The 108,385-nt window shown below is 37.5% G+C and carries 83 protein-coding genes, 1 tRNA gene and 2 pseudogenes (1 of these 86 running past the window's edge); 38 read left to right on the forward strand and 48 right to left on the reverse strand.

Annotated features, from left to right (window positions below):
• Positions 1–815: the 3' portion of a pentapeptide repeat-containing protein gene (locus BC008_RS12160; RefSeq protein WP_161938092.1), read on the forward strand. It extends 361 nt beyond the left edge of the window; 815 of the gene's 1,176 nt are visible here — the last part of the coding sequence; its start codon lies beyond the left edge, outside the window; the stop codon is at positions 813–815.
• Positions 816–833: 18 nt separating this feature from the next.
• Here BC008_RS12160 and BC008_RS12165 read toward each other — a convergent pair whose 3' ends face one another.
• Positions 834–2,204, reverse strand: a complete 1,371-nt coding sequence (locus tag BC008_RS12165; RefSeq protein WP_027841986.1) for a lipid-A-disaccharide synthase-related protein — start codon at positions 2,202–2,204, stop codon at positions 834–836.
• Between the two features lie 137 nt (positions 2,205–2,341).
• Between BC008_RS12165 and BC008_RS12170 the strand changes: the two genes are divergently transcribed.
• Positions 2,342–4,771, forward strand: coding sequence for a BamA/TamA family outer membrane protein (locus tag BC008_RS12170; protein WP_082650516.1), 2,430 nt, complete (start codon positions 2,342–2,344; stop codon positions 4,769–4,771).
• Between the two features lie 480 nt (positions 4,772–5,251).
• Positions 5,252–6,913: a serine/threonine protein kinase gene (locus BC008_RS12175; RefSeq protein WP_036266278.1), complete on the forward strand. Its 1,662-nt coding sequence runs from the start codon at positions 5,252–5,254 to the stop codon at positions 6,911–6,913.
• A gap of 22 nt (positions 6,914–6,935) precedes the next feature.
• Here the strand turns inward: BC008_RS12175 and BC008_RS12180 are convergent, their stop codons facing one another.
• On the reverse strand, positions 6,936–8,492 hold the full coding sequence (locus BC008_RS12180) for a mechanosensitive ion channel family protein (protein WP_235595829.1): 1,557 nt from the start codon (positions 8,490–8,492) through the stop codon (positions 6,936–6,938).
• A gap of 1,792 nt (positions 8,493–10,284) precedes the next feature.
• On the opposite strand from BC008_RS12180, the gene BC008_RS12185 reads away from it, so the two are divergent.
• Positions 10,285–10,662, forward strand: a complete 378-nt coding sequence (locus BC008_RS12185) for a hypothetical protein (RefSeq protein WP_027844369.1) — start codon at positions 10,285–10,287, stop codon at positions 10,660–10,662.
• 609 nt (positions 10,663–11,271) lie between these two features.
• Here BC008_RS12185 and cobT read toward each other — a convergent pair.
• The 4 genes from cobT to BC008_RS12200 form a co-directional block, all read right to left on the reverse strand.
• Positions 11,272–12,525 carry a nicotinate mononucleotide-dependent phosphoribosyltransferase CobT gene (gene cobT / locus BC008_RS12190; protein WP_027844368.1) on the reverse strand — a complete coding sequence of 418 codons (1,254 nt, stop codon included), beginning with the start codon at positions 12,523–12,525 and terminating at the stop codon, positions 11,272–11,274.
• Between the two features lie 52 nt (positions 12,526–12,577).
• Positions 12,578–13,330, reverse strand: coding sequence for a DUF2232 domain-containing protein (locus BC008_RS12195; protein ID WP_027844367.1), 753 nt, complete (start codon positions 13,328–13,330; stop codon positions 12,578–12,580).
• A 13-nt stretch (positions 13,331–13,343) separates the two neighbouring features.
• Positions 13,344–13,463, reverse strand: a complete 120-nt coding sequence (locus BC008_RS52695; protein WP_072207703.1) for a helix-turn-helix domain-containing protein — start codon at positions 13,461–13,463, stop codon at positions 13,344–13,346.
• Positions 13,464–13,540: 77 nt separating this feature from the next.
• Positions 13,541–14,212, reverse strand: coding sequence for a Crp/Fnr family transcriptional regulator (locus BC008_RS12200; protein WP_027844366.1), 672 nt, complete (start codon positions 14,210–14,212; stop codon positions 13,541–13,543).
• Positions 14,213–15,034: 822 nt separating this feature from the next.
• On the opposite strand from BC008_RS12200, the gene BC008_RS12205 reads away from it, so the two are divergent.
• Positions 15,035–19,522, forward strand: coding sequence for an acetate and sugar kinases/Hsc70/actin family protein (locus BC008_RS12205; RefSeq protein ID WP_027844365.1), 4,488 nt, complete (start codon positions 15,035–15,037; stop codon positions 19,520–19,522).
• 393 nt (positions 19,523–19,915) lie between these two features.
• The gene (locus BC008_RS12210) at positions 19,916–21,070 is read left to right on the forward strand and encodes an extracellular solute-binding protein (protein WP_027847021.1); all 1,155 of its coding nucleotides are present in this window, start codon (positions 19,916–19,918) and stop codon (positions 21,068–21,070) included.
• Positions 21,071–21,305: 235 nt separating this feature from the next.
• On the opposite strand, the gene BC008_RS12215 is transcribed toward BC008_RS12210, so the two are convergent.
• From BC008_RS12215 to BC008_RS12230, 4 genes are all read right to left on the reverse strand, one after another.
• Positions 21,306–21,818 carry a hypothetical protein gene (locus BC008_RS12215; protein ID WP_027846863.1) on the reverse strand — a complete coding sequence of 171 codons (513 nt, stop codon included), beginning with the start codon at positions 21,816–21,818 and terminating at the stop codon, positions 21,306–21,308.
• 489 nt (positions 21,819–22,307) lie between these two features.
• The gene (dapF, locus tag BC008_RS12220) at positions 22,308–23,177 is read right to left on the reverse strand and encodes a diaminopimelate epimerase (RefSeq protein ID WP_027846862.1); all 870 of its coding nucleotides are present in this window, start codon (positions 23,175–23,177) and stop codon (positions 22,308–22,310) included.
• Positions 23,174–23,932 (reverse strand): sulfite exporter TauE/SafE family protein, encoded by a 759-nt coding sequence (locus BC008_RS12225; RefSeq protein WP_027846861.1) that lies wholly within the window; start codon positions 23,930–23,932, stop codon positions 23,174–23,176. The genes dapF and BC008_RS12225 overlap by 4 nt, the downstream gene beginning before the upstream one ends.
• A 76-nt stretch (positions 23,933–24,008) precedes the next feature.
• Positions 24,009–24,764 carry a class I SAM-dependent methyltransferase gene (locus BC008_RS12230; protein ID WP_027846364.1) on the reverse strand — a complete coding sequence of 252 codons (756 nt, stop codon included), beginning with the start codon at positions 24,762–24,764 and terminating at the stop codon, positions 24,009–24,011.
• A 450-nt stretch (positions 24,765–25,214) separates the two neighbouring features.
• Here BC008_RS12230 and BC008_RS12235 point away from each other — a divergent pair, with 450 nt between their 5' ends.
• Positions 25,215–26,105, forward strand: coding sequence for a LysR family transcriptional regulator (locus tag BC008_RS12235; protein WP_027846363.1), 891 nt, complete (start codon positions 25,215–25,217; stop codon positions 26,103–26,105).
• A 123-nt stretch (positions 26,106–26,228) separates the two neighbouring features.
• Here the strand turns inward: BC008_RS12235 and BC008_RS12240 are convergent, their stop codons facing one another.
• Positions 26,229–26,660 (reverse strand): hypothetical protein, encoded by a 432-nt coding sequence (locus BC008_RS12240; RefSeq protein WP_027846362.1) that lies wholly within the window; start codon positions 26,658–26,660, stop codon positions 26,229–26,231.
• Positions 26,661–26,849: 189 nt separating this feature from the next.
• Complete coding sequence (locus BC008_RS12245; protein ID WP_027846361.1) at positions 26,850–27,113, reverse strand: hypothetical protein; 264 nt, start codon at positions 27,111–27,113, stop codon at positions 26,850–26,852.
• Between the two features lie 652 nt (positions 27,114–27,765).
• Here BC008_RS12245 and BC008_RS12250 point away from each other — a divergent pair.
• The 3 genes from BC008_RS12250 to BC008_RS12260 all read left to right on the forward strand — a co-directional run bounded on the left by BC008_RS12250 (position 27,766) and on the right by BC008_RS12260 (position 31,790).
• Positions 27,766–29,310, forward strand: a complete 1,545-nt coding sequence (locus BC008_RS12250) for an HlyD family secretion protein (protein WP_027846360.1) — start codon at positions 27,766–27,768, stop codon at positions 29,308–29,310.
• 333 nt (positions 29,311–29,643) lie between these two features.
• Positions 29,644–30,909: an ABC transporter permease gene (locus BC008_RS12255; protein ID WP_027847029.1), complete on the forward strand. Its 1,266-nt coding sequence runs from the start codon at positions 29,644–29,646 to the stop codon at positions 30,907–30,909.
• Positions 30,910–31,127: 218 nt separating this feature from the next.
• On the forward strand, positions 31,128–31,790 hold the full coding sequence (locus BC008_RS12260; protein ID WP_027843211.1) for an ABC transporter ATP-binding protein: 663 nt from the start codon (positions 31,128–31,130) through the stop codon (positions 31,788–31,790).
• Positions 31,791–31,875: 85 nt separating this feature from the next.
• Here the strand turns inward: BC008_RS12260 and BC008_RS12265 are convergent, their stop codons facing one another.
• From BC008_RS12265 to BC008_RS12275, 3 genes are all read right to left on the reverse strand, one after another.
• Positions 31,876–32,994, reverse strand: coding sequence for a geranylgeranyl reductase family protein (locus BC008_RS12265; protein ID WP_027843212.1), 1,119 nt, complete (start codon positions 32,992–32,994; stop codon positions 31,876–31,878).
• Between the two features lie 270 nt (positions 32,995–33,264).
• Positions 33,265–33,714, reverse strand: coding sequence for an FHA domain-containing protein (locus tag BC008_RS12270; RefSeq protein WP_058183435.1), 450 nt, complete (start codon positions 33,712–33,714; stop codon positions 33,265–33,267).
• Between the two features lie 686 nt (positions 33,715–34,400).
• The gene (locus tag BC008_RS12275) at positions 34,401–36,968 is read right to left on the reverse strand and encodes a U32 family peptidase (RefSeq protein ID WP_027843213.1); all 2,568 of its coding nucleotides are present in this window, start codon (positions 36,966–36,968) and stop codon (positions 34,401–34,403) included.
• Between the two features lie 199 nt (positions 36,969–37,167).
• Between BC008_RS12275 and BC008_RS12280 the strand changes: the two genes are divergently transcribed.
• Complete coding sequence (locus BC008_RS12280) at positions 37,168–39,726, forward strand: CBS domain-containing protein (protein ID WP_058183436.1); 2,559 nt, start codon at positions 37,168–37,170, stop codon at positions 39,724–39,726.
• Between the two features lie 48 nt (positions 39,727–39,774).
• On the opposite strand, the pseudogene BC008_RS46370 reads toward BC008_RS12280, so the two are convergent.
• Positions 39,775–39,945: pseudogene (locus tag BC008_RS46370) on the reverse strand (U32 family peptidase); the annotation flags it as partial.
• A 126-nt stretch (positions 39,946–40,071) separates the two neighbouring features.
• Here BC008_RS46370 and BC008_RS12285 point away from each other — a divergent pair.
• From BC008_RS12285 to BC008_RS12290, 3 genes are all read left to right on the forward strand, one after another.
• On the forward strand, positions 40,072–41,535 hold the full coding sequence (locus BC008_RS12285; RefSeq protein WP_058183437.1) for a CBS domain-containing protein: 1,464 nt from the start codon (positions 40,072–40,074) through the stop codon (positions 41,533–41,535).
• 310 nt (positions 41,536–41,845) lie between these two features.
• Entirely contained in the window at positions 41,846–41,974 is a 129-nt protein-coding gene (locus BC008_RS52070; protein ID WP_268768206.1) for a hypothetical protein, read from the forward strand.
• On the forward strand, positions 41,941–43,581 hold the full coding sequence (locus BC008_RS12290; protein ID WP_027843215.1) for an alpha-keto acid decarboxylase family protein: 1,641 nt from the start codon (positions 41,941–41,943) through the stop codon (positions 43,579–43,581). Before BC008_RS52070 ends, BC008_RS12290 begins: the two co-directional genes overlap by 34 nt.
• 102 nt (positions 43,582–43,683) lie before the next feature.
• Here the strand turns inward: BC008_RS12290 and BC008_RS12295 are convergent, their stop codons facing one another.
• Together BC008_RS12295 and dgt are read right to left on the reverse strand one after the other, a co-directional pair.
• The gene (locus BC008_RS12295; RefSeq protein WP_027843216.1) at positions 43,684–44,271 is read right to left on the reverse strand and encodes a metal-dependent hydrolase; all 588 of its coding nucleotides are present in this window, start codon (positions 44,269–44,271) and stop codon (positions 43,684–43,686) included.
• 241 nt (positions 44,272–44,512) lie between these two features.
• Positions 44,513–45,835, reverse strand: coding sequence for a dGTP triphosphohydrolase (gene dgt / locus BC008_RS12300; RefSeq protein WP_027843217.1), 1,323 nt, complete (start codon positions 45,833–45,835; stop codon positions 44,513–44,515).
• 353 nt (positions 45,836–46,188) lie between these two features.
• Between dgt and BC008_RS12305 the strand changes: the two genes are divergently transcribed.
• On the forward strand, positions 46,189–46,860 hold the full coding sequence (locus BC008_RS12305) for a hypothetical protein (protein WP_027843218.1): 672 nt from the start codon (positions 46,189–46,191) through the stop codon (positions 46,858–46,860).
• A 555-nt stretch (positions 46,861–47,415) separates the two neighbouring features.
• Positions 47,416–48,657: an S-layer homology domain-containing protein gene (locus BC008_RS12310; RefSeq protein ID WP_027843219.1), complete on the forward strand. Its 1,242-nt coding sequence runs from the start codon at positions 47,416–47,418 to the stop codon at positions 48,655–48,657.
• Between the two features lie 217 nt (positions 48,658–48,874).
• Here the strand turns inward: BC008_RS12310 and BC008_RS12315 are convergent, their stop codons facing one another.
• The gene (locus tag BC008_RS12315; RefSeq protein ID WP_027843220.1) at positions 48,875–50,194 is read right to left on the reverse strand and encodes a sensor histidine kinase; all 1,320 of its coding nucleotides are present in this window, start codon (positions 50,192–50,194) and stop codon (positions 48,875–48,877) included.
• A gap of 271 nt (positions 50,195–50,465) precedes the next feature.
• Here BC008_RS12315 and BC008_RS12320 point away from each other — a divergent pair, with 271 nt between their 5' ends.
• Positions 50,466–50,789: a DUF3155 domain-containing protein gene (locus tag BC008_RS12320; RefSeq protein WP_027843221.1), complete on the forward strand. Its 324-nt coding sequence runs from the start codon at positions 50,466–50,468 to the stop codon at positions 50,787–50,789.
• A 498-nt stretch (positions 50,790–51,287) separates the two neighbouring features.
• Here the strand turns inward: BC008_RS12320 and BC008_RS12325 are convergent, their stop codons facing one another.
• Positions 51,288–51,818, reverse strand: a complete 531-nt coding sequence (locus BC008_RS12325; protein ID WP_027843222.1) for a cofactor assembly of complex C subunit B — start codon at positions 51,816–51,818, stop codon at positions 51,288–51,290.
• Positions 51,819–51,870: 52 nt separating this feature from the next.
• Positions 51,871–52,218, reverse strand: coding sequence for a PadR family transcriptional regulator (locus BC008_RS12330; protein WP_027843223.1), 348 nt, complete (start codon positions 52,216–52,218; stop codon positions 51,871–51,873).
• A gap of 892 nt (positions 52,219–53,110) precedes the next feature.
• On the opposite strand from BC008_RS12330, the gene BC008_RS12335 reads away from it, so the two are divergent.
• The 6 genes from BC008_RS12335 to rpsN all read left to right on the forward strand — a co-directional run bounded on the left by BC008_RS12335 (position 53,111) and on the right by rpsN (position 60,401).
• Positions 53,111–53,692: a DUF3611 family protein gene (locus tag BC008_RS12335; protein ID WP_027843224.1), complete on the forward strand. Its 582-nt coding sequence runs from the start codon at positions 53,111–53,113 to the stop codon at positions 53,690–53,692.
• An 807-nt stretch (positions 53,693–54,499) separates the two neighbouring features.
• On the forward strand, positions 54,500–55,891 hold the full coding sequence (locus BC008_RS12345) for an RNA-guided endonuclease InsQ/TnpB family protein (protein WP_027843226.1): 1,392 nt from the start codon (positions 54,500–54,502) through the stop codon (positions 55,889–55,891).
• 205 nt (positions 55,892–56,096) lie between these two features.
• The gene (gene serS, locus BC008_RS12350; RefSeq protein ID WP_027846669.1) at positions 56,097–57,377 is read left to right on the forward strand and encodes a serine--tRNA ligase; all 1,281 of its coding nucleotides are present in this window, start codon (positions 56,097–56,099) and stop codon (positions 57,375–57,377) included.
• Positions 57,378–58,023: 646 nt separating this feature from the next.
• Entirely contained in the window at positions 58,024–59,118 is a 1,095-nt protein-coding gene (gene rseP / locus BC008_RS12355; protein ID WP_027846670.1) for an RIP metalloprotease RseP, read from the forward strand.
• Between the two features lie 58 nt (positions 59,119–59,176).
• The gene (nth, locus tag BC008_RS12360) at positions 59,177–59,845 is read left to right on the forward strand and encodes an endonuclease III (protein WP_058183438.1); all 669 of its coding nucleotides are present in this window, start codon (positions 59,177–59,179) and stop codon (positions 59,843–59,845) included.
• 253 nt (positions 59,846–60,098) lie between these two features.
• The gene (gene rpsN, locus BC008_RS12365) at positions 60,099–60,401 is read left to right on the forward strand and encodes a 30S ribosomal protein S14 (protein ID WP_058183439.1); all 303 of its coding nucleotides are present in this window, start codon (positions 60,099–60,101) and stop codon (positions 60,399–60,401) included.
• A 76-nt stretch (positions 60,402–60,477) separates the two neighbouring features.
• Here the strand turns inward: rpsN and BC008_RS12370 are convergent, their stop codons facing one another.
• Positions 60,478–60,807, reverse strand: coding sequence for a hypothetical protein (locus BC008_RS12370; RefSeq protein ID WP_027846533.1), 330 nt, complete (start codon positions 60,805–60,807; stop codon positions 60,478–60,480).
• A 415-nt stretch (positions 60,808–61,222) separates the two neighbouring features.
• Here BC008_RS12370 and aat point away from each other — a divergent pair, with 415 nt between their 5' ends.
• Both aat and BC008_RS12380 read left to right on the forward strand, forming a co-directional pair.
• Positions 61,223–61,801, forward strand: coding sequence for a leucyl/phenylalanyl-tRNA--protein transferase (aat, locus tag BC008_RS12375; protein WP_027846534.1), 579 nt, complete (start codon positions 61,223–61,225; stop codon positions 61,799–61,801).
• 90 nt (positions 61,802–61,891) lie between these two features.
• The gene (locus BC008_RS12380) at positions 61,892–62,851 is read left to right on the forward strand and encodes a threo-3-hydroxy-L-aspartate ammonia-lyase (RefSeq protein ID WP_036268569.1); all 960 of its coding nucleotides are present in this window, start codon (positions 61,892–61,894) and stop codon (positions 62,849–62,851) included.
• Here the strand turns inward: BC008_RS12380 and cobD are convergent.
• From cobD to pilM, 6 genes are all read right to left on the reverse strand, one after another.
• Entirely contained in the window at positions 62,835–63,980 is a 1,146-nt protein-coding gene (gene cobD / locus BC008_RS12385) for a threonine-phosphate decarboxylase CobD (protein ID WP_027846536.1), read from the reverse strand. The genes BC008_RS12380 and cobD overlap by 17 nt on opposite strands.
• A gap of 26 nt (positions 63,981–64,006) precedes the next feature.
• The gene (locus tag BC008_RS12390) at positions 64,007–64,291 is read right to left on the reverse strand and encodes an HU family DNA-binding protein (protein ID WP_027846537.1); all 285 of its coding nucleotides are present in this window, start codon (positions 64,289–64,291) and stop codon (positions 64,007–64,009) included.
• A 792-nt stretch (positions 64,292–65,083) separates the two neighbouring features.
• Complete coding sequence (locus BC008_RS12395) at positions 65,084–67,516, reverse strand: type IV pilus secretin family protein (protein ID WP_027845781.1); 2,433 nt, start codon at positions 67,514–67,516, stop codon at positions 65,084–65,086.
• A 362-nt stretch (positions 67,517–67,878) separates the two neighbouring features.
• Complete coding sequence (locus BC008_RS12400) at positions 67,879–68,643, reverse strand: hypothetical protein (protein ID WP_027845782.1); 765 nt, start codon at positions 68,641–68,643, stop codon at positions 67,879–67,881.
• The gene (locus BC008_RS12405) at positions 68,640–69,404 is read right to left on the reverse strand and encodes a PilN domain-containing protein (protein ID WP_027845783.1); all 765 of its coding nucleotides are present in this window, start codon (positions 69,402–69,404) and stop codon (positions 68,640–68,642) included. The genes BC008_RS12400 and BC008_RS12405 overlap by 4 nt, the downstream gene beginning before the upstream one ends.
• A 104-nt stretch (positions 69,405–69,508) precedes the next feature.
• Positions 69,509–70,615 (reverse strand): type IV pilus assembly protein PilM, encoded by a 1,107-nt coding sequence (gene pilM, locus BC008_RS12410; RefSeq protein WP_027845784.1) that lies wholly within the window; start codon positions 70,613–70,615, stop codon positions 69,509–69,511.
• A gap of 953 nt (positions 70,616–71,568) precedes the next feature.
• Between pilM and BC008_RS12415 the strand changes: the two genes are divergently transcribed.
• Positions 71,569–72,057 (forward strand): hypothetical protein, encoded by a 489-nt coding sequence (locus BC008_RS12415; protein ID WP_058183440.1) that lies wholly within the window; start codon positions 71,569–71,571, stop codon positions 72,055–72,057.
• A 110-nt stretch (positions 72,058–72,167) separates the two neighbouring features.
• Here the strand turns inward: BC008_RS12415 and BC008_RS12420 are convergent, their stop codons facing one another.
• From BC008_RS12420 to BC008_RS12435, 3 genes are all read right to left on the reverse strand, one after another.
• Complete coding sequence (locus tag BC008_RS12420; protein ID WP_027845785.1) at positions 72,168–73,487, reverse strand: bifunctional folylpolyglutamate synthase/dihydrofolate synthase; 1,320 nt, start codon at positions 73,485–73,487, stop codon at positions 72,168–72,170.
• Between the two features lie 359 nt (positions 73,488–73,846).
• Positions 73,847–73,972 carry a photosystem II protein Y gene (locus tag BC008_RS12430; RefSeq protein WP_027842249.1) on the reverse strand — a complete coding sequence of 42 codons (126 nt, stop codon included), beginning with the start codon at positions 73,970–73,972 and terminating at the stop codon, positions 73,847–73,849.
• A gap of 208 nt (positions 73,973–74,180) precedes the next feature.
• Entirely contained in the window at positions 74,181–74,714 is a 534-nt protein-coding gene (locus tag BC008_RS12435) for a gamma carbonic anhydrase family protein (RefSeq protein ID WP_027842248.1), read from the reverse strand.
• A 282-nt stretch (positions 74,715–74,996) separates the two neighbouring features.
• Between BC008_RS12435 and BC008_RS12440 the strand changes: the two genes are divergently transcribed.
• From BC008_RS12440 to BC008_RS12465, 6 genes are all read left to right on the forward strand, one after another.
• Positions 74,997–75,506: a TIGR02652 family protein gene (locus BC008_RS12440; protein WP_058183442.1), complete on the forward strand. Its 510-nt coding sequence runs from the start codon at positions 74,997–74,999 to the stop codon at positions 75,504–75,506.
• Between the two features lie 52 nt (positions 75,507–75,558).
• Positions 75,559–76,002, forward strand: coding sequence for a VOC family protein (locus tag BC008_RS12445; RefSeq protein WP_027842247.1), 444 nt, complete (start codon positions 75,559–75,561; stop codon positions 76,000–76,002).
• A gap of 386 nt (positions 76,003–76,388) precedes the next feature.
• Positions 76,389–79,073 (forward strand): M16 family metallopeptidase, encoded by a 2,685-nt coding sequence (locus tag BC008_RS12450; RefSeq protein WP_058183443.1) that lies wholly within the window; start codon positions 76,389–76,391, stop codon positions 79,071–79,073.
• Positions 79,074–79,323: 250 nt separating this feature from the next.
• Entirely contained in the window at positions 79,324–80,151 is an 828-nt protein-coding gene (map, locus tag BC008_RS12455; RefSeq protein WP_027842246.1) for a type I methionyl aminopeptidase, read from the forward strand.
• Between the two features lie 534 nt (positions 80,152–80,685).
• Positions 80,686–82,113, forward strand: a complete 1,428-nt coding sequence (locus BC008_RS12460) for an amidase (RefSeq protein ID WP_027842245.1) — start codon at positions 80,686–80,688, stop codon at positions 82,111–82,113.
• Between the two features lie 702 nt (positions 82,114–82,815).
• Positions 82,816–83,712 (forward strand): cation diffusion facilitator family transporter, encoded by an 897-nt coding sequence (locus tag BC008_RS12465; protein ID WP_027842244.1) that lies wholly within the window; start codon positions 82,816–82,818, stop codon positions 83,710–83,712.
• A 538-nt stretch (positions 83,713–84,250) separates the two neighbouring features.
• Here the strand turns inward: BC008_RS12465 and guaA are convergent.
• From guaA to BC008_RS12485, 4 genes are all read right to left on the reverse strand, one after another.
• Positions 84,251–85,873, reverse strand: coding sequence for a glutamine-hydrolyzing GMP synthase (gene guaA, locus BC008_RS12470; RefSeq protein WP_027842243.1), 1,623 nt, complete (start codon positions 85,871–85,873; stop codon positions 84,251–84,253).
• 633 nt (positions 85,874–86,506) lie between these two features.
• Positions 86,507–86,806, reverse strand: coding sequence for a DUF7734 family protein (locus tag BC008_RS12475; RefSeq protein WP_027842242.1), 300 nt, complete (start codon positions 86,804–86,806; stop codon positions 86,507–86,509).
• A 253-nt stretch (positions 86,807–87,059) separates the two neighbouring features.
• Entirely contained in the window at positions 87,060–87,650 is a 591-nt protein-coding gene (locus BC008_RS12480) for a DUF3177 family protein (RefSeq protein ID WP_027842241.1), read from the reverse strand.
• Positions 87,651–88,096: 446 nt separating this feature from the next.
• Positions 88,097–88,318, reverse strand: a complete 222-nt coding sequence (locus BC008_RS12485) for a Calvin cycle protein CP12 (RefSeq protein ID WP_027842240.1) — start codon at positions 88,316–88,318, stop codon at positions 88,097–88,099.
• A 441-nt stretch (positions 88,319–88,759) separates the two neighbouring features.
• Between BC008_RS12485 and BC008_RS12490 the strand changes: the two are divergent.
• Positions 88,760–89,830, forward strand: a pseudogene (locus BC008_RS12490) (FIST signal transduction protein); the annotation flags it as partial.
• Here the strand turns inward: BC008_RS12490 and BC008_RS51295 are convergent.
• A complete protein-coding gene (locus BC008_RS51295) occupies positions 89,825–91,078 on the reverse strand; it encodes a metallophosphoesterase family protein (RefSeq protein ID WP_082650518.1) in 1,254 nt (417 codons plus the stop codon). The pseudogene BC008_RS12490 and the gene BC008_RS51295 overlap by 6 nt on opposite strands.
• Before the next feature lie 464 nt (positions 91,079–91,542).
• Here BC008_RS51295 and trmB point away from each other — a divergent pair, with 464 nt between their 5' ends.
• A complete protein-coding gene (gene trmB, locus BC008_RS12495) occupies positions 91,543–92,181 on the forward strand; it encodes a tRNA (guanosine(46)-N7)-methyltransferase TrmB (protein ID WP_027842239.1) in 639 nt (212 codons plus the stop codon).
• Positions 92,182–92,533: 352 nt separating this feature from the next.
• Here trmB and BC008_RS12500 read toward each other — a convergent pair whose 3' ends face one another.
• The 6 genes from BC008_RS12500 to glmM all read right to left on the reverse strand — a co-directional run bounded on the left by BC008_RS12500 (position 92,534) and on the right by glmM (position 100,927).
• On the reverse strand, positions 92,534–92,941 hold the full coding sequence (locus tag BC008_RS12500; RefSeq protein ID WP_027842238.1) for a response regulator: 408 nt from the start codon (positions 92,939–92,941) through the stop codon (positions 92,534–92,536).
• Positions 92,942–93,484: 543 nt separating this feature from the next.
• The gene (gene hpsP, locus BC008_RS12505) at positions 93,485–94,699 is read right to left on the reverse strand and encodes a hormogonium polysaccharide biosynthesis glycosyltransferase HpsP (RefSeq protein ID WP_027842237.1); all 1,215 of its coding nucleotides are present in this window, start codon (positions 94,697–94,699) and stop codon (positions 93,485–93,487) included.
• A gap of 69 nt (positions 94,700–94,768) precedes the next feature.
• Positions 94,769–95,944 carry a hormogonium polysaccharide biosynthesis glycosyltransferase HpsO gene (hpsO, locus tag BC008_RS12510; RefSeq protein ID WP_027842236.1) on the reverse strand — a complete coding sequence of 392 codons (1,176 nt, stop codon included), beginning with the start codon at positions 95,942–95,944 and terminating at the stop codon, positions 94,769–94,771.
• Between the two features lie 230 nt (positions 95,945–96,174).
• Positions 96,175–97,185 carry a hormogonium polysaccharide biosynthesis glycosyltransferase HpsN gene (gene hpsN / locus BC008_RS12515; protein WP_027842235.1) on the reverse strand — a complete coding sequence of 337 codons (1,011 nt, stop codon included), beginning with the start codon at positions 97,183–97,185 and terminating at the stop codon, positions 96,175–96,177.
• 187 nt (positions 97,186–97,372) lie between these two features.
• Positions 97,373–99,037: a hormogonium polysaccharide biosynthesis protein HpsL gene (hpsL, locus tag BC008_RS12520; protein WP_036265001.1), complete on the reverse strand. Its 1,665-nt coding sequence runs from the start codon at positions 99,035–99,037 to the stop codon at positions 97,373–97,375.
• Positions 99,038–99,463: 426 nt separating this feature from the next.
• Positions 99,464–100,927 carry a phosphoglucosamine mutase gene (gene glmM, locus BC008_RS12525; RefSeq protein WP_027842234.1) on the reverse strand — a complete coding sequence of 488 codons (1,464 nt, stop codon included), beginning with the start codon at positions 100,925–100,927 and terminating at the stop codon, positions 99,464–99,466.
• Positions 100,928–101,496: 569 nt separating this feature from the next.
• On the opposite strand from glmM, the gene BC008_RS12530 reads away from it, so the two are divergent.
• Both BC008_RS12530 and BC008_RS12535 read left to right on the forward strand, forming a co-directional pair.
• Entirely contained in the window at positions 101,497–102,213 is a 717-nt protein-coding gene (locus BC008_RS12530; RefSeq protein ID WP_027842233.1) for a biliverdin-producing heme oxygenase, read from the forward strand.
• Positions 102,214–102,419: 206 nt separating this feature from the next.
• On the forward strand, positions 102,420–102,881 hold the full coding sequence (locus BC008_RS12535; RefSeq protein WP_027842232.1) for an ABA4-like family protein: 462 nt from the start codon (positions 102,420–102,422) through the stop codon (positions 102,879–102,881).
• A gap of 148 nt (positions 102,882–103,029) precedes the next feature.
• On the opposite strand, the gene BC008_RS12540 is transcribed toward BC008_RS12535, so the two are convergent.
• From BC008_RS12540 to moaC, 6 genes are all read right to left on the reverse strand, one after another.
• On the reverse strand, positions 103,030–103,602 hold the full coding sequence (locus BC008_RS12540) for a YqhA family protein (protein WP_153009552.1): 573 nt from the start codon (positions 103,600–103,602) through the stop codon (positions 103,030–103,032).
• Positions 103,603–104,461: 859 nt separating this feature from the next.
• A complete protein-coding gene (locus BC008_RS12545) occupies positions 104,462–104,770 on the reverse strand; it encodes a DUF3181 family protein (RefSeq protein WP_027842231.1) in 309 nt (102 codons plus the stop codon).
• A 128-nt stretch (positions 104,771–104,898) separates the two neighbouring features.
• Positions 104,899–105,147 (reverse strand): 2TM domain-containing protein, encoded by a 249-nt coding sequence (locus BC008_RS12550; protein WP_027842230.1) that lies wholly within the window; start codon positions 105,145–105,147, stop codon positions 104,899–104,901.
• 124 nt (positions 105,148–105,271) lie between these two features.
• The gene (locus BC008_RS12555; protein WP_027842229.1) at positions 105,272–105,856 is read right to left on the reverse strand and encodes a fasciclin domain-containing protein; all 585 of its coding nucleotides are present in this window, start codon (positions 105,854–105,856) and stop codon (positions 105,272–105,274) included.
• Positions 105,857–106,234: 378 nt separating this feature from the next.
• Positions 106,235–106,813 carry a TetR/AcrR family transcriptional regulator gene (locus BC008_RS12560; protein ID WP_058183445.1) on the reverse strand — a complete coding sequence of 193 codons (579 nt, stop codon included), beginning with the start codon at positions 106,811–106,813 and terminating at the stop codon, positions 106,235–106,237.
• Between the two features lie 196 nt (positions 106,814–107,009).
• Positions 107,010–107,522, reverse strand: coding sequence for a cyclic pyranopterin monophosphate synthase MoaC (gene moaC, locus BC008_RS12565; RefSeq protein ID WP_027842228.1), 513 nt, complete (start codon positions 107,520–107,522; stop codon positions 107,010–107,012).
• Positions 107,523–107,560: 38 nt separating this feature from the next.
• Here moaC and BC008_RS12570 point away from each other — a divergent pair.
• Positions 107,561–107,634: transfer RNA gene (locus BC008_RS12570), tRNA-Arg, on the forward strand.
• A gap of 259 nt (positions 107,635–107,893) precedes the next feature.
• Positions 107,894–108,346, forward strand: coding sequence for a hypothetical protein (locus tag BC008_RS12575; RefSeq protein ID WP_058183570.1), 453 nt, complete (start codon positions 107,894–107,896; stop codon positions 108,344–108,346).
• Positions 108,347–108,385 lie beyond the last annotated feature (39 nt).

The following is a 108,385-nucleotide window of genomic DNA, read 5'->3' on the forward strand; positions in this document are numbered from 1 at the left end:
ATATTCAAATTGCTCTGAATTTTCTTGGGAAAAAGAGTAGCAGTGAAAATGAAAATAATAGAATAAATCTTATAAACTGCGATTCATGTAGTAGGAATTTTGTTAATACCGATCTCAGCACAACTAAACTTACTGCGAGTAGTTTTTGGCATGCAAACCTCAGTCACACTAATCTTATCGGTGCTCAACTTGAAGGTACCAACTTTAGTAATACTGACTTTAGAGGTGCAGACCTCAGTAACGTGCAATTTGAGGGTGCAGACCTAAGCACAGCATTGCTCCAAGACGCAAATCTCAGTAATGCATTATTAGAAAATGTTAATTTTATTGGTGCCCAACTTGAAGGTACAAACCTCACTAACGCCCTAATTGAAGGTGCAGATCTGATTTGTGCCAAATTAATCCGGGCTAAACTAATTGGTGCAAACCTCAGTGGAGCAGATCTTACTTCTGCAAATCTCAAAGCGGCGCAACTTCGCGGTGCTAATCTGATTTATAGTGATTTAAGCGGTGCAAATCTGGTTACTTCTCAGTTAGAAGAAGCAGACTTGAGTGGTGCGAACCTCAGTAGCACACAATTACAAGATGCCAATCTCATTAATACCAAATTAGAAGGCTGTTACCTAATTGATGCTGACCTCAGTAACGCCCAACTACAACATGCGAACTTGAGTAACGCTCAGCTTCAAGGTGCTAACTTGAGTAACGCTAACCTTAGTAATGTAAATGTTAATAATGCCCAATTTGGTCACAACCTGGGAATTTCTGAATCTACCAAGCGCGATCTAATTAAACGTGGGGCAATTTTTACCTGAATTTAGAATTAGCTATTGTCAACTGAATTGTTCCAATAAGCATTCAGCAATTCTTTTTGCAGCTCCAGGTTTACCCATACGGCGAACACCATTTTTAGCAATAAGATGAAACTTATCAGGATCTTCTAATAGAGAACATATTTTCTTTGTGAGATCTGCTGGTTGTTCGACTAAAATTATCGACGATCCTAAATGACGACTTTGGGCTTCAGCAAAAGCAGGATTAAATTGGGGACCTTTACCGGGAATGGTAATTGCTGGTTTACCTAAACCCACAAATTGTTCTGTAGCGGTACCCGCCATGGCGATCGCTAAGTCTCCTAAATGTAAGCATTCATTATAAGCATTTTGAGTCAGTATTGTATAAGCATTTTTTTGTTTAAAGGTCAAAATATGGGAGTCGGGAATTTGGATTGGAGATTCTGTGTAGGAACGCCAACCCTGATTTTCTAAACTTTGACATACAGTATTCAGATCTAAGTTTGGTGCGATCGCGCCTAAAAATATGATTGTTTTTGAAGTATGAGTAACTAATTCAGGTTCTCGGAACCAATCCGTTAGTTCTGAGACAGCATTCATAATTACTTCCCAATTAGCATAAGCTTCGGGAGAACGGGAACCGGGAAGAAGAGTTACGATTAAAGGACGTTCCATTTCTTTGAGTTCTCCATCGCCTCGATATAAATTTTGGGTAGGAAATCTTGGTTCTAAGCCGTCCATCATCGGATTACCCACATCAAAAGCAGGAATATTTTTCCAAGTATGTAATATTTCGGTTGTCAGAGAATCTCGAGGAAACACCGCTTTACAACGGGAACGACTCATCAACCATCTTTCCCAAGGATGGTAAATAGAACCAGAAAAGTTTTCCCAACGGGCTGAACCTTTTTTAGTACGCTCGAGCAACCCAACCTCATCCCGGACGTAATATTCTGATTTTGCTGTACCAACAAAAGCATAATTGGCACCGCTAACCCAAGCAAATAATAGGGGGACAATATCCCCAACTGCTAACACTGCAGCCTTTTGACCTAGTTTTTGCTGGCTTTTAACCCATTGTCTGACTGCTTTAATTTGTTTCCAGGTTAGTTGTACTAAGCCCCCACGTACATCGCGTATTAATTGCTTATTATCCATATATATAAACCCACCAGAAGGCATAGTGCGTACCGAACCAATCAAAGGAATATCCAATTTGTGGTAGGCTTTTCCTTCTCCAACTAAAGGTAAGGCGTAAATATCTGGGGGATGGGATTGTTTTTGTAATTCTTGTAAAATCGATCCGGCAATTACATCTTCGCCATGACCATTGCTCAAAACCAATAACTGCAAGGAAGATGATGTAGTTTGTGGGTCGGAAACTAAGGGTAACGGCGATAAATCATTCATAAGAAACAAAGTTTATAAAATAAGTGTCTTTAAGGGTAAGAGGAAGAGAACGGGTATCAAAGAATCATTAAGGAAGTTAGTCTTATTCCCATTGTCTAGCCTCAAATCACTAACTCCTAATCGATCGGACTATAACTATGCGAGTTTCTTCGGCAACAATTTTTACATTGGCGACTTTAGCGGCTAGCAACATTACAACGAAAGTAAATGCTGCAACTCCGAATCATGAAGCCCAAAAAGAATCAGCTGATAGTGTTGTGGTTCCTACAACCGAAGAAACACCACCGCAGGTTGAAAATGTTGCTGCACCAGAAACGGAAGAAGTCCAACAATTTTCCCAAAATCATTCTCGGGTGGAAAGTGGAAAGAGTAACAATTTGCCAGTTATTGGGAGAATTCAGAATAAAGTTGAAGAAATTCAAAACCAAGAAGTATCTGAATCTAAGCAATCTAACAAATCAAATAAATTTAACAAATCTAGAGAAATAGATAATTCTCCTGTTGTCATTTCCTCTTCTCCAGAAATTAAAAAAAATATTTCAGATCGACAGGTTTCAGTTCAAACTACTTCAAATCAAAGCACCTCAAATCAAAGCACTTCAACTCAAAATATTTCAAATCAAAGTACTTCAACTCAAAGCATTTCAAATCAAAGCACCTCAAATCAAAGTACTTCAACTCAAAATATTTCAAATCAAAGCACTTCAACTCAAAGCATTTCAAATCAAAGTATTTCAAATCAAAATACTTCCGATAAGAATATTTCAAATATCAAGCAAACTACACAAACACCTCAAATACAGCGCGATAATACAATTCCCGACAATAATGATTTAGTAGTTCCAGCAATCGAGGTACGAGTAGTTGGTGCGACACAAGAGTTAGAAGCAATAATTCGCCAAGTCATAAAAACACAAGTTGGTGGAGATACAAACCAAAGTCAGTTACAAAAAGATGTAACAGCAATTTTGAATACTGGTTTATTTAGTAACGCCAATGTCAGCAGTGGTGAAACTGAGTTTGGTTTAAAAGTGGTATATCGAGTCGAACCTTTAATAGTTCGCTCTTTGCAGCTTTCCGGTGCGAAAGCATTGAAATATCAAGTAGCAATTGAGCCATTTAAATCCCAAATTGGTCAACCCATTAGTCCATCCACGCTAAAAAATGCCGTTAAAGAAATTAATCAATGGTATAAAGACAACGGTTACAGTTTGGCAAGAGTATTAGAAATTAAACCCAACCCCCAAGGAAGTTTAACTCTACAGGTCGCAGAAGGGGTAGTAGGTGAGATTAAATTTCAGTTTGTGAATGAGGAAGGTGAAACCGTAAGCGATCGAGGTAAAGCTGTAAAAGGTCGAACAAAACCTGATTTTTTACGACAACAGCTGCAGTTAAAGTCCGGTGCAGTTTTTCAAGATAAAGTAGTACGACAAGATTTGCAAAAACTTTATGGTTTAGGGTTATTTGAAAGTGCCAATGTAGCCTTAGATGGTGACGCAAATAAAGTTGATGTAATTTATAAACTTAAAGAACTTGGAGCCCGTTCTGTCAACTTGGGTGGTAATTTCAACGCCGATCAAGGTATCGTGGGTACCTTTACTTATCGCGACCAAAATGTTCGCGGTACCAACGATAATCTAGGAGTCAATGTCCAAGCAGGTAGACGCCATTTAGGATTTGATGCTAAATTTACTAGCCCCTATCGCTCCAGCAATCCCGATCGTTTGGGTTACAGTATTAATGCTTTTCGTCGTCGCGGACTTTCCGAAACATTTGATGATGAAATTAAACTAGTCAACGGAGACAAAGTACGCCAAGGTAAATTTGGAGCAAGCTTCCAACTGCAAAAACCAATTGATGATTGGAATGCGACCTTGGGACTAAATTACACCCGTACTAGTATTCGCGATCGCAAAGGTCGAGTTACCGCTAAAGATGAACTCAACAACCCACTAACTTTAAGTGGTACTGGTGTAGACGATTTAACAACTGTTTCCTTAAGTGCGACAAAAGACCAAAGAGATAATCTTATTAATCCTACAAAAGGCTCTGTTTTAACCCTAAGTTCCGAACAATCTATTCCTTTGGGACTAGGTAATATTTCCATGAATCGCCTGCAAGCCAATTACAGTCAGTACGTACCAGTAAAGTTATTTAAATCTGACAAAACTCAAGTTTTTGCCTTTAACGCCCAAGCAGGTACTGTAATTGGCGACTTACCACCTTATGAAACCTTCAATTTAGGTGGTTCCCACTCAGTACGCGGTTACAGTGGAGGTAAAGTTGGTAGCGGTCGCAGTTATATACTTGCTTCTGCTGAATATCGTTTTCCTCTTCCCGTTGTAAAATCCCTCGGTGGAGTAGTATTTGCTGATTTTGCATCGGATCTTGGTTCCGGAGATACTGTATTGGCAGATCCTGCAGGAGCAAGGGGTAAGCCTGGTAGTGGTTTTGGAGTTGGTGCAGGTATTAGAGTGAACTCTCCCCTAGGCTTAATTCGCGCTGATTATGGTATTACCGATCAAGGAGAAAGCCAACTACATTTTGGTTTTGGTCACAGATTCTGATATCTTATACAGATTTAAATGTTAATTTTAGATATGATTATGTGCACTTTTTTAGCGCATAATTTTTTGGCAACCGTAATAAATAATGTTGGGAAATATCTAGATTGAAAAATCATATTAAATTTATATCCGTAACAGAAAAAGCAGGTAATATGATGTCAGTCTAATTACGCATGTAATTCTAATTGCCCCGATTGAATTAATTAACAATTGAGGGTTTACATCTTAACTATCACAAACAGCAAAAATGCTGGTTTTTCAATCCTAGTTTCTGTTTCAGCAACTGATGAATCCAAAGATTAAAGTTTGATTCTGTAGGTTTTAATTCTGTAAACTTTGATTCTGTAAACTTTAATTTTGGATTTTAATCTTGGATTTTAATTTAGAATACTAGGCTTACTGGTAGCCCTCCTCTAAAATCAAATAGACTGCCTAGACTAACTTTTAAAATCAATTGCAAATCTAACACTTTAAATCACTATGCTAGTTGGTACAACCTTGCAGGGTGGAAAATATACTCTAAACCAAGAAATAGGTAAGGGTGGCTTTGGTATTACTTACAAAGCAACTCATGAATACTTAAATCAGGAGGTAGTAATAAAAACAATCAACCAAAAACTCCAAAAACATCCTGATTTTGCTAAATTTCAGCGCCAATTTCAAGATGAAGCAAGAAGACTAGCAACTTGCAGCCACCCAAACATTGTCCGGGTGAGTGATTTTTTTGTCGAAGATGGATTGCCTTACATGGTAATGGAATACATTGATGGAGAGACATTGGGAGAAGCATTTGTTCTGCCCAATATTCCTTTACCAGAAAAAACAGCAGTTCACTATATCCGGCAAATTGCTGCTGCATTACAGGTTGTACATAAAAATAATTTATTACATCGGGATATTAAACCAGATAATATTATTTTACGCCGAGAAACTCAGGAAGTAGTTTTAATTGACTTTGGTATAGCTAGAGAATTTAATAACGGCGTCAAACAGACACATACTGGCATGGTTTCCGAGGGTTATTCTCCCATCGAACAATATCTCTCCCATGCGACTCGTACCCCAGCAACAGATATTTATGGTTTGGCTGCAACTTTATATGCACTCTTAACAGGAAGTATACCGCTACCAGCCTTACTGCGGGATAGAGAAAAAATGCCCGCACCAAGGGAACTACAACCTCATTTAAGTGCAGCAGTAAATCAAGCAGTGATGCGTGGGATGGCTGTAGAAGCGAAGTTTCGTCCCCAAACGATTGATGACTGGCTAAAATTACTGCCAAGTAGCGAAAGTAGTTATGTTGCTCAACCAGTACCAACACATATGGTACAAACCATCGATTTATCTGCTAAAGTTCATCCGGAAAATTTACCCCAGCCAGAAAGGCATAGTAAACTTGCCGTTAATTATCCAGTATCAGAATCAGATCGAAATACTCGCCCCAAAGATAAAAAAAATTTATCACCTAAGGTGTTTATTTTTGCTGGAGTGGCTGTAGTTACTGCTACCACTAGTTTTGCTGTAACTAAAATGGCTTCCCAAAACCAACTACAGCCTTCTGAGTCTTTCAGCAATCCGATGATAGGAGAATCTGAAAATAATAATGAGAATAAAAATGTAACGAAATTATCAAAACCAGAAATTAAAGATTTACCAGCAAAGAAAACAAAGTCCACTACGAAGGTTACACGCAACACTAATAACCAAAGAAACTCAAAGCCAAATAGAAATTCAACAAAAACTGCAAATAGTAGCCAACAAGAGTTGCAAATTAATAAGGTTACTTCAGAAGAAGCATCAGGAAAATCGAGTTACAACAACACTACAAATACTTCATCTCAGTCAACAAATGTAAAAGCAAAAAATATCCAACCTCGTAGTTCCGAACGGTCACCAATTAAACCAAAAACATCCCCTTCCCCATCTTTAATAGAGAGACTGCGACAAATCAGAGAATCTCGTCAGTCTCCATCTGCTCGAGAAAAATCAGCATCTCCAGAAAAAAATGTGAACTCCAAGTTTCAAGCCAAACCCAAAACAACAGGTTCTAATCCTGTAGTTGTACCAACGCTACCATCAAATACTCAAACTAAATCAAACTCAGATTTTAATCCTTCCTCTGTGGAAGTACCAACAAATTAAATGCTGTTGGAAGACATATGCTTTAATATCCAGAATCTCTATCATTGCGAGTAGAATTACCATTATTCATATTCAGTGAACACCTCAAAAGTTGTTCTACTTCTGGGGATATTTGAATTGGTAACTCTCCAGAACGAATATGTACGTCTGTTTGAGGAAATGGAATTTCGATTTTATGTCTTTCTAAGGCTGCTTCTACATAGAAATTGAGGTCGCTTTTTATGTACTCTTGACTTGGAGGTCGATCTATCCAGACGAGTAATTCAAAGTTTAAAGAACTATCGCCAAATCCCTTAAAAAATACTTGTGGTTGCGGAACCTTGAGAACTTCTGAGTGTTTTGCAGCGGCTTCTAATAAAGCTGTTTTTACCAAATAAACATTAGAACTATAGGAGACCCCTACTGGTAAATGGATGCGGGAAATAGGATTACCGTGACTCCAGTTAATAACTTCTGATTCCAAGAAGCGAGAATTAGGCACAATAATAGAAACGCGATCTAAGGTGCGAATTGTCACGCTGCGAGCACCAATCTGTTCTACTGTTCCTGTATGGTCTCCTACTTTAATAAAATCCCCTACTTGAATTGGACGCTCGAAAATTAATACAATTCCACTACCAAAGTTTTTAGCAATATCTTGGAAACCAAAACCGATACCTACACCCAAAGCACTTGCCAAAATTGCTAAGGAACTTAAATCTACACCCCATATTTGGAGAAGAATAATTCCTCCAATCGCAATTATCAGGTACTTAAATACGACTGCAGCAGCTTCTTGTGCTCCCCGACTAATTCGCAATAATCGTAAAACTCGAGAGCGTAATATATTGGTAGCTGCACCTGCAACAATAAATAATCCACAAAATAAGCAAGCCAGAATCAGTATCTCGATAACCGAAGAAGACTTTCCTCCAAAAGGTAAAATCTTTGCCGTAAGGCTATACAGTATCTGGTTGGTGATATTGAAACTCCACCGGCGAGTTAATGGGAACAGGTTGCTGATGTAAAGTATTATGCCAACCCATAAAGCTGTTCGTACCAGTATCAGAGTAGATTTTAAAAGAAAATTGAATGTTTTGTACTGCTCCTCATCATTCTTACCATTAGATGATTCGTCATCGGTTGATTGATTTGAACCCAATAGTGGAGTCAATCTATTACGTGCGATTTGCCATAAACCACCCAAAAGCTTATGACACACAGCCCCTAGAACTACAATTACTGTACTTACAATTGAGGCATAACGAATAAAACTTGCACTTCTTTCTCTTCGAGCAGCATTAATTGCTCGAGTTATCTCTTGTCGCCAAAAATTAGCTTGTGCTTTACGATCTGCGTTATAAGGTGGAACAGTATCATTATTAGTAACCGTAAATAAATCTTTGCCGTTGATCGTGATTACGGGAGATCGATCTTTTGTTTCAATTTCAACTCTCGGTGCTTCTTCAGATTGAATAAATTTTTCTAGCTCCCGATTTACTTTTTTAGCCCTTTCTTTAGGTTCTAAATTCTCGCTACCCGCAAGTCTAAAAAGTTTGTTTCCATCAACGACAACAGGAGCTGTTTTATCGTTATCCAATAGAGCCGAAGCTGGGTTGGATACGAAACAAAACGAGAGCAAAAAACCAAGGAGCGCAATACTGATAAATTTGAATGTTGAATTTTTCAGGTAACTTCGGTATGGAAGCATACCAATACAACGCATCTTTCTCATATAAGCAAATAGTTGTGGAGGAGCTGATAGCAGGAAAGATAAACAATAATTTATGTTTCCCAATTGTGTAGTTTAGCGAAAATTCCTATCAGTTTTTATGTTTTATCAGCTTCAGTAGAAAAAACTACCCATTCACCAATAGAAGTTGACTTGTATAGATGTGTCTTCAAGTTTTGAAGTCTAAGGTTGAAATTTTCAAGTTAAAATACTTGACTTCCTATTGTGGAAAGACTTTTAAGAAACTTGTCAACGACCCCGCACTACTGTTTTTACTCTTGTTAATATTCCACGGACAATCCTCTTGTCCCGTGTCGTTTTTCCTCCCCGACTTATTCGGTGCAGCCACCTCGTAGGATAAAGTACGGGGTTTCCGAACTCCCGCGAGATTTTTATGAATTTCTAATATACTTCTAATGTGAATTAAATTTAGTTTTGTTATATCAAAGGTTTCAAGAATCGGCGTAAATCACATTTGTGATTATTCCCACGAATTTACGTTATTCCAGCTTCTAATTCACATAAGGTGTAACACGTAAGTTTATCCCAAAGTAGATCTGACCAGTTCTTCCGAGTGGTAATTATTGGCGATAAATTTCTTAATATTAATTTATACCAAGCATAAAGTCAGCAAGTACAAAAAACTGTAGGATAGATCGACCAAATATTCTACTCTGAAATAAAATTAGGTACAGAGTGGACTTAAGAAAGTATTAAGTCTCTGCACAATATCAATTCTATATATTGATCACATCCTCAATGGATTAAACTATATAGCAATATAGTTAATTAGTTTTTGGTCGTTATTTAAGTCTCTTTATGTGGGCTTTTCTGTTGTTAATGACGGATTGCACTTATTTTCTCTAATTGAGGTTATTAGTCAGCTTGCAATAAATACAACAAGCAATTTAAGTTTTAGTTAATACTTGAATCTCAGTATTTTTGGTTTTCAGTATTCAATGAAATACACTTACCTGACAAGAGAAAGAACTCTGTAGCATTTGGAGTCTTAGTATCGGAATATCAACCTTGGTTTAAGTTCATTACAACTTAATGAAACCTTGACAAAAAATGTCTTAACTATAATTTCATAGACTAGTACATATTTTATTTATATAGTTTTTGAAATATATGAAAATCTAAACTTGTCAATCTACCATTATAGCTTAAACATCAAATAATTTAATACCAAGTTCAATTTAAAAATACTTGTGTATTTATTAAAAATCAAGAAACTTTGTTATGAGAACTTAATGCTTCCAATATGAAATTTACCTATATTTTAACTTGAATAAGTGCAATAAGTTGCTGTATTTTTCATGCTTTATAAACTAAAGCTATATTCAGTCATAGATTATGGATATTAATTGAAAATCCTCTCTATGAGGAGGTTGTAAAGCTTTTTTTCAAAGAGAATGATTGATAATTAAAATTTTGTTAAATAATCTGTAGTTTTTTTTGAAGAAATATCCCTTAATTAATCTTGCTTATTACTCATACAGGTAAAGGACGAGAAAAATATTGATTTATATGACTAATTACTGATTTAAATTATCAAATCCAAAAAAAAATTTTAAAAGTTAAAAAAATCGTAAGTATAGTTAATTTAAGCAGTTAATTGAATAACATAGAAACAAATCAATTTAATCTGGTGTATTAGATGGAATCAGTAGAAAAACAAATTCTGACTTTGAGTTATAAATTAGATGCTCTCTGTCAAAAAATTGAAGTACTCGATCAAAAACTTTCTCAAGTTATATCTAGTTGTGATTCAGAACGAAAACAATCAATACAAAACCTGTGGGAAAACATCGATGTTGAAAACTATCAATCGAGCGTACGCTTCAACACAGAGCCAGAACTGGAACACAAGGACATATTGAGTGATGGTATTTATCCTGAAGGAAATCTAGATGGTGGAGAAAAGCAGTTAACCCCAGAGATTCAAATTCAACGGCTAACAGCCCAATTAACTGCTGCATATAATCGTATTGCAGCTTTAGAAGAGCAGCTATTACTCAAGAGGATTAAATCTTGAAGCGCAGCAACAGCATATATTTTTCCTAGAAATCTAAAGTATTTATCTGTAAGTAAGACAAGAGAAAACTCATTTTTTCTTTGCCACCATAAAGATAGTGAGCGATTACAAGTAAATTTAGTTAAAAGGACTTTACAAAAAAAACATAATTCTAAGCTCCATAGTTTTCAAACCAGAGATCCTATAGGAATAAAGATGGTAAACCCAATATGCTAGTCACTTCTTAACATTTGACAGTCAATCTGGTGCAGCCGAAATGGCAAATATCTATAAAGCAAGTTGCTAGATGCATTGGACATGGGGTGATAGATCCCAGTCTCTGGCGTTTGAATTTTAATTCGTTTAATTTGAGCTCAAAGGATTTATGTGTCTCATTTAGGTCGTCAGACTCTCTTTTGACCGCAAACAAAAAATAGGATTTGACAGACAGATATTTCCCAATAAAATGCTGCATCAGCAAAGCGAACAATGATTGAAGCAACAAGCCTAAAAGATTATTTCTGCTAAAAGCCTAAATTCTACCCCAGAGGAGTGTAAGACAGGCGCAGACTTTAGCAGAGTATCTTTATCTTGGAGATATTGGAAATCCAAAGTGTGAGAGATTGTAAATTAGCGATTGTTCGAGGGAGGACTGTAGTAACGTTCAAGTTGTCCTTCTATAGCTTGCAAAAATTGCTTCTGTTGCCAATCATGACTTAGAGAAGCAGCAATACAAAGACCTCCAGCACCTACACCTTCTTTAACAAAACCTTGTTCATAAATTTGCAGTTGAGAATAGCGAGAATTAGTAAAATAGAGTTGAGTTGCAAGTAGTACTGGGGTTTGTTCTCTGAAGTTTTTTTCTTTAATAGTTTTTTCAGTAGTTTCTTCAGTAAATTTACGTTGGTGTTTACGTTGGTGTTCGCGAAGGAATTTATATTCGTGAGAACCAATTTGTTTTGCTAATTCAACGGTTCCTCCTGTGGGGTCTTCTGCAACCCAACGTGTTGTACCTACTACTACTTGTTTGGATTCCCAATTAAGATTATTTTCGTGAGCGATCGCGCTCGCTAAAGCATAAACAGCCAGCATTTGTGTACCTCCTGCTAGCAACACGCCACAGTTACGACTAGCAGCAATTGTCATTCCCGCAACAAAAACCTGCATGGGGTCGCCAACCGCAGCAATTAATTGTAATGGGCGATGAACGATATCAGTACGGAAGTCAGAGAATTGTCTTCCTGGGAATATTCTCTGATTCATCATCTCCAAACCTGTTTGCACTAGCTGTAATTTTTGTTCGTGATTACAGACTGGATGACTGCTGTTTACCTTGCCAGCGGCATTAATACCCAAAGCTGTTAAGATAGCTAGTGCCGTGGTAGTACCACCAACAACACATTCACCAATAATCAAGTACCTGTTGTGAATTTGTTTGCTTAGGCGTTCTCCCCAAAGTAAACCTCTTTCTAGTAAATGCTGTACCTTGGATAGTTCCATTGCATTTCCCTGACTCAAGCATCTTGCTGGTACGCCACCCACATCAATTACCGGTACTGGGGGGGGTTGAGGTAATCCTGTATTAAATACATGAAGTGGTATATTTAGTGATTCTATTATTGCCCTGGAAATAATTGTGGGAGAAGCTCCTGCGATTAAGGGCGGTAAAGGGTATTTAGGTTGATGGTTTGCACCATAATATAAAAATTCAGCATCTGCACAAGCAGTATATTTTCGATTTTCTGGAGTTTTACCCGCAGCAGAAATACCAGGAATTAAGGCAGTTTCTGTAAATCCTAAAACACAAGCAAAAGTAGGCTGACAGTCCCTGTATTGTTGCAGCCATTTTTTAGCTTGTTCTGTTTGAGTATAAATACGAATCACTGGTAATTAAAGATTCTTATTTTTCCTCCCCTACCCGTTCCTTATTTATTAATTACTCATAATCCATGAGTATTTGCACCCAACGAGGTGGACGGGGTATAGAATTTCCCAGACGGTCAAAAAGCAACCAAGCAGCAATATGCACTACAAATAAGTACACAAGGTTACTGGTCATAATTAGTCCCATAACTCCAATTTGAATCATTAATTCTGAAGGAGTTGCTAAAATACCAAGTTTCAAAAACAACCATTCCAGTAAATTTGTTACCTGGGATATGGTGTAGACCCACAGGTCTTGACCAGCTAAAACGGATAGCAGCCACAAACGAAAAAAGGTTCCCAAGGCTCCCAACATTGCACCGAGAGGAATAGAAACGCTCCAAGGTACGCGACGATTCCAAGTAACCCCTAGCAGGACCCCCATTAAGCCATAAGGGATAACGAACAATAAGCTACGGGTCGGTCCCATTAAAACCAACAGCAGCAACCCGGAAACCACTGCCGAAATCCACGAAGCTCGCTTACCCCAACGGAGATAAACTAGGGCAATTGGTAAGGGAAAAAACATCCGCAATAGCCCCAAAGGAATGTAGTAGTTGAGATACCAAATCAAGCTGGAGGTACTAGCTAAGAAGGCAGTTTCTACCATCCGCAACGGGGCTCCAACGGATAATTGCGGTTGAATCAGGTTGCTTGGTTGGTTTAGGTTTTTATTCAAATTTATTTGTGACTGCAGATAATCTCCGGAGGACGATCCCCTGGAATTACCTTCGGTTTCATCTGGCAGAGAATCCGAAATGCTCATATCCGAACAATTGTTACACTATGATTTTTTCCAAGGTTGATGTATCAAGAATCAAATTAAAATCATAATTCTGTTCGATCAACCCTTTCTTTTGTAACTTAGTTAAAGCCTGTGTAACTGTTTCTCGTATCAAACTGTTCGAATCTCATTTGTCATTTTTCATTTATTACCTCAACTTACCACCTTAATTTGTGACCTCAAAAATAATTGCTACACGATCATTTTTTCTAGTGCTGATATGTTGGGAATGCAGATGAAGTCATGATCCCGCTTAATCAAACCTTTCTTTTCTAACCTGGTTAAGACTCGTGTAACTGTTTCCCGCGCCAAGCCACTCAAACTACTTAATTCCCGATGGGGTAAATTCGGAATTTCAGTTCCTGATGTTCCTTGTTTACCCTGACCCTCGGCTAAAAATAGTAATGTATCTGCAACTCGCGACTGACTATCAGACTCTCGCAAGCGCAATCTCCGATTAACTTGGCGCAAACGTCTTGCCATCAACTGCGATAACCTCACTCCAGCAAGGGGTTCTGTGTGCAGTAATGTGACAAAATCCTGGGATGGCATACTGCCAATAACCGTTGGTGTAAGAGTTATCACGTCAGTAGAACGGGGCACTTCATCGAGTGCAGCCATTTCACCAAATAATTCTCCCTTACCTAAAATATTAAGGGTTACTTCTCTGCCTTCTAAGTTGTAAGTACGAATTTTGACATATCCATCCACAATAAAATATACTGAGCCGCCCCAATCATTTTCCAATAAAATTACTTGGTTCGATGGATGAGTGCGACTAACAAGATGTATGAGTGCTGGTCCTATTACTTCCTCTGATAGTCCTTCAAAGAAAGGAGCATGACGAATCCAAGAGTCATCCATTACGGCGTCTTTACTAAAGCTGCAATATACACAACAAACAAAAAAACTACTTTCAGCCTAAGCTATCAAAGCACAGCATTCTCCAAATAGAAAGCTAAACTATGTTACACAACTTTCACAAACAAGGTATTTTTTCCAATACTCAAAAATATTTACTTATGGGTTTAAACTGAGTAAATGTTTTACATCAACCCATATTTAACAAAACGTATCCAATCGGTTAAAATATTGTGCCTCATCTAGTAGACGGACTAAGTGCTGCACGGCATAATACTGTTTTTGATATCCTATTTCCGACATGAAAGTTATAACAAAGCAAAAATTAGGATCCTCAAAGGGGATTAAACCTTTATTATCACAGTGTTTACGCCCCGGACGACCTGTATCAGCAGAAATCATCCATTATGTTTGCTTTTGGTATCTATTAGGACATAAGTTTTGTCTTTTTCCCTTGAAACTTAATATGAATAATTGGTTTACTTCCGTTATCTTGTACTAAAGAAAATACATGTTTAAGTGATTCGTAACATAAATACATAAAGTTTACATTCCTCAGAGTAATTAATTTTTGCAAAATAAAGACTTGACAACAGTTGCGATCTAATATTCTCAACTGTGTGTCGAGAACTTGAAATTAACTTTTGCTGTATCCCCGGAAATGGTTGTGATCCAAAAGAAAGTTAAGGCATATAAACAGAATCATCGGCAACTAAATGAACGCGTTCAACTTGATCGTTTTACCTGTAGTAGTCGTTAAAGGTCGTAATTGCTAAAGTAATTTCCACATCCTCAGACGTAAAGTTCAAAAAACGGTATACCACTGTGACTTCCCGCACAACCGAAATCCAAAGGCTGATTGCAGATATTGAAGGTTTACTTGCCCATAAAGGCAAGCGCTTACATCGAGTTCTGGCTCAAGAGCAGGACGCACGAGAAATTTTAGAAAAAATCCGTGCTTTTCTTGTCAATTTACAAGAAAGCAATGCTGTTAGAAGCCTGGGAGAATCTGATGGCGAGCAACAGCTATCTCCATTGCTAGCAAGGTTTGTCAATCAAAGCGGTCAACTATCTCCTGGAGAGGAAGCCCAAAGCTCAGGCGAGTTGGGAATATCGCCAAGGACAGAGTTGAGAACTTTGCTCGAGCCATTAAAGCTAGAAATGCAAACCTTGTTACAAGAAAGGGCTAAGCTGGTCGAGGAAATTAGGCATTTAGAGCAAAAACGATTACAAAACTACTCGTTAGCGCAGCAAGTTGCAAATCAAGAAAGAATGATTTCCGAATTTTTGCAGGTGCTGATGAATCGTGTTCGCCCAGGTGTTAATTATAAAGCGGATGCACCACAACAAGATTTCGGTAGACAAGTAGGACAAGAAGTAGAACAAAAAGCTTTACCTGAGTTCGGTGCTGCTAGTTCCTCTACGGCTAGCAGCGACTTAAATCCAGAAGCGTTGATAGTTTCATCTGCTCCGGCTTTATCAGATTCTCTCGATCAGTTACAGCAGCTAACAAGACTTACTGGCGATTTAGACCATCGCTTGTTAGCGCTAGATAGCACCGTCAACGCGGTGTTTAACGCTTTAGAGCGTAATATTCTCACCTACCATGATTCGTTGTCTCAATCACTCTCCAGAATGCATTCTAAAGGAGTGCAAGGTGAGACATTACTGACCAATTTAATTGATAATTTAAGTCAGCATCTGCGCTCTGATAATACCATTCAAAATGCGTCTCAAAACGAAACTAAACTTGAAGATCGCAATAATTTTACAAATGTAGATTCTTTGGTTTCGCCAACTGAAGATATTCAATCATCTACTTTGATGACGGGTAATGATACTGATGCAGGTATTGTTGATAGTACAGATTCTATACCAGACTTAGATTCGATACTTTTAAATCTAGATAAAGCAAAAAATGATACTTTAGAGCCTTCTTCGGTTAATAATATACATGAAAATTCGGTAAGTTTGGACTTTGAAGATACCCAAACTGCACAATATGAGCCACAAGATAAGCCACAAAATCAGATATCTGCAAGTAATGATGTTGATGAACTATATGCCAGTTTATTTGGTCCTGGTGACATAGTTGATACTGCTGAGAATGTTAATTCACAAGATAGTACCCGAACACTGGATAATATTACAGATGAAGAGCGCAGGATAGAAGGTACTAATTTTGACTCCTACACTGTCCCTGGAACTGATACTTCTTCTCGTGAAACTGCTGCGGTAAGTGGTGAAGAAAAAGATAGTAAAGCAATCACAGAAACAAATCTTAATATTTCTGATGGGCAAAATGTTGCCGATATAACAGAACGATTAACAGTAGAAGCTAATTTGCTAGCCTCTACACCTAAAATTGAGTTACCGGTTGAACCCGAGGAAACATTCCTGGATTTGGATTCTGATACGGAAGAAAATATTCCTTCATTAAGTATAGAATCTGCCATATCCACCACAGATTCAGAGGAGTATGAAAGTCAAAATACGGTTAAGACTCTCCCGGACATTGTTACCGCTGAAGAAGTCATGGAGGATATGTGGAATACATTTCCCTTGGAAGAAAATATAGGTACTGAGGCAGAAGAGACTAAGGAAAGTGCGGAAAGTATTGTCACAGAGGATAATGTAAATAATGACACTCTTAGGTCTGATGCTTCTTTTAAGTCTGATATAATTCCAGACTCAAGCCAAGTTCCTGAATCGGAAGCAGTTCCAGGAAGGGAAAATATTCCCAACGGTGGCGATACGATCGCAGCTTTGACAGATTTATTGCCAGAACTAGGTATTCAAGGGGATATGTTTGAGGTGGAAACTTTCACTCAAGACCAAAGTATACAGAAGCAAGAAGGTCAAGATCCCCTTGATTCAGTACACCCAGCAGAAAATCAAAATCAAGAACAAACTTCATCAAGCATTTCAGAAGAAGCGGAGAAATCAGATGACTATCTTCCTGCTTCACCAGAAGAGGATTTGCTAACACAAGAACAAGCTGCAATTGATAGATCGAATCTTGAAATTTCCTTAAATTCCGAACAGCGACAACAATTAAATTGGGATTTAAATAATTTTGATGCGGAGCAAGCTCCACAGCCTCAATTAGAAAATCACGCTGAAAGTAATACTCCTCTGAGCACAAGTGCAAAGGATCTACCCAAATTAGAAATTTCTGCTTGGGAAACACCTCCTGGATATTCTGACTCAGATTCAGACTCAAAACCTACAGAGAAGTGCGCTGATACTCAGTTAGATTTAAGCCCGACTCTAGGACTTACGGAGGAAATTTCAACCCAGAACATTACTATTAGCAATACTCAAAGCAGTGATTTACAAGCCAATGATTTATCTTCCGCTACAGGAAATATAGATCCGGCTCAAGTGGATGATAAGATCAGAAATTCAGTTTGGTACTTGGGAGTCGATCTGGGTACTACTGGTATTTCTGCTGTACTATTAAATCGCTCGACCCAAGAAGTTTATCCTTTATATTGGTCCGCTCCAAACCAACCCCCACTAAATTCCGTTCAACGTTCTTTCCGCTTACCAGCTGAAGTTTACTTACCCTCCTCAACGGTTGCTTCCGAACAAACTTCAGTCAGTTCTCTAGACGAAGCTGCTGAGAAACAACCTAGATCGCCAGCCTTTGATCGCAATCTATTTTCAGCCTACTTAAAACCTTATTTACAGGTCGCTTTACCTTACAAAAACCATTCCGAAATTTCTTTGAATAAAGGGCGACAAAAATGGGAACCTCTATTACAACTCAATGAACTGTCTACCATTCCTCTAGTTTGGGTTGTGCGATCGCTCTCAAAATTATTGTTAACTTTTAAGTCTGATCGTAAAAGTACAACTTTGGGCTTAACTGCAGCAGCAGATGGTTTACCCTCTGAAACTTTTGATGTAGTCATCAATAATCTTGCTGGTGTTATCTGTACCTGTCCGTCTAATTCTTCGGAACAATATCGCTTCAATGTTCGAGAAGCTTTACTTACAAGTAAACTTGTACAACACCCCCAACAAGTATTTTTTGTAGAAGAAGCCGTTGCTGGTTTACTAAGTGAATTAGATGGTGCAAGGGGTGAAACAGTTAAATTTAAGGGTTCTAAACGCTCTTTGTTCCCCAAAAGCAATTCCCAAAGTTTTATTGGTAACACTTTGATCGTTAATATTGGGGCTAGTGCGACAGAAATGGGACTTGTTGATATACCCCAAAACTTACATGAATTAACTCATAGCAAGTTCATGTTGCATAATTTCTTCTATGCAGGAAAAGCGATCGAGCAAGATATTGTTTGTCAGTTGCTAGTTCCGGAAAAATGGCGGGAATCTCGTTTTAGCAAGCCAGAAAGTGCAAGCACCCAAAGTAATACTTCATGGAAACCATCGGTTCCTGGATTAGAGCAAATGCGCTTATCTAGTTTAGGACTGGATAAGTTGGAGTTACCGCGTCCTGGAGAAGCGGATATCAAAGCTCGGATTCGTTTGCAACAACGATTAGAAAGTTCTGTATTAGGACAAGCGATACTTAACGCTGCTGGTGCTTTAAAATTAATTTTGCAACAACAAGAATCTTTTCAGATTGAACTAGCAGATCAAAGATGGGTTTTACAGCGTAGGGATTTAGAATCTCAGGTATTTGTTCCTTTTGTTAGACGTTTGAATCGGGAAATTAATCGATTGCTCGTAGCTCGTGGAATTCCGACAGAAGCTGTTGACCAAGCAATTCTAACTGGTGGTGTTGCTTCATTGGGTTCTGTAAGTCGCTGGTTGCGCCAAAAACTTCCCAATGCCAAAATTATCCAAGATTCCTATCTTGGTGAAGATAATACTCCTAGATGTACGCGTGTAGCCTACGGTTTAGCTTTATTAACCTTACATCCCCAAGTATTGGAAATTCCCAGACAACAATACACCGATTATTTTCTGTTTACAGAATTATTGCAGTTACTACCCCAACGAGCGGTATCATTTGGCGAATTAATTCAGTTATTTGAAGGTCGTGGAATTAATACTCGTAGTTGTCAGCAACGTTTATTAGCTTTTCTTGAAGGTGAATTACCCCAAGGTTTGATACCTGAAGCTGAGAATTCTCAATGGATTACCCATGGTTCTTTAGAAAACCCTTATTACAAAGCAATTGCAAATGCACCTTTGTTTGAAAAACAAGGTAGTCTTACCTATCGTCCAAATTTAGGACAGTTGGAGCGTTTACGTCGCTACTTAGATGTAATTCAAGCAAGTACTCAGCAATCCTTAAAAGAACCTTACACTGTGAATTTTGTTGTGGGTGTGCAAAAGGAATGAGTAACAAGTAATAAGTAATAAGTAATAAGTAATAAGTAATAAGTAAGGAGTAAGGAGTAAGGAGTAATAAGTAATAAGTAATGAGTAATAAGTAATAAGTAATAAGTAATAAGTAAGGAGTGAAGAGTTCAGGAGTCGGGAGTTGTTTAACTTATGTCCTACGGACACGCTAGAGCCTGCGGCGACGGCGGAGGGAGCCTCTAGCTATAGCTGCGCTACCTACGGAGCCGCTACCTTACGGATCCGCTAATGACTTATGTCCTACGGACACGCTGTGCTAATGAATTTTGACTTTTAACTTCCCCTGGGGTGCTTACTACTCAGTATGAGAAAATACCCGACAATGAAAAAACATTAGGATATTACTGGACTTATATTGGGAACTTTCAAGCGATGCAGCGACGGTCTTTTTTAGTTACAGCTAGTTCATTTGCTCTATCACAGCTGCTAGTTGGGTGTGGAGGGAGAAATCAAGAAACCCTGAAAGTTTCCTTATTAAATGGTTCTATCCCGGGTCAAGTTGTGGGGAAGTTTCGTAAAAGTTTGCAAGGAGGGGTAAATCTAAATTTTTCGGCGGTAGCACAGTTAAAAAGTTCATATAAGAATTTACAAACTTGGCATTCTCGAATCAATGGTAAAAAAGACGAAGGTTGGCTTTCTTCATTACCTTTTGGACCATGGCGTCCCCTTCCAGTAGCAGATTTGGTCACATTGGGTGATTATTGGCTAGCAGCAGCAATCGAGCAACAATTAATTCAACCACTTGATGTAAGTGAAATCAAAGAATGGTCTAACTTAGATCGAAAGTGGCAAGAATTAGTTAAGCGTAATGATAAGGGTTTGGCAGATTCGAAGGGAAAAATTTGGGCTGCACCTTATCGTTGGGGTAGTACGGTTATTGTTTATAATCGCGATAAATTTAAAGATTTTGATTGGAAACCCCAAGACTGGAAAGACTTATGGCGTCCGGAGTTGCGATCGCGAGTTTCTTTGCTGAACCAATCAAGAGAAGCGATCGGTTTAACTTTAAAAAAAATAGGTAAATCTTACAATACTCAAAAGCTGAGTGAAGTACCTCAACTAGAGTCTGAACTTCGCGCTTTAAATAAACAAGTAAAACTGTATAGTTCCGATAGATATATTGAACCGTTAATTATTGGTGATACTTGGATCGGTGTGGGTTGGTCAAGTGATGTACTTCCCTTAATTGCTCGTTATCCTCAACTTACTGTAGTTATCCCCAGTTCTGGAACAGCACTATGGGCTGATTTATGGGTACATCCAACGAATAAAAACACAAATAAAACTAACTTATTTTATAAGTGGATTGATTTTTGTTTGCAAAAAGATATTGCTAAACAAATTTCTTTATTAACTAAAACTAATTCCCCAATCAATCTTAAAATATCAGCAGATGATATTTCTCAGCCTTTGAACAAAATCTTGACTGATAACTCATCTACTTTGGAAAAAAGTGAATTTTTATTACCTTTACCAAAGGAAGCAGCCCAAGAGTATGATTCTTTATTTGCCAAAATTAAAAGTTAGCAGAGCAGGAAGCTTTTACCGCTTTGCGGAGGTCATTAGCATCGCGTGTCCGTAGGACATTAGTTAAACGACTCCTGAACTCCTTACTTCTTACTCCTTATACCAAATCCGATTTTTAAAACCCCTTTATATTTTTTGGGATTTTCCCCCACACTTCCCACACCTCCCACACTTCCCTCTCTCATTCTAAAAAGGGGTAATTAATCCGGATTTAGTATTACTCCTGACTCCCAATCTAAAAACTCATCTCTAAAAAAGTTTGAGTATTCATCTTTATCTGACACAAAGGTTTAATAGTTTGAAAATTGCAAGTGTAAGTTGCTAAGAGTTCCTTTTGATAATTAAAAACTCTCATGTTGTATTTGTTACCGCGTACTACACCACCCAAGTAATTAACAAAGTTGTAACGCTCTAGATAGTCAAGCAGCGTCCAAATTTGTTCGTTTACAATTAAATCTACTCGCCCGGGTCTGATTTTAGTAGCAGGATATGCAATCCAATTATCCAATAATTTGTTCTGTGAATTTTCTTTTGCCCACCACAAACTAGGAATAGTGAGTTGCTCTTGGGAAATTGTGTTAGCTGTTCTAACTAAACCTCTGGGATTATTCAATAATTCCAGTTGTAGAGGTTCGTCAGAAGGTAATGGGATGGGGGCAACAGAAACATCTTCTGCTGCAGAAATTTCACTTCTGAAACAGAAAATCGTGCCAAGTGTAATACCTAAGATTAGTATTGCCGGTCGCATATTTTATCCGGTTTTCTATTAAATATTGGTTTAACAGATTCAACTAATAGTTTTTCTTGACAATCTATAAACAACCAGGGATTTTTTCAAAATCGAGACTTACAACAGTATTAGATTTTATTTTGAGGACTTGGTTATGATGATTTTAGTTTCCAATTTTTTGAACTATTCAATTTTTTGAACTATTCAATTTAGTGACAGATAAATTAACTAAAATGCTATTTTAGCAAAGGCAAATTAATTTTAGGTATTTTATCAATATTTTTTCATGATTAACGGTAGATAAATTTTCATTCTCCCTGTAGATACAGTAAGGTGAAATAATTTGGGAATATTTATTCATGTATCAAAAATATTAATTGTTGATTTTGTATTTAAAAGTTCATTCTAGTAGATAAAGATAGTCACACTACATAGGCACAAAATGATATTTATGTAAGATATATTTCAATCAAATAGTATTCCCACATATTCATTTTTGAATACATGTCAAATATCAAATATTTCCTGGGATATTTTTCCCGAAGCGACTTGGGTTACTGCACCACTCATTATAATATTAAAATCTTCATTTACTCGAATTGAAATTAAACCACCTGGCATTTTTACAGTAATTTTTGTATCACATAAACCGAGTTTATAAGCCACTGCTGCAGCTGCGCTACTACTGCTACCTGAAGCTAACGTATAACCTGCACCTCTTTCCCAAATTTCAATTTGAATATTATTGCGATCGAGTATTTTCATAAACTGAACATTGGTACGCTGGGGAAATAAAGGATGGTTTTCAATCTGTGAGCCATATTTTTTTGCTATTTGTGAATCGACTTCTGGCAAAATAATTACACAATGGGGATTCCCGATGGTTGCAGCAGAAAAGTTAAACTCCTTATCACCAAGATTAATTTTTTGATTGATAACTTCTCGAGCTTCTCCTGCGACAGGAATATCATTACTCCAAAAACTAATTTTTTCCATTTCTACCCGAACCATCTGTCCAGAATTATCAACTACAGATTTAACGATTCCTCCAATTGTTTCAATTGAAAATTGTTTGTTTGTAACTAATCCCATATCCCATAAATAGCGGGAAAATATTCGCAGTCCATTACCACTTTTTTCTGCTTCACTACCATCAGGATTAAAAATGCGTAGGGAAAATCTGTTCGTTTTAGGTTGTATTGTTCCGAGTAAAATTCCATCAGAACCAATTCCAAAATGACGGTCGCATATTTTCTGAATATTTTCGGGTGTCAATTCAGTTATTAAACCCTGAGAGTTTAACTCTTGAGAGTTTAAATCCTGAGAATTAACAACTAAATAGTCATTACCCAGTGCATGATATTTATGAAATTTCATTTTATGAAGAAATAAATACTTAAACTAAAACCAACTCCAGCGATCGCATAACCGATCAAAATAGGATTTAATTTACGAGCAATATAAGCACTTCCATATCCACCAATTAAAGCGCCAACACCCATGATTATTACTCTGTCCCAAACTATCGCATCTGACAGTGCTAAATTTATAATTGCTACACCATTAATACAAGTAGCTAACCAACATTTGTAGGCACTCATGATATGTATATTCTGAATACCAGTCATATTTAAAACCGCAAGCATCAATATACCTGCACCTCCACCAAAAAAACCACCGTAACTTGCAACAATTAACTGCAAAAGCACAACTATTAATATTCGTAGACGCGAATTAGTTTTAAACGATCGCTTGACGCCAATTTTTAACCTCAATTTTCTCAAAGCAAATATTCCAGTTGCACCTAACATTAAGAATGGAATTAAGCGAGCAAAAATTTGCGGTGGTGTGTATAGCAGTAAATAAGAACCAAAAATTCCTCCCACTACACTCGTAATAGTTAATAAAAATAGTTCCGATCTGGGATTGGAAAGTTCTTGACGGTAAGCAATAGTACTCGCAAAAGTACCGAACCATAAAGCAGTCTTATTTGTTGCATTAGCGTAAATCGGTGGTACTCCTACAATTAAAAGTGCGGGAAAAGCAATTAACCCACCACCTCCAGCTACGCTATTAATAATTCCTGCACCTAAAGCTGCTAGAAATAGTAAAAATGGTGAAAAATCATGCATTTATGAGTAATAGGTAATTGGTAATGGGTAATGGGTAATTGGTAATGGTAAGCAAGATGAAGAATTTAGTTTTTGACTAGTTTTTGACAGCGACAATGCGAATTCGCCAATAGTCAGCAATCCAGGTACCTTCTTGATATAAAGTCGGACGTAACATTTCCTCTACTTTGCTAATTACTTGAGTTTTTTCTTCTGTGGTAATTCCCGTGAAGAAACGATCGCAGAACATCTCAATCCAGTTTCTTAAACCTGCTTCTCCATCAGCTAAAGGTGTTGGACGAGGAACTAAAACAGCATAATTTACATCAAGACCATGTTTTTCTAACTTATTTGCATACTCCCCAATACTGGGAAAATACCAAGGATGATCTTGAGTAATTCCAATATCCTTGAGTGCTTGGGATAGAGCAGTAGTTATTGCTTGAACATCTCCTTTACCACCAAACTCTGTGACAAAACGTCCACCTACTTTGAGAGATTTAGCAATGCGATCGATTACTGCATCAGCTTCTGGAATCCAATGTAGAGTTGAATTAGAAAAAACAGCATCAAAGGTAGTATCAAACTGGAAATTTCTGGCATCAACAACATTAAACTGTAAGTTGGGATAGTTCTGTTTCGCCTTTTCAACCATGTTTTCAGAACTATCAATTCCCATTACTGTAGCCCCACTTTGGGAAATTTTTTCTGTTAACTGTCCGGTTCCGCTACCGATATCGAGGATATTTTCTCCCGATCTGGGAGCAAGTAACTCTAACAAATCTCCTGCATTTTGCCATACAAAACTGTGCTTACCCTCATAAAGAGTAGCTTTCCAATTATTCTTAATCATACAAAAATTCCTTAGTTCTCTTGTTTAGACCGCTAACAGTTGATAGTTGAAGGTTAAGAAAATTTCTTAGGTTTAATGATGTTGCTACGCTTACACCAACATGCATGTAATCTCTGTAACAACCTTACTTTTACAATAAATAAGCTTTTAAATAATGTCCAATATATTTTTCACTACCTATTAATATCTAAAATATATTTATTGGGTTAGAGGGAATGGAGAACAGCAGTGCGTTAGTGTAACTTCTCCCTCCTGGGACAACCCCGCAACAACGCAAGTTACAATTCGGCTTTTAGCGACCCCGCAGGGTGGGAATGCGCACCAAGACAGGGAAAAAGATTAAAAATATTTACTTGTTACTTATTACTGTGCGCTGTCGCGCCCCGCTTCGCTAACATTACTTATTACCCATTACCAATTACCAATGACCCATTACCAATTCCTCAAAATATGGAATTAAGACACCTGCGATATTTTGTGACATTAGCAGAAGAATTACATTTTGGACGTGCTGCTCAAAGGTTACATATTGCTCAACCACCTTTGAGTCAACAAATTCGCCAATTAGAAAATGAGTTAGGTTTTGAACTTTTTTATCGCACAAAACGCCAAGTGCAATTAACTGAAGCTGGAGAAGTTTTTCTCCATGAGGTTCAGCACATTTTTCACCAATTAGAACAAGCGATCCAAACGGGAAGACAGACAAGTCGAGGAGAGAAAGGAAAGTTAGTAGTTGGTTTCGTCAGTTCTGCTGCGTATAACATTTTGCCCGATATTTTACGAGAATTTCGCAGTCATTTTCCCGATGTAAGTCTAGAATTACACGAACTAACTACAGACGAACAATTACGACAACTTGATACAAATCAAATTGATGTGGGTTTTGTGCGTCCCCCGGTCAATGAAGATAAATTTGACTGGAAACAAGTTTTTCAAGAATCGTTGATGGTAGCAATTCCACAAACCCATCCACTAGCAAATGAACCGGTGGTAAGTTTGAAGTCTTTTATTGACGAACCCTTTATTTTATTTCCCCGGTTTCTCGCACCTGGACTGTACGATTCTGTTATTAGTCTTTGTCAGCAAGCGGGTTTTTGTCCCAACGTGGTTCAAGAAGCGATCCAAATGCAAACTATTGTGAGTTTGGTTGCTGCAGAGATGGGTGTAGCTATTGTCACAGAGTCTTTGCAGAATTTACAACGCACAGGCGTGGTTTATAAACCTTTGCTGGAAGCAACTCCACAGGTCAGCATTGCGATGATTTGGCGGAAAAATAATACTTCTCCTAGTTTGGAGAATTTTTTGGTGATGTGTTGTGGTAAGGTGGGTAGCAATTATTAGGGGAATGTAAAAACGCTATATCGCAGATTCTGGAGTTTGGGTAATTTTAGCAACTCTATTTTACCCTCATTAATAATCTGTATTTTTAACTCATAACCTTAGTTTATCAGGCGTTTTATTGACTTAAATACCAACTCTTAGCTTTTCCCTTAAAGGTTGGAGTTCGGAACGAGTATTTTTAACAAGGGAAATTGCTATTTGTACGTCCTCATTGGTAGTAAACATCTTTTCTTCCCCAGAAATACTTATTTGCTGTGCTTGTTTCATAGCTGCTAGAGATGCAGCTATTTCCTCCTGATATGCTTGTTCAATTTGTTTTTCAATTTTGGTCATTATTTGAGCGTATATATCAGTGATTTTTTCCAGGATAGAATCTTTCAATTCTGGTATGTATTCTTGTAGTTTTTGACGATAAGTAATCGCATGTTTTGATTTTTCTGACTCTGTTTTTTGATGAATAAATAAATTAGTTAAAAGCTGCGGAATTTCATCAATACCTATTTCATTTATTAATAGATTTAAAGTATCTATGTTTGTCCATATAACATCCTCCAAATTAGGAGAGTTTACTGAACCTAAATCTACTTCTATCTTGGGAATATCAGCAAACTTGCGAACACCTTCAAATATAGATGTTTTGGTTTTTTCAGTAATTTTGATTATAGCTGGTTGATGAATATTGAGGCATTGCTCAATAGCTTGACGTAATTTATCTGTTAAGAAAAAATGAAAGTTTGAGCGAATTTAATTTAAGTCAAAATTAGTAATAGAAGCGATTGCTTCAGTTTCTAACCTCCCGATAAATTCATCTATCCAGTGAAGACTTTGCTCGCGTAGTTTAGAGATTTCCTCCCTCATTTCTTGCTTATATTTATCAATTTCTTGATATAAATTTGATGCATTATCTTCACACTGTTTGATTGATGCTTCTAGACGTAACTTATCTGCTTGCATTGCATTACTTAGAAGAACAATCTTAGATTCAACTACTTGTAATAGCCTTATCATTTGAACCTTGTATATGTTTAGCTGGATGCTAAATTGACTTATGCAGTTACAGTGGCGTTTTATTCTCTTAAGCGTAAGTATTTCAAAATTATCACTTGACTAGACGACTTCATGCTAGAGCCTTAAAGGGTAAAAGGACAGATGGTTCACGTCCGGATAAGCGAGGAAAAATGTCACAATTACCTCTGCGTTGATATAAAATTTTTGTTACTGCTCCCTCACATTATTTTTAAGTATCAGTCTTCAGATAAAATGTAAATACTGAATACATGACTTTAGTCACACTACAACAATCACTTTAGTCATGAATTAATTTAGGAATTTTGATTGATGTAATACTCGAATAAAATTTTTACAATGAAGTTGTTAGTAAAAATTAATTATTGCTTGACAAATTATACGAATAAACATTGCGTTTAAAGCCTTTGTAATAAGTATTTTGATTTATTGTCTATTTTATTGAATAAAAAATAGCATAAAAGACTTTAATACAATTCGTAATTCTAAAAACATATTTAATTAATGTATGTCAATAAGAAATTATTTTTTACAGTTTAAATTAAAGCTTTTTTACACATTAATAATATCGAAAATTAATTATTTGCTCTCATAATCAATGGAGTTTTGTAGTATTTTTAAATAGGTTAAATAAATGAAATTAGATTCTTCACAAGATAAACAAGGGAATCAAAATAAAAAATTTCTCGAGCCACTACCAGTATCAAAAAAAAATAATAAAAATAATTGGTTATTTTGGGCGCTGATAATTTGCTTTTTAGTAGGGGGAAGCTTTATTACTTATCGTCAGTTAGTTATTATTCCCAGGCGAGAAGCAAGAAGAAATGCCCAAACACTGCTTGTAGAAAGGGGAAACCTGGCAGTTACTATTGCAGCAAATGGTACCGTTCAAGCTCAAATGTCAGTTAATGTCAGTCCCGAAAGCTCAGGTACCGTAAAAAGCTTAAAAGTAAAAGAAGGGGAGCGAGTTAAGCAAGGACAGGTTATTGCTCATATGGATAACTCTAACCTTCAAGGTCAACTTATCCAAAGAAAAGGGGAGCTAGCACAAGCCGAAGCGAATCTGCAAAAGCTAATTGCAGGTAATCGACCAGAAGAAATTAATCAATCACAAGCCCAATTAGAACAAGCTAAAGCGAATCTGCAAAAGTTGGTTACAGGTAATCGTTCCCAAGAAATAGCCCAAGCAGAAGCAAGATTAAACAGCGCTCGGGCTACCCTCAACCAAAAGCAAGCTGATTTCAGCAGTTACGAGCAACTATACAAACAAGGAGCTATTTCCCGAGAAACTTTTAACCAAAAAAAAGCCGAACTAGAAACCGCTCAAGCACAGGTAGCAGAAGCACAACAAGCCCTTGACTTACAAAAAGTAGGGACCCGACAAGAAGAAATCCAAGAAGCACAAGCACAAGTCAAACAACAACAGCAAGCTTTAACGCTTCTCAAAGCAGGTACCCGTTCAGAAGAAATTCTGCAAGCCCGTGCTCAGGTTACTTCTGCCCGTGGTTCATTGCAATATATTCAGAATCAGGTTGATGACGCTATTGTTACGGCTCCCTTTGACGGACAAATCAGCAAGATATATGCCGATCCTGGTTCTTTTGTGACTCCTACGACGTCAGCAAGTACTGCTACCTCTGCTGTTTCTTCTTCTATATTGTCCTTATCTTCCGTTAAAAAAGAGATTATCGCCAATGTAGCTGAGGCAAATATTGGCAAAATCCGTTTAGGTCAAAAAGTGATTATTAAAGCTGATGCCTACCCACAAAAAAAATTCGAGGGTAAGGTATCGCAAATTCTCAGTGAAGCCACTATCGAACAAAATGTTACTAGTTTTGAAGTCAAAGTAGCACTGGTTTCTGAGGAAGCTCAAAAAATGCTCTTGTCGGGAATGAACGTGGAAATGGAATTCCAAGTTGATGGAGTAGAGAATGTGATTGTTGTCCCCTCTGTAGCGGTTGTTCGGCGAAGAAATGCAACTGGTGTTTATGTTGTCGAAAGCAATGGCAAACCAAGATTTAAAGTAATTGAAACCGGCGTTGCTGCGAATGGCAAAACAGAGGTTAAAGCTGGCTTAAAAGGAACAGAAAAAGTATTAGTTAACTTTCCTCCCGGTTCCCGTCCCAAGTCAAGGCGTCGCGGTCTACTACCGGGTGGTGGTTCTAGGAGTAATAAGTAATAAGTAATAAGTAATAAGTAATAAGTAATAAGTAATAAGTAACAAGTAATAAGTAATAAGTAATGAGTGATGTTAGCGCAAGCGGGACGCGTTATAGACAGCAAAGCTGTATGACTACGTCACGCAATACCTACGGTACGCTACGCTAGCAACGCTAACATCCGCTAGGATGCGGGCAAACACAAAGTGTTAGCAAGGCGGGGCGTAAGCACAGACAATGAGCGTGTCTACAGCGCACAGTAATGAGTAATAAGTAATGTTAGCGCAAGCGGGGCGCGACAGCGTACAGTAATGAGTCAGAAGCCAGGACAGATAGCGTCCTTATTAATAAATATGTTTTTTTTTCGTCCTCCCCATAAAGGCAGAGTATCAAATCTAGAAATTTTCTCCATGGCAGTTGAGGCACTATGGAGTAATAAATTACGCACAGTACTAACCATGCTAGGTGTAATTATTGGTATTACTTCGGTGATTGCTATTACTTCCATCGGTCAAGGGGTGCAAAAAGGAGTCGAACAGCAAATTTCAGCCTTAGGGACTGATGTTTTACAAGTTAGGGCTGGTGCAGCTAGAAGTGGGAATATCCGTCAAGGGTTGGGTTCGAGTAGTACTCTAACTTGGGAAGATGCTCAAGCGATCGCTAGTCAAGCCCCTTCAGCAAATGTTGTCTCTGCTTATCTACAACAAAATACCCAATTAGTATATGGTGGTGAAAATACCTCAACCACTGTCTACGGCACAGATTTAAACTACCCAGAAGCAAGAAATACCTTTCCCGAACAAGGCAGATTTTTCGATCAAGAAGAATTAGATATCGCCAAACAAGTAGTTGTCCTTGCTCCCACGGTTCAAGAATCACTTTTTGCTACTGGTGTGAATCCAATTGGTAAAAATATTCGGATTCAAGGAGAAGCTTATCAAGTGATTGGGGTGATGGAAGCTAAAGGTTTCCAAGGTCCTCGAGATAGAGACGATGCAGTGTACATTCCTCTGACAACCATGTCAGCCCGAATAGTTGGTAATAATGCTTTAACAGGTGTTTCCGTAAGTGGAATTTATGTCCAGAACAGTAATCAAGAAGCTTTAAATGCAGCTCAATTCCAAGTCACTAATCTTCTTCGTCAACGACATAATATTTATCCCCCGGAAGAGGATGATTTTAGTATTAGGAATCAAGCCGAACTTATAAGTACTTTAAGCAGTGTTCTAGGTTTATTGACCTTAATGGTGGTAGCGATCGCGGGAATTTCCTTGTTAGTTGGTGGGATTGGAATAGCCAATATTATGTTAGTTTCTGTGGTTGAGCGCACCCGAGAAATAGGAATTCGTAAAGCAGTCGGAGCCACATCTTCAGCCATACTCACTCAATTTTTAACAGAATCGATATTTATTTCTATTGTTGGTGGTGCGATTGGAATTTTTAGTGGAGTTGCGATCGCAATTATTGCTTCAATCGTATTTGAATTTCCATTAGTTATCTCGGTCTTGTCAGCGATCGCTGGTGTTGGACTTTCATTTCTAGTCGGTTTACTTGCAGGAGTTATCCCCGCGAAAAATGCTGCGAAATTAGACCCGATAACAGCTTTGCGCAGTGATTAGGAAATGAGTAACAAGTAATAAGTAATAAGTAATGTTAGCGAAGCGGGGCGCGACAGCGCACAGTAATAAGTAATAAGTAATAAGTAATAAGTAATAAGTAATAAGTAATGAGTAAATTTTCGCTCCTGACTTCTGACTCCTGTTAGCAAAGCGGTGCGCTACCGCGCACAATTCTGACTGATAACTGATAACTGATAACTGATAACTGATAACTGAAAATGATTTGGATGGAATCAATTACTAAGGCTTATATATTAGGAGAAGTGGAAGTTCCGGTTCTCAAAGAGATTAATTTATTTATTGAAGAAGGTGAATATGTAGCAATTATGGGAGTATCAGGTTCGGGAAAGTCAACATTGATGAATATTATTGGTTGTCTGGATCGTCCGACATCTGGATTGTATACCCTTGAAGGTCGAAACCTAACTAGCCTTGATGATGACGAATTAGCGTATATTCGCAACCAAAGAATAGGTTTTGTGTTTCAGCAATTTAATCTGTTAGCACGAGCAACAGCTTTAGAAAATGTGATGCTACCAATGATTTATGCTGGTTTTTCTAAATCTAAGCGTCGCGAATTCGCCCAAGAAGCTTTATCTAGAGTTGGACTTGCAGACAGAATGTCAAATCGTCCCAGTCAACTTTCGGGGGGACAACAACAACGGGTTGCGATTGCACGAGCTTTAGTTAATCGACCTGCGTTAGTTTTAGCAGACGAACCAACGGGAGCATTGGATACTAAAACTTCCCATGAAGTGATGGATTTATTAACGGAGTTGAATCACCAAGGAATTACAGTTGTACTTGTGACTCACGAACTAGATGTAGCGGAAAAAGCAAAAAGAACCATCCGAGTTCAAGATGGTTTGGTTGTAGTTTGATCAATAGGGAATAGTTCTTTTATTATTCTTTACCCTTATTGACTCCTCTACAGACGTAGCACGCTACGTCTCTACTTCCAATAAATCAACCAAAAACTGGATTTAACCGCTTGAGAGCGCGACCTACCACATCGCTATATCGCAATTCACCACAAAGAATTTTACCCATAACCTGTGGAGCCGAAGGACGTTTAACGCCTACTTTATAGCCAATACCGGGGAAATGATAGAAGACATTAGCTAATTTTTGCGCCCAAGCCATATCAGTACCCCATTGTTCGTTGATGATATTGGAGTACTCTTCTAAAGCATTAATATCTCCTGTAACAGCTTTATGAATTGCTTCTGCTGCTTTTAAACCACTAAAAATTGAAGGTCTGATTCCTTCTGCAGTAAATGGGTCAACTACACAAGCAGCTTCCCCTGCTAAAACAGCACGTTCGGTATGCAGTTTTTGAGTACCATTCCACAAAGAAATTCCATAACCGTACTGTTTATAAGTTTGGACATCCAAACCAAATTTATCCCCGTATTCCTGCAAAATCTTTTTGAAGTTTTGGGATTTTCCACCAAGAAAGCTACCGATACCAATGGAATAACCATCTGCTTTGGGAAAATTCCACAGGTAACCGTTTTTAACCATCCCAAACTCAAAGTGAGCGATATTCGCATTCTCTACCTTTGCTGCAGCTTCAGTTTCCAAAGCGCCGACTAGACAACGTTTGCGTTCCTTAAAACCCAACCATTTCGCCATTGGTCCTGAAGTACCATCAGCAGCAATTAAATAACGACCGCTGAAGGAACCATTAACTGTATTGACTTGCCAATGGTCACCTTTAAATTCAATACCAGTAGCTTTAGTATTATCTCTTAGTTCAGCCCCTTGTTTTTCAGCTTGTTTAACTAAAAAATGATCGAATATATCTCGTCGCACCATCCATACTGGTTCAGGAGTTTTTAGTTCCGCTTCCACCGGATCACCCATATTCCAAGTACAGCGAATGGTGTTAGCCTTACTGGAAATTGCCGGACTGAAATCAAAATCAAACCATTGAGCAATCATCGGGGATACACCACCACCACAAGGCTTATATCTGGGTAATGATTCTTTTTCTAAAACTAATACTGAGTTTCCCCGTTTTGCTAAATGATATGCAGCTGTTCCACCTGCTGGTCCTGCGCCGACAATAATGCAGTCATACATATGCTTGTAGTTTTACTCCTGAGTCAGTTAAGTGTCGGTAGAATGCTCCGGAAGGCTTTTATTACTGTTGTGAATTATCAACGAGTATCAAAAAAATCAGCGAACACTCATGGATATTACATAGTGAACGCCAAACATACAAGTCATTTATATTACATTATTCTCGTAAGCGCTAGTACTGTTCTATTTTGTAGCTTTTTTACCTCTTATATTTACTCAGTTAAGAAATGATTTTTTCTGAGATTTATTAATAACTAAAATTATTAATAACTAAAATATTGGCAGTTTATTTCTTTCTTCACTTAAAGCTTGCATACTCGTATCAGAGTTAGTACTTATAGTATCTATATAAGAAGATTTATAATTATTTTGATTTTCTGTTAAAAACCAGTGATGTTGGAATTTCTCTGTAGTTTCTTCAAATAAGAGAATAAAATCACCAACTTGGATCGTATCACCACTATTTAAAATATATTCTTGGTTCAGTTCAACTTTTTGATGATTGATAGATGAGCCATTAGTACTCGCAAGGTCAGTAAAACAATAATTATCTTTAAATTTAAGGATAATAGCATGAACGCGACTAATTTCTGGACTGTTGAGAATTAAGTCACACTTTGGATATCTACCAATTAAGTATCGTTGTAATTTTTCTGTTTTTGATAAGAGTATTTCTTTTTGGAAGACTCCTGTAAATTTATTAAAAGCTATTATTCTCATAATTATTGAAACTCTAATTTTATTGATGATTATAAGTTAATTATTAATTTATTATTTATTGTTATCGACTGTAAAAAATAACAGTTTTAATTTTAAATTTATCAATGTAGTAATTCTAGACAGATAAAACCCTACACAGATAACTTTTGGTAACAATATATAAATTGGATTAATTATTAGTATCGGTTATTAACCTGAGTTCTTGCTGATTGTTACCTGAGAATTAGTTAAGAATTAAATGAGAGAACTGAGAAAGGTAAGTGGTTTTTAAGGAAACACAACAGAAAATAGGGATACTGATAACTTGCAACAGTCTCAATAACCGCCTTGGAACAAACTCCCAGGCTAATAGACGAACTCTGCTAAAGCAGACTAGGTAAGGCTTGTAGCTGTCTTCTATACTGTGTTAACAAACATGTCAACACCCGTATAGAAGATGCACCATTTTTATTCGGCTTCCTCCCCTAATGCTGACGCATCGCTTCCGCTAAGGGGAGGCTAGGAGGGGGTTTATCCCACACTTCCCTTACGGGTACGATGTGGGGCTTACGCCGTTTTAACTAAGTAAGGTGACTATGTTAGGGTTGACGTGATTTGTATAAATGGTTGTGACAAAAAAACTATTAGACTTCGCACTGCAATAGATCAACTTATGAGTTGGTAATTTCAATCTTCTAATTTCTTTATCAACTAACAACAGTTCCCCGAGTTACACCCAACTGACTTTGCAATCTCAACTCTCGCCACAATTGGGAACCTGTAATGTATCCTTCGAGTAATTGCTGATAAAGATGTATTGTTTGGGTTACCTGCTCTGGAGTTTCATTCACACACTCAACTCGGAAATTTTGTAAACCAAGTTTGATTAAATGTTCTACGTACTCAGCACCAGTTTGAGCGGTACCATTAAATACCGTATTTCGACAACCAGCATCAGCTTGGAGAATATGTTCCGTACCCACGCGATCGCGAAGTTTAACTTGATGTTTTTCACAAGGACGACCGCAATCCCGAAAATCAATCCCTTCGGAAAGAAAGGCACAAAACACACAATGTTCCATATGAAACATCGGCATATGTTGGTGAATTGTTACTTCAAACCATTGGGAAGGAGCACTTTTCAATAAATCTTCAAGCTGATTAATATTAAGGTCATAGGAAGCGGTGAGACGTTCTAAACCGAAACGATTTTTAAAGTAATCTGCAGTTAGAGCGTTAGCCACATTTAAGGAAAAATCCCCAATACAATTTTCTCCAGCAAAATACCGTAAATGGTCGTAGCTACGAATCAAATAACCATCCGCATTACTGGAACGAACCTGCTGTAAAATCCAGTTTTCTGCTGGTTTGGTAATTCTCGGAGGTGCAACCCAGATTTGAGGGGATGGGTTAGGGGATGAATAATTAGAAAATTGAAGATGAGAAGATTGACGAACTATTTGGACAGCTTGTTTATATTTACGCGGGTCTTCAAATTCACAGTAAATGGTTTCGATTCCTGCTTTGAGTGTTGCTTCAAGTTGTTTAAGGTTACGAACTAAAACAATCAACTGAGGAGAAGGAAGTATAAGAGAATCCTTAACAGGAAGTAAATCTGATAATGAAGCGTTTTCGTTAATTTTCCAGAGCTTGGGTTGAGTTCGTAATTCTTCCAGTCGAGCGACAATTTCCCGACGCATTTTATTTAATTCACTCACTGGTAACATTAATTCACCTTCGAGGTGATTTTTCAACTCTCCCAAACAAAATGGAGTATTACCCAAACGTCCAAACTGTTCTTGTAAACGTTCCGTGGAAAGGGGCTTATTGCGAGCTTCGACCAGCGTAATTGATGATTTAACTTGCACCACATGACCGATTTCATCCCGTGCAATTGCGACTAAATTTTCATTTAATTCCCCGTATAGTTCCACAAAAATCGGACGCTGAAATTGGGGTTTTTCGCTAGCAAAACTCTGACGCACTTGCTTATCTAATTCTGGATCGCTGGTCTTCCAAATGCGATCGCCAATATGAATTTTTCTCAGATTTAAATCTCGTTTTCCAAAACGCAGTATAGTATCTTTTCCTTTACGCAATACCCCATAAACTCGACCCCCTTCTTCCTTCCTTTCGGGATGACCGCAATCAAAAACCACACCATCACCGGCTTTCACTGGCGCTTCCAAGCGGATCGTTATTTCTTCTCTACCCACCTGTTTAACTTCACCTAGATATACCCCACGCTTTTTTCCAAAGCGAGCGTGAACTAACTCTTGATTATTAATTCCTTCAAACCATCCCGTATATAAACCCCGAGAAAATGCCATTTCTAGGTTGTAGTGTTCTTGATTTCCCTTTTTAATCAGGGTTTTTTGTTGATTTTCAGGGATATCGGGAATATCTTTGATGACATTGTCTAATGCTTGTCGATAAACTCGGGTGACATTAGCAACATACTCAGAAGCTTTTAACCGTCCTTCAATTTTCAAACAACTCACCCCAGATTTTACTAACTCCGGGATAACTTCCAAACCCGCTAAATCTTGAGGACTAAGTAAATATTTGCGATCGCCCAAGTTTACTATTTCCCCATCTGATATTAAATCGTAAGGCATGCGACAAGCTTGAGCGCACTCACCACGGTTTGCAGAGCGTCCTCCCAAAGCTTCACTGGTTAAACACTGACCGGAATATGCGACACATAAAGCACCATGAACGAATACTTCTAAAGGTAAAGACTTTTGATGGGAATTCTCTACACTGATCTGCTGCTGTATTTTATTAATTTCTTTAATGGAACATTCCCGCGCCAAAACCACCAAATTACAACCAAGTTCCTTCGCAAATTCCACCCCAACTGCACTAGTAATCGTCATTTGAGTAGAAGCATGAATGGGAAAGTCAGGTGATATATGACGAATCAGACGACAAATTCCCACATCTTGAACGATGACTGCATCTACCCCAGCAGAAATAATTGAACGAATATATTGTTGTGCATCTTTCAGTTCTTGGGGAAAAACTAAAGTATTGAGAGTGACATAACCCTTAACTCCCCGCAGATGGAGAAACTCCATTAATTCGGGTAAATCCACCTCAGTAAAATTTTCTGCTCGCATGCGCGCATTAAACTTATCCAAACCAAAGTAAATTGCATCCGCTCCGTTTTCTACAGCAGCTTTCGCACATTCCCAGTTACCTGCTGGAGCGAGAAGTTCGGGAACTTGAAGGTTATGAACCTTGGAGGTTAGAGAGTTAGGTTTGGCTGTCATGACACTGGGAGAAGTAGCTACACCTTAGTGATTTTATCGTTGTTGGCAAAAGATGGTGGATTGTCTTTCTGAGCTTCCAATCAATAATCGGCTGAGGAAACTGTCTTTCTCCTGGAATATTACACAAGTTTTAAATTTGTTATATCGTAAATATTGGAGATAAATTGTTTTTGCTCCAATACTTCTACCTGTAAGCTTTATGCAGCAGAACCAATGGTTCTCCTTGACAGAGGCAATTTGCAAACCTCTGGTAGTGACCCCTGATACACCTGTAGTCGAGGTTATCGGTTTGATGAGTCAGGGGTGGGTTGGAAATTGCCGACTAGATAATTATGATTCCCCTTCAGATGAAAATTTGGTTATCCAAGAAAATACTAGCGATTGTGTTTTAATCATCGATGATAGACAGTTAGTTGGTATTTTCACAGAACGAGATGTAGTGCAACTAATTGCTGCTGGGAGAAACTTAAAGGGAATAACTATTGCAGAAGTGATGAGCCGAGAACTGGTTGTTCTTAAAACTAATGATACTAATCAAGATATTTTTGCCGCCAGAAATTTAATGCGTCAACATGGCATTCGTCATCTACCCATTATGGACGAGTGTGATCGAGTCTTGGGAACTATCTCCTCTGAAGGAATACGACGGGCGCTGCGTCCTACCCAATGGCTAAGATTTTGCAGAGTTCGTGAAGTGATGAATGTCCAAGTAGTACATGCACTTCCAACAGTCTCCGTGTTAGATGCAATTAAATTAATGATTTATCATCATGTTAGTTGCATTGTCATTGTACAGGAAGTAAGGGGAAATAGAAAATATAGTAATTCTGGGGTTTCTAACTTACTCCCGATTGGAATTATTACTGAGCGCGATATTCTACAATTCCAGAGATTAGAGTTAAATTTAGAATCTACCCAAGTAGAAGCGGTGATGAGTGCGCCCCTTTTTCTTGTAAGTCCAGAAGATTCTCTATGGGTGGTACAGTCCTTAATGCAGCAGCACCGAGTGCGAAGGTTAGTAGTTGCTAACTCCGAAAAAGAGCTAGTGGGAATTATTACACAAACTAGTTTGCTACAAGCACTAGACCCAACTGAAATGTATGGAATTTTAGAATTATTGCAGCAAAGGGTGGGGGAGCTAGAAACAGAAAGAAAAGAGCTTTCGCAAAGTTACACTACCCAATCTCAACTTTATCGAGAAACACAAAAAGCATTAGAAGAACGTCAGCAAGCAGAAAAAGCACTTCAGCAAGAAAAAAATTTAATATCTGCGATTTTAGACGTTGCTGCGGCTTTAATTGTTGTACTCGACCGAGAAGGTAACATAATCCACTTTAACCAAACCTGTGAAACAATCACGGGTTACAGTTTTGCAGAAATTAGAAATAAGCAGGTATGGGATTTCATACCTCTAGAAGAAATAGAAACTACTAGAGAAGTTTTTGAAGAGCTTAAAAGAGGTGAATTTCCCAATCAAAACGAAAATAATTGGCTCGCAAAGGACGGTAGTCGCCATCTTATTTCTTGGTCAAATACTTGTTTGATTGATGATAATGGCTCAGTAAAATATGTTATTGCCACTGGAATTGATATTACTGAAAAAAAGCAACTCGAACTACAGTTTCTCCGCACACAACGTTTGGAAAGTATTGGTACTTTAGCAGGTGGTATCGCCCATGATTTGAATAATATTCTCACACCAGTTTTAGCAATTGCCCAACTTTTACCACTCAAACTACCCAAAACTGACAATCAAACTCAGTATTTATTTGAAATGCTGCAAAATAGTGCTAGAAGGGGAGCAAATTTAGTTAAGCAAGTATTGTCATTTGCACGCGGTGTGGAAGGCGATCGCACAACATTGCAAATTAAGCACATAATTTCTGAAATTAGAGAATTTGTTTGTAACACCTTCCCTAAATCCATTGAGATTGAAGTGAGTATAGCCAGGGATTTACGCCCTATTTATGCTGATGGGACACAGTTACATCAGGTATTCATGAATCTTTGTGTTAATGCCCGCGATGCCATGCCCAATGGCGGTAAATTAATTATCGGTGCGAAAAATATCGAACTAGATCGAAACCATGCGGCTATAAGTGCAAATAGCAATTTGGGAGATCATGTTGTAGTTACAGTTTCCGATACAGGGATAGGAATTCCTCCAAAAACTTTAGAAAGAATTTTTGAGCCGTTTTTCACCACCAAAGAACAAGGTAAGGGTACAGGATTAGGACTTTCAACCGCACTTGGTATCATCAAAAGTCACGGTGGTTTCATCAATGTATATAGTGAAGTGGGAAAAGGGACTCAATTCACAGTTTATTTACCAGCAGTACACACAGTAGAAACCACACAAAATCGCCAAGAAGAAGCATCAATCGGAGGGGGAGAATTAATTCTTGTTGTAGATGACGAAGCAATAATTAGGCAAATCAGCAAAACATCCCTGGAAGAATATAATTATCAAGTACTTACAGCCAGTAACGGAATTGAAGCGATCGCACTTTATGCCCAATATAAAGATGATATTAGTGTGGTTGTAATGGATATGATGATGCCTTCAATGGATGGTTTGACTGCGATCTATACCTTGCAGCAAATCAATCGCGAAGTAAAGGTTATTGCTGTTAGTGGACTACCCTCAAGTGAAAAAATAGCTACAGCAAATCAGGCTGGAGTTAAAGCATTTTTAGCTAAACCCTACACTAGCCAAGAACTGTTGAGGAATTTACACTTGGTAATTCATAATCCGTAATTTTCCCAATCAAAGATATCAAAAAGCCTCAAGCCTAAATCCAAAAAAATATTTGCGATCGCCCAAATTTACTATTTCCCCATCTGAAATTAAATTGTAAGGCATGGGACAAGTTTGAGCGCACTCACCACGGTTTTCAGAACGTCCCCCCAAAGCTTCCCTAGTCAAACGCTGACCGGAATATGCAACGCATAAAGCACCATGAACGAATACTTCTAATGCATGAATTGGTATAAAAGCCTAAAAAATGGGCAATCAGGAAGATTACACAAGCCTTTAATTTGTTGTATCCTAGAATATTAGAGATTAATTTTTCTTGCCTCAACACCTCTAATAATAAGGTCTATGTCCGTAAACCAATGGTTCTCCTTGGAAAAGGCAATTGAGCGTGAACCTTTGATTGTTACCCCTGACATAACCATAGTTGAAGTTATTGGTTTGATGAGTCAGGGGTGGGTGAGAAATTGCCCCCTGGATAATGATAATTCCACAGATGATAACTTTCCTGTTCGGAAACATTCCAGCAGTTGTGCTGTAGTAGTTCATGATGGACTATTAGTTGGTATTTTCACCGAGCGAGATGTGGTGCGGCTGATTGCTGCTGGTAGAACACTACAGGGAATAACTATTGCAGAAGTAATGAGCCGAGAACTTGTTACTCTGAAAACCGATCGTACCAATCAAGATATTTTTGCTGCCAGAAATTTAATGCATCAACATGGCATTCGTCACCTACCGATTATGGACGAGTGCGATCAACTTTTGGGAATCATCTCCTCTGAAGGAATACGACGACAGATACGTCCGACCCAATGGCTGAGATTTTGTAAAGTTGCTGAAGTGATGAATTCCCAAGTCGTTCATGCACCTTTAACGGTGTCTTTAATGAATGTCATTAAATTAATGGCTAATCATCATGTTAGTTGTGTGGTACTCGTACAGAAAGTAAAGGAAAGGGTACAAAAGTTAACAGGAAATGAGGAATCTAGTGATACTGAGGCTTGTGCTTTACTCCCAATTGGAATTATTACTGAGCGTGATATCCTGCAATTTCAGAGATTGGAGTTAAATTTAGAATTTATCCAAGCACAAGCGGTGATGAGTGCACCACTTTTTCTGATCAATCCGGAGGATTCTCTTTGGGCTGTACAGTCTTTAATGGACTACCACAAAGTACGCCGGTTAGTAGTTGCTAGTTCGCAAGCAGAACTGAGGGGAATTATTACACAAACTAGTTTACTACAAGCACTTGATCCAACTGAAATGTATGAGGTTTTAGAATTACTAGAACAAAAAGTAGAGGAACTAGAAACAGAAAAAAGAAAGCTTTCAGAAAGTTACACAACCCAATCTCAGCTTTATCAGCAGACACAAAAAGCATTAGAAGAAAGTCACAAGGTAGAAAAATCACTCCGAAAAGAAAACAATTTAATATCTACAATTTTAGATGTTGCTGCAGCTTTAATTGTTGTACTTGATAAGGAAGGAAAAATTCTCAGCTTTAACCAAGCCTGTGAAATAGCCATAGGTTATAGTTTTGAAGAAGTTGAAAGTAAACAGGTGTGGGATTTAATCGTTCCAGAAGAAATAGAAACTACTATAGAAGTTTTTGAGCAGCTGCAAAGAGGTGAATTTCCTATTCAATACGACAACCATTGGATCGCGAAAGATGGAAGTCTCCGTCTGATTACTTGGTCAAACACTTGTTTGATTGATAATGATGGTTCGGTAAATTATATTATTGCAACTGGAATTGATATTACTAGAGAAAGCAAATTGAGACTCAGTTCCTGCGCACCCAATATTTAGAAAGCTAGATAAAGGTACAAAAACAATAAAAATCGTTAAGATATTCTTTGACTGCTAAGTGCTGAAAACCCTACTGCAGGGGAATAACTCTCCACTTCTCCTTAATCCAGCTTTTATCATTTGGCACAGAATTAGCAAAATATAAGTAATACTTGTAGTACATGATCATAAAAAATCGATTTCAAAACTTCAGTCAGCCTAGGTTTTAAGAAGCTGCACCGCGAATAGTTTATTTCTGCTGGAATTTTTTTTGAATTCAAAAAAATTATATTGAAAACCTTGTTCACAGTTAGCAATACTCACACTGAACATGAGGTTTATCGCCAAGCTTCATAAAACTAAGCCACTAAATAGAAAAGTTGGCTGGGAAAACTTTTCTGTTCCAGGAGAAGGAGAAGCGAACCTATGGAAACAACAAACTCTATTGGAACCTATTTAATTGAAAAACTTTATCAAAATGGAGCACATCACGTTTTTGGTGTACCTGGTGATTTTGTCCTAGGATTTAACAAACTTTTAGAAGATAGCCAGATCGAATTTATTAATACCTGTGACGAACAGGGAGCCGGTTTTGCAGCAGATGCATACGCTCGCTTAAAAGGATTAGGTGCTGTTTGCATTACCTATAGTGTTGGTGGATTAAAGATTGCAAACACCACAGCGCAAGCATTTGCAGAAAAATCTCCAGTTGTGGTTATTAGTGGTTCACCCGGTACAAATGAACGTATAAAAAATCCCTTACTACATCATAAAATCCGTAATTTTGATACGCAGTACAACATTTTCAAAGAACTCACCGTTGCTTCAACAGTACTGGATAACCCCAAGACAGCTTTTGAAGAAATTGATCGCGTGCTTGCTGCAGCCAAAAGGTATAAACGCCCAGTTTACATCGAAATCCCCCGGGATATGGTCAATAAACCGGGAAATATAGACTATTCTTTGGATCTGCAGCCACAAGTTAGTAACCCTGAAGCTTTAGCAGAAGTCTTGAGAGAAGCTGCAAACAAAATCAACGCAGCCAAACAACCCGTAATTCTTGCTGGTGTGGAAATGCATCGATTTGGATTGCAGGAAGAATTACTCAAGCTAGTCGAAAAAACAAATATCCCGATCGCAGAAACCCTGTTAGGAAAATCAACAATTAGCGAGATGCACCCCAATTATATTGGTATCTATGAAGGTGCAATGGGGAATAAGTTTACACGTGAATATGTCGAATCCAGCGATTGTTTGATTATGCTGGGTACCTTTTTATCTGATGTTAACTTGGGTATCTTTACTGCTAATCTCGAACCTAAATATTCAATCTACGTAACGAGCGAGAAAACATCTGTCGGTTTTCATAGTTATGATGAAGTTTATCTTAAGGACTTTGTTCTCGGGTCACTCAAAGCAAATATCCATCCTCGAGAACTCAATGTTCCTAATGACTTTAAGCCTCCAAGAGATTTCTCAGTCATCAGTGGTAAACCAATAACAATCGCCAGATTATTCGAGTGCTTAAACTCTTTCTTAAGCAAAGATACTATCGTAATAGCCGATGTTGGGGATGCATTGTTTGCAGGTTCGGAGTTATTTGTCTACGATAAAACTCGATTTTTATCACCTGCTTATTATGCTTCTTTAGGATTTGCTGTTCCTGCTAGCATCGGAGCTCAGTTTGCTAATTCTAGTGTTCGTCCGTTAGTGCTAGTCGGTGATGGAGCATTTCAAATGACGGGAATGGAATTATCAACTATTGTTCGTTATGGATTAAATCCGATTGTAATTGTTCTAAATAACGGTGGTTACGGTACAGAGCGTCCAATATTAGACGGTGCATTCAATGATATTTTGCTGTGGAAATACAGTCGAATTCCAGAGGTATTAGGTGCAGGTCTAGGATTTGACATTCAAACTGAGGATGAACTAGAAACAGCCCTACTGCAAAGTCAAACACACTCTGAAAGTTTCTGCATTTTAGATATTCATTTAGATCCAGAAGATACATCACCCGCTCTCAAGCGATTAAGCCGCGCATTAGGAGAACGCGTACAAAATTAATCTCCCATCACAACATAATATATTTTCTGTAGGGGCGCACCGACGTGCGCCCTATCAGTAGTCTATTTTGTACATAACTTCACACGACATCATTTCTTCGAATTATTTTCTCGAATTTCTTCCCCACTTCTTATTGTGAATAAACTGTGTTACTCGCCAATACAGCAAATAAACCAACAACATTAAATCTAATATCAATTCAAATACAGCAAATTCTCTACCATAGTATCGGGGGTCCCAATAGCTGATTGGACTATTAAAACGAATGCTCCACTCAAATGGAAAAAATAATAATGGTCCATCATCAGCATGAGTAAAAATATCTACAGTGGTATGAAATAGACAAGCTAGTAAAAACCAAAAAAACCACCTTTCCCAGCTACCAATATGTTTTCTCTTGGGAAATGCGATCGCCAAACCTGATAAGAGCAAAATAGGCGAGTGCAACAAATTACAAAGCCCTAACCATAAAGGATGATGAAAATACAATTCGTCAAACATCAAACGAAAAGTATCGCCCATACTCCAACCTAGAATTAAGTGGTAATAAATAATGCCACCAATCGATAACATCCACAATGCAATATCAGGAGCAACCGAACCCAGTAAAAAAGCAGATTTGACAATCGGAACTCGCTTTAAAACCTTATCTAATCCGGCTGTCATCAGAAAATGAGAAGGAGTATTCATGCTTTTTACTAGCAACTAAAAATACTTGTTCTTCACTTAGAATACGCGAAAATAATTAATTTTGAACACGATATCTTCCTCCCCTTGGGGAGGTTAGGAGGGGGTCACTTGGGGAGGTTAGGAGGGGGTCACTTGGGGAGGTTAGGAGGGGGTCACTTGGGGAGGTTAAGAGGATGTTAAGAAACTTAGGACGGTGTCATTTACCAAAGTTTTCACCACAAACAAAGCGAATAAAACTGCACTAACCCAAAGAAATACCACTCAATTCCTGAAACAAACTAGTTGCATAAGAATCAGTCATTCCGGAAATATAATCCGTAATTTTTAGAATTTTGCTATAGGTATCTTCATCACTATTAGATCGATATTCTTCCGGAAGCAGGTAAGAAATTAACTTTCCTTTCTCACTATTTGTGAGAGCTGCATTGACAAACTTCGCAAATAATTTACCTAAAATTTCGTACCCAGCAATACGAATCCTTAAAACATCTCGATGCTGGAAAACTTTGCTAGCGATCGTTTTGCGAATTTCTTCCATATTTTGTGCGTAACTTCCCAAAGATAATAAATCTCGATCAAACTCTCCGGAAAGGATTTTTGGTTCGTAATCTAGGAAAATTTCTGCAGCTTTAGTGACAAGCTTATTAATGGATTCAGCCCGTAGATGCTTAATAATTTCTGCTTCCTCTTTATTCTTTAAGTTAAGACCTGCAATATCTTGAAGTAAATTTCGGGCTTCATGAAAGGAAAGATAACCCATGCGGAAAGCATCTTCAATATCAACAATCGAATAACAGATATCATCAGCAGCTTCCACCAGAAATGCAAGAGGATGTCGCGACCACCAAGCAACACTATCATTACGACGAATTAATCCAACAGTTTCAGCCACTTGAGTAAATAAATCTTTTTCAGCTTGAAAGAAACTATATTTTTTAACACTGCTACCAGAATAACCATTAAGTATATGTTCGGGAATAAAAGATTCTCTGGGATATTTTGTAAAAGCCGCTAAAGTTGGACAGGTAAGCTGCATTCCCCCTAAACGTGGCGACATTTCTAATTTTGCGATTGTTCGAAAACCTTGAGCGTTTCCTTCAAATAATTCAAAATCAGCCTTTTGCGAATCATTGAGCAACTTCTCAACTGAATTGTCATAATTCCCAAACCAAGACTCGAATCCAATTTGGATTGCATCTTCACCAGCATGACCGAAGGGTGGGTTACCAATATCATGGGCTAAACAAGCAGCAGAAATAATATCGCCAAAATCTGCAGCACTAAAACCATCTCGGTCGAGCTTGTGTCTGTTAACGATTTCGCAACCAACCATTCTCCCTAAAGAACGACCAACACAAGAAACTTCCAAACTATGGATTAGACGAGTGCGAACGTAATCGTTGGTGGAAAGAGAAAAAACTTGGGTTTTATCTTTAAGACGACGGAAGGGAAATGAAAAAACTAAGCGATCATAATCTTTCTGAAAACAGGTTCTATCCCAGTGGATATCTTCTGACTCTGATTTTCCCAATCTTTGTGGAGTGAGAAGTTTTTTCCAATCCATAATTGATATTTTGTGTAGATATTACTCAGATAAATTTATTTATCGAAATTAATTAGCAAAAATACATTGTTATTCTAGTGATTTTCTCAACTAGCAAACAAAAAATTATCCTGACATTACTCAACTCACTGTTGAAGAAAGAAAAACAACCAAATAAAGTATGTAGATTTGGACTATGCGATCGATAAGTGAAACTTCATACTGAAGCAAATTTGTATAAGGGAACAAAAAAACTGTGTGTAAATCTTATTTACCCCACAAGAATGAAAAATCATAAATCACCACTCGTATAAGAAACAATCTGCATCACTCCACGTCATCAAACACAACTGCTTGAAGAGGAAATCGAAGCTATGGCTAGCTTTCGTCGTTGGAAAAATGGAACTGCTGCATTTCTTGCAATAGCAATCTCAACAGGGACAATAACTCCTTTATTTAGCTTGAATCGAGCAAACGCCCAAGTCATTTTCGGAGAACCAAGGAGAGTTTCAATCTCCGCTGGAGCAACTCTTCCTGTTACCTATGAAAAAGATAAAATTGTTGTTGCTCCTGATGAAACTCTGGATTTAACTTTAAAAGTAGCGAGTGATATTGTTGACAGGTCTGGTAATCTCTTAATTCCCAAAAATACTGAAATTAAAGGTGAATTGAGACCTGCAAGCGATCGAGACTCAGATAAAGGTTCTCAGTTTGTAGCTGAAGAGTTAATTTTTCCCAACGGAGATCGTCAATCCATTGACGCAGCTTCGGATGTAGTCACGAACATAGAAAAAATCAAAAAAGGTTCTGACTCAAGCAAAATATTGCAAGATGCAGCTATCGGTGCGGGTGCTGCTGCTGTCATAGAATTGCTTACAGGTGACAGGGATATAGATATTTTAGGTCCAGTAGCTGGTGCTGGTGCTGGTGCTTTAGCAAGCGTTCTGTTACGAAAGAAAACAGTTGAAGTTGTTGTCATCAATCCCGAAAAAGATTTAGATGTCACCCTAGATTCGGATTTAGTAATTTCCTTGTCCCGTAATTAATAATTATTTTTTCTTTCTTTTTAACCTTAATCATCCTATTAACTGGGTTCTCATTAAAAGAACCCTTTTTTTATGCGTTTTTATAATGATGAAATTGAATGAAAATTCGGCGATTTTATATAAATACACCGTTTGAGGATATTAACGATTTTTTATTTATAGTGTAAATCATCCGAAAAGGCGACTAAGAGAAAATACGAAGTACATTGATTTATATCTAGTAATACTCCGCAGATTCTCGTTGGTGCAAGCCTACATCATGGGTTTAAAATACCTGTGGGTAAAGTGAAATTCCATTATCAACAACAAAAATAAAGTCATATTCACTTCTATATAGTTTATTATCTCATTTGCTAAATAAAATAATTTTCTGGGAAAAGTAAGCAACTATTTGATTGTGAATACGTCAAGATTATTTCATTATTTACCTATACTTTTAATTATATTTTACTTCAGCAAAAATATAATTTTCATTAGTTTAAAATGGAACATTTTATTTTGAGTATTGTCTGAATAATTAACAGAATTAAACAGAATAAATTGGGGTTAAAATAAATGTTTGGAAAATCTAGTTGGCAATCTAAATGTGCTGCAGTTATGGCAATTGGAATTACAGCCGGAAGTATTGCACCGTTAGTTGCTTCTGCACCTGCTTTGGCTCAATCTAATTTTTATGACGTTTCATCTAATTATTGGGCTGCAGAATTTATTCAAGAGTTAGCACGACGAGATGTCATTGCTGGATTTCCCGATGGTTCTTTTCGTCCAGAGCAACCAGTCACCCGAGCTCAATTCGCTGCAATGATTCGTAAAGCTTTCCAAAAAGCACCTGAACGTAGAGCAGTTAATTTCAACGACGTATCTAGAAATTATTGGGCTTACGGCGCAATTCAAGAAGCTTACACCACAGGTTTCTTGTCTGGATATCCCGGTAATCGCTTTGCACCCAATCAAAATATTCCTCGGGAACAGGTCTTAGTTTCCCTTGCTAACGGCTTAGATTACAGCCCAAGCAATAGCTCAATCAACACGCTGCAGTACTACAATGATTCGTTTAATATTTCCAACTACGCTCGTCGTCCAATTGCTGCAGCAACAGAAAAACAAATAGTAGTTAACTACCCTAACGTTCAGTCCCTCAATCCTAAAGCAACAGCAACAAGAGCCCAAGTTGCAGCTTTTATTTATCAAGCATTAGTTAGTAACAACCAAGCGTCAGCAATCTCCTCCCCCTACATCGTAGCTTTTAAATCATCTCCACCCACTCCTGTTGCAGTTACCATTCCTGCAGAAACCGTAATTCCTGTTAAATACGACAAAGCAGAAAAAATTCTGGTGACAAAAGATGAGACTGCACCTTTGACGCTCACGGTATCTCAAAACGTAATTACAGATAGAGGAGATATTGTAATTCCTGCTGGTAGCCAAGTTATAGGAGAACTCAAGCCTGCTGAAGGTGGCTCCCAATTTGTAGCTCAAAAATTAGTTTTAACTTCTGGTCAAGAGTACAATATCGATGCAAATTCAGAAGTGATTACTAAAACTGAAACAGTTAAAAAGGGCAGTAGACTTCGCTCCACCCTCAAAAATGCAGCCCTTGGTGCAGGTGCAGCAGCAGCGATCGCAGGAGTAACTGGCGATCGCGCAATAGCAACAGAAGAAGTCTTAGGTGGTGCTGCAGTTGGTAGCTTAGTTGGTCTTTTCTTTGGGAAAAAGAGTGTTGACCTGATTGTCATCGATCCAGATACTGACCTGCAAATGACAATTGAAGAACAGTTTGAAGTCTCATTGCGATGATTGTCTTGAAATTCAGGAATCAGGACAGAAGTAATGAGTAATGAGTAACAAGTAGTAAGTAATGAGTAATAAGTAATGAGTAATGAGTTTGGATTTATGAGATAGCTTTAGCTAATACAAATGTATTATTATCCAGTGAATGCTTATAGATTATTGCATTAAGAACTTCCCAATCCCTATATGACGCTGTCGCGTCACGCTAAGCTAACGCCAATCCCTAACCCCCAACAGACGGTAACCAAATTAAAAATGTAGTTCCAGGTTTGTCAGACAATGGGATTGCTGAGTTTAAAGCAGGGCTAAAAATCTGAATCTCGCCCTGCATTTGCTCTATCAATTGTTTGGCGATAGTTAAACCCAATCCCGTACCAGGAATTTCTGTTTCAGCTTGCGCTCCACGGTAACCACGTTCGCCAATATGCTTTAGATCCATTTGCGAAATACCAGGACCATTGTCACTAATAGCTATTCCTTGAAAGCCGTCTTTTTCGTGACCTACTGTAATCGCAACCTTACCACCGGCAGGAGTATACTTCAAAGCATTGTCAATAATATTACTGAAAACTTCCGTTAGGGCTTTAGAGTTAGCATTTACAGGAGATAAATTGGCAGGTATTTCTGCCGTTAATCCCAAACCCCTCTCTTGAGCGATTGCACGGGCCGAAATCAGTAAAGGGTCTAATATATCTTCCAAGTAGCATTCACCCCCTTCCTCGCCCGCTCCGGGCAATAATAATGGCACATCTGAAGAAGGTTGTTGTACAGTTGCTTTCACTAAGACTTTATCCCCCGGCAACTTAGGAGCGACTATATCTGCTGTTGTAAGGTTAATAACCTCGTCAAAATGAACTAGTAATTCCCTTAGGCGATCGCTCTCCCGAATAATCGATGTGGCAACGTCTCTGTTTACATCCCCGGGACGCAGGCGCTTGACCAATAGTTTGCCAAAAGTTCGTAATGCGGTAAGTGGATTGCGAAATTGATGCAGTAAATTGTCTAATAAATCCTGTTGCTTTTCCTGAAGGATTTGTTGTTGTTCTAGCTCAGAACGCAACCATGCTTGTCGACGATCCAAAATGCAGGCGATCGCCAGCGTTCTTGCAATTCTTTCAATCTCATCCCGTTCGCTATCTTTCCAGCCACGGTCATCTCTCACCGTCACAAATAACCCCATAATTGCATTTTCATGAACTAGGGGTAAAACAATTTGGTCGCCACGAAATAAATATTCTTCCTGGGAGTGGCAATTCTCTTCATCTCCTCCCTTAGATTCTTGCGGAACTGAAATTAATTCTTGTACACCTGTTAATAGCTTCTGATTCAGATTGGGCAAAACTTTATTTTTATCGCTTTGTTGCCATAATCCTGTCTCTGGATAAACTGCAATTGGTACTAATTTAGCTTCGCTTATTGAAGAGGCTTCTACCAATTCTTGGGTCAAATACACTATGCTCAAAGACGCTCCCAGCCCTTGGGCTAACAGTGCCATCTGCTCTCTACAAAGAGCCACATACTCAGAACTGGCGGTGCTTAACATTTTGTAACGCTTACTTGCAATCAATAACTAGAAAAATAAAATCTATTTGTTTTTCTCTTCCTATAAAGATTAATTAAACCACTGAAAGTTATGCATTCCCCAAATGTATTATATATCGATATTCTAATGGTTTATATTCGTTTAAAGATATTATTTCTATGGTATGCAAAAGTTAAAAGCAGTTGATTTTTAGGTTTAAAACTTTTATAATTACGACGGGTTTTGTAGCTATCACTACAATCTATTAAGCTTGAAAGAGGAGGAAAATAGGTTGGCTAGGAGACGCAAGCGCAAGAGTCGTCGTCGCCAAGAAGGACGTCGTATTTTAGAGAATGTGCCTCAGTTTAGCATAGAGAGTGGCGATGATAAGCCTGTAACAGCAGCAAGAAAATTTATTCAAGCAGAAGGTATTGTCCCACCAGCTTTGTTACTTGTAAAGCGTAATGAGCATACAACCGATCGTTATTTTTGGGCAGAAAAAGGACTGTTCGGTGCTCAATACGTTGAGGAAAACCACTTTTTATTTCCTAGTTTGAGGACATTAGAGGAGGATTCTACTCGAGAAATGCTAGCTGTTGTAGCTGCTGCTCGTTAGTTAAAGGGGTTGATAATTTTATTTATTTTTATCTCTCCTTTAGAGTTTGAATACAGTTCTTAAAAACTATTAACTGGCAAAAGTGATTAGTTTGCATCTAAAATTCAGATTTTTTTAAACTTTTTTGCAGGATTGCCAGTAAATTACTTCCTTAATGAGTTAAGGGCAATTTTGACTACCCTCAACTGCCGTTTTGTTACGGGGTAGATTTTTACACAAAAGAATGCACCAAACAATTGCAATGAAGCAAATTATCCCAAGTAAAGCGTTGGTATATCATCCACGATATTGCCTGGGATAATTTGTTGTAAATGCTTCCGAGCTATCCTAACCTTAGTATGCTCGTCTTGTCACTAAGTGTACTCTTTCAAGAAAGATTGTTTTTCTCCACGATATTACATCGTGGAGATTCATAAAGTTTTTGTTTGTAATTCTCCCAACTTTCTGTCTTTAAGAACTGAAACTCAAACTCGCAGGCTTGTTACGAACAGTGTTGAGTTATTCAACAGTCTTTAACTGTAATGTCCGCTGTAACTCTATGAGTTCATCTCGGTGGGCTATTACAGTTATTTTGCTTGGGAATTTTTGTTTGCTATCGCTTGCTTCCAGTCGAAGCAAAACATTCTCAAGCTTTTTAGCTTTTTTCCAATAAAATATACCGCTTGCAGGTGAAAGTAAGACTATCCCCAAAAAAGCAATACTGAAGCGGGGGAAAAGCTGTGATAAAACCAGCGAGATACACAGTAAACCAATTGCTGACAATAGCGTGAGAAAGATAGCTAGAAACCAGCTTGGTCTAACAAAGCCAGTCATGGTCACTTGGTTCGCTTGCGGGTCCACCGCTGTCACTCGGTAAGACCTCGCTTTAAAATAATCCTGCAACTGAGGCATTAAAGTAGCTTCATCTTTTTCTGATGCCAGTTGTGCTGTTTGTGTCCGGTCTTTAGTCGATGCACGAATAAAGAAGAATTGACCGACACAGAGCAATAAGGTTAGCAACAACGTAGATGGCAGGATAGGGGTATCCATGGCTAATTATTAGTTCCGTAATGGAGGCGACTTGTTCATTATTAATTATTGGCTAATTTGTCCTCTTACTGATGTACTGTTGCCATAGATTCGCTAAGTCTTGTGCTTGAGTTTGCCACTGGGGAGAAACTTGGTACATCCGTCGAGGACGTCCGCGTCCCTCGAGTTTTTTCCAATAACCGGTGATAGCCTTTTCGTCTTCCAAAAATTTGATTGCACTATAAAGCACTGTATCTGAAAGTCGATAGGTCGTATATTCGGTTTCTAATTTTTGGATCAACTCGGTTCCGTACGACTCTCCTTGTAGCAAAACATACAAGATATAACAGACTGCTAGTTCTTGACAAAGATAAGTTGGCGGAGGATTCTCAAAGTACTGATATATATCCTCAAGTCTCATGGTTAATGAATGGCTAAAAAATATGCCCGATAATTGAGCCTAAATCTCGATTGTGAGTATATAGTGCAATCCCTCAATAAGTAAGTGTATAACGCTACTTAAACTGAATTGCCAAACCACAAACGAAATAAAGTAATGTTTACACTAACACCTTAGGGAAAGATTAGGCAGCACAGGGGCTCTAAGAGTATACAATTACTCAACCTATAGGCTGCATGTGAGGAGCATTTGCTGACAGCAGCATTGCTACCGTCTGTGTGTCGAGTGATGCCGAGCGTGTGAGGACTGCCTAAGCATAAAATGGCACCTAAGCAATTTTAAAGGCAAAATGCGTTTTTTTACATAAAAATTAACAAATACTTTGTTTGACGGTAATTATCCCAGTATTAGTGGTTAAAGATGAAGCATCTTTAGCCAGTTATTTCAAAGTACTTGTACTTAAGCCTTTGTTAGCTAGACTTCTCATACCTACACTTGCTGCAGTGTAAATATTTTTTTGATGTCAGCAGGGTGTAACCCCTCACTGAGGTATTTGAGTTGATATCAAACGATTGTAGATAATTTGCAGCTTAATGGTTATATACAAAATTTTCAAAAAAAATAATTTAGATATAATTTACTCCCTTACCGATGTGATTTATGAAGTTTTACTTCCTATGGTGGTCTTACCTCAATGGTAATAAACTAATGCAAAAGGATTGTTGGAACTGAGCTAGCCGCAAATATCATGCAAGCAGAGTGTTTAATCTGGCTTGTATCGAGTTTAGGTTAATCAATTCAAACATAATTATCAGTATTAATCACAGATTCTGCGTACTTGAAATATTATTAGAGCAATGTGATAAGTGTCATAGTGAATTTATCAAACGCCTAGCGCGTGGACGATCAATATATGTCAGATAAGTCCGATACCCAATCCTCTTCTACGAACATCCGCTCAATCGGTCAAACGTTTCGCCTTACTGGTTGGATTAGTTTTTGGACTCAGTTGGTGCTAGGTGTCGTAGCGGGAGGAATTTTATTGTTTGCTATTTTCAGTCAGAGAACTGGAGGTAGAAACAGCAATCCAGGCACCGGCTTTGGTATATTTTTGGCTGTTAGTGGACTAATTGCTTTGATTGGGGGGATAGTTGTCGCTTTTCGTTATACGCGAATTGGCAGAGACCTTTTATCTCCTAATCCTGTCAACCGTCCGCGCAAAGCTGAAACAGTTCAAGTTTTACGCTTGGGGATGATAGTGCATTTTGTCGGCATGCTGTTAACTTTGTTTGGCGCACAAGCCATTGTGGGAACTTTATTAACTAAATCCCTCACCTCACAGCAAATAGGTACTGGAATTATTGCTCAAGCCGACCCAAGTCGTTTTATTCAACCTTTGGATATTTTTGTCGTTCAAGCAAATACTAATACGGTCACAGCCCATTTTGCTGGGCTAGTGGCTTCGGTTTGGTTGCTTAACCGCATAACCCGGTAGGTGGATTAAGGAAAATATCTATAAATTCACCACTAATCAAAATATGTCGATAAAAACATTGGTACTAAAATATGAGTACTAAAAATCGGGAAAATAAATCGATTTTTGTAAAACTGAGTAAATTCTAAAATTAATGAATACAAAGGAGAATCTAGACAATAAATAGATTTTCCTTTTTTATTTATTTACCCAACCGATTAGCTTTTTGGGTTCTAGCATCCTTCAGACAATCTTTGGAAACAAATCTGGATTTTTAGGGGTTAGGAAGAGTTTTGGAATTTATGGAAATTTTGAGGGGAATTCCAACAACTACATAAGGGATATCAAGATATGATATTAGATTTGGGTTAATTACCCCCTTTAAGAATGAGAGGGGAGGTGTGGGAAGTGTGGGAAAATCCCAAACAATATAAAAGGGTTTTTAAAATCGGATTTGGCATGACTAAAGAGAAGATAGCAGGAAAATTACCCCATAACTACAAATAGAAAGAAAATATCAAGTAAATGCAGGAAGATGATAACCCCTCTGTTTTAACGAGGGGTGGAAATCTGACACGGCAAGATTTATCTTACTGTGTCTCTTATCCATCGTTCAACGTATTCGCTAATGCTTATACCTTTCTCTTTTGCTCTCCTTTTTAAATCATTCCAAGCCGTAGGCGTCAAATATATTGCGTGTTGTTGCTTGATTTCGTCGTAGTAATAAGGAGTATCTTTTAATCCTTTTTGACCTTTTCTTGTGAACATCATCTAGCTCCACGTGCTAACCTAAGCGTAGGTTAACAAAGCTAAGGAGGTGAGTCAAAATTGTACAGAACGATTCCAGTTAGAGCTAAATTTAATGATTGGGAGAATGATTATTGGGCTGACCAATGTCGCAACTCAAACAGTTTAATTAACTGTGCGATTTATTATGCTAAGCAAAAACATTATTCTGCATTAGCTGAGATGGGTAATGCACAATCATTGTATTGGCGAGGCGATGAATTACGTAGTGGGTGGAAAACTTATCGATGTGACATTAAGTACCCAGAGTTAGACAAAGCCTTAAAACAATCCCCGCATTACAAAGCATTAGCAGCGCAAGCCGCGCAACAAACATTAAAGTCTGTTGGTGAATCAATAACCTCTTACAACGGGTTGGTAAAGGCTTACTACAAAGGTGAGGTTGATAGACCTAGGTTGCCTAAGTACCGTAAGAAGGGTGGCTTAGCTGCCGTTACATTCCCGAAACAACTTTTAAGATTGATTGATGGTCGGGTTTATCCACCAATCAGCAAAGAAGTTAAGCCACATTTGATAGACGAGATATCTTTGCACTTGCCAGAATTCATTGATTTTGACTGGGTAAAAGAAGTAACAATACGTCCTAACTTAGGTGAATTCTGGGTTGATTGGGTGATAGACGATGGTAAAGAACCTATTACTCATAACCCTAACCTTGATTACTCGCAAGCATGGAGTTTTGACCACGGTGGTACTAATTGGCTCACAGGTGTTTCAACTCGTGGGAGAAGTTTAATCATTGATGGTCGCAAGCTTAAATCAATGAATCAGGGTTACTGTCGTTTGGTTGCCAAGTACAAACAAGGTAAGTCAGACTTTTATTGGGATGCGAATCTTGATAGAGTACAACGTAAACGTAATAACCAGACGAGAGATGCTATCAATAAAGCAGCCAGATTTATTGTTAATCGTTGTCTAAATGATGGTATTGGTAATTTGATCATTGGATGGAACAACGGTCAAAAGCAGCGTTCCAAGATGAGTAAACGCAATAATCAAAACTTTGTAGTAATTCCCACGGGAAGATTGATTGAGCGTTTAAAGCAATTTTGTCCAGAGTACGGAATAGTTTTAACGATTACCGAAGAAAGCTACACCTCGAAGAGTTGTTTTTTGAGTGATGATTTTCTGCCGAAGGTGGGTGAAAAACCCCAGAACTGGAAACCCTCGGGAACAAGAGTTAAACGCGGTATGTACAAAACTGGCTCATGTTTTTTAATTAATGCTGATTGCAATGGGGCAGCGAATATTGCAAGAAAAGTAGCCACACAGTTAGGTATAGACCTAACCAAGGTGGGTAGGGGAGCTTTGACACTCCCAAAACGATACGACTTGTTAAGTGATTTAACTAGAACGTACCGTAAGCGTTGCCTAAATCGGACAATATCCGAGAAACTCACAACGGTCGCGTAGTCCGAGGAATCGAGAAACTCACAACCGTTGCGTAGTCCGGATTCCATCTGACGTAGCAATATCAGCTTAGAATCCCCCGTGTTTTAACCGGGGGAGATGTCAAATTTCTAGCCTTCTTAAATCCAGCAGTCACAGTCAGTCAAAATTGCTATATTCTGTTGTGTTGGCAGACAATCAATATTTAGCAGAAAACTGAGAAAAATCCGTGCTCGATATCAAGCAAATAAGGGAAAACCCAGAATTTGTGCAAGAAAAGTTGGTTCTTCGTGGCGATCGCTACGACCTTCAACCAATAATTGAGTTGAATCAAAAACAACGTGAATTAGAAGCGAAGCGCAACCAACTTCAAGCACGTAGCAATGAAATTGCTAAAACTATCCCGACAAAAATCAAAGCAGGTAGCGACCCTAAGGGCGATGAGATTAAAGCTTTACGGGAAGAAGGTGCTTCCATTAAGGCTGAAATTGGTCAGCTAGAACCTCAAGAAAAAGAACTGTTGGGTAAAATCGAGGAGCTTTTATTGGCTCTTCCCAATTTACCCAGCGGCTCAACTCCCGTGGGTAAAAGTGAGGAAGAAAATGTAGAGGTTCGACGTTGGGGAGATGAATATATCCCCAAAGATGAGAGTATACTTCCCCATTGGGAAATTGCTGATAAATTAGGTATTCTCAATGTTGAGCGTGCTGTAAAGATAGCACAAAGCCGTTTTGTGGCGCTGTTTGGGGCTGGTGCAGCATTAGAAAGAGCATTAATTCAATTTATGCTCGACCGTCAGGTGGAAGCCGGTTATCTGGAAGTCATACCACCAGTTTTAGTAAACACCGAATCTTTGACAGCAAGCGGACAGTTACCCAAATTTGCTGAAGAAAGTTTCAAATGTGGGGCTGACGATTTGTGGCTAGCACCAACTGCAGAAGTTTCTCTGGTCAACCTTTATCGAGGAGAAATTTTATCTGCGGAGGACTTACCAATTTATCACTGTGCTTACACTCCCTGCTTTCGTCGAGAAGCTGGAAGCTATGGGCGCGATATGCGCGGTTTAATTCGCTTACATCAATTCAATAAAGTAGAATTAGTAAAATTTGTCGCTCCAGGTGATTCTTTCGAGGAATTAGAAAAATTACTCAAAGATGCAGCAGCTATTCTAGAAGCATTGGAGTTACCTTATCGAGTATTAGAACTATGTACCGGAGATTTGGGATTTTCCTCAACCAAAACCTATGACTTAGAAGTTTGGTTACCTTCTGCCGGTACTTATCGGGAAATTTCTAGTTGTTCTAATTGTATAGACTTCCAAGCACGAAGGGGTAATATTCGCTTTAAAGAAACTGGTAAAAAGGGAACCCAATTTGTCCATACTCTTAACGGTTCTGGTTTAGCAGTAGGAAGAACAATGGCAGCGATTTTGGAAAATTATCAACAACCAGATGGAACTGTCAGAGTACCAAAAGTACTGCAACCTTATTTGAAGCGGGAGATATTGTGATTTGGGATTGGGGACTGGTGATAGCACTGCGTGCCGCCTTGCGGCATATGGCGACTAGGGATTGGGAAAAAAATTCGGGCGATTCTTAATACCATATGTTGCAGGCGTCACACAGTACCTATGGCTAAAGCCAGGTTAGTACTTAACCATATTAATTTTGTCGGGTTTATACCCAATGATCTAGGGACTGTAATGTAAGTCCCTATCTAACAGCACAAATTCTATGAATAGGACTGGGAAATACTCCTTATAACTTATGTAGTGAAGTACTAAATACTTACGCCGGTGTCCCAGATTATAGCTGAGCTATCTGCGAATTTGCTAACGTAAATCCTAATCGCTAGTCCCCAATCCCCATATGCCGCTTGCGGCGGCACGCAGTGCTATCCCTAATAGCCAATCCCCAAAAAATATCATCCAGATTCATTCCGGACTGTAACAGATCTTAAAATAAGAATATGTATTTCCTAATCTATTGATGAGGGGAGTAATTAAGCCGCTACATTGCTCTTTCAGGGCTTTAGTAAGTGGCGTATAACTGTGTCTTGTAAGAAGAATATCTTGCAAATTGAAAGTTTTATAGTAAAATGCAATATTTTTCTGTAAAACCTGTAACTATAACCCAATAAATTCGCTAATTATTCCTATGTCAGTTTTAGCAGCTTTCGCGGCGATCGCAGTTGTGCTGGTTTTAGTTTTTGTCCACGAACTCGGACATTTTCTTGCAGCTCGCTTCCAAGGAATTCACGTTAACCGATTTTCAATTGGTTTTGGTCCAATAATTTTGAAATACCAAGGAGCGAAAACAGAATATGCTGTTCGGGCTTTTCCTTTGGGTGGATTTGTAGCTTTTCCTGACGATGACCCGGATAGTGATATTCCTCGTAATGACCCTAACTTATTGAGCAACCGCCCTATCTTAGATCGGGCAATTGTCATCAGTGCTGGAGTGATAGCAAACTTAATATTTGCTTATTTGTTATTGGTATCTCAAGTGAGCTTTGTTGGTATCCAGCAAATTGTTGATACTAAGCCTGGTATTGTCATCGAACAACTCGCGCCAGAAGTAAGTTCTGCAGCTACTGATGCAGGAATTAAAGTAGGAGATGTAGTCTTAGCAGCAAACAGCCGGCAATTTAGTGATTCACCAACAGAAATAGAAAGTTTTCAGAAAATTGTTAAAAATAATGCTGGGAAAGAAATCCAGCTACAAATTTCCCGTGGTGAGGAACAACTATCTTTAACCATAGTTCCGGAAGCTAAAGCTAACGGTGGAACCATTGGGGTTGGACTGACACCAAATGTCAAAACTGAGCGCAAACCAGTACGGAATATTGTCAAAGCTTTTAGTCTGGGTGCTACTGAGTTTCAGCGCATCGTTACCATGACATTTCAAGGTTTCGGTCAATTAGCTACTAACTTCCAAGAAACGGCTAACGATCTGGCAGGGCCAGTTAAAATTGTAGAAATTGGGGCTAACATTGCTCAAAATGATGTCGGAAATTTATTTTTCTTTGCTGCTTTAATTAGCATCAACCTAGCAATTATTAACATTTTGCCTTTACCTGCTTTGGATGGTGGACAATTAGCTTTTCTAATGATTGAAGGTGTGATGGGTAAGCCATTACCCAGCAAGATTCAAGAAGGAGTCATGGGAACGGGTTTTGTGCTGATTCTAGGATTGGGGATTTTTCTGATTGTTAAAGAAACTACCCAGCTTTTATATCAAGCACTCAATTAGATTTCTCAGGGGATAAGAACGTCTATAATACCCAAAAATCATTAATTTTTATTTATGGGTGCAAAAGCAGGTGAGTGGTAAAGCAAAACGTTCATCTCAAAAAATTAGGGCGCTGGAAATTCTCATACGCTTGAAGCGTTTGTATCCAGATGCAACTTGTTCTTTAACCCACGACTCACCAGTGCAGTTATTGGTAGCAACTATTCTCTCCGCTCAGTGTACGGATGAGCGTGTGAATAAGGTAACACCCGATTTGTTTGCGCGATTTCCCGATGCAGAAAGCTTAGCAAATGCTGATTTAGAAGAGCTAGAGCAATTAGTGCGTTCCACAGGTTTTTATCGTAATAAAGCTAAAAACATCCGAGCTGCTTGTCGAAAAATAGTTGATGACTTTGACGCTCAAGTTCCCGGACGTATGGAAGATTTATTGCAGCTTTCCGGTGTTGCGAGAAAAACTGCTAATGTTGTTCTTGCCCATGCATTTGGAATTAATGCAGGAGTCACCGTAGATACTCACGTTAAACGTCTTAGTCAACGTTTGGGTTTTACCAAGCATCAAGACCCCGTCCGCATCGAGCGTGACTTAATGAAACTTTTACCGCAAGCAGATTGGGAAAATTGGTCTATTAGGTTGATATACCACGGTCGAGCTATATGTAAGGCGCGTTCTCCTGCTTGTGAGGTTTGTCAGTTAGCGGATATTTGTCCTTCGGCTAATATTGGGTAATGGGTAATTGGTAATGGGTAATTGGTAATGGGTAATGGGTAATTGGTAATGGGTAATTGGTAATTGGTGAAAAGTCTTGCTTGGGTGAGAATTACCTGATCCCTAGTTTCTAACTACCAGTTTCTAATTACCAATTTCTGGTAATCAATTTCTGGTAATCAATTTCTGGTAATCAATTTCTAGAATTTATGTCACAAGGCATTCCATTCGCTAAAATAGACTGTGCTGTTTTATAAAACAACTACTAGAACTTATGGCAAAAAAAGGTATGGTTGAGCGTGAAAAAAAGCGCGCTAAGTTAGTAGCAAAGTACGCAGCTAAGCGGGAAGCATTGCTAGAAGAGTTTAGAACCACAGAAGACCCATTGGATAAACTGGAAATTCATCGGAAAATCCAACGTCTTCCCCGTAATAGTTCTCCTACTCGTCGCCAAAATCGTTGTTGGGTAACTGGTCGTCCTAGAGGTGTTTACCGTGACTTTGGTCTTTGCCGAAATGTACTGAGAGATTGGGCGCACCAAGGACTTTTACCAGGTGTAGTTAAGTCTAGCTGGTAAATAAAAGTAAGAATTAAGAAGTAAGAAGTAATCTAACAACTTTACTTTTTACTCTTAACTCTTTACTTTTTAGTTTTTATTGTCCGCAACATTTATCAATACCTAAACTTTCCAAAAGAAGATCGCTAACAGCATTAGCGATCGCAAACTCTCCATAGAAACTTTTGGAAAAATCAAAGGATTGCATTTCGGTGACAATTGCGAGCGTTAGAGAACCTAAATCGTTTTCTCCTTCCATTCTTTGGCGCATAAAAATTTGTGCTGCTCGTTGTGCTATTTCTTCATTGATAGCTTCGGGAATAAACTCGGTATTCAGCCAAGAATGTAAGCTTGTTTGTAACCATTCTCCCTCCTGTTCGGGATTTTCTGCTGGTGGTAGGGTGATTGGTGGAATTGGTTCAGTCATTTTTTTATTTTTTGTATTTAACGCAGATTCAAACAAATTAAATTCAAACCAATTAAATTCAAACCAATTAAATTCAAACAAATTAAAACAGGTTTGATTTTACGTATACATATCAAAGAGATATTTCAAAGAGATATATCAAAAATATACTCCACGGAAAATTATCTGTTGACAAACTATCTCTAAGTTTGGAAGAGTATTAAACAAATGATACTTAAATTAATTATATTTTGACTTATTAGGATAGAGATTCTAATTATGATTGTACTCAAGGCTTAGCAAATAATATTTATAAATTTGAGTTGTACGAATATTCACTTTCATAAATATTAATTTTTATGTCATGATTTAGAATTGATTGCTAAATCACCTCAATAAAAGGGTGTTTATTTGCATTTTATTTAGTTTGTAATCTATGAGATATAATGTCTCTGCCATCATCGAAGGATATGCCCAAGGCTATTTCCTTATGGGTGATGATGATAATAACCTCGGATGGTATGGCAGTCGCGATCGCACTTTAATTCCTTTGGATGAACGTTTCCGTTATCCTAAATCTTTACGACGCATTATTAATCAAAATAAGTTTAGCGTTGCTATTAATCGCGATTTTCAATCTGTTGTTGATGGTTGTGCAGATCGAGATACTACCTGGATTTCCCCTGATTTAAAAGAAATCTATCAGGAATTACATTATAGTGGTTGGGCACATAGCTTTGAAACTTGGGAAGGGGATGAACTTGCAGGGGGAATTCTTGGAATTGTGATCGGCGGTGCTTTTATTGGCGAATCAATGTTTTACCGCATACCCGATGGTTCCAAAGTTGCGATGGTAAAACTAGTGGAAAAATTGCGAGAAAAGAGATTTATTATATTTGATGCTCAAATGATGAATCCCCACTTGGAAAGATTTGGGGCTTATGGTGTTGGCAATTTAGAATATCAAGATTTACTCACTAAAGCAGTAGCAATGACTGAATTAAATTTTGTTTAGTCTGAATAATTCTTTGTTTTATGTTCCCTGTTCCCAATTCATAATTATCTGTTTCCCGTTTCCTGTTCCCTGTTTAATGTTCCCTTTTCAATGCAAAACTCTATTACCATAGATGATATCCAAGCGGCAGCGAATCGCCTCAATAGTATTGCAAATCGTACTCCCGTTCTGACTTCCCGTACTATCAATAAACTCACAAAGAATCAAGTTTTTTTGAAATCAGAAAACTTTCAAAGAACTGGCTCTTTTAAATTTAGAGGAGCATTTAACGCACTGTCCCAATTATCAATAGAACAAAAAGAACAGGGGGTCATTACATTTTCATCAGGAAACCACGCTCAAGGGCTCGCTTTAGCCGGTAAATTGCTTGATATACCAACTACCATTGTTATGCCGGATGATGCTCCTGCAGTCAAACAAGCAGCAACTCGGGGTTATGGTGCAGAAATTGTTTTGTATAAACGTAAGGAAACAAGCAGAGAAAAATTAACTCAGGTTTTAGCAGAACAAAAAGGTTTGAAAATAATTCCACCTTTCGATCATCCTCATATAATCGCAGGACAAGGAACAACTGCATTGGAATTGATCGGGGAAGTGGGAGAACTCGATCTACTTTTGGTTTGTTGCGGTGGTGGTGGATTAATTTCTGGTTGTGCAATCGCAACAAAAGCACTTGCTCCAAATTGTAAAGTTATTGGGGTCGAGCCAGAAAAGGCTAATGATGCAACTCTTTCCTTCTACAGTAAAACTATACATGTCATAGAAAATCCCAATACTATTGCTGATGGTGCTCGCACTCATAGATTAGGCGAATTGACATTTCCTTTGATACTCCAACATGTAGATGAGATGGTGACGGTTTCAGAAGAAGCGATTATTCGTACCATGTTGTTTTTATGGGAACGCCTGAAGATAGTTGTGGAGCCAACGGGAACTTTAGCTGCTGCGGCTTTACTTGAAGGCGTTGTGAAAGCACCGGGAGCCAGAGTCGGAGTAGTTATTAGTGGTGGAAATGTGGATTTAAGGAAATTTTTTAGGGAATTTCAATAATTTGATTTTCCAAAACCAATGAAAGGACTTTTATTAGACGTTGGTTATTTTTTTCATTTAAAACAGCAACCCGAAAATAATTATCTCCCAGTTCGGGAAAACTCTTGCAGTTACGAATTAAAATGTGATGTTCCTTGAGTAAGCGTTCTTGAAGTTGGATAACGCTGTGCTGAGAACGCACCAGTAAGAAATTTGCAGAACCAGGTAAAGGTTCTAATCCAGGTAAACTGACTAGATCGCGAAACAATTGTTCGCGCGTCGGTGCAAGCCATTCCCAAGTTTGCCTTTGAAAATTCTTATCTTTCAAAGCTGCGATCGCTGCAGCTACAGCTAAAGAGTTGACAGACCAAGGATCACGCCATCTATCCCAACGACTCAAGTAATCGGGATGAGCAATCGCATATCCCAAGCGCAACCCTGCCATACTGTAAAACTTGGTTAGCGATCGCAAAATAACTAAATTTGGATATTTTTCCACCATTCCAATTAAGCTTTGCTCTTGGTCTGGCGGTAAAAAATCCATAAAAGCTTCATCAACTACAACTAAAGGTAATTTCTTCAGATAGGGCAGAATTGCTTGCCGCGACCACAACTTTCCGGTTGGATTATGGGGGTTATTAAGCAGCAAGCCATGCCTTGAAGATAAAGCAAAATCGTTAAGAGGAAGAGAAGACAAAGGTTGAGTAAAACTTACCTTTTCCATGTCTTCCCGATTTCCTTCTTCTTTAGCATGATTTTGTCTTGCCAAAGAAAAAGGAAACTCCAGTACTTTCGCATCATAAGCAGCTAATGCTCGATAATAATCGCCAAAGGCTGGAGTAATTAAAGCTGTTGCGGCAAATTTGGCAAATTCTCTACCAACATACGTAAGTAATTCTGCAGAACCGTTACCGGGCAAAATCCACTCAGGATCTAGTTGGTGATATTGACTCAGCGCCAGTCTGAGTTCTGTGTAATTAGGGTCTGGATAGTGCTTTATATAACCCATGTGAGACGAAATAGCAGTTAAACTGCTATGGGGAGGTCCCAATGGGCTAATACTGGCAGAAAAATCCAGAATTAAATCCTGTGGGCAGCCAGCGATAGCAGCTGCCCAAGCTAGATTACCCCCATGTCCTCTTTGCCGCACCAAAAAGTAGTTGCTCCCAACACTACTTATGATTTTGGGGGCGCAACTCTTTCTCTGAACATTTTTCCTGCGGAGAATGCGGGAACCTTAGTTGCAGGGATTTCCATTTTTTCGTTGGTTTTGGGGTTACGACCTTCACGAGCTTTACGTTCCCGTGACTCAAAAGAACCAAATCCAACTAGGGTTACCTTATCGCCAGAGGAAACAGCTTCAATAATTGTTTCTAATGCAGCGCTTAGGACTGCATCAGCTTGCTTTTTAGTTACGCTAGCCTTTTCAGATACAGCATCAACTAATTCACCTTTATTCATGTCAAACTCCTTGAAATTTACTTGAGATTATTTATTGACACACCCAGACGTATGTTTACCGAAATCTCTGTTTAGAGATTTACCAAAAAAACGTTTTTTGAGTATTTATGCCTAAAAGGGCTGTAACTCCTGTTGGCTGAACTTTTCAATGAATCATTCTAATGGGTACAAGCCAGAAGTGGATAGATGAAACCATTAATTTATATAGATTTCAGGATTCGTTATCATTTTCTGGCTTTTGTTTTCCTAAAAACCCACCTCCGAGTAGGGAAAAATACTTAGTAAAAACCCCTATCCCGAAAGGAATAGGGCAAACTAGGGGATAAAAAATCGAAATTTAATGGAATTGTAAAGAGGTGACAATTCTTTACAAAATATTTTTAACAATAGTCCAAGAAACGGTTTATTGCAACGCCTTTTCAGAAATTAATTAGAATTCAAGAGCCATGGTTCAGGGTTAAGAAGTAAGGAGTAAGGAGTAAGGAGTCAGGAGTCAGGAGTAAGGAGTCAGGAGTAAGGAGTCAGGAGTCAGGAGTCAGGAGTAAGAAGTCAGAAGTAAGGAGTCAGAAGTAAGGAGTCAGAAGTAAGGAGTCAGGAGTAAGGAGTCAGAAATCAACATTCAGGTTATGAACTAAGTTAGTACTATCCTCATGGAAGCCATAAATGGGGAATATAACAACATAAAGTACTTCTGTTATGAGATGAGCGAATGTTATGAGATGAGCGAAAAAATCTGTTCCCTGTTCTCTCCATTCAATCCAAAATATTCAAAAATGATACGTTTATAAACTTTTATTTCCTGCGAGGAATTTTTAAGCCCCGGCGTTCTAGCATTTGTCTCACTGAAGGACTAGGTTTGTAGTTATAGCCGAAAGATGAGTTTTGAGTGTCATCCATGACTTGAGGTGTTAGTAAAACGATTACTTCTTGGCGATCGCTTGTTTTATTTGTCCTTCTAAACAACGAACCCAATAGAGGGATATCACCCAAAATTGGTACTTTAGAAACGCTTGTACGGTCCCGATCTCGGATAATTCCACTTAGAATTAGGGTTTGACCATCTCGCAACCTAACTAAACCTGATTGAAGCGAGCGTTTAGAAACTAAAGTCACTAAACCTGCTCCCGTGTCAACTTCACGTACGGGTGCGCTCACATTAGGAGCAACCGAAAGAGACACAAAACCATTATCATCGATGCGTTCTATCTTGACACCCAGAGTTAAACCTACTTCCTCTTTAGTAACTTCTTGTGTTTCCCTCGACCCACCAGAAGTGTCAGTTATTGTTATATTTGTCTGTCCAACAACTTCCTCGGTTAGATTTACCTGCGCTTGCTGACCTTCCTGAACAATTAAGCTTGGGTCTGTCAAAATTTTGGCATTACCGCTTTGTACTTGGGCTTGTAAGCTTGCTAGGAATCGTTTGGGAAACCGGAATAACGACGGTAAGCCAAACTCAGCGTTAGCTCGACTTCCTTCAGCAAAATCAGCTGTTCGCTGTCCAGTGGTAGGATCGGTTGTGATGGTAATAGTATCTGGTGTCCCTGGAGTAAATCCAGAAATACCAGGTGCAGTTGGATCTCCGTTAGCACCAAGAGGAGTTCTTGGATTTAAGAAAGTTGCATCACCAGGAGTATTTTGTGTAAGAAAGCCATCATCTACAACTCTTAGACCTGTACCACCATTAGGAACAGTAAGTGTACTATTTGGGTCGAAAAATGGTTCTCCTGAAATTGGATTGGAGATGACTGGTTGGCTAGTTACACTATTAGCTGCTTCGGAACTGGTTGGAGGTCTCGAACCACCGAAATTAACCACAGCAGCACCACCATCATTGGAAAAGAAATTATTCCCTACACCAAAAGAAAAACTACTGTTAAAGTCTTTAATATTTGAAAGATTGACGTCAACAATCTTGACATTAACTACTACTTGACGACGACGTACATCAAGTTGAGTTAATTGCGTCATCGCCATTTCAATTAACCTTGGACTACCAATCAAAGTGACTGAGTTTGTGCGTTCGTCTCCTAGTGCTTGCAAGCCTCTAAGTATAGGGTTTGTATATTTTGAGTCATCAAGACTAAGGCGTTCTATTTTAGTTTCTGTGGTTGTCTGTGTTTGAGTAATAGGAGTTGCACCACTACCTACAGGTACAGCACTTACACTGGTAACTTGTCGTTCTCGACTTACCGCACTTTCTGCACCCATACCAACTAGAAAGTTTAATGCAACATCTACAGAAACTTGATTGAGTCTTATGTTGCGCATCACCACATCGCGGGTGGAATTAGGTAGATTTGGACCCACAAAAATTGTCCGACCGCTACGATTTGCTTCTAAACCACTTAAGCGCAGAACATAGTTGAAAACATCCTGCACGGGCTCATTTTCAATATCTAAAGAGATTGTTGGTCCTTCAGCATTGCTACTTTGTGTTTCTGAAGCATTTCCCTCCTTATCTCCAGCGGTGGTGTAAGCCAAATTCATTCCTGCTGCACGGGCTAGCAGTGACAATACTTCACGTACTGGAGCATCTCGTAATACCAAACGAGGAACCCGTTCCTGAGTACCCAGATCGATAACGGTGGGAGAAGCATCAATATTCGAAATAGCAATATCTCCAACAGGTGGAGCAACAGCCCTGGGAAGAAATGGTGGAGCCGGTGTAGAGGGCTGACCTGGACCCGCAGGTTGGGCTGGAGTGGTGTTGATATCTATTTGAGGCTTAGGAGCAGGAACTGTAGAAGGAGGAGCGGGAGGAGCAGGGGTATTATTTGCTATTGTGCTGGGGTTTGATGGAACAGATGCGGATGCAGGAGAAGCTCCAAAATTCAGAGTCACACCATCTTTTTTGCGCGCTATGGGTAGACTATTAGGAACATTTTCTGTACCGGTTACTAATATTCGAACACTGTTTGCATCTAGCTGATTAATCGTAACTAAAGCAATTCCTGGTGCAGGATTTTCCTGACTGAAGCTATCGCCTTCGGGTAACTTTAATTGAGTATTAATAACATCTGCAACTAAAACATTTCCTCTTTTAGTTGTAAATACCTGCGGACGCTTACTAGAGGATGTTTTTAACTTCAGGCTTATTCCGTTATCAACTGGCTTTAAATTCACTCCAGTAATTCGAGCAGTTTGTGCCCAAACAGGTTGAGCTACAAGAAGTATAGTTGCGGCAGTACCTAAAATAATATTGTTACCGTGAAGCTGTTTCACAGTCCATTCCTCACTAAAAAATAATAGGGTTAATCTGAATTTAAAAGTTTAAGTTGAAAAATTTGAATTTAGAATCTTGAATTTTAAATTTTGAATTTTAAATCTTGAATTTAGAATCTTGAATTTTAAGTTTAATTAAAAAAAAATTGAGTTGAAAATTTTAGATTTTTGTTCTGACTTTAACGTTTTGGGTTTACCTTTAATACAAATAAGAAGAAATAGTAAATAAATAAAAATAGAAATTGTAATTATTTAATCATTAGTCATGTCTAGGTTTGTAGTTGCGCTTTAGCGCACTTTCTTAGCACAACTGCAAACCAAAAATTTACCCACATATTACTTAACAAGGGTATTTGTATTTACTACTCTGCTTCTGCGGCTTTCGCTGCTGCAGCGATTTCTTCTGGGTTCATCGGCATTAAGGCTTCTAGTAAAAAAGAGGTTTTGATTGGTGCAGCACCCACCCTAGGTTTTACTTTTCCGTCCCTATCAACAGGATCGGATTCTAAAACTGATTTATATTCTTTAACAATTAGTAGCGGTTGTAAGCGCTCAATATTACGGATAATTGATTGAGTTTGCTCGTAAGTTCCTATTATTTCAATATTAGTAGTACTGCTTTTTAACTTACCGTCTACCTCTGCACCGAGAGAACCATCAGTTATTGGTTGAAGTTGATTTTCACCAGGCGCGAACTTTTGAAGTTTTGCATTTATTGCATTGGTCGGTAATTGAGTATTTCCTGCTTCCACCAATCGGTTTAAGTCTATAAGTAAAGTGTCAAGGGTTTTCTCATTTGCAAATACCGATAAAACCTGAATCTGCTGTTGCTTAGTTTTTGCTAATTCTTCTTTAACTTCATCAATTTTATCGATACTGGCTTTTTTATTCTCAATCTGTGTTTTTAGTTCGCTCTTTTGTGTTTGCTTTTCTTGAAATGTTTCCCAAGTTGGCATTAACAGGTTCATAAGCATATAAGCCGCTCCCGCTAATCCTAAAAAGCCAATCAGGATACCGCTAACTTTTGGCGTTAGGGTCACCCCAAATACGACGGGATAATTAGAAGAATCATCCTCAAATCCTCCGCCTTGCTCTTCAATAAAATTAAAATCTTCACTCAGTGTCATTTTTGCAGAATTCCTGTTCCTTGCAGACTACGTATTCTGGCTACTAGCCCAACTGTCCCTTTTTGTTCCAATTCACGTATCAATTCCGAAGCTGGAACATCACTTAAACTGGATTGAATTTCGTATCTAACTACCTTCGGTAATTTAATTAGTTCGCTATTCTCAGCTTGACTAACTTCCGGAGGAATAGGAGCATCGACTAATTCAGCACTCAAAATTCTGCTTTCTGAAGGTTTAAATAAGCGAGACTGTTGTAAGCTCAGTAAAAAATCATTAACGTCATTAAACGATCGAGCATATCCACTTAACTTGACGGCTCCAGCTGAATTAGGTTTATTTCCATCAGTTTCTGCTGGTGGTGTTTGCTCAATATTTTCCAGCTGTACCCTTCCCGGAATGCGATCGCGTAAATCTTGTAACATTGCAGACCAAGGGCGGATCTGATCGAATACCGTTACTAGGGCTTGATTTTCTCCCTTAATCTTGTCAGTCTCCGCTTTGATTTTATTAATGTCTCCTATTTCTGTTTCTAGCTGTTGATTCTCTACTTCTAGCTCAGCAATTTCTGATTCTAGGGTGTTATTTTGAGTACTTAAGATATACCAAGCACCACCAACAAACACAGGAAGACATATTGCAACCGCGAGTCCAACAAACAACGGTATTAACTCTCCACCTGAAGTAGTATTTTTAATGCTACTTTCAGATTTCTTCTGGTGGGATGGACGGTCTTGAAGAAAGTTGATATCTAGGCTGTACATTGTGCTATGTCATACCCCCTGATAGTGGCAAAGCTTTCGATAAATATTTTCGGTAAATATTCAGTTATGAGTCCAGTAAAAAGTTAAGCAACAATTTGAACCTCTTAAACTTCACGCATCCCTAAACCTAGTACAACCCCCAAGCCGGGACGTTGTACCGCACTGTATTCGGATTCATCTAGCTCTATTGATAGTGATTCTACGGGATCGATTTGAACTGTCGGTAAACTTAAACGCTGTGTAAAAAATTCATCTAACTGTTTCAACCCGCCTCCTGGTCCAGCTAAAATTAGTTGTGCAACCTCTAAATTTTCACTTTGATTGAGGTAGAAGTCGATGGAACGACGAAGTTCGTCGGTGATTTCTCCCAATACCCTGATTACAGCTGCCATACCGGGGTTTACTTCAGTTTGACCTGTTTTTCCTGCTTCCATTGCTGTGGTGGGAACAGTCATACTTTCAAGTAATTCCATATCTCGGGATGTAGGCAAACTCATAGCCCTTGATAAAGCTAATTGGAGTTGAAATGTACCAATTGGTACAGTTCTTGAAAACTGGGGTACTCCGTTCACCACGATCGCGATTTCGGTGCTATCAAATTCGATATCCACTAATACCACGGCTTCTTCTCGGTCAAATTGCCGTAATTGGTCCCTTATGGTTCGAATTAAAGCAAAGCTATTGATTTCAAGGATATCGACTTGCAAGCCGGCTTGTTCAAATGTATTGACATAGGTATCGGTAATTTCTTTACGAGTAGCAACTAGAAGTACCTGTACTTTTTCAATTCCATCTTCATCAACAAAATATCCAAGCTTCTGATAGTCAACATCAGCTTCTTCACGGGGATATGGCAAATACAAACTAGCCTCATGATTGAGCACCATCTCTCGTAGTTCTTTATCATCCAACTCTGCTGGTACAGGTATTAATCGGATGATAGAGTCTCTCCCAGATACAGCAGTCGCAACACGGGAAGCTTTAACTTTGCTTTGAATCAATGCCTCCTGAATAATTTGTGCCATAGTCGGAGGATCGATGATTTGCCCTTCTGTAAATACGTCTTCTGGTACGTTTATAGATGTCAAAGCTTCTACTTTCAAACCTTGACGCTGTTTGCGTAACTGAACCAGATTTACTCTTTGAGGAGCAAGTTCGATTCCGACACCTTGATTAGATTTACTAAAGAAACTATTTAAACTTTTAATCACGGCTTTGTCCGCAGGACTTCTAAAAAAGAAAATGTAAATCGGATGAAAATGAGATGAGAATATAAATGATATTTAGAGGTCAAATCAATCTCTAGTGACAATCATAGATAAGTTGTGAAGAAGTTGTAACAAAAACTAAATTCAACCTTAAATAGTAAACAGTTCGGCTTACAAATTATTAAAATATACAAACAGAACAATTAATTACTTGATACCTCGAAAATGTTCAAAATCACTAACTAGGTATAATTGGGGCGAAAAATCTGCCTTGTCAAGAAAAAAAATATGGCTAGCTCAGACAGCTAAAAAATAATTAGTATTTTGTACTTATTTAGGGTTGATTATTTTTTCAAATTTAATTATGACTAGAAACAAATCATCTGTAAAAAATTCAAATCAAGATAACAAATCCTATTGAGACACAATAAAATTACAGCCAAATTGACAGAAAAACTACAAGATAATATTTAATTCAATGACTCAATCTTTTTCAAGAGAATTTCAAAAGCAAATTATTGCTAATTTATTACGAGGATTTTTTGTTTGAATGTAGATATAAGATGACAGAAATATAGACACTCCTCCTACTCATATATTTGTAGATTGGACCAGCTTAATATTTTACAGGCAAGTATTTACTGCAAATTAACGAACCGGTTAATTATTTATAACATCGATTCATTAAAACAGACAGTTATTAATAAAGTACCCAGTACTTATACGGAATTAACATGATTGGCTAAAATTTTTAAATTTAAAATTTGTAAATTCTTCAAAAGTACCTTTATTTAAGTTTCTTAAGGGTTGCTTTAGTATTTTTGTTGATAGTGAAAAAATAGTTAAAAGCGTTTGCATTAGATATTACCCAACGTACTTACCCTGAAGGGTAAAAATATATTAGCCACAAGTTGATAAACGATCGGATTTACCTACTTTAGTTGAGGAGATAAGTCATGAGAATACAGCAGCTTGCAAACCATTTTGTGAAGCAAATATTTAAGCTCACTATTGCTTCATCCTTGTTGATTCCCTTAGTTGTTACCGCTAATAGTAAAGAAGCGTGCGCTTGCTCCTGTCTCCCTCCTGGTCCTCCAAAATCTGAGTTAGATCGTTCTGAAGCTGTTTTTGCGGGAAAAGTCATGAGAATTAGGCGTAAAAACTCAGAGGTTAGGGTCAAATTTAAGGTTATGACATCTTGGAAAGGTGAAGTAAATAAGAAGCAAGTAATTACTACCCAAATTAATAGTGCTGCATGTGGATACTCCTTTGAGCGAGGTCAACAATATCTCGTTTATGCATCAAAGTTCGACAATAAGTTATTAAGTACGAATATATGTAGTCGAACAAAGCTACTCGCTAATGCAGAAGAAGATTTATCGGAACTCGGTGAAGGTTCTCCTGTTAAAGGAAAATTGAGAAAAACAGAAACAGGAGATGATTAAACTTTCGCTGTTAATACCAGTTTTAAAAAATACTGCTACAGATCAATTCTTTGAATCTTTTCCTATTCCCTGTTATAAACGAATCGTAGCCGTATTAAAGGAAATTGGTATTAATTACTTCGATTGGCGAAAAAATATCCCACTAAATATAGCGAACCACACAGAACTACTAAATCTTGACTTTGATCGCTTTTACTGAAAGCTGTGTCTAAAGCTGAAAATAAATCTGTATGAACATTACAGAATTTCAATCGCGGACAAACTTCTGCAGCTAGTTTTGCTAAATTCTCAGGTTGGGCTGAACTATGGTCTGCAACTGGAAGTAGATACAGTTTATCTTCAGGTCGGAGTAGTGCTTGAAAAACTTGGGTATGGTCTTTAGTAGAAAGCATTCCCATCACCCAAAAAATAGATTTAACCCCAAGTGTATCAACATAATCTCGTAAAGCTTTAGCTGAAGCTGGGTTATGAGCACCATCAACTAATAATCTTCGATCTGTAAATTCTCTATCTTTCCAAGTTGTCCATTGCATTCGTCCCAACCATTTAGTTTTTTCCATCCCAGCAATAATTGCTGATTCAGAAATCAACCAACCCTGGTTTTGCAATATTTCTACCGCAGCTAGGACTAAGCTAGAATTTGCTAATTGAATTGCTCCATGTAAAGACAAAGGATATTGAAGAGATTGATAATTTTTGATATCTTTTTCTTTACTTTGCGAATAACGATATTCTGCCAGGGTTGGACTAAATTGACGAGCAATGTGAGGGGAAATAATTGGACATTCCAACTCTTTAGCGCGCGTTCGCACTACTGTTTCAGCATCTGCTGGTAATGGTCCCATAACAACGGGGCATTTATATTTGAGGATACCAGCTTTTTCTCTCGCAATATCACTAATTGTTGGACCGAGTACCTGCACGTGGTCGAAACTAATAGAAGTAATAATTGTCACCAAGGGTTCTTCGCATACGTTAGTTGCATCTAAACGTCCCCCCAAACCAACTTCCACAACAGCAACATCAACTTGTTTCTTGGCAAAATATAACCAAGCAGCAGCAGTTAAAACTTCGAATTGAGTTGGTGAAGAGGTATCTGAATTGTTCGCCTCGCGCGTTGTGATCGCAGTTTTAACTTCTAGTAATACTTGCTGTAGTTCCTCAGAACTAATGGGTTGCTCATTGAAACAAATTCGTTCCGTCCAATCAATTAAGTGAGGAGAGGTATAACGACCAGTACGATAACCTGCAGCAGTGAGAATAGAAGATAAATAAGCGCATACCGAACCTTTACCATTAGTACCAGCAACATGAATTACTGGAACAGATTTGTGAGGATTTCCAAGATTTTTTAAGAGCTGCAGAATTCTCTCAAGTCCAAGATTAACGCCAAAATGCTTAAAAGGTGTCAGCAAAGAATCAATATCCACAAAAACCGTTTTTTATTTTTAAGTTTATTTTTTTATTTATATATAACAAAACAGTGAATTATACCAATTCAATAAATCATTGCAACAGATTACTCCGTAGAGACGCGTTAGCGCTTAGCGATAGCGTACCGTAGGTATAGCATGACCGTTAGGTCATCATGTCGCGTCTCTACAAAAATTTATTTGTCTCATTATTTTTCCAAATTGGTATTACGTCTAATCCATTACCAATTACCAATTACCAATTACCAATTACCAATTACCCAAACCCCGATAAAAATAAAATCGACTGTTCTTTAAATAGAGATACAGTCGATAACAACCCAAGCGGGTTCAAGCTTGTTTTTTAAAAAATGAATTTAAGCTTCTCTATTTAAAAAAGTTTGAATTTGTACAAGTGCAGCTTTACCAATATTAAAAACTGCCCAGCCAGCGGCAATCACAATTGGTGCTAAAACCACCGCTACGCGAAAATCAAGATCCATATCTATTACTTCCTCTTATTAAGCGACATTCAAGTATTGCGATCGAGCCTCATCTTATTGTTAGCCTAACTGAGTACTTTTTCCATAGCAAAATGTTAAGAATATTTACAATACCCAATATGATTTTATAACAAAAGGATCCAGTTATACATCATTAATCGCTTTGATCCTCCCTGTTCGCTAATTCTTAATCCCCAGTCGCCAGTCCCTAATCCCCATTCTTTATAAAACCAAGGTCAGTACCTTTACCAGCATGTACTAAAGCTAGTTTTTGATATTTTTCTGCATGCTCAATTAATTCAGCCGCTTCAGTAGAAGAAATTTGTCGTACAACTTTTCCAGGGATGCCAACAACTAATGAGTGAGGTGGTACATTTTTTGTTACTACAGCACCTGCACCAATAATGCTACCAGTACCTACTCGTACTCCATCAAGAACTATAGCTCCAATCCCTATCAGGCTACCGCGTTCGATGTGAGCGGAGTGTATGACAGCGCGATGTCCAACAGTGACGTAATCTTCTAAGATAGTTGGTTTTCCAGGATCTCCATGTAATATCGCACCATCTTGAATATTAGTAAATTCACCAACTTCAATGATTTCAACATCCCCTCGGATCGTTGCTCCATACCAAATGCTAGCCCCGAATGCAATTTTCACTGAACCAACAACAACTGCGTTTTTAGCGACGAAGGTTGCTTGAGAAATGTCAGGAGAAAACCAGTAGGAAGGAAGAGACACGATAGAATAGAATTAAGGTACTCAGAAATACTGAAAGAATTCCAACCATATAAGGCTGGTAGACTTTAAAAGGGTATCATAGCGTTATATTTGAATCCAATTTAAATCTCGAAATAGTGATTCTAAAATTAATGATTTTAAATTAATGATTTTAAAATAATGATTCTAAAATTAGTGATTTTAAAAATAGTCATTAACTAAGTATCTCTCCGAACCAAATAAGAGTATCATTTTAAACCGAGATTCTATATAAGTAATGAATATATTTTTACCCACTTCACAATGAAACCAGGTTTACAGTATCCAATATTCGGCCCCGAAATAAAGTGTCCCCACTGCCATCAAACCATCCCGGCATTGACACTTACTGATACTTATTTATGTCCTCGTCATGGAGCTTTTGAAGCAAACCCAGAAACCAAAGAATTAATTCATTTGCAGTCAGGTCGTCACTGGCGAAGATGGAATTCCAAATGGTTTAGACAACATACCCATCCTGATGGTATTAGGTTTGAAATCCATGAAGCACTAGACAAACTTTATACTCAGGGCTATAGAGCAACTAAAGTAATTATTGCTACTCGATATCAAGAACTCATGAGTGGCTATTTGGAGCGCAGTAGCCCCTGGCGTTCTGGACAGTCGGAGATAGCTTCAGGGCGACTTTATGGTTTACCAGTTGATTTTAGCCCTGACCCCCAAGAAGAACCACGTTGGAATGTGATCAATTTTGACTTGGAAAAAGAGCCGGGTGTACCAGTACGTTACCCTTACTTCAAGTTGTTTGATTAGCTTTAATGGGGAATGGGGGTAATGGGTTAAGATAGTTACTTTCAGTGTAGAAATGCATCACGCTTCTATTAGGACGGCTAATATTCATCGGGCGATCGCCTTTTACGAACAATTGGGGTTTGAAGTCTGCGAACGCTTCAGTACGGGCTATACCCTTGCTTGTTGGCTTGAAGGACTTGACAGCAGACTAGAGCTAATTGAAATTCCCAATCCCAAACCAGCAGCAGATGCATTTGGAGATGAACATTATGTAGGCTACTATCACTTATCTTTCGATCTTACTCAAAGTACTCCCGACCTACCTAGCTGGTTGACTGATTTAAAAAAACGTTTTGTGGTGGGTGTAGAACAGGATTCTCAATTATTAAAACCCTTGGTTGTACTTTTAGAACCAACACAACAGCAAATTGGTAGTTGTATTTACGAAGTAACTTTTATTGCTGATGCTGACGGGTTACCATTGGAATTCATCAGACTACTGAAGAAAATGACTTAAAAATGAGACAGCACGTCTAAATTTCGATGTATACGAATATTGATTTATGTTTATTTGACCTGTACTGAATTATGATTTCCATAATTACTGCCAGTATCTTTTTAGCATTATTGAAGTGATATATTTACAGAGATATTAACTACTATTCAAGAGTATTAATTTTGTGGCGAAGTTCAATAAGTTTCTGTGCGGAATTTATCGTTCTAAATTTGTAATTTTTCCCGTACCATGATGGTTATATTATTTTTTGTGATTTAACAACTCATGACTAATTGCCAAGTCAATTAAATGTTATAGAATAGATTTTCCGAGATTGAATATTTCAGAGCTAAATATTCAAAAATATCAAAGTATTACAGTTTCAAAAAACTTCATTATTATTATCAGTGACAGAAAAGGTCAAAAAAACAGTATTAGATAATGGTCTTACTGTTCTAACAAAAGAAGTACATACTGCACCAGTCGTAACTGTGCAGATTTGGTACAAAGTCGGTTCCCGTAATGAAGAACCTGGCGTAAGTGGAATCACGCATCAGTTAGAACATATGATGTTTAAAGGCACTAAAAATCGTCCAATTCAGTTTGGAAAATTGTTTAGTGCTTTAGGTAGTGACTCGAACGCATTCACTAGTTACGACCTAACGGCGTACTACAGTACAGCAGAACGGGATAAGTTGGAAGCCCTGTTAATTCTGGAAGCAGATAGAATGCAAAATGCTCTAATGAGTGAAGAATCTCTAGCTAGTGAAAAAAAAGTTGTTATTTCTGAGTTACAAGGCTATGAAAACGATCCAGAGTATCGTCTTGAGCGTTCAGTAATGCAGCAAGCGTTTCCCAATCATCCCTATGGCTTACCCGTGGGTGGTACGGAAGCAGACGTAGAAAAATTCACTATTGAACAAATAGAAGATTATTATCACCAATACTATAGTCCTAATAATGCAGTTTTGGTCATAGCTGGAGATTTTGATACTCCTGAAGTTCTTGGTCGCGTGAAGGAAATCTACAGCAAAATTCCTCAGCATGTAAATCAAGATTATTTAGATCTTGAATTTGAAAACCAAGAAAATTCTACAAGTAATTCTAAGACTTTCATTTCTGAAAATAGTGGAGTACCACCAAAGAAAATTCTACTGCGCGAACCTGGAGCAACTGGACTATTAAAAGTTGTTTATCCTTTAGTAGATATTAATCATCCAGACGTTCCAGTTTTAGATGTTTTAGATTATATTTTGACTGAGGGTCGAAACTCACGCTTAGAGCAAAGATTAATCGAAACTGGGATTGCTACAGACTTAGAAAGTACCGTAGTGAATTTAATTGATACAGGTTGGTATGAATTATTAATAACAGCAGATCCCGAACAAGATTTGAGTAAAATCGATTTCTTATTAACTGATACAATCGCTAAATTATCAGAGCGAGAGGCAACGCCACAAGAGCTAAAACGAGCAAAAGCACAATTAGAAGCAGCAATAATTTTAGATAACCGTGATATCACTTCCCAAGCAATGCAGCTAGCCAACGATGAGATAGTCGCTGGCGATTATAATTATATGGATTATTATCTGGAAGCAATTAAGCGAGTAAGTGCTACTGACGTACAGCTAGTAGCACAAAAATACTTCCAGCAAACACAAAGAACTGTAGGTTTTTTTGAACCAACTCAAACACTGTTACAAAATAGAAGCACAGGGAAATATAATACTCATAAATCAACAAAACTGACGGAGCAATTTTCTCATCAAAAAGTCGTAGAATTTGCAGATGTCGTCAAGTATTTACCTCCATTAAATGGTATAAATATTTCTCTAGCTAGTCAGTTACCAGAAGAATTTACCTTAAGAAATGGTTTGAAAGTCTTGCTTTTGGCTGATAATAGTACCCCAACCATTACCCTTGCAGGATATATCAAAGCTGGTTCAGAATTCGACCCAGAGAATATGTCAGGTTTAGCATCCTTAGTCGCAGAAAATTTAGTCAATGGGACAAAAACAAAAGATGCTTTAACCATTGCTAAAATACTGGATGATAATGGCGCTAGTCTTGATTTTCAAGCTTTCCGTGAAGGTGTGCAAATTCAAGGTGATAGCTTAGCCAATGACTCAGATGTATTACTAAGAACCCTAGGGGATATACTTCAAAATCCAATTTTTCCCCAAAAAGAATTGCAACTCAGCTTTCAACAAGCCTTGGTTGGTTTAAAACAAGAAAGTGACGAACCAACCGAAGTAGCAAAGAAAACTTTTGTTCAATCCATTTACCCTAAGGAACATCCGCTACATGCTTTCCCAACTGTAGAAAGTTTGCAGCAAATTCAACAAAAAGATGTAATTGAATTTAAGCAAAAATACTATCGTCCAGACCGAACAATATTGGTGATGGTGGGAAACTTTGTTCCAGAAGAAATGCGATCGCTAATTGTTACTGAACTTGGTGATTGGGAAACCGAAGGTGAGGCTCCAATTGTAGAGTATCCAGATATTTCAGCGCCACAAAAAATTATTAATTTAAATCCTGTAGTTCCTGGTAAAACCCAATCCATTACATACATTGGTAATACAACTATCAAGCGTCAAGACCCTCAATATTACGCCGCGATAGTTTTGAACCAGATTTTAGGGGGTGATACCCTATCGAGTCGTTTAGGTACAGAAATTCGCGATCGCCAAGGTTTAACTTATGGAATTTATAGCAGCTTTTTGGCGAGGAAAAACTTTGGGACTTTTTTGATCGAAATGCAAACTAATCCAGAAAACGCTAAAGATGCGATCGCCAAAACTCTCCAAGTTTTAGAAGAAGTTCACCAAAAAGGAGTAACACAAAAAGAGCTAGAAACAGCAAAACGTAATTCGATCGGTAATTATAATGTTTCCCTAGCTAACCCAGAAGAATTAGCCCATAGAATACTCAAAAATGAAATTTATGATTTAGACAAAGAAGAACTGCGCACCTACATCGAAAAAATTAATGCTGTTAATCTCACTGAAGTAAATCAGGCAGCACGAAACTTAATTCAGCCAGATAAAATTGTTATAGTCACTGCTGGTCCCGAAATCATTGAAGATTGATTTCCTAACCTCTAGCTGCACTAATTTGCAAAATCGCTAACATTACCCACTGCATACTAGAATCATTTATCACCAGTGTTCTGGCAAAATTCATTTCACCATGGCAAAATTAGGGCATTAGCACTTGGTATTACAGCTTCAAGCAAATCATAAAATAAGTTAACTTAAATATAGATATTGTTGCTTCATTCTTCGCAGAAGAATTACTGAAAAACCTAGCTGCAAAGCGTAATTAATTATTAGTTTCCCCATGAACATTCTTAGCAACCTGCTTTCTCAACCAACTCAAGATAGCCGTCCCAAGCGCCAACGTCGAGGAATAGAAATTAAATCGCCACGAGAAATTGAAATTATGCGACAGTCCGCGAAAATTGTCGCAACTGTACTTAAAGAGATTTCTGAGTTGGTAAAGCCAGGAATGACAACCGCTGATTTGGATGCTCATGCGGAAAAACGTATCCGGGAAATGGGTGCTACACCCAGTTTCAAAGGTTATCATGGATTCCCCGCTTCCATTTGTTCCAGTATCAATAATGAAGTCGTACATGGTATTCCCAGCGCCAAAAAAGTAATTCGCTCCGGGGATGTTTTAAAAGTTGATACAGGTGCTTTTTTCCAAGGCTTTCATGGCGATTCCTGTATCACCATTGCTGTTGAAGAAGTAACTCCAGATGCAGCAAAATTGATTCGGGTTGCTGAAGAAGCCCTTTATAAAGGTATTGAGCAAGTTAAAGCTGGAAATTATTTAATGGATATTGCTGGTGCAATTGAAGATCATGTCAAAGCTAATGGCTTTGCAGTAGTAGAAGATTTTACTGGACATGGTGTAGGTAGAAATTTGCACGAAGAACCTTCAGTGTTTAATTTCCGCACTCGCGAAATGCCTAATGTTAAGTTGCGTGCAGGAATGACACTAGCCATCGAACCAATCGTTAATGCTGGTTCAAAACATACACGTACGTTATCTGACCGGTGGACAGCAGTTACTGTGGATAAATCTCTTTCGGCACAGTTTGAACATACTATTTTGGTGACACAAACTGGCTATGAAATTTTGACAGACAGAACAAAAATTTAAACTTAAAGAAATTTACTCAAAATTAATTAATTTTTGCCAGGTGAGCACTGTTGCTCGCCTTATTTATTTTTGCTGGTATTCCAGTCCGCCACATTATAAGAATATGTACTATATGTAACCCTAGGCACATTTATTTAAATCAAGCTAAAATTGCGGCTGAATATGATTAATAAATTCTAAACACAACCAAGTTTTGTCTTTCGGTTGTAGAATATTGTGCATCTACAAGTACTAATACACTTATATGTTAATTGATTTTTCTTTTTTAGAAAAAATCGAAATAGTTGCAAATAGTTGCAAATAAGATTCCCCCTCTAGAATACTGATTCAGTAATACCAAAACTCTGCTTAGGTGAAGGAGTACAGGAAGAGTCGGAAAAGGTGGAAGAAAAAGAGTTTAAAAAGTTTATACTTACTTATTCTCCCCACATCCCCTCACATTTTCCTCTCCCACTCAATTGATGATTGTTCTTGAGTACTGAGTTTATGTTCTAGATGGTTGGGGCTTTTTGTTTCTTAAGGGTAATTTAGTCAATGAATCTAGTTGATTTAGTTTTTACTCCAGCATTGGAGTTAGCAAAATTAATCCATTCTGGAGAAATTTCGCCACTGGAATTAACGGAAATATATTTAGAACGTATCCAGCTTTTAAATCCGAAATTAGGGAGTTATGTAACAGTAATGGCTGAACAAGCAATTGAAACAGCCAAAATCAAAACCGATTTATTAGGGAATAAAAAAGATTTACCCCTATTATTTGGTCTACCTATTCCCATCAAAGACCTGAATCCTCTTGCAGGTGTTTCCTGTAGTTTCGGTAATGCAGTGTTACAAAAAAATAATATTCCCACATATGATGATGCTGTCATCCTGAAAATTAAGCAAGCTGGAATGATTCCCATCGGGAAAACTGCAACCTCAGAGTTAGGTTCCTTCCCTTACACTGAATCAAAAGGTTTTCCTCCAGCAAGAAATCCATGGAATTTAGAATATACTCCTGGTGGTTCTAGTGGAGGTGCAGCAGCAGCAGTAGCAGCAGGATTAGCTCCTTTCGCTCATGGTTCTGATGGTGGTGGTTCGATACGGGGACCAGCAGCTTGTTGTGGAATAGTAGGAATTAAACCTTCACGGGGTCGCATATCTAATGGTCCAGGAGGCGATCGCTTTTGTGGTGTTGCAACAAATGGACCTTTAGCAAGAACTGTCGCTGATGCGGCTGCGCTGTTAGACGTAATGTCCGGATATGTAAATGGCGATCCGTATTGGTTACCCGAACCAGAGTTATCATTTTTAGCAGCAACTCAGGTACAACCTGTTCAACTCAAAATTGCTTTTGCGACAAATATACCTCCCTTTGGCAAAGTTGATGCTAATTGTGAGCTAGGGGTTTTACAAACAGTTAAATTTTTAGAAGAACTAGGTCATATAGTAGAAGAAAAATGTCCTGATTTCAGCGATCTAGTTCAACCCTTTCAAATTATTTGGCAAAGTGGAACTGCTGCTTCGGATATTCCCGTAGAAATTTTACAACCGATGAATCAGTGGTTGTTTCAGCAAAATTATTCTGCAACTGAATATCTTAACGCAGTATTCCAGATGCAAATTGCTGCACGTAAAATAATTAGCTTTTTCAATACAGTAGATGTTTTAGTATTACCAGTTTATAGACATTCTCCCATTCGTGTGGGCGAGTGGTCTAATTTAAGTCCAGAAGAAACATTTGAGAAAATTGTTAATTGGGTCGCTCCCTGTCCTCCAGCGAATGCTACGGGTCAACCCGCGATCGCACTTCCTGTCGGTCTTGACAATAATGGTTTACCTATCGGAGTTCAATTAGTAGGAAAACCTGCTGCAGAAAGTACTTTGATTGCTCTTGCAACACAACTTGAAATGGTTAACCCTTGGCTCAAACGCCGCCCAAAGCTATATGCAAGTGATAGCCAATCGATCATCGTGAAGTGATTAATATTGCAAACAATTATCCAGCATACAAGTAAACAGGCAGACTTTTTGTCTGCCTAATGTTGTTATGAGGAAAATTATGGAAAGCGATTGTCTAAATGGATGTGCTTGGTGGCTCTTCCTTCAACATTCGCCCCTTTAAATTAGCATTTATCTGAAAAATATCTTGTTTCTCTTGATACCAAGTTTATATATAAATATAGTCAGAAGTACGATTAAACTCAGAAATACGATTTAACAAGAAGTATTTGATTGATGTCTCCGTTCCTTAAGGTTTAATTATCAGAAAATAAAAATTCTAAACTTTATTCTCCACAATAATTTTAATAAAAATCTAATCATGTATCAAATAGTAAAAGTTAATTTCAAACAATAATTATAAATTACTATTAATGATAAAATTTGATACACCACAATTATATCAATTCTTATTTCTAAAGAAGTCAACTGTAAGAATAAATTATTGCTTTGGGCATCATCAATCACTCATTAAGACTTGTTATTCTTTGAAGTAATTGACAAAAAAAATCATTAACCAAATAAAGTAATTACTAGTCTTACTTTTCTTGTAATCTTCTGAAAATACTTGATCGCATAAATAATATTTCTTTTGTTCTTGGAATAAAAAATTGCCAAGAATTCTATCCTTGGCACTGATAGTAACTGTGCAAAATACTAATTATTAAAAATAAAAAATACTTTATGAATTACGATAATCGCCCTACAGTTCAAAAAATTTTAATAATTACTCTGATACTCAACTTAATTGTGATGTTCTTAAAGTTCGGAGTTGGTCTAATAACTGGCTCTCTGAGCTTAATTGCTGATGCATTGCATAGTGTCACAGATAGTGCCAACAATATTTTAGGGCTAGTTGCCAGTTATTTCTCTTCACCTTTACCAGATCGCAAATATCCCTACGGACATCAGAAATTCGAAGCATTAGGTGCATTAGGGATAGCTGGTTTTCTAGGAATAGTTTGTTTTGAAATTATTCAAGGTGCAATTGAAAGAATTATTCATGGTAGTCAGCCGGTCAATATATCACCAGCACAATTATGGATTCTACTAATTGTATTAGGGATTAATATTTTTGTGGCATTTTACGAACGCAGCGTTGGTAAACGAGTTGGTAGTCCAATTTTAATTGCAGATGCCAAGCATACAATGAGTGATATTTGGGTAACAATTACAGTTATTGCTGGTTTGATTGGTGTTTGGCTTGGTTATCAATGGTTAGATATCGTTTTAGCTTTCCCTGTCGCAATATTAGTTTTTTGCAGTGCTTGGTCAGTTTTAAAAGATAATTTACCTTGGTTGGTAGATGAGATGGCGATCGCACCAGAAGATATTTACGCCATAGCCATTTCCGTTGCTGGAGTTATCAATTGTCATGACATTGCTTCTCGTGGAGTGGTTGGTCGTCAAATCTTTATTGAAATGCATTTAATTGTGGATGCTCCCGATGTAGAGACCGCACATCGCATAACAGAAGAAGTTGAATCTCGTTTGGAAGAACGTTTTCGACCAGTACGAATTTTGATTCATGTTGAACCACCAACCTATAAAACTGACCATATAACTTTTGGTGATTCCTGATTCGATAATTCCTATTTGATGATTTCTGATTTGGCGGTTTTGACAATGTGAGCAATTATTCTTACATCAATGTTGAGTCTTTTCAAGCATTACGTGCAATCTCTGATGGAAAGATTTATTCTTTGTAATTAAAATCGAATCACACTCACAAAGTACACTTAAAATTATATCTTGCATCATATTTACTAAGAATAAAAAAATCTAAGAATAAAAACTCTATTCTTCTGTTATCAGCTTAAAACTGGTAATAAGAGATCTAGAGGTTTGGCTCTTAGTTCTTGTAAGTAATGCAATATATCAGCTTGCTACGGTTTTTATTTGTTTGAACCACACATCTGCAAACTACAACTTTCGTAGAGATGAATCAATAATTCGACTCTACGGAAGAATTTACTGATTCGAGCTAGATAAGGAGAAATACCTATTAATCAATAGGTTGTTGGGAATAATTGGGAAATCAGAATCAAATTACATTCTGTATTTTTAATTCTGACTTCCGAACTTAAAGAAGATATTTGTTACATTTGAGCGATCAACTCTATTCCCATTCAATAGTTCCAGGTGGTTTAGAAGTAATATCAAAAACTACACGATTAACACCCTTCACTTCGTTAACAATTCGATTGGAAATAACTTCTAAAACATCGTAAGGTACCCGCGCCCAATCAGCAGTCATACCATCTTCACTTGTAATAATCCGTAAGACAATAGGGAAAGCATAAGTACGCTTGTCGCCCATGACACCAACACTGCGAATTGGTAATAACACAGCAAATGCTTGCCAGTATTCGTTATACAGACCTCTTCGGTTAATTTCTTGACGCACAATTAAATCCGCATCTCTTAAAATATTTAACCGTTCGGCTGTGACTTCGCCAATAATGCGAATCGATAAACCCGGACCAGGGAAAGGATGACGTTGAACTATCTCCTCTGGTAGACCAATAGAACGTCCAACTTTACGAACTTCATCTTTAAAAAGTTTGCGCAGTGGTTCGACTAATTTGAACCTCAGGTCTTTGGGTAATCCCCCCACATTATGGTGACTCTTAATTTTAACTGCGACACGCTCTCCAGTTCCGGGATCCATGTTTGTGTCAGCAGATTCAATTACATCTGGATACAAAGTTCCTTGTGCGAGATAATCAAAAGGTCCCAATTCTTTGGAACTTTCTTCAAAAACACGGATAAACTCGTGTCCAACAATCCGACGTTTTTCTTCGGGATCTGTGACTCCATTCAAAGCAGATAAAAAGCGTTCGCGGGCATTTACATACTCTACGGGAATGTGAAACTGCTCTTGAAATAGCTTAACCAAACGCTCTGGTTCGTACTTACGCATAAAACCTTGATCGATAAAAACGCAAGTTAACCGATCCCCAATCGCTCGATGCATCAAAAATGCCAGTGTAGAAGAATCAACTCCTCCAGATAAGGCTAGTAATACCCGTTTGTGACCAACTTTGGCACGAATTTCACGAATAGCTTCCTCAACAAAAGCCTCGGTAGTCCAAGTTGGTTTGCAATTGCATATTTGAAAGACAAAGTTTGAAATTAAAGCTGAACCACCAATGGAATGTACTACCTCCGGATGAAATTGAACTCCATAAAGCTTTCTTTCATGATCTGCAATTGCTGCACAGGGAGTATTCTCTGTATGAGCTAACAAATCAAATCCAGGTGGCATTTTCTGTACGGAGTCTCCATGACTCATCCACATAGTTGTGCCATCCTCCACATTGGTAAGCAAATCTGTGGGGTCATCTATATGTAAAGATGCTTTACCATATTCAGCCAAATCGGCTGTTGTAACCTCTCCCCCCAGTTGCTTCACCATCAGCTGCATTCCATAGCAGACTCCCAAAATAGGTATACCCAAACTCCAAATTTCTGGGTCACATTTAGGAGCATTTTTGTCATAAACCGAATTAGGACCACCAGAAAACACAATCCCTTTGGGATTTAATTTGCGCAGTTGTGCTGCAGTTGTTCGATAAGAAAGAACTTCTGAATAAACTTGAGTTTCTCTGAATCTCCTGGCTATAAGTTCTGAATACTGAGAGCCGAAGTCGAGAATCACAATCATTTGACGATTTACCTGTCCCAAAGATTTTTCTTCTTGAGACATCACTTCTGTTGGTAGAGTCACCGCTGTAGTCATGATCGGGAGAGTGTGAGTTGAATTGAATGACAAAAATAGTGGCTATTCGGTTTAGTTGAATACCATTTTTCGCTCTTTTCGCGTTGCTAATGGTATTAAATCGTTGTCAATGGTATTAGATACCATGCAGACACATGCTCACATGCGTCTGTTCTTACCCAGATACGTATAAATGGTATTAAGAAGAAAAACTTAGTCTGGTGTGGTTACCGAAAAACTATTAATTGGTTTTCACTGTTTGTGATTATTCATATAAAGTTAACATAATTTTGTCGGTCACACGCAATTTGTTTGAGTTCTCACAATATCTTGACAAAGGTATTAAAACAAGTAATAGCTTAATTTACTACTTGGGTATGAGTAGTATTACTCAAAGTAAATAAGATTTTTTTTATTGTCTCAAAAGTACATTATTTTTATTAAAATCACGTTGTTTTATATGGCGTATCACGTCTCTTTTAATACTGACAAACTACATTTGCTTCCCACAAATACTGTCAAAATTAGTGTAAAGTAATTCATAAGACAATAAAGATGATAATTAATAAGTGACAAACTGTAAAAAATGAGGAATATTGAAGTTTACCTTCTCCATTCCTCTAAATTAAGTCTGTATAAAGTTTTTTCGGTATATTAAATTCCGACAGATGATAGTAAAGATTCCATGTTTTCCCTGGACATTCCTTGTTCGATATAGCGAGGAGTTTCGGGATTGTAAGGACTTTCAAGGCGATCTATGGTGATTATGGTTGCATTATCCGGCAAAACGGGAATATCTGGGTCGAAGGAGGTCGGACGCATTAAGGAACTAGCGAATCCTCGAAAAATTGCTATTCGGTCTTCTTCACCGTTAATTTTCACTGACACAAGTAAAACTTCTTGGGGGTAATTGGCGGTATATTTTTCCAACCGCTTACCAATTGTATCTTGCATAAAAAATTCAAAACTAATTTGGATTGGAGATATCAAGCTGACTATAAGATGCCAAATAGAAGCAAAGGAATTTTTAACTGGTAAATATCCAACTATAATGTGCGCGAAGATAGTTACCCATGTTAGCCCGAGCACAGTGCTCTTAAAAGCGAAGATATTGAATAATTATGTTTTGGAATTCCCAACTTCAATAGACGATCTATTTTTGTAATATTCCAAGTAATATTCCAGGTGATATTCCAATTCAAAAGCATTACTGTTTAATTGCCGAACGTCCGCGCTTATTTAGCTTAACAAATGCAAAATAGCAGAAATAAGCTATGTACATTGTTAAACCAACAATACCGAAATTTCCTAGACCACTTACATCATTATCATGATGAAAATATTCTTTGAAAATTGATGGGGCTTGTAACCAGACTTGACAAAAATCTGTCTTGAAGTTTGCAGGTGAAACACAATTCAAAAAAGGTAAAGTAGCGATCGCGCCCAAAACGCAATATAAAGTGATAGCCCAGCGCCAAGAAGAAAAAATCAGTTTTAAGGGACTATTAGGCTGATATTCAATCTCATCGTTCAAGTCTACCCAAAACCACAGGGAAATTGGAATTAGGATTCGTCCTGCGAGTCCAGAAATGAAAGCTATTCCATGACCACCCATCATTAAATAAATGGTAATTAAAAGCAAACTTGCTACGCGCCAGTAAATAATTAACAAGCGCTGCATAGCTTCTGCTTTCTCTACAAATACCCAAGCTAGTAGAATCAGGGGTAAGATTACTGTAAACAATACTGCTAGTCGGTAATCCATCCACACTAGCCCGGTAAACCAAAGGTCATTCATAATTTTTTTAGTGACAATCAATCGGGAAACCTGACTCGGTAGCTGTTTGCTAACAGCGTTACAAATCCTTGCTACTAGCCAGTTAACAACTGAACATATAATAATCAGTAATTTGACTGTGGCAAAGATATTTTGATGCTCAGTGAAGAATTTTGACAGATTTTAAGTTTTATTCGCTTTTATTGCCTAGGAGATGGCACATTCCTTACTTGGTATTGATTTATGTACAAGTAATTTGTAATAAATAACTTGCAATACATAAATCCTCCTTTTGTCCCTTCCAGATCGAAAATCAAGAACAAAAGGAGGTTATTGTTTGCGAATATAAAATATGAACTGTTATTAGTCAATGTTAGGGAGTTCAGGATTATTCCCCCACACTGAATAATTTATTTAGGTTGTTTGCTGCCTAAAAACTCAAATTACAAGCTGAAAGTTGATATGGTCTAATCGTCGTATACTCTGCATTCTGCAGCTTCAGGATTGTCGTCACAATATTTTTCGAAAGAGGTTTTTTGCTTCTCTTGACGTTGATGGGATGCTTCAGCTTGCAATTCTTCAACTGCATCCCAAGCTGCTGCACATTCTGCAGAACTGTCGCCGGAAGTATCGCAAACCTCACGAGCTTGTTTGACCTCTTCACTAATTTTATTCTGGATATCACTCATTGTTTTTCTTACCTTTATGTTGTTAATACAAGTATAGAAAAATTCCTACATAGGCAATTAATATCCCTATGTGTCTTCATTTTACATAATCAGACTACGACCTTTAGTAATTTATTACTAAGTGAGATTGGCATCATATTTAGCTCACATAAGTCATTACCGAACTTTGAGGGTAATTATTTTTAGGTTTTCATCCTTTGGATCTTTTAATATTTTTATAAATTATTATTCATCAAAAATGAATAATAGAATGTCTGTGGACTATATTTGTAGGACAAGCCAGAAATTAAATGTCTGCTCGATCCTAAATGGGGCAAGACACTATGATTTTTATGCTTGGCAAGTCTTCCGTAGGATATATTTTATACTTTTATGGGAGAAGTAAAGAGTAAGTAAAAGCCTCAAATAAAGCAAGAGGAATTAAGATTAATGTCAGACAAAATGCGGTGGGCAAATGCTCTCTCAACCCGTCCTTCCTTAGAAGCAGCAATTACAGATGTTGTGGAAAAAGCAACGTCTTTGCTCGCAGTGCCTGCAGATTTAGGACTGGTTTTCATTTCGTCTGCATTTACCAGCGAATATTCCCGACTCATGCCTTTACTTGCTGAAAAACTCTCAGTACCGGTACTAATTGGTTGTAGTGCTTCTGGTGTGATTGGGATGACAAAATCAGGAGTGAGTCAAGAATTAGAAGCGGAGCCAGCTTTAAGCTTGACATTAGCCTACTTACCAGACGTTGAAATCGAACCTTTTCACTTGATAGCTGAAGAACTACCGGACTTAGATAGTTCTCCGGATGAATGGGTAGATTTAATTAATGTTTCACCTTCTTCTAAGCCCCAATTTATTTTATTTGCAGGTCACGATCCTGCTGGTATTAATGATTTATTACAAGGGTTAGATTTTGCTTATCCTGGTTCAGTGACTATCGGAGGACAAGCAAGTTCCAGTATCGGCGGTCGCGTTGCACTTTTTTATCAAGATCGCTTGTATCGGGAAGGAACTGTAGGTATTGCCTTAAGCGGGAACATTATTCTAGAAAGTATTGTTGCCCAAGGGTGTCGACCTATTGGTCAGCCTTATCAAATTACTAAGGGTGATAGTAACATCATATTAGAATTAGATCGACAAGTCCCATTAATTGTGTTGCGCGATCTAATTGATAGTCTTACAGAAGAAGAACGAGTGTTAGCGCAAAATTCCTTGTATGTGGGCGTGGCGATGGATGAATTTAAATCTTCTTTGGGACGAGGAGACTTTTTAGTTCGCAGATTATTGGGGGTTGACCCCTCCGCTGGAGCGCTCGCCATTGGCGATCGCGTCCGCAGAGGACAACGCTTGCAATTTCACATTCGGGATGCTCGGACTTCTGCTTCGGATTTAGAGTTACTCCTAGAGCAATACCAAAGTCAGCCCGATAATAAAGGTCAAGCAGCCTGTGCTTTAATGTTTTCTTGCTTGGGTAGGGGAGAAGGACTCTACGGTAAACCCAATTTTGATTCTGAATTATTTAGACGCTACATTAAAGATATCCCTTTGGCTGGCTTTTTCTGTAGTGGTGAAATTGGTCCTGTGGGCGGTAACACTTTTCTGCATGGTTTTACCTCGGTATTTGGTATTTGCAGACAAACCGGAGAGTAATAAAGTACTGCAGTTATCAATCAGATTTAGGGTGCCATCTTCAGCTAATGCAGCATATTTTTTAAAGTAATTACCAATTTTAGCTGGGAACAGATCGCAATCAAATTTCGCTGGGAACAGATTGCAATCAAATAAAGTATCTCCATCAGCAATATTTGCCCAAAATTCCCGTAAACTGGGAGCCATTGCTTCTGCTTGAGCTAACGGAAGATTTAAGGGTGGCAATGTCAGAAACTTAACAAGAAAAGGGAAGCTGCGATCGCCCATCCACTTGCGGGAACTGTATTGCAGATTGGGAAATTCTGGTACTGACTCGACACGATAGGACATTACCTGCAACCATTCTCTGCCATATTTATCTTCATGGAATTCTAGCAACCTATAGGGATGGGGATAGCTGACCAAAGAACCTGTTGTTACTTCGTATATTCCCTCATTGTAAGCAACATCCTGTACGTGTAAATGTCCTGTAAATATTAATTTCACTCCGTAGCGTCGGAGAATAGCCAATAAATCTGGAGCATTATCCAACATGTAACGATTTGCCATTGGATGACGAGATTGATTGGGCAAATGCTCGATTACGTTGTGATGTACCATCACTAGAACAAGCTCATTTTTTGCTTGTGTCAGTACTTTTTCTAGCCAGCGTAATTGTTCATCGCCTAAATGCCCGATCTGATTTCCTTGTTCGTTAAAATAGTTGGAGTTTAGACCAATTAATCTAACTCCAGGGATTAATTCACAAGTGTAGTAAAGTTCTTCAGTATCACTGTAACCAAACTTGCGATAGTAACTAGGAAAAGTAGAAAAAGCTATGGATTGTTCGTTTGCTTCTAGTACGGGAACATCATGATTTCCTGGTATGACGTAAGTAGGAAAAGGTAACTTACTTAATTTTTGTTGTAACCAAGTATGATTTTTTGCTTCTCCGTGTTGGGTTAAATCTCCTGGCAACAATAAAAAATCAAGGTTTAATTGTGATAAATGTTCGAGGGCGCTTTCGAACGCTGGAATACTCACTTCCACTAAGTGAAATCTACTCGGATGATCCCAAATTGTTTCGGGAAGTCCAATATGTAAGTCACTGATAATGGCAAACCGAAATTTAAGAGTCATTGAAATATAAGTAAAATTTTCAAATGCGAATTTTAAAAGGCTTTTTAAATGAGTATAACTTTCTTTACCAGTAATAGTACAAATAACAGGAACTTAATATTTGTATATATTTAGTCTCAAAGAAAAACATATTCACTTAAATCATAATTACGACTGATTGACATTTGAACGCGTCAGTGAAAGTATTTTAATTCTTTGTTGTATGGTCTGTGGAATTGACAAAAGTTAATGTTTTGTTTTTAGATAAAAATCTAATAGTTTCTATTATGATTCTGATGTTATTAGCAAAACTGATATAGAATTGCTCCTTCATCTCCACTCGAAATTCAGTATAATTTATGTTCTCTATTAAGAATTTGTCTAATTTTAAGAGTAAATATAACTAAGCAGTATTTCTGCGATCGCAAGTGAAACTGAATTTTTATATATAAATATGTAATTTGTCGCAAAAAGGAATGTAAATTTTGGCTGCAATCAGAGTTCGTCAACATGTAAATCCACTTTCCCGCAAATACCAACAAAAAATTACTGCGATTGATTGGGAGAAAATTTATGCTCAACCAAAGCAACCACTGCTTCTCGATATTGGTTGTGCAAGAGGAAAATTTATATTGAACATGGCGCAAGTGGAACCGGATTGGAATTTTCTTGGTTTGGAAATTCGAGAACCTTTAGTTCATGACGCCAATTATTGGCGAGATTCCTTGGGGTTGAACAATCTTCATTATTTGTTTTCCAACACTAACAACCCATTACGAGATATGTTATCTTCTTTACCTAAAGGTGTTTTACAACGGGTGACTATTCAATTCCCCGATCCTTGGTTCAAAAAACGCCATGCAAAAAGGCGTATGGTACAGCCCCAGTTAGTTAATGAGATTTCTGAGTATTTAGTATCTGGAGGTATGGTATTTTTACAATCTGACATTGAGTTTGTTACTCAGGAAATGTGCGATCGCTTTAACGAGCATCCGGCTTTCTATAGAGAAAATGAACAGGGGTGGCTGACAGAAAATCCTTTACCAATACAAACTGAAAGAGAAATATATACTTTAGAAAAAGATAAGCCGGTATATCGAGCTGTATTTATAAAGAAGAAATAGATAGCACACAAGCACAAAGTATCAAAAATTTAGAATTACTTTATAGGGTTTTCCCCATAAATTTATTTAAGGCAAGATTGAGTATTTGCTTATCCTATGTTTTGCTCACAAAAAACTGCCTTGTCTTGTCAAGGCAGTTATTAAGGTCTTGTTAGGGTTTTATTATGAATGTGATGTGTCTGATTTTTTCATAAATCTGTTTTGAAGGCAGGTATACTCAGATACAAAATGAGATGATCTTTATCACAAATACTGCAAACTCTGGCAAACTAGTCTTAATTTCTCTTCATATTTTGATTTGCTAGTATATATTTCACCTTTTTCACATATATCTTTCACATAAATATTAGTATTAATGGCTGACTGATACTTTTGGATAGCTTAAAGATTGTATGAGATTGATCAATCTTTCAATCTCTAATGGTTTAGAGATAAAAGCATCAACCATTCCGAGACATTCTTTACCAATATCTGAAGGAGAATGTGCACTCATCAAAATAATAGGGAAAAAATACTGTGTCGAGTTCTGTTTAAGATGTTGAATAACTTGATATCCATTCATTCCCGGCATCATAAAATCTAATAATAGTAAGTCGGGAATTTTCGATTCAATCTTGTCAAGTGCTGCTTTTCCACTGTAAGCAACATCAACTGTATAGCCAGCAGCAACTAAAACAACTTGTAATAAGAGTGAATTATCTACGATATCATCACAAACAAGAATATGTTTGATCTCATTATTTTTGTCTGAAAAAGTCATATTTAAGCATCAAAAACGAAGTGTAAAAATTTTGTAGATGCTTCTGCACATTATTTTGAATATAGAATACAGAGTTAATAGAATACAGAGTTAAAAGTATTATTATCTACTTCAGTTACCTGTAATCATTCTCTATGAAATCAATAGATAAACAATGACGTAAATCACTATGAAATTACAATACTTTTTAATTCCAAAAGTGAATTTTATTTAGATTATTTGTGTTAATCAATACTTTATTTGCAGCTTGTCTGCATTAAGTAAACAAAAGTGATTTTAATCACTGCTTTTTTTCTTGAACAAAATAAGATCAATGTATCTTGCCCATACAATCTATCACTCGTAAATCTTCAATGCCAGTTGCATTTGCTCTGGCTTTTTCTATTAAAAAATTAACTATTATTTACACCCAATATTGTAATCATGCTTCAAATTTATAACTATATAAAAATATGATAACTAAATAGTGAAGGCGAGATTAAATTGATTGTTATGGGTGTAAAGTTACAATTTAATTAACTAAATTTTTAATTAATTAGAGTTTTAACTAATCAGAACTTTGTTTTGGCTAATAATATCTCGATATTTCATAATTATTTTACTGGCGATAGCATCCCAACTATAATGCTGCAATGCATATTGCTGTGCTTGTAAACCACGGTACTGTCTTTCTTCAGGCTTTCTTAAAGCTTCCCGTAATACATTTGCTAGAGCTTTTGTATTTACTTCACATACCCATCCAGATTTACTATCGCGTACTTCATTGGAAATATGCACTTGGTCTGAAATTATAACTGGTGTTCCGACCACCATTGCTTCAGCAACAGCTATTCCAAAATTTTCGTAGTAGGAGGGTAAAACAAATAAATCAGCAGCTTGTAATAATACAGATTTCAACTCTCCGGTAACAAAACCAGTTATGGTAGTACAATTTTTTAGTTCTGAAGCTTCAATCTGTTGTTTAATTTTTTGTTCATAACTTAGATCTTGCGGGTTGGTACCTGCTAATACAAAATGAAATTTTAAATTTTCTGATAAAAGTTTTTCCAAAGCTGGAATTAAAATATCTAAACCTTTTTTTGGGTCGATTCTAGACATGAATAATATTAAAGGAAAATTTCCAGAAATATTATATTTATCTAGGATAATTTTTTTTCTCTCATAGTGAATCACTTCACTATATTTCTCTTCTAATTTAGCGACCCCTAAAGGAAGTACCAAATCTTTTGTTACTCTTCCAAATCGTTCCGAGACTTTTGCTTCTTGTTCGCTAGTAAAATGAACTGCAGCAGCATTTCCTAAATTAGAAGACTCTAAAACCGCTGCATAAAACTTTTTTAATTTTTGTTTCTTTTGTAGATCCGCAGGGTCTAGAGTTCCTAAGGGACGTAATATGTAAGGTATTTTATGATGACGACAAATTTTCGCAGCAATACTACTAACTGGTGAGAATAAAGCATGAATATGGGCTAAATCGAATTCATGAGCGTGACGATTTAACCAACTGAACAAATCAATAGAAAACTTATAGCGACGAAATGGTGCACATTTAAAATAAATTATTTCATAACCATCTTGTTCTATTGCTCTATTTAAAGGTACGTCGAGACCTTTTTGACCAGTATCACCGTTACTATTAGTGGTAATAACAGTTACTTTTATATCTTGTTGTGCTAATGCAGGTGCTAATCCTAGTATCATTTGACTAGGACCACCATAAATTAGGGAAATTGAAGGAACTATTTGAAGTATTCGCATTATTCTATTTACTTACTTATTATTGTTATTCGTATTATTCCTTTAATCCTTCCAATCCCCAATCCCTAATTACCCATTACTAATAACTTCTTGGTAAAACTCTAATTGTTGTTTTGCTAAAGCTTTATTAGTATATTGAGCGATAACTTTGGTGTAACCCATCAAACCAATATTTTGGGCAAATTCAGGTTTTTCTATTAGTTGCAATAAACAGTTTGCAAGTGCTTTGACATCACCTTCTGGGAATACCAAACCTGCATCACCAATTACATGAGGTATTTCTCCAGAATTAGAACCAATGACAGGTACTTGACATGACATTGCTTCAATAATTACGTGACCAAATTGTTCTTTCCAACCTACAGAAGTTAAAGTTTTAAACTTATACGTAGTTTCAGAAGGTAGAACTAAAGTATTCATTAAGTTGATATAGTTACAAACTTCGTGGTGGGGAACACTTTCAACTAAAATTATTCGGTCTTGAATATTATTTTCCTTAGCTTGACTGATAATTTCTGATTTTAATTCACCTCTTCCTAGTAATAAAAACTTCCAAGGTTTATCCTTGATACTGATTAAAGATTTGAGTAATGTTAGTATCCCTTTTTCCTGAACAAATCTACCAACAAAACCAATTATAAAATCTTTATCTGTAACACCTAATTGTTGTTTTAATTCTGGCTGTAGATTAGGTTTAAATAATGTATCATCTACACCTAATTGCGGCATCACTTTAATTAAACCTTGATAACCACGCTGACGAAGAATTTCTGCTCCATCCTGATTTCCAGAAATAATTCCATGACTATATTTGAGATTATATTTTTCTAATAAACTAGCTAGTAAATTTAACTGATATGGGAGATTCCACCAGGTAAAGAATATATTTTTTGCTTTTATTCCTAATAAATTATTTAAAGTAATCATTTCTGCATAAGCTAATCCCCTCGAACCTTGCTCTACTTGAATAATATCAGGATTAAACTTACGGATAAGTTGAATTAAATCGGTTCCAAATGTTAACAAACCTTGGTGATTTTGACTGAAGTTAGTAATGGGAACTATACGAAATGAATCTTCTTCATAATATTGAGCTTCAATAATTTTTTTTTGTACTCCACCAGGTTTCCAACGTTTTGGTACTACAACTATTACTTCAATATCTGGTGCTAATTTAGATAAAGCTCGTAGCTTTTCACTATTCAGATTAACGATATAAGTATGACTTGCTACTAATATTTTCATTTATATCTTGGAGATTAGCTATTGGCGTTAGTAAAGTGTGACACAACAGCGTCATATAATAATTAGAAAATAGCTGATGACAAGTAATTAGCCATGGGTCTAATCACCTGATTTATATATTCTCTAGTTGCCTCTCTATTTATTTTATTTTCTAATTTATTAATTATTAAAAATAGCCAGTTCAATTATGTCGCAAAATATAATCCAAATTTGGATAGACAATATTTTGGTTATACATATTCTCGATCCAAATTAGTGTATATTTGACCATCATTCCATAACGATTTAATATAAGTCCCCAATGCTTTCATAAAACCTAGAACATAAAAGATAAAGCGAGTAAGAATTTTAAGTGGTGAAGTACTTTTATGACAGGGAGGACGTCCAAGAACATGACAATCAAATAACCTTGCATAGAGACGAAGTGCTTGACTTATATTCAGGTTTTTTAAACCCATCAAAAAATGGTTGTGATAAAAAGTTAATTGATACTTGAGGGAACGCATACTAATATCATGACAACCACCTGTCTCTTCCCCCAAATGTACTAAATGCGCTTCTGGGTCGTACCAAATATGATATCCAGTTTGTCGTAAACGCAGACAAAAATCTGATTCTTCTCGAACAGCACTACCACGAAATCTTTCATCAAATTTGAGCCCATGTTCAGTAAATATTTCGCGTCGGAAAGACATGTTACAACCCCTTGCTGTTAAAACTTGCTGGGGCTTGATTGTATGTACCAAATCAATGTAATACCAAGCAATACCAGGATCCATTGCTTGAGGAGGTAAATAATCTATTGTTTTATAAGCAGTTTTTTTATCTCCCTGAGTTTTCCCCTCAGCTGAGTCTGCTATTTTCATTCGGTCAAAAACTCTTCCAGCAACTGCTCCGATTTGGGGTTTATCAATATAATTTTTTGCATGAGCTGCTAAAAATTCGGATTCCAGTTCGACATCATCATCAATAAATAAAATAATCTCACCTATTGAACGCCTTACTGCATAATTACGAGCTCCAGGTAAACTAGCCCAATTCAAGCGATACCATTTAATTTTATTTAGTGCTGTTTGTTCTTCTAAAAAAGATTGAATTTCTGGCTGATGATTTAGCGTTTGATCTACAACTAAAACTTCAAATTTGGGGTAATTTTGTTTAAGGACATCAAGAATGCTATTTCTTAATGCCTCTTCACGACCATATGTTGGTATTACTACGGATATAAATGGTAAATTCATATTGTTTCAATTTTAAGTTATTGATTTATAGATTGTTATTTAATAAATTGATTTTATAAATCTAATGTGATTTATTAATGCCAGTTTAAATATTGAAAATTTATTTTTTTAGAGTTTATCATTTAAAGCTTTTGATTTAGATTTATTAATATATGGCTTTAAATTTTATGCATGTGAAAATGAGATTTTATTTGAACCTTTTCTTCCCCTTCTTATTTTGATTTTTTCCTGGTTTTACTTGTTCTTGTTTGAGTTGTTCTATTTTGTCTATTTCTGGTAGTTTCAAGAGAATACCTGCGAAAAACCAGTAATAAACAGCGACTGGATCGACATCGAGAGGATAGTAGTAAGTGTTGTAACTAATAAATAATATAAACACCCATAAAGCCGATGCGTAACCACGGAAAATACGGTTTTTTATACGACGATATGTCCGAAAGCAAATTATTGTCAGGGTTGTTACTAATGCTAGAAATCCTAAAGCCCCAAATACTCCAATTTCGTACATAATTTTAGGATAATAAGTTTCTAGAAGTTTAGTTTTACCTAATATTCTCGCTGAGTTGGTAGCTCTACCTAAACCCATACCTAAGGGAGTTCCATCTCGATCTAGAAAATGTAATACTTCGTGAAACTGATTAGTAATAAACTCGTAAGGTGGTGAAGCTTCCCAACGACCAATAAAACTATCCAAGCTAGATAGAATAATTTCGGGATTACTGGCGATCGCACCTCCCAAAATTAATACTAGTCCAACCATTATAGGAATAAATCTTTTAGGACTGGAAAGTTGGCCGGTCAACAACAATAATAAAATAAAACAAGTTGGAACTAATGCTAAAGCTATTCTCTGACCGCAAATTACAGCATTAACAAATACTAATGCCAAAGAACTTAAGCTAAAAATACGCCATAGAATAGAAGGATCGCTAAAACCAGTTGCAAAGGTAAAAAATGTACTGGAAATTAAAAACCATCCCCATTGCCAAGGAGCAACAAAAGTACCCGGAAGACGAATCATAAAACCCGGGCTAAAAACTAAAGAACCACCAATAAAACAACGCGCATCAAGAGTTGCTTTAAATAATGCTCCGCCTACTACTCCCCTTGTACCTTGGCATATCCCAACTTCTAACATGACCCGTTGAATGAGTCCCAACACACAGCAAGCAAGAATTAAAGACACTTGCAAACGCGATAAAAATAAAAAATCTCGCTTATTTTTAATCAGATAATATCCACAAGTAATTAAGGGTAAATAACCTAAGAATACTTTTAAACCTAAAATACCCATACCCAAAGGCATTTCTTTAGTCGGAGGTGCAAAAGCTTTGGGTGGAGGAGGACTAATTTGCTGCAAACCATTAACGCATAACAGAGTCAGCAAACACAAACCTAACAAAATAAATAAGGGTGTTTTAATTCCTTGGGGAATCAGAAAAGGCATTCTTTGCTTGCGGGTATTTTGCCAAATTGCAATTACGGCGGGAAGATAAAAACCATCTTTGGCTAGTTGTAAGACTGGAGAGTTACCCAACAAGTAAATAATAGTTCCCCCAAAAGGTACATAAATCATGAAAACATACAACGCCGGAAATGGATACTTATAGGAAAGGGTTAGTACTATCACCGCCATCATCCCAGGAAGTGCTAACTTTATTCCAGCCACTAAAAAAAGTATTACCCCTAAAAAAACACCGCCACCGATGGCGGTACTTAGCAGACTAGTTAATTCTTTTCGTGCTTTTGCAGCCTTACGCTTTTGAGCTAACTTTTCTTTAAGGCTAAGGGTTGGAGTTTCTGGTTTTTGCTGTTTTTTTGTAGATTTTTTTTTCTTTTTGTTTTTTAACATTGGGGGTCAGTACTGAGTCCTGTTAGCGTAACCCTGACCGTAATGGTCAAGTTCTGTAGTTGCTCCTTGCGGTGCTTCTAACAGAGTATTTTGAGTAAAGTAAAAATCTTGTTATCTTTTTAACCTATTTTTATCTCAAAGAAAAACCCCGAATTAAGTTACATTCAAAGAGAAAATACTTACAGCTAAAGGCCAAATGGCAATATTTAAAAGCGCTGTAGGCAAATTACTGCATTTGAATGCAACTTCTTCCAATTTTTTATTCTCAGTAATATAAAGTAGAAGATAACAGATAAATAATACTCAGAATACTGACCCAATGATTTGCATCGCCAAAAGAGATATTAAAAAATTCTCTGACCGCTCTAACCTTAATAGGTGTTAGCAAAAATACTTAAGCTAACAGAATTTAATACTGAAGTACCACTATTCCCCAAGTTGTTGCTGAACTATTGAAACTAATTCCTGCGTCCAATGCTGAGTTATTTCCAGATCTTCGGCTTCCACCATTACCCTTATGACTGGTTCAGTCCCTGATGCGCGAACTAAAACTCTACCAGCATCTCCCATAGCATTTTCAGCATGAGAAATTGCTTCTTGCAGAGTTTGACATTCTTGCCACTTAGCACGTTTATCCCTATCTTTGACATATACATTTTGCAAAATTTGCGGATATGTCTCAAAGCTGTTATCTACTAAATCGGAAAGTGAAACTTTTGCTGAACGAACTAGAGCAGCCATATGTAATGCAGTTAATAAACCATCTCCAGTGATACCGTAATGTCGACACAGAATATGACCGGATTGTTCGCCACCTAACATTCCACCAGTTCGTAACATTTCTGCTTGGACATGTTGATCGCCTACTGCGGTACGAATTAATTTACCACCTTGTTGATTCCAAGCCCTTTCAAAACCCAAGTTTGCCATCACGGTGGAAACTATTAGATTATGAGGTAAATTTTTATTTTGCTGTAAGTTACATCCCCACAAGTAAAGGATATAATCGCCATTAACTGGACGTCCAAGATTATCAACAGCTAATACGCGATCTGCATCTCCGTCAAAGGCAAATCCAATATCTGCTTGGTTATCTAGAACAGCTTGCTGGAGAATTCCTAAGTTAGTAGAACCGCAGTTGACATTGATTTTGTTACCATCGGGTTCACTGTGCAGACACACAACTTCTGCTCCCATCGATTCAAATATCGAAGGTGCTAAACCTACCGCTGCACCCCAAGCGACATCTAAAACAATCTTCATCCCTGCAAAGTTAACTATATCATGCAGAGGTGCTTTTAAGGCCCCTGTATAGTCTTTTACTAGTTCCGGACGCGGGTAATGACGTCCGCAAGCAGTTACAATAGTGCTAGAGATAGAATTTCCAGTACCACGGAGTCCAGCTTCAATTTCACCCTGCAAGTTTTTCGATAACTTTACTCCATCATCACCAAAAATTTTAATTCCATTGTCTTCGGGCGGGTTATGACTTGCAGAGATCATCACACCACCAATAGCAGCAGTTACACTGGTGAGGTAAGCAACGCAAGGAGTTGGGCATAACCCTAAATACCAAACTTCTATTCCTGCAGCTGCTAGACCTGCACTCAAAGCCATTGCTAGCATATCTCCAGAATTTCGAGAATCCTGTCCGAGAATGACGGGACCTAGCTCCTGGGTATGGGTGCGTAATATAACACCTGTCCAAAAGCCGACTTGCAAAGCTAGGGGAGCACTTAATATTTCTCCCACTTTGCCACGGATACCATCTGTACCAAACAGAGGTGTTACTGGCAGTATCAACGAGTTAAACACTGAGTTATGAGAATTATCAGACTTAACAGCAGAGTTTCCACCAATATCTGAAGTTCGAGTTATAGATGAGACCATAGGTTTTTACGCTCCACACAGTCAAACTGGAGAATATCACTTTAAAGCTCTTCCAACAATTCCCCTGGATTACCTTTTGGTCAGGACTTTTTACAAACTTCATCAGAATTTATTACTAAAAATTATTTTTTATACAAATAAAATAATACAATAAAATTGTACGTATAAACACTAGTTTAATATAGCAGTTATTAATTTTTATTTTTTAAAGCACTCAGTATCAAAAATTTCTATGTATTCATGAGCGTTATGGGAATATATTTCTTAGCGATAATCTATATAAAATGCACTTTTCAAATTGCATATTTTGCTAAAGGTTAATTTTCTTTTAGAACTGTTACTCAGATCGAAAAGTTAAAAATGTCTTCACTACCAATTATCTCATCAACTTTGCATAAGGATATTTTTTGGGAAAATTTTGAAATAACAATTATCTTCTTAAATATTTTTAACAAAAATTCTCATCAAATAGCTCTAATGTAAAAAATTAGTAGGTTTTTTATTTTTTGGTAAATCAAGATTTAGGCAACTAATCAAACTATCAAATTTATAAAGTTGGGAAAATTAGGATGAGTAGCAATTTAGCAAGCAAACTACGTGTTGGCACTAAAAAAGCCCACACAATGGCAGAGAATGTTGGATTTGTCAAATGTTTTTTAAGGGGAGTAGTTGAGAAAAACTCTTATAAAAAACTAGTAGCTAATTTTTACTTCATCTACTCAGCGATGGAAGAGGAGATGGCAAAGCATAAAGATCATCCAATTGTTGCAAAGATAGATTTTCCACAACTACATCGCAAGCATACTTTAGAAACCGACCTTAATTACTACTACGGTTCCAATTGGAGAGAGGAAATTAAACTATCTCCAGCGGGAGAAGCATATGTTCAGCGTATTCGGGAAATATCCGCAACAGAGCCAGAATTGTTAGTTGCTCATTCTTATACTCGCTACTTGGGCGATCTATCCGGTGGACAGATTCTGAAAAATATTGCTGTAACAGCAATGAATCTTTCTGATGGAGAAGGTACAGCTTTTTATGAATTCGAGCACATAACTGACGAAAAAGCTTTTAAGAAACAGTATCGTCAAACTTTAGATGAGTTACCTGTTGACGAAGCAACTGACGAGCGCATTGTTGATGAAGCAAATGCAGCTTTCGGGATGAACATGAAAATGTTTGAAGAGTTGGAAGGTAATTTAATCAAAGCTATCGGGGTCATGCTATTCAATAGTTTGACTCGAAGACGTTCTCGCGGTAGCACAGAATTAGCTACAGCAGACTAGGCTATCCAAACATAAATATGTGAAATAATAAATCTTAGGGACAGTAGCCTTGAGATTATCTGTAGTCTCATATAGATAAACCCAAGGTTACTGTCCCTAACTTGTTGTAATCTCATGTTGCAATTTTATTACTGCAATCCTAGGCTATTGCAAATTTACTAGCAAGATAGAATTGATACTCTTACATCAAATTTACACTTATTTTTATGCCTGTAACTCAAATCTTTAACATCGCCAATGTTTTTGTTTTACCATTTTGGGTATTAATGATTTTCTTGCCAAAGTGGGAAATTACACAAAAGGTGATGAAATCTTATATTGCTTTTATACCTTTGGCATTAGCTTATCTATATCTGTTTATTATTAGTATTACACCAGAAAATGCCCAAGCTTTATCCAACCCTCAATTAGTAGATATTGCAAAGTTTTTTGCTGAAGAGAAAGCTGCTGCTACTGGTTGGATTCACTTTTTAGTCATGGATTTATTTGTCGGACGTTATATTTATTTAGAAGGTCGGAGAACTGGAGTTTGGACTGCTCATTCTTTAGCTTTTTGTTTATTTGCAGGTCCTTTAGGTTTACTTTCTCATATTTTGACTTATTGGACTACACAAAAATTCTTTTCTTCCAGCGACAATAAAGACATAGTAGAAGATGCAATAGTTTAATCATTTCTCCAAATTTATTGTCGTAGACGCACGTAAAACCGATCTAAAAAGGGAACACAGGAACACAGATAAAATTAAAGTTGGGCTTATTTAGCGCCCACGACATTTTTGGAATACTAACCGCATTAACTGGATGAGTACTAAAGCTTTAATTTGCTTCTATATTAGTGCTCTCAATTTGATGATGGTCAAGTTTGTGATTGTCAATTTTATGATTATTTGGTTTTACTTTTTTTTCAGTTTTCTGTTTTTCACTCAAGAAATAGGTTAAAGCAGTAATAACTAAAGCCACACTTATTCCGAAAGGTAATATTTCCGTTCCAGTTTCCCACTTAACCGCTTGTCCTAGGAATACGACACCTAAAATAACAACTACTACACTAGCAAGCTTGTCTTTTAGGTCTTCAATATTATTAATAGCTAACCAACTAGGAACCTTAATACGATTATCAATAAAAAGCTCATAGAGCCCAACTCCGGTGATATATAACACCGTTGCAAGGAGAAACAAATCGATGATTTCAATAAATGATAAAATCAAGAACTTTGCTTCTTTACTAGATACTTCATTTGCAGTTATCGCATGACCAATAGTAGCAAAAGTTTCCCTTGCACCGTATATTAAGAGTGTGATTGCTGCCAATAAAGAACAAACTACAGCGAGCATAATCGATATACGACTACCAACTAAAACTCGCCCAACCATGGTTCTGAACAACATATATTTATTTCTCCTGTAGATAACCCTTGGAATACGGGAGCATCATAATTTACAACTATTTATTTACAATTAAAAAACGTGCTTCATCTTAATCGGTTGATTGGGACAAACTGGTGACAAATCTGATATATGAATAAAACTTTGTAAATTTTGACATCCTCTAGAAGACTGAGCTTTCTCTATAAGAGGGTGGATATTTCACTGATGATAAAACATTATTGTTGAAAACCCTTGCTTTAATATAATTTCTATTGTTAGGAAAGCTTAATTTAAGTGCTGGTATCAATTACACACCAGGCTTTGAAGATGTTGCGTAAGATAATTGTGATTTTACTAAGAAATCAATCACAATATTTTGCTTGACTTACTTGTATATTTTTCTAAACCACCACATTTTTTTGTGGCTTCTTAATAACCAATTATTCTCTGTTAAATTTAATAATTATATTTACGTATTCAGCTGATATATTATTTTTTAATGTTTTTAAATAAAATAATTAGTGTTTAGTGAACTTTTACTGTACCAATCAATGAAATATTAGATATTCGCTTGGGTGTCTGTATCTGAAAATTTAGATTTTAGTTGTCTTTATGTTTTATTTTGTTTTGTGAGAATTTTAATAAATTTATGAGTAGATGTAGATTCTAATTTTCATAGTTTTGTAATACCGAATAGATTGATTCCCATTATATTTATAGCTGCGATCAAAGTGCCAAATTTAGTCAGTAGCACTTTGATCGCAACTAAATGTGTTGATTGATTGTATGCTTATTTATTAATCAATCAGATGGATATACTACATCACTTTGATATATCTGTCTCCTTATCTTTATTATCTCTAAAGGATAATAAGAATAATTACATTTCCTGCTGAAACTTTTCTAGAATTTCCATAAGTTCTACCAAGCATTGGGATGGTAGAAAATCAAGTAAGGCAATTTCTTTTTTTCCAGCACCGATTTTAACAGAAATATTTCCGAGAACTTCTTTAACCCGATTCTCACTTAGTGAATTATCGGTAATTAAAGAATACATTTGTTCGGCAACAATCGTATGTAGTTTGGCATTCGCAAGATAAAGATGCCATTTTGCGACATCTATATAAACATTTTCGCCAATTTCTGCTGCTAAAGCTTCCAGTAGTTCCGTTGTATTAGCCATTAGAATAACCCCAAATAATAAGGAATAAATTTATGCTGGTTGATTATGACTTAACTACTCAGCCAACTTTGCTATCCCAAGTAACAATCATCTGAATATGATGATGCTAATAAATTTCCTCATCTGGGGGTAATCTAGGTAGCGTCTGTTGAGTAGTCAGCGATCGCCGAAATGTAAATGAAATGAACTAACAAAATAGCAGCCCAAGCAAGTGTTAACCAAGGTAACCATTCCCAGTTTGCTTTTTGCAAATTATGAAAAAACCACAAACCAGAATTAGTAACGGCGAATATTGCCACATGAACAGCAAAATTCATCCGGTCATCTAGTTTGCGGTAATCTGGATCTTTACGGTCGGGTTTGCGAGGCCAACGAGGAGGCATAAATTTTTACTGTAGACTTGCACTAACTAAGCTATATGCCTTATTTTAATTTTTTTTGTGGAATTGTCGTTATCCTCGATGCAAATTTATGGTCAACAGCAACTTCCGCCACAAGCAAACTCAACTATTTCAAATCGGCAGGTAAAAGTACTCTATCGATGACATGAATGATGCCATTACTACCTTTTATATCTGCCTTGATGACTTTAGATTTATTTACTTTAATCCCATTATCTTTGACTTGAACCTTGACAGAGCTACCTTCCACGGTGTCTACATCACCAGATTTCAAGTCACCGGACTCAACAGCACCGGAAACAACATGATAAGTGAGAATTTTTTGCAGGGTTTCTTTATTTTCTGGTTTGAGTAATTTATCTAGAGTCCCCTTTGGTAAAGCAGCAAAAGCCTCATTTGTAGGTGCAAAAAGAGTAAAAGGACCATCGCCGGATAGTGTTTTTACCAAATCTGCAGCTTTTACTGCTGTTACCAAAGTTTGAAAATTGGAGTCTGAGGCAGCAATGTCAACAATAGTGCTATTTCCATGATTTGTTTGGGATACTACAGTACCTAAAGTTTTAGTACTTGAAGTTTTGGGAGTGGCGAAAGACTCTGCATAATTTGGAATATTTACCACGACACTAAGGCTCGCGAAAGTTGCAACAGCAAATGCTTTACCCAACAGATGCACAAATGTTTGATTTCTCATTGATGTTTATCCTCTAGGAAAAAATAAGATATCCTGTCTGCAAACTCAAGTTACTGAAATAAATTTGCCCTTGCTGCTTTTTCAAGCCATCAACTGTAATTTTCAAATCGTTACTTGTTGCAGCTTTAGCATTGAAAACTAGCACCAAATTCCCCAAAATCGCCAAGGATGCAATTAAAAATCGGAACTATTGCCACATTAATTTTTCCAGGGAGTGGACAATGATTTTTGATAAAAAATAGCTTAGGTTTATACTCCGGAATTTACGGAATTACTTACCTAAAAATAGGTAGGCAATATTTAAAATGTACATATTTTCTTAACAATTTGCAACCTAAACTATTTCAGATAATCTTATGCAATCTATCGAAAAATGAATTATTGAATTAAAGCCCCATAAAGTACTAGGCTTATCAACTCAGCAATCATTTCGTCTTTGGTTTTGTTACCGTATTTTTGGACAGTCGGTAAGGGTTCAACACCACACAAAAAAATACCCGCAATAAAACCTGGGTCTCCTCTTAACTGCGGTTGGTATTGTGCAAATAATTTTTCTACAGGTGCGTGAACGCAACGACCAATTGCTTGCTCAATTTCAATTGCTTTTTGAGCATTAATCTCTGTTAGGTCGGTATGAATAATACGGTTAGCATTCAGGGGGGGTTGCTCCCAAAGCCATGCTGCTAGCTCAGCTAAACAACCTTCTAGACTTTTGGATTCGGTTGCAATAATTTGCTCCAAAGTTACTCTTCGCCGCTCTAAATGACGCAGCATAACTTCAACAAATAAATCTTCTTTTCCCCCAGGAAAATGGTAGTAGAGGGAAGCTTGTTTAATGCCAAGTTTCTTAGCTATATCTTTTAGGGTCACAGCCCCATAGCCTTGAGAGGCAAATAAATGCTCGGCTGCATCAAGAACTGCTGTGCGTGAGGAACTTATATTCGATTTTTGACTCATTCTGATGAACTTAATTTAGGTGAATAATTTTTGTCAAGAACTGCTTTGGGGTGGTTTTGCCAAATTTTATTTTTTTGTCAAATTTAATTGACAGCAGATTATGCAAGTCCTCAGATACACAAATTATTAAGCCTTGGGGAGTCAAAAATCTTGAATAAACCTTTATGATTTTCCTTTTAAGGATGTGATTCTTAATTCATTCATCACATTTGCGCAAATAATCACCCGATTTTCCCCCAGTCTTGCTTACCAAATGAATAGATCCAATTTGAATTGACTTTTCTAAAGCCTTTGCCATGTCGTAGAGAGTAAGAGCAGCAACAGAAACAGCAGTTAAAGCTTCCATTTCGACTCCTGTTTCAGCCTTAGTTTTGACTGTGGCTTGAATTTCGTAACCAGGTAGTTGTGGTTGGGGATTAATTTTAACTTCAACCTTTTGTAGCGGTAAAGGATGACATAAAGGAATAAGGTTGGCAGTTTGTTTTGCAGCCATAATCCCTGCAAGTCTCGCAGTACCTAAAACATCTCCCTTAGGAGCATTTCCAGCCTGAATTGCACCAAAAGTTTCTATGTGCATCTTGACTTTACCTACTGCTGTTGCTTGGCGAACTGTGGGGATTTTACTGGAGACATCCACCATTTGAGATTGTCCCAAATGATCTAGATGACTTAAAGCTGGAGAATTATCGAAAATTTTTTCTTGCGTCATGGCGTGTAGATGTGATACTCTTATATCCGGTAAGGCAAGGACGTGTAGCTCAGTGGACTAGAGCACGTGGCTACGGACCACGGTGTCGGGGGTTCGAATCCCTCCTCGTCCGTTTATAAGATGTAGCACATGCATAGAGGTAATACTTCTTCATTAAGATATATTTCCTCAAGGAATGATTTGGCTTTTATATAAGTATTTATTCCTAAGTGCGATGTTATTGAGATTATAGAGACTTGCAGTATTCGTATTGCTGATACAAGTCTCAAAAATTATCCTAGGTACTTTAATTGGTATCCGCTCAGTAAGTCGGGGTAAGAAGAAAAAAGAAGAAGGAACAAAAGTAGAGCATGTGTCGTAGAATATGACCCATGACGCAAAAACCATCATCAGAGAAATTAGTATCGGCATTACTGCAATCCATTGACCCAGGACAGATTGCAGACTCCCAGGTGCGTCAAACAGTAGAAGTACTGCTCAACCTCATAGAGCAACTAAATTCAAAGATCAAAGAATTAGAAGAAGAAAATCAAAAATTACGGGATGAAAATAACCGTCTCAAAGGAGAACAAGGTAAACCAGAGATCAAAGCAAATGTAAAGAAGGGGTTTAAAAAAGACCACTCATCAGAGAAAGAGCGAACAATCCCGAAAGAACACAGTAAAAAAAGTAAAAATGAGACAATAAAAATAGACCGAGAGGAAATAGTTGTTTATCCCAAAGAAAAGTTACCACTGGATGCAGAGTTTAAGGGCTATGAGAAAGTAATAGTTCAAGACATTAGACCTGTCCGGAATATTAACTTGGTGCCAAAAAAATGGTAGAACGGAGTTTTCACCGTCTACCAAAATGAAAAATCCACT

Origin of the sequence: Mastigocoleus testarum BC008, assembly GCF_001456025.1 — a bacterium.
Classification (GTDB): domain Bacteria; phylum Cyanobacteriota; class Cyanobacteriia; order Cyanobacteriales; family Nostocaceae; genus Mastigocoleus; species Mastigocoleus testarum.

What these genes read in the sequence shown, in the direction of transcription:
- BC008_RS12165 (WP_027841986.1), bottom strand. Translation starts at nt 2,204, where the DNA reads ATGAATGATTTATCGCCGTTACCCTTAGTTTCCGACCCACAAACTACA.
- BC008_RS12170 (WP_082650516.1), top strand. Translation starts at nt 2,342, where the DNA reads ATGCGAGTTTCTTCGGCAACAATTTTTACATTGGCGACTTTAGCGGCT.
- BC008_RS12175 (WP_036266278.1), top strand. Translation starts at nt 5,252, where the DNA reads ATGCTAGTTGGTACAACCTTGCAGGGTGGAAAATATACTCTAAACCAA.
- BC008_RS12185 (WP_027844369.1), top strand. Translation starts at nt 10,285, where the DNA reads ATGGAATCAGTAGAAAAACAAATTCTGACTTTGAGTTATAAATTAGAT.
- BC008_RS12195 (WP_027844367.1), bottom strand. Translation starts at nt 13,330, where the DNA reads ATGAGCATTTCGGATTCTCTGCCAGATGAAACCGAAGGTAATTCCAGG.
- BC008_RS12200 (WP_027844366.1), bottom strand. Translation starts at nt 14,212, where the DNA reads ATGGATGACTCTTGGATTCGTCATGCTCCTTTCTTTGAAGGACTATCA.
- BC008_RS12210 (WP_027847021.1), top strand. Translation starts at nt 19,916, where the DNA reads ATGCAGCGACGGTCTTTTTTAGTTACAGCTAGTTCATTTGCTCTATCA.
- BC008_RS12215 (WP_027846863.1), bottom strand. Translation starts at nt 21,818, where the DNA reads ATGCGACCGGCAATACTAATCTTAGGTATTACACTTGGCACGATTTTC.
- dapF (WP_027846862.1), bottom strand. Translation starts at nt 23,177, where the DNA reads ATGAAATTTCATAAATATCATGCACTGGGTAATGACTATTTAGTTGTT.
- BC008_RS12225 (WP_027846861.1), bottom strand. Translation starts at nt 23,932, where the DNA reads ATGCATGATTTTTCACCATTTTTACTATTTCTAGCAGCTTTAGGTGCA.
- BC008_RS12230 (WP_027846364.1), bottom strand. Translation starts at nt 24,764, where the DNA reads ATGATTAAGAATAATTGGAAAGCTACTCTTTATGAGGGTAAGCACAGT.
- BC008_RS12235 (WP_027846363.1), top strand. Translation starts at nt 25,215, where the DNA reads ATGGAATTAAGACACCTGCGATATTTTGTGACATTAGCAGAAGAATTA.
- BC008_RS12245 (WP_027846361.1), bottom strand. Translation starts at nt 27,113, where the DNA reads ATGATAAGGCTATTACAAGTAGTTGAATCTAAGATTGTTCTTCTAAGT.
- BC008_RS12250 (WP_027846360.1), top strand. Translation starts at nt 27,766, where the DNA reads ATGAAATTAGATTCTTCACAAGATAAACAAGGGAATCAAAATAAAAAA.
- BC008_RS12255 (WP_027847029.1), top strand. Translation starts at nt 29,644, where the DNA reads ATGTTTTTTTTTCGTCCTCCCCATAAAGGCAGAGTATCAAATCTAGAA.
- BC008_RS12260 (WP_027843211.1), top strand. Translation starts at nt 31,128, where the DNA reads ATGATTTGGATGGAATCAATTACTAAGGCTTATATATTAGGAGAAGTG.
- BC008_RS12265 (WP_027843212.1), bottom strand. Translation starts at nt 32,994, where the DNA reads ATGTATGACTGCATTATTGTCGGCGCAGGACCAGCAGGTGGAACAGCT.
- BC008_RS12270 (WP_058183435.1), bottom strand. Translation starts at nt 33,714, where the DNA reads ATGAGAATAATAGCTTTTAATAAATTTACAGGAGTCTTCCAAAAAGAA.
- BC008_RS12275 (WP_027843213.1), bottom strand. Translation starts at nt 36,968, where the DNA reads ATGACAGCCAAACCTAACTCTCTAACCTCCAAGGTTCATAACCTTCAA.
- BC008_RS12280 (WP_058183436.1), top strand. Translation starts at nt 37,168, where the DNA reads ATGCAGCAGAACCAATGGTTCTCCTTGACAGAGGCAATTTGCAAACCT.
- BC008_RS12285 (WP_058183437.1), top strand. Translation starts at nt 40,072, where the DNA reads ATGTCCGTAAACCAATGGTTCTCCTTGGAAAAGGCAATTGAGCGTGAA.
- BC008_RS52070 (WP_268768206.1), top strand. Translation starts at nt 41,846, where the DNA reads ATGAGGTTTATCGCCAAGCTTCATAAAACTAAGCCACTAAATAGAAAA.
- BC008_RS12290 (WP_027843215.1), top strand. Translation starts at nt 41,941, where the DNA reads ATGGAAACAACAAACTCTATTGGAACCTATTTAATTGAAAAACTTTAT.
- BC008_RS12295 (WP_027843216.1), bottom strand. Translation starts at nt 44,271, where the DNA reads ATGAATACTCCTTCTCATTTTCTGATGACAGCCGGATTAGATAAGGTT.
- dgt (WP_027843217.1), bottom strand. Translation starts at nt 45,835, where the DNA reads ATGGATTGGAAAAAACTTCTCACTCCACAAAGATTGGGAAAATCAGAG.
- BC008_RS12305 (WP_027843218.1), top strand. Translation starts at nt 46,189, where the DNA reads ATGGCTAGCTTTCGTCGTTGGAAAAATGGAACTGCTGCATTTCTTGCA.
- BC008_RS12310 (WP_027843219.1), top strand. Translation starts at nt 47,416, where the DNA reads ATGTTTGGAAAATCTAGTTGGCAATCTAAATGTGCTGCAGTTATGGCA.
- BC008_RS12315 (WP_027843220.1), bottom strand. Translation starts at nt 50,194, where the DNA reads ATGTTAAGCACCGCCAGTTCTGAGTATGTGGCTCTTTGTAGAGAGCAG.
- BC008_RS12325 (WP_027843222.1), bottom strand. Translation starts at nt 51,818, where the DNA reads ATGGATACCCCTATCCTGCCATCTACGTTGTTGCTAACCTTATTGCTC.
- BC008_RS12330 (WP_027843223.1), bottom strand. Translation starts at nt 52,218, where the DNA reads ATGAGACTTGAGGATATATATCAGTACTTTGAGAATCCTCCGCCAACT.
- BC008_RS12335 (WP_027843224.1), top strand. Translation starts at nt 53,111, where the DNA reads ATGTCAGATAAGTCCGATACCCAATCCTCTTCTACGAACATCCGCTCA.
- rseP (WP_027846670.1), top strand. Translation starts at nt 58,024, where the DNA reads ATGTCAGTTTTAGCAGCTTTCGCGGCGATCGCAGTTGTGCTGGTTTTA.
- rpsN (WP_058183439.1), top strand. Translation starts at nt 60,099, where the DNA reads ATGGCAAAAAAAGGTATGGTTGAGCGTGAAAAAAAGCGCGCTAAGTTA.
- BC008_RS12370 (WP_027846533.1), bottom strand. Translation starts at nt 60,807, where the DNA reads ATGACTGAACCAATTCCACCAATCACCCTACCACCAGCAGAAAATCCC.
- aat (WP_027846534.1), top strand. Translation starts at nt 61,223, where the DNA reads ATGAGATATAATGTCTCTGCCATCATCGAAGGATATGCCCAAGGCTAT.
- BC008_RS12380 (WP_036268569.1), top strand. Translation starts at nt 61,892, where the DNA reads ATGCAAAACTCTATTACCATAGATGATATCCAAGCGGCAGCGAATCGC.
- BC008_RS12390 (WP_027846537.1), bottom strand. Translation starts at nt 64,291, where the DNA reads ATGAATAAAGGTGAATTAGTTGATGCTGTATCTGAAAAGGCTAGCGTA.
- BC008_RS12400 (WP_027845782.1), bottom strand. Translation starts at nt 68,643, where the DNA reads ATGACACTGAGTGAAGATTTTAATTTTATTGAAGAGCAAGGCGGAGGA.
- BC008_RS12405 (WP_027845783.1), bottom strand. Translation starts at nt 69,404, where the DNA reads ATGTACAGCCTAGATATCAACTTTCTTCAAGACCGTCCATCCCACCAG.
- BC008_RS12415 (WP_058183440.1), top strand. Translation starts at nt 71,569, where the DNA reads ATGAGAATACAGCAGCTTGCAAACCATTTTGTGAAGCAAATATTTAAG.
- BC008_RS12430 (WP_027842249.1), bottom strand. Translation starts at nt 73,972, where the DNA reads ATGGATCTTGATTTTCGCGTAGCGGTGGTTTTAGCACCAATTGTGATT.
- BC008_RS12440 (WP_058183442.1), top strand. Translation starts at nt 74,997, where the DNA reads ATGAAACCAGGTTTACAGTATCCAATATTCGGCCCCGAAATAAAGTGT.
- BC008_RS12445 (WP_027842247.1), top strand. Translation starts at nt 75,559, where the DNA reads ATGCATCACGCTTCTATTAGGACGGCTAATATTCATCGGGCGATCGCC.
- map (WP_027842246.1), top strand. Translation starts at nt 79,324, where the DNA reads ATGAACATTCTTAGCAACCTGCTTTCTCAACCAACTCAAGATAGCCGT.
- BC008_RS12460 (WP_027842245.1), top strand. Translation starts at nt 80,686, where the DNA reads ATGAATCTAGTTGATTTAGTTTTTACTCCAGCATTGGAGTTAGCAAAA.
- BC008_RS12465 (WP_027842244.1), top strand. Translation starts at nt 82,816, where the DNA reads ATGAATTACGATAATCGCCCTACAGTTCAAAAAATTTTAATAATTACT.
- guaA (WP_027842243.1), bottom strand. Translation starts at nt 85,873, where the DNA reads ATGACTACAGCGGTGACTCTACCAACAGAAGTGATGTCTCAAGAAGAA.
- BC008_RS12475 (WP_027842242.1), bottom strand. Translation starts at nt 86,806, where the DNA reads ATGCAAGATACAATTGGTAAGCGGTTGGAAAAATATACCGCCAATTAC.
- BC008_RS12480 (WP_027842241.1), bottom strand. Translation starts at nt 87,650, where the DNA reads ATGAATGACCTTTGGTTTACCGGGCTAGTGTGGATGGATTACCGACTA.
- BC008_RS12485 (WP_027842240.1), bottom strand. Translation starts at nt 88,318, where the DNA reads ATGAGTGATATCCAGAATAAAATTAGTGAAGAGGTCAAACAAGCTCGT.
- BC008_RS51295 (WP_082650518.1), bottom strand. Translation starts at nt 91,078, where the DNA reads ATGACTCTTAAATTTCGGTTTGCCATTATCAGTGACTTACATATTGGA.
- BC008_RS12500 (WP_027842238.1), bottom strand. Translation starts at nt 92,941, where the DNA reads ATGACTTTTTCAGACAAAAATAATGAGATCAAACATATTCTTGTTTGT.
- hpsP (WP_027842237.1), bottom strand. Translation starts at nt 94,699, where the DNA reads ATGCGAATACTTCAAATAGTTCCTTCAATTTCCCTAATTTATGGTGGT.
- hpsO (WP_027842236.1), bottom strand. Translation starts at nt 95,944, where the DNA reads ATGAAAATATTAGTAGCAAGTCATACTTATATCGTTAATCTGAATAGT.
- hpsN (WP_027842235.1), bottom strand. Translation starts at nt 97,185, where the DNA reads ATGAATTTACCATTTATATCCGTAGTAATACCAACATATGGTCGTGAA.
- hpsL (WP_036265001.1), bottom strand. Translation starts at nt 99,037, where the DNA reads ATGTTAAAAAACAAAAAGAAAAAAAAATCTACAAAAAAACAGCAAAAA.
- glmM (WP_027842234.1), bottom strand. Translation starts at nt 100,927, where the DNA reads ATGGTCTCATCTATAACTCGAACTTCAGATATTGGTGGAAACTCTGCT.
- BC008_RS12530 (WP_027842233.1), top strand. Translation starts at nt 101,497, where the DNA reads ATGAGTAGCAATTTAGCAAGCAAACTACGTGTTGGCACTAAAAAAGCC.
- BC008_RS12535 (WP_027842232.1), top strand. Translation starts at nt 102,420, where the DNA reads ATGCCTGTAACTCAAATCTTTAACATCGCCAATGTTTTTGTTTTACCA.
- BC008_RS12540 (WP_153009552.1), bottom strand. Translation starts at nt 103,602, where the DNA reads ATGTTGTTCAGAACCATGGTTGGGCGAGTTTTAGTTGGTAGTCGTATA.
- BC008_RS12550 (WP_027842230.1), bottom strand. Translation starts at nt 105,147, where the DNA reads ATGCCTCCTCGTTGGCCTCGCAAACCCGACCGTAAAGATCCAGATTAC.
- BC008_RS12555 (WP_027842229.1), bottom strand. Translation starts at nt 105,856, where the DNA reads ATGAGAAATCAAACATTTGTGCATCTGTTGGGTAAAGCATTTGCTGTT.
- BC008_RS12560 (WP_058183445.1), bottom strand. Translation starts at nt 106,813, where the DNA reads ATGAGTCAAAAATCGAATATAAGTTCCTCACGCACAGCAGTTCTTGAT.
- moaC (WP_027842228.1), bottom strand. Translation starts at nt 107,522, where the DNA reads ATGACGCAAGAAAAAATTTTCGATAATTCTCCAGCTTTAAGTCATCTA.
- BC008_RS12575 (WP_058183570.1), top strand. Translation starts at nt 107,894, where the DNA reads ATGACGCAAAAACCATCATCAGAGAAATTAGTATCGGCATTACTGCAA.